Source organism: Desulfatiferula olefinivorans (assembly GCF_054657895.1).
The window spans coordinates 1-115,091 of sequence record NZ_BAAHXV010000003.1; the positions used below are offsets into that span (position 1 = coordinate 1).

Annotated in this window: 100 protein-coding genes and 2 riboswitches (1 of these 102 running past the window's edge); of the genes, 68 read left to right on the forward strand and 32 right to left on the reverse strand. The window is 57.5% G+C overall.

Features of this window, described 5'->3' with window-relative positions:
- The first annotated feature begins 193 nt into the window (after positions 1-193).
- The 3 genes from ACYQ11_RS03175 to lexA all read left to right on the forward strand — a co-directional run bounded on the left by ACYQ11_RS03175 (position 194) and on the right by lexA (position 2,820).
- The gene (locus ACYQ11_RS03175) at positions 194-373 is read left to right on the forward strand and encodes a hypothetical protein (RefSeq protein WP_459922292.1); all 180 of its coding nucleotides are present in this window, start codon (positions 194-196) and stop codon (positions 371-373) included.
- A gap of 803 nt (positions 374-1,176) precedes the next feature.
- Positions 1,177-2,142, forward strand: coding sequence for an integron integrase (locus ACYQ11_RS03180; protein ID WP_459922293.1), 966 nt, complete (start codon positions 1,177-1,179; stop codon positions 2,140-2,142).
- Between the two features lie 36 nt (positions 2,143-2,178).
- Positions 2,179-2,820, forward strand: a complete 642-nt coding sequence (gene lexA, locus ACYQ11_RS03185) for a transcriptional repressor LexA (RefSeq protein WP_459922294.1) — start codon at positions 2,179-2,181, stop codon at positions 2,818-2,820.
- Positions 2,821-3,335: 515 nt separating this feature from the next.
- Here the strand turns inward: lexA and hflX are convergent.
- Positions 3,336-4,709, reverse strand: a complete 1,374-nt coding sequence (gene hflX, locus ACYQ11_RS03190) for a GTPase HflX (protein ID WP_459922295.1) — start codon at positions 4,707-4,709, stop codon at positions 3,336-3,338.
- 461 nt (positions 4,710-5,170) lie between these two features.
- Positions 5,171-5,378, forward strand: a riboswitch (cobalamin riboswitch).
- A gap of 66 nt (positions 5,379-5,444) precedes the next feature.
- Positions 5,445-5,641, forward strand: a riboswitch (cobalamin riboswitch).
- 139 nt (positions 5,642-5,780) lie between these two features.
- Between hflX and ACYQ11_RS03195 the strand changes: the two genes are divergently transcribed.
- The 8 genes from ACYQ11_RS03195 to ACYQ11_RS03230 all read left to right on the forward strand — a co-directional run bounded on the left by ACYQ11_RS03195 (position 5,781) and on the right by ACYQ11_RS03230 (position 12,885).
- Entirely contained in the window at positions 5,781-6,041 is a 261-nt protein-coding gene (locus tag ACYQ11_RS03195) for a hypothetical protein (protein WP_459922296.1), read from the forward strand.
- 62 nt (positions 6,042-6,103) lie between these two features.
- A complete protein-coding gene (locus ACYQ11_RS03200; protein WP_459922297.1) occupies positions 6,104-7,483 on the forward strand; it encodes a cobyrinic acid a,c-diamide synthase CobB in 1,380 nt (459 codons plus the stop codon).
- Positions 7,480-7,995 carry a cob(I)yrinic acid a,c-diamide adenosyltransferase gene (locus tag ACYQ11_RS03205; RefSeq protein ID WP_459922298.1) on the forward strand — a complete coding sequence of 172 codons (516 nt, stop codon included), beginning with the start codon at positions 7,480-7,482 and terminating at the stop codon, positions 7,993-7,995. Before ACYQ11_RS03200 ends, ACYQ11_RS03205 begins: the two co-directional genes overlap by 4 nt.
- A 4-nt stretch (positions 7,996-7,999) precedes the next feature.
- Positions 8,000-9,499: a cobyric acid synthase gene (locus tag ACYQ11_RS03210; RefSeq protein ID WP_459922299.1), complete on the forward strand. Its 1,500-nt coding sequence runs from the start codon at positions 8,000-8,002 to the stop codon at positions 9,497-9,499.
- Positions 9,496-10,029, forward strand: a complete 534-nt coding sequence (gene cobU / locus ACYQ11_RS03215; protein ID WP_459922300.1) for a bifunctional adenosylcobinamide kinase/adenosylcobinamide-phosphate guanylyltransferase — start codon at positions 9,496-9,498, stop codon at positions 10,027-10,029. The genes ACYQ11_RS03210 and cobU overlap by 4 nt, the downstream gene beginning before the upstream one ends.
- Positions 10,026-10,760 (forward strand): adenosylcobinamide-GDP ribazoletransferase, encoded by a 735-nt coding sequence (gene cobS, locus ACYQ11_RS03220; protein WP_459922301.1) that lies wholly within the window; start codon positions 10,026-10,028, stop codon positions 10,758-10,760. Before cobU ends, cobS begins: the two co-directional genes overlap by 4 nt.
- Positions 10,761-10,782: 22 nt before the next feature.
- A complete protein-coding gene (locus tag ACYQ11_RS03225; RefSeq protein ID WP_459922302.1) occupies positions 10,783-11,745 on the forward strand; it encodes a tRNA dihydrouridine synthase in 963 nt (320 codons plus the stop codon).
- Between the two features lie 15 nt (positions 11,746-11,760).
- On the forward strand, positions 11,761-12,885 hold the full coding sequence (locus ACYQ11_RS03230; protein WP_459922303.1) for a lytic transglycosylase domain-containing protein: 1,125 nt from the start codon (positions 11,761-11,763) through the stop codon (positions 12,883-12,885).
- A gap of 142 nt (positions 12,886-13,027) precedes the next feature.
- Here ACYQ11_RS03230 and ACYQ11_RS03235 read toward each other — a convergent pair whose 3' ends face one another.
- The 4 genes from ACYQ11_RS03235 to ACYQ11_RS03250 all read right to left on the reverse strand — a co-directional run bounded on the left by ACYQ11_RS03235 (position 13,028) and on the right by ACYQ11_RS03250 (position 17,346).
- On the reverse strand, positions 13,028-14,122 hold the full coding sequence (locus tag ACYQ11_RS03235; RefSeq protein ID WP_459922304.1) for a hybrid sensor histidine kinase/response regulator: 1,095 nt from the start codon (positions 14,120-14,122) through the stop codon (positions 13,028-13,030).
- Between the two features lie 245 nt (positions 14,123-14,367).
- Positions 14,368-15,447 carry a CapA family protein gene (locus ACYQ11_RS03240; protein WP_459922305.1) on the reverse strand — a complete coding sequence of 360 codons (1,080 nt, stop codon included), beginning with the start codon at positions 15,445-15,447 and terminating at the stop codon, positions 14,368-14,370.
- Positions 15,448-15,531: 84 nt separating this feature from the next.
- Positions 15,532-16,188: a TetR/AcrR family transcriptional regulator gene (locus ACYQ11_RS03245; RefSeq protein WP_459922306.1), complete on the reverse strand. Its 657-nt coding sequence runs from the start codon at positions 16,186-16,188 to the stop codon at positions 15,532-15,534.
- Between the two features lie 429 nt (positions 16,189-16,617).
- Positions 16,618-17,346, reverse strand: coding sequence for a TetR/AcrR family transcriptional regulator (locus tag ACYQ11_RS03250; protein WP_459922307.1), 729 nt, complete (start codon positions 17,344-17,346; stop codon positions 16,618-16,620).
- Positions 17,347-17,856: 510 nt separating this feature from the next.
- Between ACYQ11_RS03250 and ACYQ11_RS03255 the strand changes: the two genes are divergently transcribed.
- The 21 genes from ACYQ11_RS03255 to ACYQ11_RS03355 all read left to right on the forward strand — a co-directional run bounded on the left by ACYQ11_RS03255 (position 17,857) and on the right by ACYQ11_RS03355 (position 39,726).
- Positions 17,857-18,831 carry an AAA family ATPase gene (locus ACYQ11_RS03255; protein ID WP_459922308.1) on the forward strand — a complete coding sequence of 325 codons (975 nt, stop codon included), beginning with the start codon at positions 17,857-17,859 and terminating at the stop codon, positions 18,829-18,831.
- Positions 18,832-18,892: 61 nt separating this feature from the next.
- Positions 18,893-19,774 (forward strand): DUF58 domain-containing protein, encoded by an 882-nt coding sequence (locus tag ACYQ11_RS03260; RefSeq protein ID WP_459922309.1) that lies wholly within the window; start codon positions 18,893-18,895, stop codon positions 19,772-19,774.
- A complete protein-coding gene (locus ACYQ11_RS03265; RefSeq protein ID WP_459922310.1) occupies positions 19,771-20,442 on the forward strand; it encodes a hypothetical protein in 672 nt (223 codons plus the stop codon). The genes ACYQ11_RS03260 and ACYQ11_RS03265 overlap by 4 nt, the downstream gene beginning before the upstream one ends.
- An 8-nt stretch (positions 20,443-20,450) precedes the next feature.
- Positions 20,451-21,449, forward strand: a complete 999-nt coding sequence (locus ACYQ11_RS03270; protein WP_459922311.1) for a VWA domain-containing protein — start codon at positions 20,451-20,453, stop codon at positions 21,447-21,449.
- On the forward strand, positions 21,446-22,459 hold the full coding sequence (locus ACYQ11_RS03275) for a VWA domain-containing protein (protein ID WP_459922312.1): 1,014 nt from the start codon (positions 21,446-21,448) through the stop codon (positions 22,457-22,459). The genes ACYQ11_RS03270 and ACYQ11_RS03275 overlap by 4 nt, the downstream gene beginning before the upstream one ends.
- Positions 22,456-23,304, forward strand: coding sequence for a tetratricopeptide repeat protein (locus ACYQ11_RS03280; RefSeq protein WP_459922313.1), 849 nt, complete (start codon positions 22,456-22,458; stop codon positions 23,302-23,304). The genes ACYQ11_RS03275 and ACYQ11_RS03280 overlap by 4 nt, the downstream gene beginning before the upstream one ends.
- Before the next feature lie 2 nt (positions 23,305-23,306).
- On the forward strand, positions 23,307-25,064 hold the full coding sequence (locus ACYQ11_RS03285; RefSeq protein ID WP_459922314.1) for a BatD family protein: 1,758 nt from the start codon (positions 23,307-23,309) through the stop codon (positions 25,062-25,064).
- A gap of 26 nt (positions 25,065-25,090) precedes the next feature.
- Positions 25,091-25,822 carry a tetratricopeptide repeat protein gene (locus ACYQ11_RS03290; protein WP_459922315.1) on the forward strand — a complete coding sequence of 244 codons (732 nt, stop codon included), beginning with the start codon at positions 25,091-25,093 and terminating at the stop codon, positions 25,820-25,822.
- 333 nt (positions 25,823-26,155) lie between these two features.
- Entirely contained in the window at positions 26,156-27,784 is a 1,629-nt protein-coding gene (locus ACYQ11_RS03295) for an AAA family ATPase (RefSeq protein ID WP_459922316.1), read from the forward strand.
- Between the two features lie 101 nt (positions 27,785-27,885).
- Positions 27,886-29,592: a PilN domain-containing protein gene (locus ACYQ11_RS03300; RefSeq protein WP_459922317.1), complete on the forward strand. Its 1,707-nt coding sequence runs from the start codon at positions 27,886-27,888 to the stop codon at positions 29,590-29,592.
- A complete protein-coding gene (locus ACYQ11_RS03305) occupies positions 29,589-30,143 on the forward strand; it encodes a hypothetical protein (RefSeq protein WP_459922318.1) in 555 nt (184 codons plus the stop codon). The genes ACYQ11_RS03300 and ACYQ11_RS03305 overlap by 4 nt, the downstream gene beginning before the upstream one ends.
- Positions 30,140-30,592, forward strand: a complete 453-nt coding sequence (locus ACYQ11_RS03310; protein WP_459922319.1) for a type II secretion system protein N — start codon at positions 30,140-30,142, stop codon at positions 30,590-30,592. The genes ACYQ11_RS03305 and ACYQ11_RS03310 overlap by 4 nt, the downstream gene beginning before the upstream one ends.
- Positions 30,593-32,071, forward strand: a complete 1,479-nt coding sequence (locus ACYQ11_RS03315; RefSeq protein WP_459922320.1) for a secretin N-terminal domain-containing protein — start codon at positions 30,593-30,595, stop codon at positions 32,069-32,071.
- The gene (locus tag ACYQ11_RS03320; protein ID WP_459922321.1) at positions 32,068-33,756 is read left to right on the forward strand and encodes a GspE/PulE family protein; all 1,689 of its coding nucleotides are present in this window, start codon (positions 32,068-32,070) and stop codon (positions 33,754-33,756) included. Before ACYQ11_RS03315 ends, ACYQ11_RS03320 begins: the two co-directional genes overlap by 4 nt.
- A 172-nt stretch (positions 33,757-33,928) precedes the next feature.
- Positions 33,929-35,143 (forward strand): type II secretion system F family protein, encoded by a 1,215-nt coding sequence (locus tag ACYQ11_RS03325; RefSeq protein WP_459922322.1) that lies wholly within the window; start codon positions 33,929-33,931, stop codon positions 35,141-35,143.
- Positions 35,144-35,207: 64 nt separating this feature from the next.
- The gene (locus ACYQ11_RS03330; protein WP_459922323.1) at positions 35,208-35,597 is read left to right on the forward strand and encodes a prepilin-type N-terminal cleavage/methylation domain-containing protein; all 390 of its coding nucleotides are present in this window, start codon (positions 35,208-35,210) and stop codon (positions 35,595-35,597) included.
- Positions 35,598-35,628: 31 nt separating this feature from the next.
- Positions 35,629-36,036, forward strand: coding sequence for a type II secretion system protein (locus ACYQ11_RS03335; RefSeq protein WP_459922324.1), 408 nt, complete (start codon positions 35,629-35,631; stop codon positions 36,034-36,036).
- Complete coding sequence (locus ACYQ11_RS03340; RefSeq protein WP_459922325.1) at positions 36,026-36,436, forward strand: GspH/FimT family pseudopilin; 411 nt, start codon at positions 36,026-36,028, stop codon at positions 36,434-36,436. The genes ACYQ11_RS03335 and ACYQ11_RS03340 overlap by 11 nt, the downstream gene beginning before the upstream one ends.
- A complete protein-coding gene (locus ACYQ11_RS03345; RefSeq protein WP_459922326.1) occupies positions 36,433-36,852 on the forward strand; it encodes a type IV pilus modification PilV family protein in 420 nt (139 codons plus the stop codon). The genes ACYQ11_RS03340 and ACYQ11_RS03345 overlap by 4 nt, the downstream gene beginning before the upstream one ends.
- 26 nt (positions 36,853-36,878) lie before the next feature.
- Positions 36,879-37,466, forward strand: a complete 588-nt coding sequence (locus ACYQ11_RS03350) for a prepilin-type N-terminal cleavage/methylation domain-containing protein (protein ID WP_459922327.1) — start codon at positions 36,879-36,881, stop codon at positions 37,464-37,466.
- A gap of 10 nt (positions 37,467-37,476) precedes the next feature.
- The gene (locus tag ACYQ11_RS03355; RefSeq protein ID WP_459922328.1) at positions 37,477-39,726 is read left to right on the forward strand and encodes a LamG domain-containing protein; all 2,250 of its coding nucleotides are present in this window, start codon (positions 37,477-37,479) and stop codon (positions 39,724-39,726) included.
- Between the two features lie 125 nt (positions 39,727-39,851).
- Here ACYQ11_RS03355 and ACYQ11_RS03360 read toward each other — a convergent pair whose 3' ends face one another.
- Positions 39,852-41,225, reverse strand: a complete 1,374-nt coding sequence (locus ACYQ11_RS03360) for a PFL family protein (protein WP_459922329.1) — start codon at positions 41,223-41,225, stop codon at positions 39,852-39,854.
- 11 nt (positions 41,226-41,236) lie between these two features.
- A complete protein-coding gene (locus ACYQ11_RS03365; protein ID WP_459922330.1) occupies positions 41,237-41,791 on the reverse strand; it encodes a glycine cleavage system transcriptional repressor in 555 nt (184 codons plus the stop codon).
- Positions 41,792-41,907: 116 nt separating this feature from the next.
- Here ACYQ11_RS03365 and ACYQ11_RS03370 point away from each other — a divergent pair, with 116 nt between their 5' ends.
- Both ACYQ11_RS03370 and ACYQ11_RS03375 read left to right on the forward strand, forming a co-directional pair.
- Positions 41,908-43,209, forward strand: coding sequence for a CBS domain-containing protein (locus tag ACYQ11_RS03370; RefSeq protein WP_459922331.1), 1,302 nt, complete (start codon positions 41,908-41,910; stop codon positions 43,207-43,209).
- A gap of 167 nt (positions 43,210-43,376) precedes the next feature.
- Entirely contained in the window at positions 43,377-45,233 is a 1,857-nt protein-coding gene (locus ACYQ11_RS03375) for a hypothetical protein (RefSeq protein WP_459922332.1), read from the forward strand.
- 13 nt (positions 45,234-45,246) lie between these two features.
- On the opposite strand, the gene ACYQ11_RS03380 is transcribed toward ACYQ11_RS03375, so the two are convergent.
- Positions 45,247-45,477 (reverse strand): hypothetical protein, encoded by a 231-nt coding sequence (locus ACYQ11_RS03380; RefSeq protein WP_459922333.1) that lies wholly within the window; start codon positions 45,475-45,477, stop codon positions 45,247-45,249.
- 207 nt (positions 45,478-45,684) lie between these two features.
- Between ACYQ11_RS03380 and ACYQ11_RS03385 the strand changes: the two genes are divergently transcribed.
- The 6 genes from ACYQ11_RS03385 to ACYQ11_RS03410 all read left to right on the forward strand — a co-directional run bounded on the left by ACYQ11_RS03385 (position 45,685) and on the right by ACYQ11_RS03410 (position 51,600).
- Positions 45,685-46,587 (forward strand): lysophospholipid acyltransferase family protein, encoded by a 903-nt coding sequence (locus ACYQ11_RS03385; protein WP_459922334.1) that lies wholly within the window; start codon positions 45,685-45,687, stop codon positions 46,585-46,587.
- 394 nt (positions 46,588-46,981) lie between these two features.
- Complete coding sequence (locus ACYQ11_RS03390; RefSeq protein ID WP_459922335.1) at positions 46,982-48,448, forward strand: hypothetical protein; 1,467 nt, start codon at positions 46,982-46,984, stop codon at positions 48,446-48,448.
- Positions 48,448-49,140, forward strand: a complete 693-nt coding sequence (locus tag ACYQ11_RS03395) for an LPP20 family lipoprotein (protein ID WP_459922336.1) — start codon at positions 48,448-48,450, stop codon at positions 49,138-49,140. The genes ACYQ11_RS03390 and ACYQ11_RS03395 overlap by 1 nt, the downstream gene beginning before the upstream one ends.
- A gap of 105 nt (positions 49,141-49,245) precedes the next feature.
- A complete protein-coding gene (locus ACYQ11_RS03400; RefSeq protein WP_459922337.1) occupies positions 49,246-49,641 on the forward strand; it encodes a hypothetical protein in 396 nt (131 codons plus the stop codon).
- Positions 49,638-50,873, forward strand: coding sequence for a transglycosylase SLT domain-containing protein (locus ACYQ11_RS03405; protein ID WP_459922338.1), 1,236 nt, complete (start codon positions 49,638-49,640; stop codon positions 50,871-50,873). The genes ACYQ11_RS03400 and ACYQ11_RS03405 overlap by 4 nt, the downstream gene beginning before the upstream one ends.
- Before the next feature lie 88 nt (positions 50,874-50,961).
- Positions 50,962-51,600, forward strand: coding sequence for a CsgG/HfaB family protein (locus ACYQ11_RS03410; protein ID WP_459922339.1), 639 nt, complete (start codon positions 50,962-50,964; stop codon positions 51,598-51,600).
- A 262-nt stretch (positions 51,601-51,862) separates the two neighbouring features.
- Here the strand turns inward: ACYQ11_RS03410 and ACYQ11_RS03415 are convergent, their stop codons facing one another.
- The 5 genes from ACYQ11_RS03415 to ACYQ11_RS03435 form a co-directional block, all read right to left on the reverse strand.
- The gene (locus tag ACYQ11_RS03415; RefSeq protein ID WP_459922340.1) at positions 51,863-53,005 is read right to left on the reverse strand and encodes a hypothetical protein; all 1,143 of its coding nucleotides are present in this window, start codon (positions 53,003-53,005) and stop codon (positions 51,863-51,865) included.
- Between the two features lie 123 nt (positions 53,006-53,128).
- Positions 53,129-54,433: a COG3014 family protein gene (locus tag ACYQ11_RS03420; RefSeq protein ID WP_459922341.1), complete on the reverse strand. Its 1,305-nt coding sequence runs from the start codon at positions 54,431-54,433 to the stop codon at positions 53,129-53,131.
- Between the two features lie 89 nt (positions 54,434-54,522).
- Entirely contained in the window at positions 54,523-55,128 is a 606-nt protein-coding gene (locus ACYQ11_RS03425) for a penicillin-binding protein activator LpoB (RefSeq protein ID WP_459922342.1), read from the reverse strand.
- Between the two features lie 351 nt (positions 55,129-55,479).
- Complete coding sequence (locus ACYQ11_RS03430) at positions 55,480-55,806, reverse strand: PilZ domain-containing protein (protein WP_459922343.1); 327 nt, start codon at positions 55,804-55,806, stop codon at positions 55,480-55,482.
- Positions 55,807-56,311: 505 nt separating this feature from the next.
- Complete coding sequence (locus ACYQ11_RS03435; RefSeq protein ID WP_459922344.1) at positions 56,312-56,680, reverse strand: hypothetical protein; 369 nt, start codon at positions 56,678-56,680, stop codon at positions 56,312-56,314.
- 852 nt (positions 56,681-57,532) lie between these two features.
- On the opposite strand from ACYQ11_RS03435, the gene ACYQ11_RS03440 reads away from it, so the two are divergent.
- From ACYQ11_RS03440 to ACYQ11_RS03470, 7 genes are all read left to right on the forward strand, one after another.
- On the forward strand, positions 57,533-57,982 hold the full coding sequence (locus ACYQ11_RS03440) for a cytochrome c3 family protein (RefSeq protein WP_459922345.1): 450 nt from the start codon (positions 57,533-57,535) through the stop codon (positions 57,980-57,982).
- Positions 57,983-57,996: 14 nt separating this feature from the next.
- Positions 57,997-58,668 carry a methylenetetrahydrofolate reductase C-terminal domain-containing protein gene (locus ACYQ11_RS03445; RefSeq protein ID WP_459922346.1) on the forward strand — a complete coding sequence of 224 codons (672 nt, stop codon included), beginning with the start codon at positions 57,997-57,999 and terminating at the stop codon, positions 58,666-58,668.
- Between the two features lie 84 nt (positions 58,669-58,752).
- A complete protein-coding gene (locus ACYQ11_RS03450; protein WP_459922347.1) occupies positions 58,753-59,445 on the forward strand; it encodes a hypothetical protein in 693 nt (230 codons plus the stop codon).
- Between the two features lie 43 nt (positions 59,446-59,488).
- A complete protein-coding gene (locus ACYQ11_RS03455) occupies positions 59,489-59,872 on the forward strand; it encodes a 4Fe-4S dicluster domain-containing protein (RefSeq protein ID WP_459922348.1) in 384 nt (127 codons plus the stop codon).
- Between the two features lie 92 nt (positions 59,873-59,964).
- Positions 59,965-60,891 (forward strand): methylenetetrahydrofolate reductase, encoded by a 927-nt coding sequence (locus ACYQ11_RS03460; protein WP_459922349.1) that lies wholly within the window; start codon positions 59,965-59,967, stop codon positions 60,889-60,891.
- A gap of 293 nt (positions 60,892-61,184) precedes the next feature.
- Positions 61,185-62,651 carry a two-component system sensor histidine kinase NtrB gene (locus ACYQ11_RS03465; RefSeq protein ID WP_459922350.1) on the forward strand — a complete coding sequence of 489 codons (1,467 nt, stop codon included), beginning with the start codon at positions 61,185-61,187 and terminating at the stop codon, positions 62,649-62,651.
- Between the two features lie 4 nt (positions 62,652-62,655).
- Positions 62,656-64,149 (forward strand): ATP-binding response regulator, encoded by a 1,494-nt coding sequence (locus tag ACYQ11_RS03470; RefSeq protein WP_459922351.1) that lies wholly within the window; start codon positions 62,656-62,658, stop codon positions 64,147-64,149.
- Here ACYQ11_RS03470 and ACYQ11_RS03475 read toward each other — a convergent pair whose 3' ends face one another.
- A complete protein-coding gene (locus tag ACYQ11_RS03475) occupies positions 64,150-64,878 on the reverse strand; it encodes a BON domain-containing protein (protein WP_459922352.1) in 729 nt (242 codons plus the stop codon). It abuts the gene before it with no gap.
- Positions 64,879-65,157: 279 nt separating this feature from the next.
- Here ACYQ11_RS03475 and ACYQ11_RS03480 point away from each other — a divergent pair, with 279 nt between their 5' ends.
- The 4 genes from ACYQ11_RS03480 (at position 65,158) to ACYQ11_RS03495 (ending at position 78,655) form a co-directional block, all read left to right on the forward strand.
- Complete coding sequence (locus tag ACYQ11_RS03480) at positions 65,158-66,948, forward strand: protein kinase domain-containing protein (protein ID WP_459922353.1); 1,791 nt, start codon at positions 65,158-65,160, stop codon at positions 66,946-66,948.
- A gap of 92 nt (positions 66,949-67,040) precedes the next feature.
- Positions 67,041-67,469 carry a hypothetical protein gene (locus ACYQ11_RS03485; RefSeq protein WP_459922354.1) on the forward strand — a complete coding sequence of 143 codons (429 nt, stop codon included), beginning with the start codon at positions 67,041-67,043 and terminating at the stop codon, positions 67,467-67,469.
- Positions 67,470-67,516: 47 nt separating this feature from the next.
- Positions 67,517-69,097 carry a pentapeptide repeat-containing protein gene (locus tag ACYQ11_RS03490; RefSeq protein ID WP_459922355.1) on the forward strand — a complete coding sequence of 527 codons (1,581 nt, stop codon included), beginning with the start codon at positions 67,517-67,519 and terminating at the stop codon, positions 69,095-69,097.
- A 594-nt stretch (positions 69,098-69,691) separates the two neighbouring features.
- Positions 69,692-78,655: a thioester reductase domain-containing protein gene (locus tag ACYQ11_RS03495; protein WP_459922356.1), complete on the forward strand. Its 8,964-nt coding sequence runs from the start codon at positions 69,692-69,694 to the stop codon at positions 78,653-78,655.
- Positions 78,656-78,658: 3 nt separating this feature from the next.
- On the opposite strand, the gene ACYQ11_RS03500 is transcribed toward ACYQ11_RS03495, so the two are convergent.
- A complete protein-coding gene (locus ACYQ11_RS03500) occupies positions 78,659-78,925 on the reverse strand; it encodes a GIY-YIG nuclease family protein (RefSeq protein WP_459922357.1) in 267 nt (88 codons plus the stop codon).
- A 90-nt stretch (positions 78,926-79,015) separates the two neighbouring features.
- On the opposite strand from ACYQ11_RS03500, the gene ACYQ11_RS03505 reads away from it, so the two are divergent.
- The gene (locus ACYQ11_RS03505; protein WP_459922358.1) at positions 79,016-79,360 is read left to right on the forward strand and encodes a hypothetical protein; all 345 of its coding nucleotides are present in this window, start codon (positions 79,016-79,018) and stop codon (positions 79,358-79,360) included.
- Between the two features lie 30 nt (positions 79,361-79,390).
- Here ACYQ11_RS03505 and ACYQ11_RS03510 read toward each other — a convergent pair whose 3' ends face one another.
- Genes ACYQ11_RS03510 through cmoA form a run of 4 tightly spaced genes read right to left on the reverse strand, consistent with a single transcriptional unit; the run spans position 79,391 to position 81,920 of the window.
- Positions 79,391-79,657 (reverse strand): hypothetical protein, encoded by a 267-nt coding sequence (locus tag ACYQ11_RS03510; protein WP_459922359.1) that lies wholly within the window; start codon positions 79,655-79,657, stop codon positions 79,391-79,393.
- Between the two features lie 8 nt (positions 79,658-79,665).
- A complete protein-coding gene (locus tag ACYQ11_RS03515; protein WP_459922360.1) occupies positions 79,666-80,190 on the reverse strand; it encodes a hypothetical protein in 525 nt (174 codons plus the stop codon).
- 26 nt (positions 80,191-80,216) lie between these two features.
- Complete coding sequence (gene cmoB / locus ACYQ11_RS03520; protein WP_459922361.1) at positions 80,217-81,188, reverse strand: tRNA 5-methoxyuridine(34)/uridine 5-oxyacetic acid(34) synthase CmoB; 972 nt, start codon at positions 81,186-81,188, stop codon at positions 80,217-80,219.
- 6 nt (positions 81,189-81,194) lie between these two features.
- Complete coding sequence (gene cmoA, locus ACYQ11_RS03525; protein WP_459922362.1) at positions 81,195-81,920, reverse strand: carboxy-S-adenosyl-L-methionine synthase CmoA; 726 nt, start codon at positions 81,918-81,920, stop codon at positions 81,195-81,197.
- Positions 81,921-82,078: 158 nt separating this feature from the next.
- Between cmoA and ACYQ11_RS03530 the strand changes: the two genes are divergently transcribed.
- Together ACYQ11_RS03530 and ACYQ11_RS03535 are read left to right on the forward strand one after the other, a co-directional pair.
- Complete coding sequence (locus ACYQ11_RS03530; protein WP_459922363.1) at positions 82,079-82,549, forward strand: hotdog fold thioesterase; 471 nt, start codon at positions 82,079-82,081, stop codon at positions 82,547-82,549.
- Complete coding sequence (locus ACYQ11_RS03535) at positions 82,522-82,803, forward strand: acylphosphatase (RefSeq protein WP_459922364.1); 282 nt, start codon at positions 82,522-82,524, stop codon at positions 82,801-82,803. The genes ACYQ11_RS03530 and ACYQ11_RS03535 overlap by 28 nt, the downstream gene beginning before the upstream one ends.
- A gap of 105 nt (positions 82,804-82,908) precedes the next feature.
- Here the strand turns inward: ACYQ11_RS03535 and ACYQ11_RS03540 are convergent, their stop codons facing one another.
- On the reverse strand, positions 82,909-83,352 hold the full coding sequence (locus tag ACYQ11_RS03540) for an Hsp20/alpha crystallin family protein (protein ID WP_459922365.1): 444 nt from the start codon (positions 83,350-83,352) through the stop codon (positions 82,909-82,911).
- A gap of 166 nt (positions 83,353-83,518) precedes the next feature.
- On the opposite strand from ACYQ11_RS03540, the gene ACYQ11_RS03545 reads away from it, so the two are divergent.
- Positions 83,519-84,112 carry a hypothetical protein gene (locus ACYQ11_RS03545; protein WP_459922366.1) on the forward strand — a complete coding sequence of 198 codons (594 nt, stop codon included), beginning with the start codon at positions 83,519-83,521 and terminating at the stop codon, positions 84,110-84,112.
- Between the two features lie 69 nt (positions 84,113-84,181).
- Here the strand turns inward: ACYQ11_RS03545 and ACYQ11_RS03550 are convergent, their stop codons facing one another.
- Both ACYQ11_RS03550 and ACYQ11_RS03555 read right to left on the reverse strand, forming a co-directional pair.
- Complete coding sequence (locus ACYQ11_RS03550) at positions 84,182-84,769, reverse strand: sigma-54-dependent transcriptional regulator (protein WP_459922367.1); 588 nt, start codon at positions 84,767-84,769, stop codon at positions 84,182-84,184.
- A gap of 16 nt (positions 84,770-84,785) precedes the next feature.
- The gene (locus ACYQ11_RS03555; RefSeq protein ID WP_459922368.1) at positions 84,786-86,789 is read right to left on the reverse strand and encodes a sensor histidine kinase; all 2,004 of its coding nucleotides are present in this window, start codon (positions 86,787-86,789) and stop codon (positions 84,786-84,788) included.
- Positions 86,790-87,050: 261 nt separating this feature from the next.
- Between ACYQ11_RS03555 and ACYQ11_RS03560 the strand changes: the two genes are divergently transcribed.
- Positions 87,051-87,233, forward strand: coding sequence for a hypothetical protein (locus ACYQ11_RS03560; protein WP_459922369.1), 183 nt, complete (start codon positions 87,051-87,053; stop codon positions 87,231-87,233).
- 27 nt (positions 87,234-87,260) lie between these two features.
- Here ACYQ11_RS03560 and ACYQ11_RS03565 read toward each other — a convergent pair whose 3' ends face one another.
- A complete protein-coding gene (locus tag ACYQ11_RS03565; protein WP_459922370.1) occupies positions 87,261-88,589 on the reverse strand; it encodes a PhoH family protein in 1,329 nt (442 codons plus the stop codon).
- 239 nt (positions 88,590-88,828) lie between these two features.
- Here ACYQ11_RS03565 and ACYQ11_RS03570 point away from each other — a divergent pair, with 239 nt between their 5' ends.
- Both ACYQ11_RS03570 and ACYQ11_RS03575 read left to right on the forward strand, forming a co-directional pair.
- Positions 88,829-89,038, forward strand: a complete 210-nt coding sequence (locus ACYQ11_RS03570; RefSeq protein WP_459922371.1) for an FmdB family zinc ribbon protein — start codon at positions 88,829-88,831, stop codon at positions 89,036-89,038.
- A gap of 203 nt (positions 89,039-89,241) precedes the next feature.
- Entirely contained in the window at positions 89,242-89,661 is a 420-nt protein-coding gene (locus tag ACYQ11_RS03575) for a DUF2062 domain-containing protein (protein WP_459922372.1), read from the forward strand.
- 12 nt (positions 89,662-89,673) lie between these two features.
- On the opposite strand, the gene ACYQ11_RS03580 is transcribed toward ACYQ11_RS03575, so the two are convergent.
- The 6 genes from ACYQ11_RS03580 to ACYQ11_RS03605 all read right to left on the reverse strand — a co-directional run bounded on the left by ACYQ11_RS03580 (position 89,674) and on the right by ACYQ11_RS03605 (position 100,740).
- Positions 89,674-92,124 (reverse strand): glycosyltransferase, encoded by a 2,451-nt coding sequence (locus tag ACYQ11_RS03580; RefSeq protein WP_459922373.1) that lies wholly within the window; start codon positions 92,122-92,124, stop codon positions 89,674-89,676.
- A gap of 248 nt (positions 92,125-92,372) precedes the next feature.
- A complete protein-coding gene (locus tag ACYQ11_RS03585; RefSeq protein WP_459922374.1) occupies positions 92,373-94,430 on the reverse strand; it encodes a methyl-accepting chemotaxis protein in 2,058 nt (685 codons plus the stop codon).
- A 217-nt stretch (positions 94,431-94,647) separates the two neighbouring features.
- Positions 94,648-95,943, reverse strand: a complete 1,296-nt coding sequence (locus ACYQ11_RS03590) for a radical SAM protein (protein ID WP_459922375.1) — start codon at positions 95,941-95,943, stop codon at positions 94,648-94,650.
- A 16-nt stretch (positions 95,944-95,959) separates the two neighbouring features.
- Positions 95,960-97,015 carry a prolipoprotein diacylglyceryl transferase gene (locus ACYQ11_RS03595; protein WP_459922376.1) on the reverse strand — a complete coding sequence of 352 codons (1,056 nt, stop codon included), beginning with the start codon at positions 97,013-97,015 and terminating at the stop codon, positions 95,960-95,962.
- Positions 97,016-97,231: 216 nt separating this feature from the next.
- Positions 97,232-98,248 (reverse strand): phosphatidylserine decarboxylase, encoded by a 1,017-nt coding sequence (locus tag ACYQ11_RS03600; RefSeq protein WP_459922377.1) that lies wholly within the window; start codon positions 98,246-98,248, stop codon positions 97,232-97,234.
- A complete protein-coding gene (locus ACYQ11_RS03605) occupies positions 98,245-100,740 on the reverse strand; it encodes a hypothetical protein (protein WP_459922378.1) in 2,496 nt (831 codons plus the stop codon). The genes ACYQ11_RS03600 and ACYQ11_RS03605 overlap by 4 nt, the downstream gene beginning before the upstream one ends.
- Positions 100,741-100,994: 254 nt before the next feature.
- Between ACYQ11_RS03605 and ACYQ11_RS03610 the strand changes: the two genes are divergently transcribed.
- The 10 genes from ACYQ11_RS03610 to ACYQ11_RS03655 all read left to right on the forward strand — a co-directional run bounded on the left by ACYQ11_RS03610 (position 100,995) and on the right by ACYQ11_RS03655 (position 112,809).
- On the forward strand, positions 100,995-101,636 hold the full coding sequence (locus ACYQ11_RS03610; RefSeq protein WP_459922379.1) for a 5-oxoprolinase subunit B family protein: 642 nt from the start codon (positions 100,995-100,997) through the stop codon (positions 101,634-101,636).
- The gene (locus ACYQ11_RS03615; RefSeq protein WP_459922380.1) at positions 101,633-102,382 is read left to right on the forward strand and encodes a LamB/YcsF family protein; all 750 of its coding nucleotides are present in this window, start codon (positions 101,633-101,635) and stop codon (positions 102,380-102,382) included. The genes ACYQ11_RS03610 and ACYQ11_RS03615 overlap by 4 nt, the downstream gene beginning before the upstream one ends.
- The gene (locus ACYQ11_RS03620; protein ID WP_459922381.1) at positions 102,360-103,232 is read left to right on the forward strand and encodes a 5-oxoprolinase subunit C family protein; all 873 of its coding nucleotides are present in this window, start codon (positions 102,360-102,362) and stop codon (positions 103,230-103,232) included. Before ACYQ11_RS03615 ends, ACYQ11_RS03620 begins: the two co-directional genes overlap by 23 nt.
- Positions 103,233-103,431: 199 nt before the next feature.
- Positions 103,432-104,598: an alanine racemase gene (alr, locus tag ACYQ11_RS03625; RefSeq protein WP_459922382.1), complete on the forward strand. Its 1,167-nt coding sequence runs from the start codon at positions 103,432-103,434 to the stop codon at positions 104,596-104,598.
- 246 nt (positions 104,599-104,844) lie between these two features.
- Complete coding sequence (locus ACYQ11_RS03630; RefSeq protein ID WP_459922383.1) at positions 104,845-106,488, forward strand: glutamate synthase-related protein; 1,644 nt, start codon at positions 104,845-104,847, stop codon at positions 106,486-106,488.
- Between the two features lie 95 nt (positions 106,489-106,583).
- Positions 106,584-107,468 carry a DMT family transporter gene (locus ACYQ11_RS03635; RefSeq protein ID WP_459922384.1) on the forward strand — a complete coding sequence of 295 codons (885 nt, stop codon included), beginning with the start codon at positions 106,584-106,586 and terminating at the stop codon, positions 107,466-107,468.
- 87 nt (positions 107,469-107,555) lie between these two features.
- Positions 107,556-109,805 (forward strand): esterase-like activity of phytase family protein, encoded by a 2,250-nt coding sequence (locus tag ACYQ11_RS03640; protein WP_459922385.1) that lies wholly within the window; start codon positions 107,556-107,558, stop codon positions 109,803-109,805.
- A 330-nt stretch (positions 109,806-110,135) separates the two neighbouring features.
- Complete coding sequence (locus ACYQ11_RS03645; RefSeq protein ID WP_459922386.1) at positions 110,136-110,585, forward strand: hypothetical protein; 450 nt, start codon at positions 110,136-110,138, stop codon at positions 110,583-110,585.
- A 49-nt stretch (positions 110,586-110,634) separates the two neighbouring features.
- On the forward strand, positions 110,635-111,744 hold the full coding sequence (locus ACYQ11_RS03650) for a type IV pilus twitching motility protein PilT (RefSeq protein ID WP_459922387.1): 1,110 nt from the start codon (positions 110,635-110,637) through the stop codon (positions 111,742-111,744).
- Between the two features lie 15 nt (positions 111,745-111,759).
- On the forward strand, positions 111,760-112,809 hold the full coding sequence (locus ACYQ11_RS03655; RefSeq protein WP_459922388.1) for a type IV pilus twitching motility protein PilT: 1,050 nt from the start codon (positions 111,760-111,762) through the stop codon (positions 112,807-112,809).
- Positions 112,810-112,815: 6 nt separating this feature from the next.
- Here ACYQ11_RS03655 and ACYQ11_RS03660 read toward each other — a convergent pair whose 3' ends face one another.
- From ACYQ11_RS03660 to ACYQ11_RS03670, 3 genes are all read right to left on the reverse strand, one after another.
- Entirely contained in the window at positions 112,816-113,343 is a 528-nt protein-coding gene (locus ACYQ11_RS03660; RefSeq protein WP_459922389.1) for a YfcE family phosphodiesterase, read from the reverse strand.
- A 2-nt stretch (positions 113,344-113,345) separates the two neighbouring features.
- A complete protein-coding gene (locus tag ACYQ11_RS03665) occupies positions 113,346-114,392 on the reverse strand; it encodes a sensor domain-containing diguanylate cyclase (protein ID WP_459922390.1) in 1,047 nt (348 codons plus the stop codon).
- A gap of 89 nt (positions 114,393-114,481) precedes the next feature.
- Positions 114,482-115,091: the 3' portion of a 16S rRNA (uracil(1498)-N(3))-methyltransferase gene (locus ACYQ11_RS03670; RefSeq protein ID WP_459922391.1), read on the reverse strand. It continues 104 nt past the right edge of the window; the window shows 610 of its 714 coding nt (coding positions 105-714); its start codon lies beyond the right edge, outside the window — the gene reads right to left on this strand; its stop codon occupies positions 114,482-114,484.

A 115,091-nucleotide genomic window follows, 5' to 3' on the forward strand; every position in this document is an offset into this window, starting at 1 on the left:
GTGTGGAACAGGACGTGATGAACCCAATGCCGGAGAACGTGGGAACAATATGCCAGGTGTGACAAAGAACAACCAGAACCAAACGCTGATCAAAGCCGTGAAAGCCTTCTAACGAGCGGGCCGCCCTGAGAACGAGGGAGACGGAAACCGCCACAAGGGTTGAGCAGATGGGCCACCCTGAACGAGACAGCGGTTGAATTTGAAAAGTCGTTCAACAGGAGAAAGCCCAAACTCCGATTTCTTTACAACATTTGTTTTTGAAAGAGCAAATCAATTTTCTACTTTTTCTCCAGGCGTTCGTCCGACTGCCAACGTGTGCTTCACCGGCCGGGCGGCGAATCGAGACGCTGTGCCGATGGGCGAAAAAGGTTGAAAAACTAAAGACTTCCAAAAGGGACAAGCTGTAGCCCGGTCCGGTGGAAGCAATTGTTGGCAGATTGATTCACGGTGGCGAATGGGTGGGGAACAAGACGTGATGAACCCAATGCCGGGGAACGTGGAAACAATATGCCAGGTGTGACAAAGAACAACCAGAACCAAACGCTGATCAAAGCCGTGAAAGCCTTCGAAAAAGCGGGCCGCCCTGAGAACGAAGGCGCCGGAAACCGCCGCAAGGGTTGAGCGGATGGGCCACCCTGAACGAGACGGCGGTTGAATTTGAAAAGTCGTTCAACAGGAGAAAGCCTTAACTCCGATTTCTTTACAACATTTCTTTTTGAAAGAGCAAATCAATATTTTACTTTTTACCCAGGCGTTCATCCGACTGCCAACAAGTTATTAGAAAGACGTAACGCTTTATAAAACGGGAACAAATTTTACCCGTCATACCATCGTGTGATTGTTTTGTAAACAGGTAACACGTTGGCTTTATGAATTAATTTGTTCGGCCCGCCTGTGTGTCGTCATGCTTGATTTGTTCATATGGGATTCGGGCAATCGAAGCCAAACGTCTTTATAAACATGGTCATGTTATAAAGGCGTTTGGCTTTATAACGCCGGAATCCGAGTTTATAGAGGGGCTCTATAACCTGGACTTTCATCTGTGAGGGTACTTTTTTGGGTTGCATGATCCATTTTTGTTTTGTATATATAATGTAAACATTTTGTTCATTATATATTTTGGTCGGGAGCTCACCCATTTACACCATCACGGCGGCATGCGAACGGAGAGATCATATGCTTCAAAAGCCCAGACTGCTCGATCAGGTCAGACAGAAAATCCGTCTTCTTCACTATTCCATTCGCACGGAAACCGCTTATGTGGACTGGATCAAACGGTTTATCCTGTTTCACGACAAGCGGCATCCCAAGGATATGGGTAAAAAGGAAATCGAAGCCTTTCTGAATCATCTGGCTGTTGATCGAAAGGTGGCGGCCTCGACTCAGAACCAGGCGTTTTGTGCCCTTTTGTTCCTTTATCAGAAGGTGCTGGAGCTTGATGCGTTCGAGCAGATTGACGCCATGAGGGCCAAACGGCCCACCCGACTGCCGACGGTGCTTACCCATGACGAGGCGATGACGCTGATTGACGCAATCACGGGAGTATACAAGATCATCGTCAAGCTGATCTACGGCTCCGGCCTCCGGGGAATCGAATGTCTCCGTCTCCGGGTCAAGGACATCGATTTTTCCCGCCACCAGATCCTTGTCCGTGACGGAAAGGGACAGAAGGACCGTGTAACCATGCTTCCCGAAGGCCTCGCCTCCGACCTTTCGACCCATCTTACCTACGTTCAGTGCCTTCATCAGAACGATTTGAGAATTGGATTGGGATCGGTCTATCTTCCATTCGCCCTTGATGAAAAATATCCGAACGCGGCGACATCATGGAACTGGCAATACGTGTTTCCTTCGGACAGCGTGTCGGCGGATCCCCGCTCGGGCGTCACGCGCCGCCACCATATCCACCTGACGTCGGTTAACAAAGCCATTCGCAAAGCCGCTAAACTGACCCATGTGATCAAACCGATCAGCACCCATGTGTTCAGGCACAGTTTCGCCACCCAGCTCCTTGAAAGCGGCTATGACATCCGGACCATTCAGGAACTGCTTGGGCACAAGGATGTTTCGACCACCATGATCTACACCCACGTGCTCAATCGGGGCGGTATGGCTGTTCGGAGCCCTCTGGACAGAACTTAGCATATTAACGTCAATTAACACCACGAGACCTGATTGATGACAGACGGTATTGACCTTACCCCAAAACAGGCCGAACTCCTGGCCTATCTCAACGAGCAGTATCGGGTCCATGGCCGGACGCCCACCCTACGCGACGCGGCCCTTGCCAACGGGGTCACCCATGCGGCCATTGCCCAGATGCTCAAGGCCCTTGAAAAAAAAGGATACATCCGGAGGGATGGGAAATACAGCCGGGTCATTCGGCTGAATCCTGTTGAAAATTTTTATGAATTATCCGAATCACTCAAACGTATCCCCATCGTGGGAACGATCGCCGCCGGACTGCCCCTTTATGCCCAGCAGGTCTGGGACGGATCACTTATGGTGGATGGAACTGTTTTCAAAGGTGAGCATCTTTTTGGTTTAAGGATTCTGGGAGACTCGATGAAGAACGCAGGAATCCTCGACGGAGACACCGTGATCTGTGAACCCCGCCAGTTTGCAGGCAACGGGGAAATCGTGGCGGCGCTGATCAACCATGAAGAAGCAACGGTCAAGCGGTTTTACCTGAGAAAAAGCCACATCGAACTTCAACCGGACAATCCGGATTTCAAACCGGTGCGGTACGGATTCGAGGAGGTTCTCATTCAGGGCAAGGTGATCGGCCTTATTCGGGGGCCGGGATCGTTCGGGGCCTGAGAGGTTCCGATGGGGCCATGCGATTGGTTTGCGTTGTCATTATCAGCCCACGGGCTTTGCCCGGCAACCCTTTCTCTTTTTTTTCCAAAGGAGACGCACGCCGTGCGTCTCTACAATGTCACACACGGCCCGTATGGGCATCCGGTTTTCTTTTTTCTCCGTGCTCTCCGTGTCTCCGTGGTGAATTCTTTGGTCGTTGGTGTCGAGTAATTTGGTAGGGTCCTGAATTTTATAAGGATGATGGTCTGATTGGTGGGCGAAGCCCACCCTACGACAGGCGGTCGCATGGGCGGGAGGTGATGATTGCGGGGGCATGGGACGTGATTGTCATTTTTTCGGGCTTTGCCTGGCCACCTATCCCCATTTCCCTTTTCTGCCTTTGTGTCTCCGTGAGAAAACCAAAAAAAATCCGTTTGTCTAACGTTTCAAACGTTTGCCCCCGGAGGGCCGCCAGAGGCATTTGGGCGATCGCGGATCGCCCCTACAGTGCCCTCCGTGTCTCTGTGGTGAACCCTTTATCCCTGACCCCCCATCATGGTCTCCAGCCAGGTCAGGGTTTCGGGGAAGGTTTTGAGGGTTATTTTTGTGCCGGTTTCGTCGTAGGTTTCAGACAGGATGGCGGCTTTGGATCGCAGTTGGCCGAGGAGCCGACCTTTGGCGTAGGGGATGGTCAGGGTGGTTTCGATCATGCCGGTTTCGAAGAACTCAAGAATCACGGTGCGCAAGCGGGCGACGTCCTCGTCGTTGTGGGCGGAGATCAAGATCGCCTCGGGGAATTCGTTGTGAAGCTCGTCCAGTTGGGCGGGGGTGAGTTTGTCGATTTTGTTGAGGACCAGGCGGCGGGGGATTTCTTCTCCGCCGATTTCCCTGATGACCGATTGGGTGACGGCCAGTTGGGAGCGAAAGGCCGGGTCCGAGGCATCGACGGTAAACAGAAGCAGGGAGGCGGCCAGGGCTTCATCGAGGGTGGACTGGAACGAGGCCACCAGATCGTGGGGCAGTTTTTTGATAAAGCCCACCGTATCCGAGACGAGGACCGGCGGGAAGCTTTCGGGCTGCATGACCTTCACGCGGGTATCGAGGGTGGCGAACAGCTTGTCCTGCACCAGGACATCGCTGCCGGTGAGCTTGCGCATGAGTGACGATTTTCCCGCATTGGTATAACCGACCAGTGCCACCTGGAAATTTTCTTTCCGTCGGCTGCGACGTCGGTTCTGTTCCTCGTGGATCTCCACCAGGCGGGCTTTCAGCTCGGCGATACGATCCCTGATCCGTCGTTTGTCGAGCTCATGGGACGTCTCTCCGGCACCTTTGGCACCAAGACCGCCGCCCTGCCGGTCGCCGCCGATGCGGGACGCCCGTATTCTCGGCGCCAGATAGGTCAGCTTGGCGATCTCCACCTGGATGAGGGCCTCGCGGCTTTTCGCATGACGGCTGAATATTTCGAGGATCACACCCGTGCGGTCCAGCACTTCGACACCGGTGGCCTGCTCCAGGTTCTGAAGCTGCTTGGTGGAGATTTCACCATCATAGATGACGCAGGCGGCTTTCGTTTCCGGGGCATCGTCCGGGCTGCCCTCATCGCTGTCAAGGTATTCGTCACGGCAGGCATCCTCGTCGTCGTCATCGTCCGATTTCCGGCCGAATCCTTCGACCACGCCCGTGCCGCCGGTATAGCGGGCCAGTTCCTTCAGTTTTCCCGCACCCAGCAGGGCGGCTTTGTCGGGTTTGGGGCGGCGCTGGGTCAGCGTGGCGATGACGTCGAGACCCATGGTTTGCGAAAGACGCCGGAGTTCGAGGAGGGAGGCCTCGTTTTCCTCATCGCTGACGTCCGGGGTTTGAACGGAAAAAAGCACCGCCGTTTTCTTTACAAGTGCGTGATCGATCATGGTTTGGTTTGAAACCTCGGCTTAATTTAAATTGTTGTTTTTATAACGCCATATTCATTTATCCTGTTTGGCGGAAGAAAGCAACAGGACAAAACCGAACGGGCAAGGCAATCGCAGATATGTTTTTCAAAACACATGGGCTTCATTTTGCGGGACGGATTGATGCCGTTCACGTTTACGGTCACGAGCACGAGCACGTTCACGATGGAGGCGGCAAGACGTGACAAACCATTTTTCCTTCGCGCTCTTCGTGTCCTTCAGGGAGCGCAGCGACCGGGTGGTTTAAGTGTTTGACCACGAAGCTCACGAAGGGCACGAAGGAAAAGAGCCGGGGCTCTTTTCTGGCATGTCATGGTGCACGGCGTCAGGCTGTGTCACACCACGCGTAGGCCCAGGCATGGCTCCGCGTTCATGGCGGAATAATCCTTGACTTTTTTCTGTCCGAAACACTATCCTTCGGTTAATTTTTCACATGTTCAGGTGCTTGCCGTCACGTGCCGTCAAGCCGAAAGGGAACCCCGTGAGAGTCGGGGACGGGCCCGCCGCTGTGATCCTGCCTTTTAACTAAGGAACCTTGTCCGCAACCTCTGCCACTGACCGATGATCAGGTCGGGAAGGCCGCCGGCAAGGAGGGAAAGTCAGAAGACCTGCCTGGACATTCGGCCGTCTCCTCGAGGACCATGGGGGCGGCGTCGGGTTTTGGGATTGAATACGGAAATCCCGCAACGGCCTGCGTCGTTGCGGGATTTTTTTGGTTTTGTGATGGGGGAAGGGAATCCCGTGAAAATCGGGAACGGTCCCGCCGCTGTGATCCCCGCCCGTTTGAAAACGGGAGCTGTTCAGACCTTGCGCGTCACTGTTTCGGGCACGGAATGGGAAGGCCGTCTGAATGGCGGGAGAGTCAGAATACCTGCCCCATCATGTGGCCCTTTTGCTTCGCGGATGAACGGAGCGTCCGGGCCGGACAATGGTGAAAAAGGGTCAAGTAAGCTGGGTGCAGCCCTTTTGTTCTTAACAGAGCAGGGGGCGTCACGGCATGCCTCCTGCGTATCGGATCAAAGGAGGCGTTTTATGAAAACCGGTGTGATTATTTACATGGCAGGGGACGAACCCCAGGGGTTTTGTCCGGAATCGAAACCCGTTCCTTTACATCTGGACGTCAAGGCCGACAAGGTGGCCTGGATTTCGAAGACCCGGGGGTATCATGACGTGTACGATGCGGACTTTGCCCTGAGCGCCCGGGGGATGCAGCGGATCATCTGCGTGATGGGCCGGTTTACCGAAACCGGAGAGGTGGCCCTGACCGGGCGGTCCCTGCGTCTGCGGGGATGATGTGGTTTTCGCCCCCTTCAGCGTTGAAGGGGGCGATTTATTGCGAAAGGCATTTGTTTGATATGGCGCGGGGACTGATTATCGCCGGAACCCACAGCGGTTGCGGAAAAACATCGGTGAGCCTGGGGCTGATGGCCCTTTTCAGGCGGCGGGGGCTTCGTGTGGCTCCGTTCAAGGTGGGGCCGGATTACATCGATCCGGGGCATCATCGGCGGGCGGCGGGACGGGTCAGCCGCAACCTGGACGGCTGGATGCTGTCCCGGGACTATAACAAAGCCCTGTTCGAACGGGTGTCATCGGATGCGGATATTGCCGTGGTCGAAGGGGTCATGGGGCTGTATGACGGGTTTGACGGCAGGACCGAGGCCGGTTCCACGGCACAGATGGCCAAGTGGCTGGGCCTGCCGGTGGTGCTGGTGGTGGACGCCCGCAGCATGGCCCGGAGCGGGGCCGCCCTGGTCAAGGGGTTCGAGGGCTTCGATCCGGATCTTCGGTTTGCCGGGGTGGTCTTCAACCGGGTGGGCAGCCCCGCCCATCTGACCATGCTGACCGAGGCCCTTGACGGCCATGTGGCCATGCCCTGTCTGGGCGGCATTGACCGGAATCAGGCCGTTGTCATGCCTGAGCGGCATCTGGGGCTGGTGACCGATGAGGAACAGGGCCTTTCCGATGGGCACCTGTCGGTCCTGGCGGACATGGTCGAGGCGGGCCTTGCCGTGGATGATCTGCTACACTCCCTCAACGAGATTCCGGCCTCTTTGAAAGGCCCGGCCCTTTCCGGGGCGAAGGCCGAGGTCCGCATCGGCGTGGCCCGGGACCGGGCCTTCTGCTTCTATTATCCGGACAACCTTGAGCTGCTCGAGGAAAAGGGAGCCGAACTGGTGTTTTTTTCCCCCCTTTCAGATACCCGTCTGCCGGAGAATCTGGACGGGTTGTATTTCGGCGGCGGATACCCCGAGCTGTTTGCAAAAACCCTTTCGGCCAATCACGATCTGCGGAGGGCGGTCCGGACGGCAAGCACGGCGGGTATGCCCATTTATGGCGAATGCGGCGGGTTTATGTACCTGTGCCGCGAGATTCGGGATTTTGATGGGAACGCCCACCCCATGACCGGCTGCTTTCCCTTTTCCGCCGTGATGCTTGAAAAACTCCGCTCACTGGGGTACAGGGAGGTGACGCTGACGGAGAAGACAGTGATCGGCCCGCCGGGTCAGGTGATCCGGGGGCATGAATTTCATTATTCGCATGTGGACACCGGAAAGGCCCCAGAGACGGTGTATCAGGTCTCGTCCCGAAGGGGCGGTCAAGGGGTCCGGGAAGGCTACAGGACCGGGCGAACCCTGGGAAGCTATGTCCATCTTCATTGGGGTAGCAGGCCGGACGCGGCCGCTCATTTTGTTTCGGCCTGTCGGGAATACCGGCGGGAAAGGATGCCGTCATGAAAGGTTATGTTCAGATCTATACGGGAAACGGCAAGGGCAAGACCACGGCCTGTCTGGGTCTGACCCTGCGTGCCGTTGGGGCGGGACTTACGGTGTTTATCCTCCAGTTCCTTAAAAAAGGGGACTACAGCGAAATCAAGGCCCTGTCTCTGTTCCCGGATCTGGTTACGGTGGAGCAGTACGGCCTGGGCCGGTTCGTCAAAGGCAGCCCCTCCGATGACGACAAGGCCGCCGGGAAACAGGGGCTGGCTCGGGCATGTGAGATTATGACGGCGGGAAACGTCGACATTCTGATTCTCGAAGAGGCCTGTGTGGCTGTGGCCTGCGGCCTGTTCTCGGAATCGGACCTGCTTGGGCTGATCGATTTGAAACCCGATCCCATGGAGCTGGTCATCACCGGTCGCGGCGCGGGGCAGGCCCTGATCGATAGGGCCGATCTGGTGACGGAAATGAAAGAGATCAAACACTATTACCAAAACGGGGTTGCCGCACGGGTGGGAATCGAAAAATAGCGTGATGAAACAGACAAAAAAACAGGCGGCCTGCGTGGCCGTGTTCGGGACGGGGTCGGATGTGGGCAAGAGTATCGTGGCCACGGCCCTGTGCCGGTATTTCCGGGAGCGGGGTCTTCGGGTCGCGCCGTTCAAGGCCCAGAACATGTCCAACAACTCCGGGGTGACCCCTGAGGGGCTGGAGATGGGACGGGCCCAGATCGTCCAGGCCGAGGCGGCGGGGGCGGCGCCCCGGGTGGACATGAACCCCGTTTTGCTCAAACCCACCAGTGAGGTGGGCTCACAGGTGGTGGTGCTGGGGAAGGTTTCCGGAAACAGCACGGCTGCGGCCTACCACGCGAAAAAAGACGTCCTGTTTGAAACGGCGCTGGCGGCTTTGTCCCGCCTGAGGGCCGAGCATGACGTGGTGGTGATCGAAGGGGCCGGGTCCTGCGCCGAAGTGAATCTTATGGCAGGCGACATCGTGAACTTCAACATTGCCCGGGCCGCCGACGCGCCGGTGATTCTGGTGGCCGACATCCACCGGGGCGGGGTCTTTGCCCAGATCGTCGGCACCCTTTATTGTCTGCCCTACGAGGATCAGGAACGGGTGAAGGGGTTTGTGATCAACCGCTTTCGGGGAGATATCGATCTGTTCAGGGACGGGACGGCCTGGATCGAGAATGCCACGGGCAAACCGGTGTTCGGGGTGCTGCCCTGGGTCGAGAATCTGGGCATCGAGGCCGAAGATTCGGTGGTCATCGAAAAGGGAGCTGCGCCTCTAAGTCCCGCACCGGGAGGGCCCGGCATCGCCGTGATCCGTCTGCCCCATATCTCCAATTTCACCGATTTCGACCCCTTGACCGCCCTTAAGGGTCTTTCGCTTTCCTTTGTCCATGATCCGGCGGATCTGTCAGGGTTTGCCGGGGTGGTGCTGCCCGGTTCCAAGAATACGCGTCACGATCTGGCCTGGCTGAACGATTCGGGCTGGGCCGGTCGCATAAGGGACTATGCTGACCGGGGCGGGGCGGTTCTGGGTATCTGCGGGGGGTATCAGATGCTGGGCGAGGGACTTGACGATCCTGCGGGGCATGAAGGCCCGCCGGGCAGGATTCGGGGCCTTGGCCTTCTGCCGGTCAGCACCACGATGATGGCCGAGAAAACCACCACCTTGAGCCGGTTCACCTGGGACGGGTGCGAGGGACTGGGCTATGAGATTCATATGGGAAAGACCGTGCGCCATGGCGGACGCCCGTTGTTTTCCGTGGTGGAACGCAACGGGGCACCCTGCGCCGATGAAGACGGCTGCGTGTCTGGTGGGGGGAACGTGATGGGAACCTACATGCACGGCCTGTTCGACCGGGCCGGTATCACACGCAGGATGCTGGCGGCCATGGGTCTTTCCGGCATCGACGTGCCTGATGTCTGCGGACTTCCGGCCAGGGAACGGGCCTACACCGCCCTTTTGGAGCATGTGGTCCGCCATGTGGATGTGGACGCGATTTTCAAGGAAACGTTTTTATGATGCATGATAAGCACACCCTGATCGTGGGGGGATGCAAAAGCGGTAAAAGCAGGTACGCCCAGAGGCTGTGTGAACGCCTTTCGCCGGAGCGGCTTTATGTGGCCACCTGCGTGCCCCTGGATGAGGAAATGAACGAGCGGGTCCGAAAGCACCGGGCCGACCGGGATCACACCTGGCAAACGGTGGAAGAGCCCCTTGATCTTTCCCCGATCATCCGGAATCCGGACGGCGGGGTGGTGCTGGTCGACTGCCTGACCCTCTGGCTGACCAATATGCTGATGAAGGACATGGCCGATGCGGAGATCGACCGGCGGATCGCCGACCTGATCGACGCCTTGTCCGCCGCGCCCTCACCGGTTGTTCTGGTGGCCAACGAGGTGGGCATGGGCATCGTGCCCGACAACGCTCTGGCCCGGCGGTTCCGGGATCTGGCCGGAATCGTCAACCAGCGGGTGGCAGGGGCACTGGGCCGGGTGGTCCTGACCGTGGCCGGGATTCCCATGGCCGTCAAGGGAGAGGTTCTGTTATGAACGGATTCTTTTCGGCCCTGCAATTCATCACCATCCTGCCCGGTCCAAAAAATCGTCCCTATGACGCCCTGGGCATGATTCCCTGTTTTCCGCTGGTGGGACTTCTGATCGGCGGACTGCTTGCGGTCTTTGACCGGGTCGCCCTGATGGTCTGGCCCGGTCATATCGTGGCGGTGCTTGATGTGGTCTTTCTGGCGGTCATTACAGGCGCCTTTCATCTGGACGGTCTGGCCGATACGGCCGACGGCCTGTTCAGCCACCGGTCCAAAGAGCGGATGCTTGAGATCATGAAGGACAGCCGGGTGGGCGTGATGGGCCTGGTCGCTCTTTTTTGCGCCCTGGCCATGAAATGGGCCGGTCTGTCCGGCCTTCCCGACGCGGGCCTGCAGAGAACATTGATGCTTGTGACGGTGCCCGCCCTGGCCCGGTCGGCGATGATCTTCGGTATCCGGTGTCTCGATTACGGGCGGGCTGAGGGGACGGGCAAGGCCCATTTCGCGGAAAAACTCCCCGCCTCGGCCTTCCGGTGGACGCTGATTCCTCTTGGCCTCTGCTTTCTTCTCGGTGGTCGCGGCATTTTGTTGATGGCGGCGCTTGCCCTTTTGGTGGGTGCGCTTCTTGCTTTTTACCGGAAGGTTCTGGGCTGCGTGACCGGCGATATGCTCGGGGCCATGACGGAAGTGTCGGAAGCGGTGCTTTTTTTGGTACTGGCCATGGGGGCGGGGTGTTGAAGAAGCCGTCAAAGGTGTTTTCATGATTCTCTATCTCGCCCCGCTCCAGGGGCTCACCGACCGGATTTTCCGGAATACGTACACACGGTTCTTTCCGGGTTTTGACCTGGCCATGGCCCCGTTTATTTCGGCCCTTCAGGAAGGACGGTGCAAGAAAAAGGAAATACGGGACGTTTTGCCTGAACTGAACGGCCCGCTGCCGGTCATTCCCCAGATCATGGGCAACGACCCGGCGGATTTCGCCGTGGTGGCCAATCAGCTTCACGAGCTGGGATACAAAACCGTCAATTGGAACCTGGGGTGCCCCTACAAGATGGTAGCCAAAAAACGCAAAGGCTCCGGGCTCTTGTGCTTCCCCGATCAGATCGATGCCTTTCTGGACACCGTCTTCCCGCTGATGAAAACCGGCCTCAGTATCAAGATGCGGCTGGGCCGTCATGAGGCCTCTGAGATTCATGCCCTGATGCCGATCCTGAACCGCTATCCCATCGATGAAATCATTCTGCATCCCCGGACCGGGATCCAGATGTACGAGGGCGAGGCGGACCTGGACCGGTTTGCGGAGGCCTGTGACCTGTCCGGTCACACCATGGTCTACAACGGCGATATCCGCTGCCGTGACGATTTCGAGCTTCGGGAACGGCGTTTTCCCTGGATCGACCGGTGGATGATCGGACGGGGTGTGCTTAGCGATCCCTTTTTGCCCATGACAATCAAAGGGGAGTGTGATACGGTTCCCGACAAAATCAACGTCATCAAGGCGTTCCACGACGATTATTTTCAGGAGCGGCTGGACAGTCTGTCCGGGCCTGCCCATGTCATGGACCGGATCAAAGGGTTCTGGTCCTATCTTGCCCCCTCCATCGAGGGGGGGACGGGTTTTTTCAAGATCATCAAAAAGATCGGCTGCCCCGATCATTATCGTTCCCAGGTCGAGGCGTTTTTTGATGCAGGCCCCCGCTGGCTCGGCCCTCCTGATCTCTGAGAGGAGGTTCCACCCATGATTGCCCGTATTCCGGATGGCGTCCTTCCGGCTCTGGCCCTGTTTTTTGTTGTTTTCAATGTTTCCTGCCATTCCCCCTGTGACACCGGCTCGGAGGTCCGGCATGTGCGTACGGGACTTCCCTACGTGACGGAGTACGACATTCCTGATGCCATGCGCCTGTGCGGCGAAAAAATCGATCTGACCGATCCCCTGAACCGGGAGATGTTCGATCGGGAATTCACCATCGCCGTCTGGGATATCCCCCAGGTGTTCATGTGGCTGAAACGGGCCTCACGGTTTTTTCCATTGTTCGAAGACCGCCTGGCCGAGGCGGGGCTGCCCGATGACCTGAAATATTTGGCCGTGGCCGAGAGCGCCCTTCATACTCACATCAAATCCAAGGCCGGCGCCCTGGGCATCTGGCAGCTGATGGAGGACACGGCCCGGCGATACGGCCTGACGGTCAATCAGACCATGATGGACGAGCGGCTCTGTTTTGACAGGTCCACCGATGCGGCCCTGGTCTATCTGGGCGACCTCCATCGGACCTTCGGCACCTGGATGCTGGCCATGGCCGCCTACAACTGCGGGGAGAACGCCCTGAACAAGGCCCTGAAAACCCAGACGGGCACCGATTATTTCAGCCTGGATCTGCCCATGGAAACGGAGCGGTACGTGTTCCGCATCGCCTCCATCAAGCTGATCATGGAACACCCCGAACGGTACGGCTTCCGCATCGACGAAAAACGGGTGTACGCGCCCTATGAGTTCAAAACCCTCGATGTGACGGTCGAAGACCGGTTTTACATCGCCGATCTGGCCGAACTGTCGGGCATCTGTTACAAAGAGTTCATGGAACTCAACCCCAAGATTTTAAGCCCGCTGCTTCCCATGGGCGCCTATCGTCTTCATGTTCCGGAAAAGATGGTTGTTCCCTTTGAAAAGGCCATGGAAAAGCTCAAGGACCCCGCCTACCGGGAAAAACACCGCTACGACAGCCGGTATTATGTGGTCCAGCCGGGCGATGTGCTGTCGTCCATTGCCTGGGAGACGGGGGTGACGGTTCAGACCCTGAAAAAACTCAACGGGATCAGGGGGTCGGTGATTTATCCGGGGCAGAAGCTTCTGATCAGGAAATGACGGCTTCGAAAAACGCCCGATCTCTGCGTTACGCGTCATCCCTCGTCACTGCGGCGTACCTTGAGTACGCCTCATTCCTCGGTCTTCGCAAGCCTTGATCTCGAACGTTTTTCGAAGCCGTCCAATATTGAACGGGTGTCGGTCAGGGGGTTTTGAACCACAGGGTGATGGTGGTGCCGTGGTCATTCGGGTAAACGGCTTCGTCCTTGGACGACACCTCGATGCGGGCGCCGTATTCGTCCATAAATTTTTTGACCAGGGGCATGCCGAATCCGGTTCCGATTTCGCTCAGGGTGCCGAACCGGGTGGACCTTCGGTCGATGTCGAAAATTTTGTCCATCAGGGCGTCGGGGATGCCGATGCCCTGGTCGGTGATCCGGATGACGGCGGTATCGCCCTCGGTCCGACCGGAGAGGCGGATCACGGCGTCGGGGTAGGAAAACTTGATGGCGTTGGTCAACAGGTTGTTGAGCACGGAATTGACCAGGGACGTGCGCTCCGCCATCACCATGATCCGGTTGTCGAGGTGGGTTTCAACGGCGATTTTTTTTTCGTTCAGCTTGAAATAGAGGGTTTCGAGGGAGTCCGCCACGGCATCGTTGAAATCTACCGGTTTGATCTCGAAGATCCGGCGTTGTTCGGCCACGCCCCGCAGTTCGCGGACCAGGCCGATGATCTCGAACTGCTTACGCAGGTAAGACAGGATCAGTTCGCGGTTCTGGCTCAGGTAATCGGGATCGTATTCGGCGATTTCAAAGCTGGACATGACCGCCCCCAGGGGGTTTGACAGGTCGTGGCAGAGAATCTGGACCATTTCGTTCAACTCGTTTTTCTGTTGAATCACCTTGTCCTGGCTGAATTTCAGTTTCAGGTGGATTTCGACCCGTGCCAGAAGCTCGTTGGCGCTGAAGGGTTTGGTGATGTAATCCACGGCGCCGAGTTCAAACCCCTTCATGATATCGTCGATGTGGCTCTTGGCGGTCAGGAACACGATGGGAATATCCCGGGTGGCCGGGCTGTCCTTCAGATGACGGCAGACTTCAAAACCGTCCATGCCCGGCATCATGATATCCAGAATGATCAGATCGGGCAGGGTGAGGTTGACGGATTCGAGGGCTTCCATGCCGGTCTTGGCGATCCGGAGACGGTAGCCTCGAAGGGAAAGAATCGCCTTGACCAGCTGGACGTTATTCGGATTGTCATCGACAATGAGAAGCGTGGGCACCCTGGTTGTCATGTCTGTGTCGGTTTGAAGGTTCAATCTCGTCTCTGACCGGTAAGGGGTTGACGTCGCCGGGAACCATCGTCGTATGATAAACAAACAGTCAATCGGCCTTTTTTGAAGCCGCCGAAGGTTTGCCTTGATGAAGCACGGAGTCTGTTGCCTGGAACGATTTTGATGAAATTATCATATGTTCGGAAAGACGGCAAGCCCCGATTGAGTCTGGGGGCTTTTTGACGGTCGTGTCCCATTCGGCCGGATCAGGGCAGGGTAGTGATTTCACCGGTTTCACGGATCGAAAGACCGGTTTCGGGGAAGTCTGCGGAGGTCAGCTCGATCAGCTCGAAAAGGGCCCGGGCCTCGGGGTCCACGGTGGGCCCCCGGGTATAGTGCAGCGCGATGGAATGCACCCGGCCTTCGAGAAAGCGGCCGTCGGCGGAAAGGGTCAGTGCCAGAAGGGGAGCCACGCCGTTGGACCCGCTTAGGTTGAACCGCCCGTAGGTGCAGAAATTGCCGAGGCTGTATGCGATGAACCGGTCCTTGTAGCGTTCGACGGCCCGGGTCACATGGGGGCCGTGGCCGAGAACAAGGTCGGCGCCCGCATCGATCATGCGGTGGGCGAAGGCATAAACATTGCCTCGGTTTTCTCCGTAAAACATCTCGTCTTCCCGGGTCACATGACGGTTGTCGGCCCCTTCGGCGCCTCCGTGAAACGAGACGATCACCAGATCGCAGACGGCATCGAGCCGGCGAATCAGGTCGGCGGCGGCGTCCGTGTCGCGCAGGTCCGGTGTCCCCACATTGGGGGCGAAGGCGGCAAAACCGATGTCAAGGCCCTTGACCGTAAACAGGCAGTACGGCCGGGAGTCGATGCCGGCAAAACGGATGCCGGCGTTTTTCAGCAGACGGAAGGTGCTGTCCCGGCCGGGAAGACCGAAGTCGCCGATGTGATTGTTGGCGATGCTCAAAAGGGTGAAACCGGCTTCGGTCAGATGATTGATGTAACGGGCGGGCATGCGGAACGCATAGCAGGTTTTGGGATCCTTGCAGGCCTTGATGCAGACGCCGCCGTCGATCAGGGCGCCTTCCAGGTTTCCGAAGGTGATGTCTCCCGAGGTCAGGATGTGTCGGACCCCCTCAAACAGGTAGCGGCCGTCGTCGGGCGGCAGATACTCGTCGGTGGGATAATCGGTTCCCATCATGATGTCCCCGGCGGCGACGACCGTCAGCGTCGGCCGGACCGTCTCCGCATCCGCCCGGGCATGGGCGCGGGGCAACGCGATCATGATGGTCATCACGAGGCAAAGCCGGGTGATGATGTGAAGCCTGAACACGTGCATCGGATCGTTCCTGGGTGGTCAGCCCGTTCGGGCCGGGTTGGTGTGGGTGATGACGATGTTCAAGGATACATAATACCGTCCCGGTTAACAAGGTGATTTTTTATTTTCCCTGAACGGTTCACCGGCGACGGCCTCCATGCCCCGGGGGTGGTTCAGGGTTTCGTGAAAGGCCCGGGCGGTGATCCGGACAATGTCGTAGAGGACCTCTTTCGGCGGGGCCGAATGTCCCGGGTAATGGTTTCTGAACGTGATCACGTTGCCGAACAATGCGGTGAAAAAAGCCCTTGAATAGTGCTCCTGACCGGTTCCGGGGACGGTTGTGGCCAGAGCTTCGTCGAGCATACCGAGAAACACCTCCCTGATTTCGGTGAATTTTTCCAGAGACTCTGAATTTTTTTCCCCCTTGAGCATGAAGTGGCTCATCATCAGAAAAATGTCGTCGTTTTCGATGAGGAAATCCACAATGTCGATGGAGATCGCCTCAAGGGTCCGGCCGTCCTGCCAGAGCCGTTCTCTGACACCCTCGAGTTCGTTTCTGAGAATGCCGATGAACAGGTCGTCCTGGCTGGGAAAATACTGATACAGCGACGCGACGGATATTCCGGCTTCACTGGAGATATCACGCATGCCGATGCTGTGGAAGGACTCTCTTTTGTAAAGGGCCTTTGCCGCATCGAGAATCAGCCGGCGACGGACTTCCCGCTCCCCTTCCTTGAGTTGTTTGAGTATGGATTTGGACATGATGGTTCGAATGCTCCTTCTGTCGTTGCGTCACAGCCTCGGACCGGCAATATGAAACTGTGTTCCGCCTCGTTAGTTTAACGAGTGTAAAAAGTATTACGCTTCCGATCCGGTTTTGTCAACATGAGATTAAAACCGGATTTTTTGTATATTGTCGACAATATTTGTCCCTGTCAAGATTATTTCCGGGGCAGGGGGGAATAGGGATGATCACGTCAGGGCCTCGAAAAAAAATGCCCCGAAAGACGTCGGGATGAACGCGCAAAAAGCCGTCAACGATGATGTGAAGCAAGGGCTGCATGATGGGATAAATAATTTTTTCCAAGACCCTTCTTATGTCAAAACGGCCGCCGTGCCGGAGACGTGACGGCAGCAGATGGATCATAAGCGCGTCAGGACGTCGGTTCCCATGCCGATGAAAAGCAAAGCTCAACAACCCGGCAGTGCCCGTTTCACAGGCATCTGCCCTGTTGAACATGGTACGGAAGATGGGTGGGGCGTGACGTTGCAACGCGGGATCGGTTGATGATCGCCGTTTTCCCGTGACTGGTTCAGGGCTTCCTGAAAGGCCCTTGCGGTGATCCGGACGATGTCGTAAAGCGAATTTTTTTGTGGAACGGCATGTCCGTCGTAATGATTTCTGAAGGTGATCACATTGCCGAAGAGGGCGGTAAAAAAAGCCCGTGAATACAAGTCATGGCTGATGCCCTGGACGGAATTGGCCAGAGCGGCATTGAGCATGTCGAGAAAGATTTCCCGGATACGGTTGAATTTTTCAAGAGCGTCAGACTGCGTATCGTCCTTGACCATAAAATGGCCCAGCATCAGGAAAATGTCGTCGTTGTCGATCAGGAAATCCACGATTTTGATCGAGATGTCTTCAAGGGAGTTGTTGTCCTTCCAGAGCTGTGACCGGATGGCGTCCAACTCTGATTTGAGAAGGCTGATAAACAGATCGTCCCGGCTTGGAAAATACTGGTAAAGCGATGCCACCGAGATACCGGCTTTGTTTGAAATGTCCCGCATTCCGATACTGTGGTAGGCTCCATGTTTGTAGAGCGATCTTGCCGCATCGATGATCAGTTTGCGTCGGACCTCACGTTCATTTTCCTTGAGTTGTCTGAGAATGGATTTGCCCATGGTTAGCGATGACTCCATGTTTTTTACCGCGTATCTTCTGTCTTTGCTGTCTGGTTGACCAGCCTGTGCAAGCGACTCGGTTATACGGCTGTTAAAATTAAACGATTCTTATCTTTTATACTGAGACAGGGTTGCTGTCAACCCTTAGGATGTTACGGATCGCGATACCGAATGCGCCTCGCCTCGGCCTTGCAGTTGCCGTGCCTGTGGAATGATTCAACCGTTTTTTAAGCCGATGGGGCTCTGAACACAATGAAGTGACGGACCGCGTATGGTTTCGGCCCATGAAAAAATATGGAATATACGGGCAAATCATGCCGGGGGGACGCTCATTTCATGACGGTACGGATTCGCATGAAAAAAATACATCCCAAGGCAGACATGCGTTTGGCCTGAATCAAATTCGGACGGCTATTGACATCCCGGCATGGGTTGATTAATTTTCTTTTCATTTGAACGTCCATTCAACACCCGAGTCCGGGTTGTATCCCGTTCACGCACACACAGCAAACGAGAGGGCCATACGTCATGGAGGAATTGAAACGTCGGGTTGAGGAAAAACATCTTCTGGTCACCAGCATCCGAAACGAGGTGGGCAGGGTTCTGGTCGGGCAGAGGGACCTGGTCGACGGCCTGTTGATGGGTCTGTTCACCCGGGGCCATATCCTGATCGAAGGGGTCCCAGGGCTTGCCAAAACCAGCGCCGTCAAAGCCCTGGCCCAAACCATCGACGCGGATTTCAAACGGATCCAGTTCACGCCGGACCTTTTGCCCGCCGACCTGATCGGCACCGAGGTGTACCGGCCGAAAACCGGGGACTTCGTGATGAAGAAAGGCCCGGTTTTCCACAACATCATCCTGGCCGACGAGATCAACCGGGCTCCGTCCAAGGTGCAGTCCGCCCTGCTCGAAGCCATGCAGGAAGGGCAGGTGACCATCGGCGACAGCACCTTTGTGTTGCCCGACCCCTTTCTGGTCCTGGCCACCCAGAACCCCATCGAACAGGAAGGCACCTATCCGCTGCCCGAGGCTCAGGTGGACCGTTTCATGCTCAAGCTCAACGTGGGATACCCGGACAAGGCCGAGGAAAAGGAGATCCTCAAGCGGGTGGGCTTCGAAGAGAAAATCGAGGTGAAACCCCTGATCCGGCCTGCGGATCTTGCGGAAATCGAAAATCTGATCCGGGCCGTCTATGTGGACGACAAACTCAAGGACTACATGGTGGATCTGGTGTTCGCCACCCGGTATCCGTCCGACTACGGCATCGATATCGCCCAGTACATCCAGTTCGGCGGCTCACCCCGGGCCACGATTTTCCTGAGTCTGGCCTCCCGGGTCCGGGCCTTTTTGAACGGACGCGCCTACGTGACGCCCCAGGATATCAAGACCGTGGCCCCCGACGTGCTCCGTCATCGCATTATCCTGACCTACGAGGCCGAAGCCGAAGACATCACCACCGACCAGATCATCGCCCGGATTTTCGAATCGGTCGAAGTCCCCTGACGTGAACCGGGGTCCGGGGTGCATCGCCGGGTCCCCATCGGTAACAAAGCGGTGTACGACCATGCTTTCACCTGAGATTATCGCGAAAATCAAGAAAATGCACATAAAGAGCCGTCGTCAGGTCGATACGATGATGGCCGGGCAGTACAAGTCCGTATTTCGCGGCACCGGCATGGAATTCGAGGAAGTCCGGGAATACACGCCGGGGGACGAAGTCAAGAACATCGACTGGAAGGTGTCGGCCCGGATGGGTCGGCCTTACGTCAAGCTGTTCAAGGAGGAGCGCGAGGTCGTCGTCATGCTGCTGGTGGATATGAGCGCGTCGGGTAAATTCGGCACCGCCGGTCGGACAAAGCGGGAAACCGCCGCCGAGCTCGCGGCCATTCTGGCCTTCAACGCCATCCGCAACAACGACAAGGTGGGGGTGATCCTGTTTACGGACCGGGTGGAGAAATACATCCCCCCGAAAAAGGGAGCGGCCCATATCTGGCGGGTGATCAGGGAAATCTATACCTTCAGTCCCGAGCATGCCGGGACGGACATCGAGGGGGCCGTTCGGTTCCTCGGACAGGTCAGCCGCAAGAAAACCGTGTCCTTTCTGATTTCCGATTTTCTCGATCGGGGGTATGTGAAAAAAATGAACGTCGCATCCAAACGCCACGAGCTGATCGCCGTGCTTCTTTCGGATGCCCGTGACGCTGAACTGCCCCGGAAGGGACTGGTGACGGTGCGGGACTTCGAAACCGGCCGCCGGATGTACCTCGACGCCGCAGATCGTCGGACCCGTGAGCAGTTCCGTCTGCGCAAGGAAAAAGAGTACGCCGAAACCCTCGAATCCCTCAAAAAGATCGGGGTCGACTGCATCGAGCTGGACAGCCGGGCCGAGTCGGCCGATGTGCTGATCCGTTATTTCAGGTATCGGGAAAGGCAGGCCCGGTCATGAGAGCGTCGATCCTCCTGGTGCTGTTTCTGCTCTTTATGCATGCCGGTCTCCATGCGTCGGAACCGGCTCCGGCGGCCACCGCGTCGCCTTCACCCGGCGTCTCCGCTTCCGGGCCCGATGCCCCCGGCCCTGAGGCCATGACCGATATTTTGGACATCAAGCCCCCGGAAGACCTCGGCTTCAACCGCATGCCCCTGGTCATCGCCCTTGGGATTGTCGGTCTCTTTCTGATCCTGGCGCTTTTGTTTTGGCTGATCGACCGGTATCTCAAAAACCGCAGGAAAAAAGAGGCGGCCGGCGAGGCCCCGGCTCCTCCGGACGTCCTGGCCCTTTCCCTTTTGGATGCGCTGGAAAAAGACGGCCTTGACGATGCCCGGGAATGTTACTTCCGCCTGACGGCCATCGTGAAAACCTATCTGGACGGACGTTTCGGTATCGATGCGCCGGAAATGACCAGCGAAGAGCTGTTGCCCCAACTGGGCCTTCTGCCCGTTGACCGGGAACTCTCCACTGGGCTGAGGGAGCTGATCCGGCGCAGTGAGCCGGTAAAATTCGCCGGTTTGGTTGAAGGCACCGAGGCCCTGCAGGCGGATGTGTCGCTGGTTCGCCGTTTCGTTCAACAAACCCCTCCGACCGATCATGACATGGATCAGCCGGATAACGGATAAGGGCCGCCATGTTTCGATTCGCTTCACCTCTTTTTTTTGTTCTTCTGCTTCTGATTCCGGGCCTTGTCCTGATCCGGAGACGGTGGGACGGTCGGCCCGGGCTGAATCTGTCAGGCCTGGGCGCCCTGGCCGGTATGCCGCCGTCCGTTGTCGTGGTCACCCGGCATCTGGTTCCGGCTTTGAAATATCTGGCCCTTGTCCTGATGATCGCGGCCCTGGCCCGGCCCCAGTGGGGCACCCGGCACAGCAGCGTGATGACCGAAGGGGTCAACCTGATTCTTGCCATGGACCTGTCCGGGTCCATGGCCGCCCTGGATTTCAAGAAGGACGGCAGGCTGATCGACCGTCTGGAGGCGGTCAAGGGGGTGGTCCGGGAGTTTATTTCAAAGCGGCAGGGCGACCGCATCGGTCTGGTGGTGTTCGGCACCTACGCCTTCACCCAGTTGCCCCTGACCCGGGATTACGACACCATTTCCTTCGTGCTTGACAGGCTGACCATCGGCTCGGCCGGGGAAAGCACGGCCATCGGTGACGCCGTCGGGATTTCCCTCAAGCGCCTCGAAGATATTCCCAGCACGTCCAACGTGATTATCCTTCTGACCGACGGGGAGAGCAACGCCGGGGAGCTGAGTCCGGACATCGCCGCCGCCGTCGCCGCGGAAAAGAAGGTGAAGATTTACACCATCGGCGTGGGGACCCGGGGCAAGGCGCCGTTCAAGGTCCGTGATCCGATTTTCGGCGAGCGTCTGGTGTATCAGAGGGTGTCCATGGACGAGGCCGCCCTGAGGCGCATCGCCGATGCCACGGGCGGGCAGTATTTCCGGGCCGAGGATATGGAGGGCCTCGGTGAGATTTACGCCACCATCGACCGGCTGGAAAAAACCCGGGTGGAGGTCAACGACTATACCGAATACCGGGAATACTACCTTCATCTGCTGCTGCCGTCCCTTGTGCTTCTCTTGTCGGCGCTGGTTCTTGAAAACACCCGATACCTGAGGATTCCATGACCTTTGCACACCTTCATATGCTGACCCTTCTGTGGCTCCTGCCCCTTGCCCTGGCCGTCAACGCCTGGGGTTTCAGGAGCAGGCGGAAGATCCTCGGCGCATTCTGTCGGCCCGGTGATCTCGCCTCTTTGTGCCCGGCCGTGTCCGCGGGAAGGCGGCGGCTCAAGCAGGGATTGTTTCTGGCCGCTCTCCTGTTTCTGATCCTGGCCCTTTCCGGTCCCCAGTACGGGTTCAACTGGCAGGAGGTCGAACGCAAGGGCGTCGACCTGTTCGTGGCTATTGACTGTTCGAAAAGCATGCTGGCCGAAGACATCAAGCCCAACCGTCTGGAACGGGCCAAACGGGAGATCTTCGACCTTCTGTCCATGCTCGAGGGCGACCGGGTGGGGCTGGTGGCCTTTGCCGGCACGGCCTTTGTCCAGTGCCCCCTGACCCTGGATTATCAGGCCTTCGACCTGTTCATGAAGGAGCTGGGGCCCGATGACCTGCCCCTGGGAGGCACCGACATCGCCCAGGCCATCGAAACGGCCCTTTCCGGGTTTTCCGAAACCGACAACACGGAAAAAGCTCTGATTCTGATCACCGACGGGGAAAGTACCGGTGACGATCCGCGCACGGCGGCGAAAAAGGCCCGGGACAAAGGGATCAAAATTTTCTGTATCGGGGTGGGCGGCGAGGACGGCATTCCGGTGCCCGACACCGACGGCGGGTTCAAGAAAGACGCCCGGGGGAAGATTGTTCTGACCCGCATCGATGAAACCACCCTCCGGGATATCGCGGAACTGACCGGCGGGGCCTCGGTAAGGTCCGTGGCCGGGGACATGGACCTCGACATCATCTACACCCGGCACATCCGGGGCACCATGGAACAGAAGACACTGAAAAGCGGAAAGAGGAAGGTGATGGAAGAACGCTACGCCTGGTTCCTGCTGCCCGCCGTGGTCTGTCTGATGCTGTCTTTGGGGATTTCGCCCGCCATTTTCCCGGCAAAGGAGAAGATGCCCTCATGAAGCACGGTCTGAACATGTTTGTCGGAGTGTTTGTTTTTCTGATTCTTGCGGCCCCGGCCGGGGCCGAAAGTCTGTATTCCGCCGGGAAAAAAGGGCGTGAGGCCTATGACGCGGGCGACTACGAGACGGCCCTGGATTATTACATCAAGGCCCAGCTCGAGGCCCCGGACAAGCCCGAGGTGTTTTACAACCTGGGAAACGCCCAGTACAAAACCGGGGATTTCGACGGTGCGGTCGACCAGTATAAAAAAGCCCTGGAAACGACGGACCCACGCTTGAAAGAGCGGACCCATTACAACCTGGGCAACGCCTATTTCCGCAAGAACGATCTCGAAAAGGCCGTGGGCGAATACGAAAAGGCCCTGGCGATTGATCCGGATGACGGGGATGCCCGTAAAAATCTGGATTTTGCCAAAAAGGTTCTGGAAGAACAAAAAAAACAGGAACAGGACGATTCGAACCGGACGGATGGGGATCCCAATGATCGGCAGAATCAGGATGACCGGAACACGGGTGATCAGAAAAACACGTCGGATGGGAGCGAATCAGAATCGGAACCGCCCGGCGGCGCCGGCGATCAGGATCAGCCTGACGCGGGCGATGACACCCCGGAGGCCAAGGACAACGGGGACGGGGATGACCGTGAAAGGACAGGTGCCGATGACCCGTCTGCATCGCCCCCCGGCGAGGCTCCCGGGCCCGATCAGGCCGGCCGGGCAGGCGAAGACCGCCCCGATGACCAGGCCGTGAAACAGGCCGAAGCGATGCTCAACCGGCTGAAGGACAATCCGGGAAAGGCCCTGATGCCTTCCTACGAACCCCGACGGGTGGACAAGGACTGGTAACCATGCTCAGAACAATGATGCTCATCATACTGTCAAGCCTGCTGATTCCGGCCCTGGCCGCCGCGGCGTCCGTCACGGCGACGGTGGACAAGACGCGGATGACCGACGAGGATATCCTGACCCTTAAGGTGTCCGTGGCCGACGCGGACGGCGAGGTGGACACCTCGCCGATCACGGATTTCAGGATTCTGGCCCACAGCTCCGGATCGAGCTTTCAGTGGATCAACGGTAAGAGCTCCCGGGAGATCATTCACTCCTACACCCTGTCGCCGCTCCGGAAGGGGCGGCTCACCATTCCCGCCCTGACCCTGTCCCACAAGGGCCGGACCTTGAAGACCGATCCCATCGTGATTCTGGTCGAGGACCCGGCGGCGGACGGGGCGGACAGCCGGGATATTTTCGTCAAGGCCCATGTGAACGACGGCCTGCCCTACGTGGGTCAGCAGATCATCTATGTGTTCACCCTGTACTATGGGGTCAAGATCACCAATCCGTCCCTTTCGATTCCCGATTTTACGGACTTCATGGTCAAGGAAACGGACAAGGACAGCCAGTCCACGGCCCTGATCAACGGCAGGGAATACAACACGATCGAGCGACGGATCGTGCTGATTCCCCTGAAACCCGGCACCTTCGAGATCCCTCCCTCGGTGCTCACCTGTGATCAGGTGGTCAAAAGTGCCCCCCGCAGTCGGGATCCCTTCGATTCGTTTTTCAGTGATCCGTTTTTCGGGCGATCGACCCTCAGCCGTAAGGTGCTCCGAACCGATCCGTTGACCGTTTCGGTGACGCCTTTGCCGCCCAATCCCCATGATATACCCTTTTCCGGACTGGTGGGCCGGATGACGCTGGCCGCCGGCATAGACAATTCCTCTCTCCAGGTGGGCGATTCGGCGACCCTTTCCCTGACCGTCTCGGGCACCGGCAACCTGATGGACGCCGAGGCCCCGAAGGTTGTGCCCCCTCCCGGATTCAAGATCTATGAAGACACGCCCGAGGAAGACATCCGTCTGGGTCCCCAGGGATACTCGGGCCGGAAAATCTTCAAACTGGCCCTGGTGGCGCTGGAACCCGGGGCCGTGACACTGCCCGCGATTCGTCTCAACGTGTTCGATGTGGAAAAAGGCGCCTACGAAATTCTGTCTGCAACGCCCCTTACCCTTACCGTCGCTCCGGCTGCGGGCGGCGGTGAATCCGTCGGCGCGGGGGCGGCGGCGTTGGAACAACAGGCGGAGGAGGACCGCCCCCTCCGAATCAGGAAAAAGGTCGAGTACACGGGCCGGGATATCCTGCCGATCAAGGAATCCATCGACGGAGCCCGGCACCGACCCGGTCTGTCCGCACAGCTGTTTGCCCTGCTTCTTGTCCTTCCGGTTGCCTTTGCCCTGCTGGTCAGGCTCGGGCTGCTCTATTCCGGACGGGGGAAAAGCCGTGAGGCACGGATGATCGCCCGGGCCGATTCGGCCGTCAAGAGCGCCTGCAGGAACGATCTTTCCGACGAGGCGTTTCTGGCCGCCCTGTACCGGGCCCTGGTCAGCACGGTGTTTTCACGGACGGAAACGGGCGGGGAGTCCCTGGCCGCGGGGGAAATCAGACGGATTCTTTCCGCAGCCGGTGTGGCAGACCCGCTGATCGACGAGGCCGAGGCCCTGCTCGGCCGTCTGGAATCGCTTCGCTACGGGGGCGAGGCCGTCCGGCCCGATCTCCGGCGTGAACTTCTTGACAAAACCCGTGAAACCCTTCGGAGGATCAGACGATGAGGTGTTTGTACCGGTGGAGGACATGTGTGCTGGCCGTTGTGCTGATGTCGGCCCTGTGCGGCCCCGTCGCCGCCGCTGAACCGGCGGCGGATTTTCTGGACGGGGTCAAGCGTTACAACGAGGGTCGGTTTGAGGACGCCGCCCGTCTTTTCGAATCCGTGGCCGATAAGGGCGTGGTCAACGGGGCGCTTTACTACAATGCGGGCAATGCCTGGTTCAAGGCCGGGGATATCGGCCGGGCCATGCTCTGGTACGAACGGGCCCTCGTCCGGATGCCCCATGACCCGGATCTGATCTACAACCATGCCTATGTATCCGGCCTGCTCCGGGACAAAATCGACGACCGGCCGTCGCCCATCGTCACGGTTCTGTTTTTCTGGAAGGACCTGCTGGGCGCCCGAATCATCCGGATCCTTGCCCTTGTTTTGTTCGCCGCCTTCTGGGTGCTGCGGGTGGTCGACATGCTGAGGTCGGGCCGCAGCGTGAGGGGCGTTCAATGGGTCGTGCTGGGATTGGCCCTGGTCTTTATCCTGACCGCGTCCGCCGATTACTACCGGGCACGGTTCCACCCCCGGGGCACGGTGCTGGCCGATACCGTGTCCGTCAGGTCCGGGCTCAGTGACGATTCAACCGAACTGTTCGTCCTTCATTCGGGAACCCGTGTGGAGGTGGATGATGAGCGCAGAGGATACGTGAAAATACGATTTTCTGCCGATAAAATCGGTTGGGTGAAAAAAGAATTCATTGAAATTATTTAATATATTGATATTTCTTCTGTTTTTTGATGCTGCCCGCCCATGGGGGTCTTCGGGATCTGACCATCTGTAAATACCCGTATCAATTATTGTTTTTTTGATAATCCCCGGGTTTGCCGATTGACACGCTTTTTCCGAGTGTGTATGATGAGGTCATTGTTTGTTTTGATATTCGGGGGATTTATATACGGCGGCAGATCCTGTCGCTTCTTACCTTGGCACATTGTTCTGATCTGATGATCCGTTGAAACCGGCCTGATGCCCTTTGTGTGACCGTTTGTTGCAGGGCTCTCGGTCTTCGGCGGATTATCGCAGGTATCGGATAAAAAACCGCCCATGTCTATGGAAGTCGACTATTTCAGGATGTACAATCTGTCGCGGGAACCTTTCTCCAGCGCACCTGACCCGGATTTTTTCTATCAGTCACGCCAGCATTTCGGCACCCTTCAGCAGCTTGAAAATTCCATTCGGAGCCTTGCGGGCATCCATCTGATCACCGGGGCGCCCGGAACGGGCAAAACCACGCTCCTGCGCCATCTGTACAGGAAAATCATCCAGGAAAAAAACATGGATGCCCATCTGCTCAGCGCCAGGCCCTGTGAGCAATCCAAGGAGTTCGAGCAGCAGATTCTGGAGGTGTTCGGGCGTTTCGATACCGACCCTTTTGTACGAACCCTCCATCCGGACATGCGTTTTGACCGCCTGATCGAAACCATCGAAAAGCAGGACAAAAAGGTGGTGATCCTTATTGACGACGGCCACCTGATCAGCGCCGAGGGCCTTCATGTGCTGAACCGTCTGGCCGATCTCGAGCGAAACGGAGAAAAGCGTGTTCAGATCGTGATTTTCGCCAACCGCAGCCTGATGGACACCATCGGCCGGTATCCGGACTTCCAGGCGAAAATCAGTCAGTACAACGTCCTCGGCCCCTTAAGCTTTGCCGATACACGCCACATGATCAGCCATCGGCTCAAGATAGCCGGCAACACCATCCGGCAGTTCCACCTGTTCACCTATCCGGCGCTGGTGGCGATTTATCTGGCCACCGGGGGCTACCCGAAGAAAATCGTCAAACTCTGTCATCGGCTGGTGCTGTCGATGAGCCTGCGGAAATCCATGAAGGCCGGGTGGTTTCATGTTCGGTTCTGCGCCCGTCGGGTGTTGTCCAAAGGCAGCATGTTTCCGGACCTGATCGTGACGCTGTCGGTGTTTGCCGCGGTGATCTTTGTCGTGTTCATCATCCTGAATTCCTTTGGGGAGATGTCCGTTACCCGGGTTGCGCGGGATGCGGGCCCCACCGCTGCGGCCGTGGAGACGCCGGTTCCGGTTGCGCCCCCGATACCCATCGAAACGGAGCCCCAGGCCGCCGCCGATGCGGGGTTGCCCGAACCGGAACCCGTGGTTGCTTCGCCGGTCACCACGGCCCCGTCGCCCGCTTTGGAACCGGTGGTTGATACGGCACCGCCTTCGACGGTCCGCACTATGGCCGACACCCTGGGCGAGATCCGTGTCCGGCGCGGCGACACGCTGCTTGAGATGCTTGAAATCGTTTACGGCCATTCCCGGTCCTTCTACGGCGAAGCGGCGGTTTCGGCCAACGGCCATCTGCCCGATATTCACAGTCTTCGCATCGGGGATTCCATTGTTTTTCCGATCATCCCCATTCCCATCGATCCGCCGGGCCACGACTGTTTCTGGGTTCGGGTCGCCTCGTTTTCAACCCTGGCCGAGGCCTATGAGTTTGTTCGGAGCCGCCCCGACGGCGCGGCCGCCGTCAAAATGATTCCCATGTTTCGGGAGGATACGGGGTTTGAGGTCCCGGTGGTTCTCAAACGGGTTTTCACAGACCGGACCGCGGCGGAAACCGCCCGTGAGGCGCTTGCCGGCCAAGGGGGGGGGGATCCGCAGGTCATGCAGTTTTCATTGAAGGATTCGCGGTTTTTTTCCGACCCTTTTTTTCAGTGATAGGATTTTATGGTGGACGTTGTGCTTGATTTACCGGTATACGTGTCCTGTTTCAGAATGACAATACGCGCCGCAGGACGGAAACTGCCCGAAAAGGTGATATGAAAAAACCGCTGTTCCCCCATGTCGGCAAATCCCTTTCCCGATCCGGCGGCGTCAATGCCGGCCTGGTGATCGGGTATACCGGTCTTACTCTGGTGGTGGCCCGCGCCGTTCCGGGCGGCCGGCATCAGATTCTCGCCTGGGCCAGGGAAACCTACGGTTCGGAGATCACCCGCAGCAGTCCGGGGTTTCCGGCGGTTCTCAAGGCCGTTCTCGATCGTCATCTGGCCCCTTATCCGTCGGCGCACATCTGGTGCATGATCCAGTCCAAAGGCGTGGAAACACGGTTTCTGGTGCTGCCGGACGTGCCGCCCCGCCATCTTCCGGCGGCCGCGTTCTGGACCTTCAAAAAAGAGGTAACCCTCAACGGGGAGGACATCGTTTTTGACTTCGACGTGACCGGCGCCCGGGAGACCCAGGGGAAAAAAGAACTGGAGATCATGGCCTGTTCGGCCCCGGTCAAGGACCTTCAGGAACTGAAGGCCCTGTTCAAAACCGTCGGCTACCCGCTCCGGGGCATCACCGTCACCTCGTTTGCCTTCCAGAATCTTTTCCGCACGGGCTTCGCGGGGCGGGGCAGCGATGTCATCGGCACCCTGTTCATCGGCACCGACTGGTCCCGCATCGATATTTTCGACCGGGGCAACCTGGTTCTTTCCCGGGACATCAAAACCGGAACCCGAAGCATGACCGAGGTCATCGACGAACAAAACCTTAGTGCCCGGAGAGCCGACATTTCCATCGACGCCTATCTGACGGCCGAGGAGGATCAGAACGTCGGCGCGGTCGAGCCGCCTCCGGACCTGCCGGTTCATGCCACGGATTTTTTCGGCCTGATCCAGGACGGGGATCAGGACCGTCTCGATCAGGCCTTTGATCTGGTCCGGCCGGTGGTGGATCGTCTGATCCGCCAGATTGAACGGACCTTCGAGCATTTTTCCATGACCGCCTCGGGCAAACGGGTCGAGCGGCTTTATTTCACCGGTCCCCTGTGCGCCTTTGGTCCGCTTCTGGCCTATACGCAAAAACAGCTGAACATTCCCGTCTCCACCATCAGTCCCTTCAGGCCGGAAGACGAACAAAAACCGCGGGATAACGCACGGATTATCGATGACGATGAATTCGTTCCGGCCACCGGGCTGGCCCTGTCGGGTACGGACCATACGCTGAATTTTAATTTCACGTACACCGATAAGGTCAAACGCAGGCAAAACCGGCGTCTTTCCCGGGGCCTGGGACTGGCCCTGGCCCTGGCGGCGGCGGGCGGGCTCATTCTTCATTGGGGGATGAGCACCCGGCTTTCGGCCATGAAGAATGAAACCGAGTCCCTGTCCCGACAGGCGGCAACCCGATCGGCCTTGTACGGCAAACCCCGGATCATGGACTTGTCCGGGCATATCGACACCCTCAAATCCCGCATGGGAAAGCAGGCCGAAGCGCATCGTGCCCCGGCGATTCTGGCCGAACTCACCCGGCTTCTGAGCGGTGATATCCGGCTGACCGCAGTGGAATTCCGTGACGGGGGTCCGGCTGCGCTTTCGGTCAAGGGCCTTGCCCCGGGTGGGGACAGGACGTCCCTGGACCGTCTGGTCGAACGGCTCGAAAACTCCCCCCTGATCCACAGCGTCGTCCTGGCTCATGTCAAGGCCCAGGCGGTCGACGATCAACCGGTTCACTATTTTGAAATGACACTGGAGCTGAAATGACGGACCTGTCCCCCCGCACGATTCTGACCGGACTGACGCCCCTCAACCGGGCGCTGTTGGTCATTCTGGTGGTTCTGGTCGGGCTTTGCGTGCTCGACGTCCTTTCCGTCCGGCGGGCCATGGGACGGGAGGAGCTCACCCGGCGTGACCTCCTGGCCGACATCGATCAGACCCGTGTGCTGGAAACCTTTTACGCCGGCCTCCGTCAAAAAGAGGCCGATCTTGAACGCGTTCTGGGGCCTGTCGCTCCGGCTCCGGATCAACGGGAACAGATGCTGTCCCGGCCGGACCGCGTCCGGGCCCTTTCGGAGAATCACGGGCTTTCCTGTTCCTGGGTAAGGCCCATCGACGACGACGGGGCATCCATCGCCGCGGCACTTCGCGGCAGGTATGAGGGGCTTTGCGCCTTTCTTCCGGCGCTGGCGGCCCGGCCCGATCTCGGCCGCCTGACCCGTCTCCAGGTTCTGGCCGGGAGGGGCGGCCTCGATATCATGCTCAACCTGACACAGGCGGGCAGCGCCCGTCGGGGCGACGGGGAGGCGCTGCCGTGAGCAAACGGGAGAAAATACTGGTGGCCGCCAGCGTGCTGGCCCTGATCGTCGGCCTGGTCCTTCTGATGGAACCGTCGACGAAAGACGATGCCGACGCCTCTCCGAAAGAGGATGTCACGGCCCTTATCGCCACCCTGGGGGCCGCCGCCGACAAGGACCCCTCCCAGGGCCTCGATGCCGCCGTCATGGCCCGGGTCAGGCCGCCCTGGGGGCCGGACCCCTTTTACAGGGGAGCCCCGGTGATGTTTGATCCCTCGGAGGACCTGCGCTACCAGGGCTATGTCCGGTCGGGCTCACGCATCGTGGCGTTGATCAACAATCGGGAATACCGTCCGGGCGACACGGTGGAAGGACAAAACCTCACCGTTGAAACCATCGCCCCGGACCGGGTGATTCTTTTGGAACAGGGCCGCCGCATCCGCCTGCTTGCCCGTGAAGGAGATTTGTAAATGAAGACCGTCATCCGGGGATTTTTACTGATCATGGTGCTTGTGCCCCTGCTGTCCTGTGCCTCGCTGCCGGAAAAAAAGACGCCTGCCGCAGAGGGTGAATCATGGAAGGACAAGGCCGAGAGGTCCGAAGGGTTTTCGCCGTCGTCACGGAAGGACGCCTACCGCTTCACGCGGGATCCCGAACGGTATGCGGTCGACCAAAGCGCTCGGCTTCCCGTTCGTCCGGTGTCCCTGACCATGGCTGCCGCCGATGTGGGGTCGGTGCTGCGGGCCCTGGCCCGGTTGGCCGATGTGAATATCCTGATCAGCGAAAAGGCCGCCGGCACCGTCAATGTGTCGGTGGACATGGTGCCCTGGAGTGAGGTGTTCACCAACATCCTCAAGACCCAGGGATTGTCCTATGTCAGCGAGAAAAATCTCATCCGGGTCATGACCGATGAGGATCTGGTGGCCGAACTCAACCGGCAGAAGCTCCGGCAGGCCCTTGAAAACCTGGAACCCCTGGAAACCCGTATCGTTTCGGTGGACTTTGCCGATGCCAAGGATCTGAGAGAGAGCCTTCTGGTTCTGCTTGACCAGACCATGCCCGAAGGCGCGGGTGAGGGGGGGCAGGCCCTTTCCCTGGAAACAGGCAGCATCACCGTGGACCCGCACACCAACGCCCTGGTGATCCGGGCCACGAAAACCCAGATGGCCCAGATCCTGCCGGTCATTGAACAGCTGGATCGTCCCACCCGGCAGATTTTGATCCAGGCCAACATCATTGAGACCAACCAGTCCACGGCCCGGGAACTGGGCGCCCAGTGGGACGGCGCTCGGGGCGATTTCACGGCGGGTATGGGCCTGCCCGTCACCGGCGGCGGGTTTCTCGGATACGCCGACACCCACGGCAAGTTCACCCTGTCTGTCCAGCTGTCGGCCCTTCAGACCGAAGGCCGCCTGAAAATTCTGTCCAGTCCCTCGATCACCACCATCGACAACAAAAAAGCCATGATCGAAAGCGGCAAGGAGATCCCCTACCAGACCGTCGAGGACGGGGAGACCAGCGTGGAGTACAAGAAAGCCGTGATTCTTCTGGAAGTCACGCCCCACGTGATCGATGAAAACATGGTCAAGCTGGAGATCTCGACCAGCAAGGACGAGATCGACAACAGCGTGGTGGTCAACGGCAACCCGGCCATCATCACCAAGAAGGCCAAGACCGAGGTGGTCCTGTTCGACGGAACCACCACGGTCATCGGCGGGCTCAACAAGGACAAGACCGAAAACAACAAAAAAGGCATCCCCTGGTTGATGGACCTGCCCCTTGTCGGCCATCTGTTCAAATGGATCAGCGACGATCAGGAGCTGGAGGAACTGTTGATTTTCATCACCCCGAAAATTCTCAAGGAACGTCCCATCGACCGGCTGGTCGACGAGTTTGACCGGGGGGCCGAAACGCCGGAAAGCGAAACGTCAAAGGATGGGGAATCGTGAAAAAGAAGCTCGGCGAAATGCTGATCGACGAAGGGTACATCACCCCGGAAGCCCTGGAAGCCGCCTTCCCCCTTCAGCGTAAAAGCGGACTCAAACTGGGGCAGTACCTCGTGCGCCAGGGGCTGGTCACCGAACGCCAGATAGTGGAGCTGGTGTCGACCCAGTTGAAGATCAGGGCCTACGATCCCGCAAGCTTTCCCCTGGACGTGTCCCTCAATGCGGTGATTCCTCAGGATCTGGCCCGCAAATACCGGGCCGTACCCATCCGGAAAAAGGGCAACCTGTTGACCCTGGCCATGGACGACCCCATGGATATTTCGGCCATCGACGCCATCGAGATCCATGCCAACCTGGAAGCGGAGGCGGTGATCTGCACCGAAAAGGAACTGGATCACCTGATCGCCATTTTGTACAGCGAGCATTCGGACATCGACGAGGTCATGGACCAGATGGGCATCGAGATCGGCGCCCGGGACGACAACCTGCCCGATGCCACGGAATTTCAGATCAGTTCCCTCAAGGACATGGCCGAAGAAGTGCCGGTGATCCGTCTGGTCAACTCCATTCTGGCCCAGGCGGTTCAGGACCGGGCCAGCGATATCCATCTGAGTCCGGAAAAAAATCATGTGCAGGTGAGGTTCCGTGTGGACGGCAGGCTCCAGGAGGTGCCGTCGCCGCCGAAAAACATGTTTCTGTCCATGGTCTCACGGCTCAAGATCCAGGCGGGGCTCGATATCTCCGTTTCCCGGATTCCCCAGGACGGACGGTTCACCATAAGGGCCCAGAACCGGGAGATCAACGTCCGCGTATCGACCATGCCCACCATCTACGGCGAGAACATGGTGCTGCGTCTTCTCGATACCAGCGCCGAGGTGTTCAGCCTGGACCAGCTCGGCATGAGCGGGACGGATCAGAACAAAATCAAAGAGGCCCTCGCCAAGCCCTACGGCATGATTCTAAGCTCCGGGCCCACGGGCAGCGGCAAGAGCACCACCTTGTATTCCCTTCTGAAGATGATGAACCGGCCCGACGTGAACATCATCACCGTGGAGGACCCGGTCGAATTCCGCATGGGCGGCGTCCGCCAGGTCCAGCTGAACCGGCGGGCGGGCATGACCTTTGCCACGGGGCTTCGGGCCATTCTGCGCCAGGACCCCGACACCATCATGGTGGGGGAGATAAGGGATTCGGAAACGGCGAAAATCGCCGTTCAGGCCGCCATGACCGGCCACCGTGTGCTGTCCACCGTCCACACCAACGATGCGGCCGGGGCCGTGACCCGGTTCATCGACATGGACATCGAGCCCTTTCTGGTCAGTTCGGTGATGCTGGTGTCCATCGGCCAGCGCCTGATCCGAAAGGTCTGCCCCCAGTGCTGTGAACCGTACACCCCGTCTGATGCCGTGCTCCGGCACTGGGGCATCGAGGGCCCGGGGCGTTTTGTCCAGGCCCGGGGCTGTTTCAGCTGTCGGCAGACCGGTTATTCGGGGCGGGTGGGGCTCTATGAGGTGCTGGTGATCGACGAGTCTCTTCAGGATATGATTCTGGCCCGGAAAACGGCCCAGGACATCGGCCGGGCCGCCGCCGCCACGGGAAATTTCTTAACGCTCAAGCAGGCGGCGGCCGATAAGATCAAACAGGGACTCACGACCTTTGACGAAGCGGCTTCGGCCGTCATGGTCTGACGGCTTCGTAAAACGTCCGATATCTGCGTTACGCGTCATCCCTTGTCACTGCGGCGTACCCTAAGTATGCCTCATTCCTCGGGATTCGCAAGCCTTGATCTCGAACATTTTACGAAGCCGTCCAAAAACATACTTTTTACGAGATCATCATGGTCTGATACGGAAGCATTCGATGGATTTTCAGTATACCGCCATAGGCCCCCTGGGCCGGGAAATCAAGGGACGGATCAGCGCCCGGTCCCGGGAGGAGGCCGAAGAAGAAGTCGGCCGAAAGGGTGAAATTCCCCTGTCCATCCGGGAAGTCTCCGCGTCCGGCGACGGTGTGTTCAGCGGGCTGGCCGATGCCCTGACCCCGGTGTCCGCCGACGAGCTGGTGCTGTTCACCAAGCAGTTTCGCACCCTGATCCGGGCCGGGGTCAACATCATCCAGATTCTGGATATTCTGGAAGAGCAGACCGCAAACGCCCGTCTGAAGAAAACCGTCGCCGCCCTTCGCAAAGACCTGAACGCGGGGGCGGGGATCAGCGAAGCCTTCGCCCGTCACCCCGGCGTGTTTTCCCCCCTTTACTGCAGCATGATCGAGGCCGGGGAGGTCAGCGGATCCCTGCCGGATATCCTTGACCGGCTGATCTACATCATCGCCCATGAGCACAAGATCAAATCGGATATCAAGTCGGCTTTGCGCTACCCGACCATCGTGGTGGTGACCCTGGTGGCGGCCTTTTTCATCCTGCTGACCTTCGTGATTCCCAAATTCGTCGGCATCTTCGCCAAGGCCGGCATCGATCTCCCGCTGCCCACGGTTATCTGCCTGAACCTGTACCACCTGATCGACCGTTTCGGGTTTCTGCTGGCCGCTCTCGCCGCCTGTCTGGTCGTCGCCTTCGTTTTTTCCATGAAAACCGAACAGGGCCGTTTTGTCAGGGACTCGGTGATTCTGGCCGTTCCCATCATCGGCCCCCTGTTCGTCAAGTCGGTGATGTCCCGCTTCGCCAGCGTGTTCTCCATCCTGCTGACCAGCGGGGTGACGATCCTGAATTCCATGGACGTGCTGTCCAAAACCATCGGCAACGCGGCCATCACCCGGCAGTTCAGGGCCATTTCCTCACGGCTCGAGGAAGGGCAGGGCATGGCCCGGCCCCTGCGTTCGGCCCGTTATTTTCCGCCCATGGTGGTCAACATGGTGGCCATCGGCGAGGAATCGGGCAGCCTGGACGAGATGCTCAAAGAGGTGGCGGCCCATTACGACGACGAGGTGGAATACGCGGTCAAGGGCCTGTCCGAGGCCATCGGACCGATTCTCACCGTGGGCCTGGCCGCCGTGGTCGGCTTCTTCGCCCTGGCCATTTTCCTGCCCATGTGGGACCTGACCAAGATGGTGAAATGATGAGCAACACAGTGATTTTTATATACCAACGCAACACCAACACACATCAAACAGGAGGAAGAACATGAGAAAACGTATGACCTATCAGGAAGGTTTCACCCTTGTGGAAATCATCGCCGTACTGATTCTGCTGGGGATTCTTGCGGCCGTGGCCGTGCCCAAGTATTTTGACCTGACCACTGAAGCCGAAAATAAAGCTTTGGATGCCGCAGTTTCCGAATTGAACGCACGGGAGAACATGGCGTGGGGAAAAATCAAACTGTCTGCCGCCGGCTGGGCTGACGATGCGGGCGTTATTACAGAAGTTGATGCCGCAACCGGGTTGGGCGACGGCTATTCATGGGCCGCAGGCGACCCCGATGCAGCAGGTGGCGATCTGACTTTCGGCGGAGTCACGAGAACCTTGACTCGATCCGTTTCAACGGCCCAAACACCGGCATTGTGGGAAGATTGATCGGAACTGTGCAAGAGGGAACGGTGGGCCTATGAACCGGTGTCGATACGATCGGCTGGTTGGGCCCCAGGGGTTTACCCTTCTTGAAGTCCTTTTCGTTCTGGTCATCGTGGCGTTTTTGACCGTGATTACCTTGGAACGGTGGGATGAACTCGTTGAAGAGCATCGCATAAGGGCCGTATCGGCCTGTGTCGCCGAGCTCAATGCCCGTGAAACCATGGTGTGGGCTCAGACCCTGGTTTCCACAGGGCATTGGCCGGGCGATGAATTTCTTTTTTCAAAACTTGATAATGACCTTGGGCGTGATTTTCATTGGGCGAAATCAGGGCCATTGATTCAGGGTGGACGTATCGTTTTCCAGGGCCACATCGCCGTGGCTCTGGAACGCCTTCCGTCCACGGCCCAGACGCCCGGGAGGTGGAGGGTCCATGAACCGTGACGGCGGGTTTACCCTGGTCGAAATCATCGCGGTCCTTTTGCTGATGGGCATCGTGGCCGCCCTGGTGGTGGCCGGGGGCCTGGGGCTCGGGGACACCGATGAGGGGGCCGCCGCCGATGTGCTGAAAACCCATCTGCGTTATGCCCAGAGCCGGGCCATGAACGGGGATCGGGCCTTCGGCATTGTGTTTTCCGGCGGCGGGTACAGCCTGGTCCGTGATCCGGCCGGAACGGCCGTGCCGGTGCGTCTGCCCGGCGAAAGCGCCCTGACGGTCCCTCTTCCCGCAGCGGTTTCGGGCAGCGTGACCTTCGACACCTGGGGACGGCCCTCGGGGATGACGAGCATAAGTCTCGGCGGCCGGATTGTCACCATCACGCCGGATACGGGGTTTGTGCCGTGAGATACGTGACGAACAGGCGGGGCATGACCCTGGTGGAAATTCTTGCGGGGCTGATCATTTTGTCGATTCTGGCCCTGGTGGTGCTCCGGTATCTGGGCGTGAGCGTCACGGCCGGGGCCGGGGCGGTATCCCAGGTCCGTGATGCCGAAGCCGTGGTTTCCGTCATGGAACGCATCACCGTCGATTACCGGCGGCGTCTCGATGCGGGCGGCAGCACCCTTTCGGATCTTCGAAACGCCGTGGGCCCCGAAGGCAGCAGTCAGACCAACGCCTATGGAACCTACGAGGTTCTGGACAACGCGTACATCGCCTTCGATGCCGTAGGGAACGAGATCCCGGACACCACCCTGCAAAACACCCTGAAAATCAGGATCCAGGTGGGTGACCGGCGTCTTGTGGCGCTGTTTGCCGATTGACACAAACGGGGTTGACACAGACGGCCATGAAGAAAAAAAATCATCAGACGGTTGCCGGCTTCACCCTGGTGGAGATCATCGTTGTCCTGGTGCTGGTCAGCATTCTGGCGGCCGCGACGGGACTTTTGCTGACCACCTCGATCCGCAGTTATACCCTGGTCCGGCAGAGTGCGGACATCAGCCAGAAGGCTCAGCTGGCTCTTTCCCGCCTGCGTCTCGAACTGTCCAACATCAGCGATGTCCACAGCGCGGGGCCTTTGTCCCTGTATTACCGGATCAAACCCGAGGGGGAGGCTGAAACGACACGGGTTCTGGGGCGTGACGGAGATCGGGTGACGCTGGGCACGGCCCTTCCGGCGTCGTCGGGAAACACCCTGATCGATCAGACGGCATCCTTTGACCTGGCCTTTTTCGATGAAACCGGCGATCTGTCCGGCCCGTCCAACTGGTCCGCCCCCGGTGCCTGGAACAGCGGGGATGTCACCCGTTTGTATGCCGTTCGCATTACGTTGACAGTGTCGTCCGATTCAGGCCCCCTTTCGTTTACAAGCATCGTCTACCCCGATGTCCGGTCTAAAAAAAATGCCGGTGCGTCCGGCTGGAATCGCCAATAGGATAACGACGATGACCCGTATCCCTCATAGCGACATCCCCCAACAGGCTTCGGAGAAGGGAAGCATTCTCCTTCACCTGGTGGTTCTTCTTGTGGCGGCGGGCATCATCGGCACGGCCATGGTGGCCTTCATGTCCACCTCGGTCAACCAGCAGGTTTTCACGAACACCGCCGTCCAGGCCGATCTTCTGGCCGAGTCGGGCTTTCGCCGGGTGAGCGCCGTGTACAAGGCGGCGCCCACGGAAATCGACAAAAACACGGTCCTGAAAACCCTGCACGGCAGGACCTTTGTCCTGAACGGCGGCGAGGAACGGTTCAGTCTGGACATCCGGCCGTATTTCTACACGGCCCGAAGCGCTCATGCCGCCGGAGCCGTCCGCATCCGGGCCGAATACCCTGGCGCCCGGCCGTCGGGAGTCAATCCGCCCGCATCGGGAACGCTGGGCATCCTGTCCGGCTCGCGCTTTACCCTTTACACCTACGTCTCCCTGAGCGGCGATGCAGCGGCCTTTGCTTTTGAAGGGATCGCAAAGGTGGCCGACGGGAGTCCGGGGCTGGCCTCACCCCTGGATGCCGGGGCCACGGTTCAGGCCGTGTTGACCTGTACCCCGACGGTGCTGACAGGCGGAATCGGCAACAGCCTGACCGTGATGGACGCAAACCGCCTGATGCCCGACGAGGACGGGGTCTTTTCCATTATCACCCGCAGCGGCGAGTTTCGGGATGCGGCCGGAACCCGGACAGGCATCTATACGTATCAAACCCGGACGGGAACCACGCTGTCCGATATAAGGGTGTTCAACGATCCCGACGAGGCCTTTTCCCTGACGCTGGACGCCGACAGCCGGATCGTTGTCCACCGATCGGCCCGTTTTGCGTCCACGGGCACGGTTCATGCCGGAAGCGAGCTTGAGGCCAACCGGGTTTTTTCCGTCATGGCCGGACTGGGGGACACCCTTTTCACCGTCTCGGCCACGGATCTGATTTACGATCACCCCGACAACGTGCTCACGGGTCTCATCGACGGGGCCCAGGTTCTAGGCGATGCGGATATGGTATCCCCCGGCAAGGTCGGCGATGCCATGGCCTTTGACGGGGACATGGACTATGTGCGTCTGTCTGATGATCCTGCCCTGGATCTGAGCGGCGAAGGCAGCATCGGGGCCTGGGTCAAGGCCACGGCCTTCACCAACCGTTCGGCCGGGATCATCCGGAAGGGTGGATTACGGGGCGACTCGGATCTGGCTTACGTCCTGCAGTTTCGGCCTCCGGACCGCATTCGGTTCGAAATTCACGCCAGTGAAACCACGTCGTTGAGTTTGGAGTCCACCTCCCGTCTCACCGAAGGCCTCTGGTACCACGTGGCTGCCACTTGGGGACCTGCGGGGATGTTTATCTACATCGACGGCATCGAGGATGTGTCCCGGCCCGAGACCCTGACGGTGCGAAACACCGAGGGAACCGTCCAGATCGGCGCCCAGTTGGACGAGCTGTTCAATTCGGCCCAGAAAAATTTCGGGTTCCACGGCCTCATCGACGAGGTGTTCATCTACAACACCCAGGAAGATCTCTGCGGCATTCGGGAGATTTTCGCAAACGCCTGCAACGTCGGCTGCGACGCCGTGGCGTTTTATCCGTTTGCCGGAAACTACCGGGACGGGGCCGGTGAGGACAAGGAGGGCGACCGGGCCAATGATGCGTCGGGGTCCGGCCCGGGTCTGACGGCGGATCACCACGGCTGTTCAAACCGTGCCGTTTATTTCCGCTACAATGATTATCTGAATATCGGAGCGGAAGCGCCCTTTGATTTCACCGGCCCCTTCACCGTTTCAGCCTGGGTAAGGGTAGACAGCTGGTCCTGGATCATGGGCAATGACTCGTTTGTGGCCAAGGGGTCGGATTCATTCCGGTTGAGGCGTTACGGCACCTCAAACAACGCCACCTTTGGCACGACGGGTCTCAATCCCGTGGATACGGCGGGCAACGATCCGATCCGTGACGGCAGCTGGCACCATCTGGTGGGGGTGTACACCGGCAGTCGGAAAATTTTGTATGTGGATGGAGCCGTGGATGCGGCGAGGAATGTTTCCGGAACCCTTCGTTTGAACAACGATCAGGTCCGACTTGGCCCCACCGCCTTCTTCTTTTTAAGCTTTTTCGAGGTCGCCATGGACGACGTCGGCTTCTGGGACCGGGCCCTTTCAGAGGACGAGGTCGATCATATCTATCGCGGCCTTCGGACGGACCGGTCGCTGCCCTGACAGACTTCTTGGGGACGCCCTGTGAGAATTCCGATGGGCACGCTGCGCTTTGCCCATCCTACGTAAAAACCGCTGCAATGAATGGCGTTGTAGGATGGGCAAAGGCAAAGCTGTGCCCATCAGAGTCAATTTTTCAAACTGTGAATCGGCGCAGGAATACGCCCCCCGCGGCGGATAAAGGGGTTGAGCCCGCCGGCGTTTTTCACGTCGATGATGGTGGCGTGGCCCAGAAGCCCTCCGAAAAAGGCCTTGTCACCGGCCTTTTTCCCGGGAACGGGAATGATGCGGGTGGCGGTGGTCTTGGAATTGATCATGCCGATGGCCATTTCGTCGGCGATGATACCGGCCAGGGTGTCCTCGGTGGTGTCGCCGGGGATGGCCACCATATCAAGACCCACCGAGCAGACGCTGGTCATGGCTTCGAGTTTTTCAATGTTCAGATGGCCCAGTCGGGCCGCTTCCTCGATGTTCAGATCCTCACTGACCGGAATGAAGGCTCCGGACAATCCGCCCACATAGGAGCTGGCAAAGGCGCCGCCTTTCTTGACGGCGTCGTTGAGCATGGCCAGGGCCGCCGTGCTGCCGGGAACCCCGATACTTAAAAGCCCGAGGCTCTGGAAGATTTCCCCCACACTGTCGCCCACCGTGGGCGTCGGGGCCAGAGACAGGTCTACCACACCGAAGGGCAGGCCCAGGTTCTGGGCAACCTCCCGGCCGATCAGCTCGCCGACCCGGGTCACCTTGCAGGCCGTCCGTTTGATGGTTTCGGCAACCAGGCCCAGATCGGCTTTTCCATCCGCCTCAACCAGGCGGTCGATGGCCTTTTTGACCACGCCGGGCCCGCTGACGCCCACGTTGATCACGGCGTCGGGCTCACCGATGCCCAGATAGGCTCCGGCCATGAAGGGCACGTCTTCGGGAATGTTGCAGAACACGCAGAGCTTGGCGCAGGCCAGGCCGTCCTTGTCCCGGGTCAGTTCGGCGGCTTTCTTGATGGCCTGGGCCATCATCAGAACCGCGTCCATGTTGATGCCGGCCCGGGTGGTGCCCACATTGACCGACGAACAGATGCGGCCGGTTTGGGCCAGGGCTTCGGGAATCGCTTCGATCAGGGCACGGTCTCCGTGGGAAAACCCCTTTTCGACCAGGGCGGAAAACCCGCCGATGAAATCCACGTTGACCTCGGCGGCGATCTCGTCCAGGGTCCGGGCGATACCGACCATCCGGTCGGCGGAAAAGGGCGCCGCCACCACGGAAATCGGGCTGATGGAAATGCGTTTGTTGACTACGTTGATGCCGTATTTTTCGCCGACCTGGTTGCAGACCGCAACGAGATTCCCGGCGAGCGATGTGATTTTCTTTCGGATATTTGCCGTGAACACCCCGATGTCGTGACTGGCGCAATCGGTGAGGTTGATGCCCAGGGTCACGGCCCGGACGTCTAAGTGTTCGTATTTCAGCATTTCAAGGGTGGTGATGAATTCACTGTCGTTAAACATGACATGGTTCCTTATATACGGTTGACGGCGTCAAAGATGTTTTTGTGCTGGATGGTAAGATCCAGGTTTAGTTCGGCGGCAAGGTGTTTGAGTTTGTCGGACAGGGCCGAAAGATCGGTCTGGGCGGGTACGTCCACTTCGAAAAACATGATGTTTCGATCCGGATTGATGCCTCCTTCAAACACCGCCTTGAGATTGGCGATGTTGACCCCGGCGTCGGCGATCAGCCGGGACACCCGGGCCACCAGGCCCTTGCGGTCCGGGCCGCAGGAACTGATGATAAAGGGCTCGGTGGTTTCGGGCAGAGGGACCGAACCGCCGTCGTCAAGGGACGTGATGTGGATCTGGAGCCCCTTCCCCTTAAGGTCGTCATTGAGGGCCTGCTCAAGGGCGCCAAGGCCAAGGGTCTCGGGCTGGGATACGACACAGATGCCTGCAAACTGGGACTGAAGGGTGGTCTGGCTGATGTTTTCGATGTTGCAGCCCTGCCGGAACAGGGTCTCGGATACGGATGCGATGATACCCGGCTTGTCCGGGCCGATCACGGTGATTATGGTTTTTTTCATCAAAGACCTCAAAAACGTTTGATATTTGGAAAAAATTAAGTTTAACATGTAGCACAACTTACAATGATTGCCTACATGATCTTTTGGCGTCGTTGTTTTTGCAGGAGTCTGGTTTGATGAAGATGATCACCACCCACAAAGGCGCGGATTTCGATGCCCTGGCCTCGGTCATTGCCGCGACTTTGATTTATCCCGATGCCGTTCCCGTTCTGCCCAAGGCGATGAATCCCAATGTGAAAGCCTTTCTTTCCATTCATAAGGATCTGTTTCCGTACAAGCACCCCGACGAGATCGATCCGGATGCCGCCACCACTCTGATTGTGGTCGATGCCTGCAACTGGGATCGCCTGGAGGGAATGAAAGCCCTAAAGAACAACGCGGATCTTGAGATTCTGATCTGGGATCATCACCGACAGGGAGACATGAACCCGGCCTGGCTCTGTCAGGAATCGAAGGGGGCCACGGTCACGCTTTTGATTCGTGAGATCAAGGCGCGGCGGATCCTGCTGACGCCGATGATCGCCACCCTTTTGCTGATGGGCATTTACGAGGACACCGGGAATCTGACCTTTTCATCGACCACAGCCGAGGACGCCGCCGCCTGCGCCTATCTGCTCGAACGGCAGGCCGACCTGACCGTGTTGAATTCTTTTTTGCGTCCGGCCTACGGTGAAAGACAGAAGAACATTCTCTTCAACATGATGAACACCACACAGCGCCGCAAGATCAGGGGTTATAAAATCGCGTTCTGCCATGTGCCCTTAGACGGCCATGTGGGCAATCTGTCCGTGGTGGTGAGCATGTACCGGGATCTTGAAAACGTCGACGCGGCTTTTGGGCTGTTTCAGGACGAGGGCAAGAACAAATGCATCGTAATCGGCCGAAGCTCCGCGGAGGGTCTGGACCTGGGCAGGATTTTGCGGAATCTGGGCGGAGGAGGGCATCCCGGAGCCGGTTCGGCCCTGATCAAGTCCGAATACCTGAACGTGGACACGGTCATCGAGATGATCTGCGAACTGATTGACGGCAACCAGCGCTCGTCGGTGCAGCTGAGCGACCTGATGTCCTACCCGGTGCACACGGTCAGTGCGGATACGTCCATGGAAGACGTGGCGCAGCTCCTTCGGGATAAAGGGTTTACCGGCCTGCCCGTGGTTGAGGGAGATCGGATGGTCGGGGTGATCTCCCGTCGGGATTTCAAGAAAATGCGAAAAAAAGATCACATGAAATCCCCGGTCAAGGCCTACATGAGCAAGGACATCCTGTGGGTGGATTCGAAGAAAAGCCCGCTCGAGGCGGTCCGGATGATGATCAAGCACGATATCGGACGGGTGCCTGTGATGGAAAACGGTGAAATCATCGGCATTCTCACCCGGACGGATGCCATGCGTTACTATTACAATCTGCTGCCGGACTGACCGGCCCGGGCGGGGGACTCAGGCTCCATCCGGGGTTCGTGCCCATTTTCTTTGACTTTTCAAGGGTTGTATACTAATTTTTGTTCACTGAATCACATCACTGACGCTGTCGGATCAATGAATATACCAATGTTTCGAGCCCTTAGCCCAAAGGAGAGGAAATACAGATGAAGTGCCCTGAATGCGGCTTTGAATGCCTCCCGGATGATGTGGAATGCCTTGCATGCGGGACTCATATTGCTGCCGCAATTGAGAATAAGGAAAAAGAACGCATCAGGAGTATTGAGGCCGCCCAGCGAAAAGCCCAGTATGATCTTGAATTTAAGAAAGAACTGGGCCTGATTCCCGACGATGAAAAAAAGAAGACCTCCAAAACGGAGGTGCCGAGCCTTGAAGAGACATTCAAGCAGGCGCCCCTTTGCCCGAAATGCGGTCATCCCAGGCATGAAAACGTCGGTGAGTGTTTGCGTTGCGGGGTGATTTTCGACAAGATCGGCGGTACGTCAAACGGGAGCCGGATTGTCTCCGAACCGCCTGCTTCACCGCCGCAGCCCGCCTCTCCGCCGTCATCCTCCCAGCCGACCGTGGTTGGACATGAAGACAAAACCGCTGAAATCGATCTGTCCCAGTTGAAGCCCCTGACACCCGAGGCGCCGCAGGACGAAGCCGTCCGGTCGATGCCGGAGGAAGGGGATGATGGCGCGGGCGACGACGCCATGCATTCGACGGAAAGTGCGGCGGTGGATATCCGGCAGGCCGTGACCGGTATCGACGACGCTAACGATGAGGAGGATGAGGATCTGTCGAATCTGTCCCTGGTGCGTGAGCCGGATTCCGCCGAGCCGGTTTCTGCCGTACCTCCGACACCGGAACCGGCCGCAGCTTCGGTCGTACAACCCCTCGAGCCGGCATACGCCGATGAAAAAACCGAAATCATTCAGGTCAGCCAAATCAGTCCTTCAAAACGGGCACCGGTGAAACCCTCGTCCGGAACTGCCGGGCTGGGAGATTCCGTCAGGAAGACCCTGGGGAAAATCCGGATTCTGGCCGCCACGGCCGTAACAGCCGGTCGGGATCAGGTTTTTCGGTTGACGGCCGACAAAAAGAAAACCGCAAAGGTCCTGATCGCTCTTTCGGTGATTGTGGTTCTGGCCGTGGCGACGCCCATGGGGCTGTCCTTTTACAAAACCATGAAAATCGAACGACTGAAACGGGAACACATCCGGAAGCTCGAAATCATCCGGGACGACTTTTTCAGCCGCCGGGACGACATTTCAAGACAGATCACCCTGATGATCGACAACAAACGGTTTGACAGCGCAGAAAAGGAAATCGCCCTGTACGACATTCCGCTGCTTCAAAACGAGTTGGAACCGCTCAAAAAGCATCTGACGGAAATGCGTTTGTTCGAGAAGGCCCGGATGATTCCGGCGGTTGAATTTGAAAAAAATTACCTGGCGTTCGCCGAGCTGCTGGAGATCAATCCGTCGAGCACCCTTTATAAAACCAAGAAAGAGTTTTACAAGCAGAAACTGGCCGGAAGTGAGTTCAGCCTCGCCGAAGCTTACGCCAAGGGGAAAAACAAGAACCTGACGGATCTGACCAAGGCCCTCGAGGCCATCGATCGGGCACGTTCCCTTTATCCGGAGTCAAAGACTTACGCCTTGATGAAGCGGAAGCTTCTGACGGAAAAACTACTGTACTACGAAGGAAACGACAAACTGGTGATGGCGGTTCAGGATGACGGAATGGGCAGAAAGTTGTACTCGGGACAGCGCAAGCTGACCGTCCGTCTGAAAAATATCAGCCAGGAAACGGTGTACATCCGGGATGATTTTTTCATTATGATCGGAACGGACAGAAACCGGTATGTGAGAAACGATACCGGTCGGTCATTCAAGACCAAGCTTCTTCCCGGTGAGGAAACCCGGGGTGAACTTTACTTCCGGACGAAGGCCCGTCCGGCCGAGATCATTTTCGATCACAAGGTTGTCGGGGCTATCTCACGGGTGTTTCCGGACTGATTGAAAGACGGGTTCAGACCGGTTTCGAGGACAGAAGATCCAGGGCCCGGTCGTATTCATTGGGATAGAGACGGGGAGGGGTGGCCGCTTCTCCGAGGGCAGAGCGGACCATGTAGACGGCGCAGGCTTCCTTGCAGGAAAGACAATACCGCTGCCTGAAACGGACGGCGATGGATTCGATGGTCATTTCATCGATGAAAAAACGGCATGTTTCCATAAACTCACAGGGACGAGGTTCATTCATGAGGCGGATCCTGAGATAATCGGGTTGTCGTCGCCAACGATTCGGGGCGTTCTCGCCGCCTAATCGTGAGATCGGTACATTGTGTTACAATCGTTTTTTTGAACATTTTAATATGTTTTGGGCAATAATAGCAAACGTTTTTGCACCCTGGCGCGTCCCGTTTTCGGGGACGGGCCCGACACCGTGGAGCGGCATGTGAAACCGGCAATGAAAAAAATCAAAAATACCCTGATCTATCTGGCCATCGTTGCCGTCATTCGTCTGCTCCGGTCCATGGACCGCATGACCGCCATCGGGCTGATGAGACATGTGGGACGGCTCGCGTTTCTGTTTGCGGTCCGTGAACGGAACAACGCAATCTCCCATCTGACCCTGGCCTTCGGCAGAGAAAAACACAGCGATGAGATCCGTCGTCTGGCCAAAAAAGTCTTTCTGACCCTATCCGCCTGTGCGGCGGATGCCGTGCGGCTTCCCCTCATGGTCAAGGACGGAAGCATTGACCGGCTGGTCACTCTCGAGAATTTTCATTATTTCAAAGACGCGGTCAACCAGGGACGGGGGGTCATCATCATGACCGGTCATTACGGGAACTGGGAACTGATGGGAACCTGGGTGGTTCGCCATGGCTATCCGATCAAGGTCGTGGCTAAAAAATCCTACGATCCCCGACTGGACAAGCTGATTGTCGGCTACAGAAACGAGGCCGGCTATGCGAATACGGCCCGGGGCAACGCCGCCACGTCGGTGGTCGAGGGCCTGATGAACGGGGAAACCTATGGCCTGCTGTTCGATCTGGACACCAAAGTCAAGGGCGTTTTCGTGGATTTTTTCGGAAGGCCCGCCCATACGGCGACGGTTCCGGCCCTTTTGTCCATGAAGCTCAAGGTGCCCATCGTTCCTATGTTTATCCGGCTGACGGAGGATTACCGGTATGTGATCACCTGTCTTGAACCTCCGGTGTTTGCAGATACCGGGGATGAGGAAAAGGATGTCCGTCACAACACCCTGATCTGCTCGAAAATATATGAACAGGTGATCCGCGCCCATCCCGAACAATGGATCTGGATGCACAGGCGCTGGAAAAAACAGCCGAAAACGGATCAGGAATGAAAAAGAAGTCATCTGTGACATGTTTCACATACATCCCGGCGGTTTCGGGCTATGGTTGGATCACACGTGAGAGACGGCGGCTCCGGATGACGGTGACTAGTTCGCAGTTCGGGCTTTTAAGTAAATCGCCGATCTTTGGTGTTGGATTCGGGCGTTTAATGTGGTAAATTGATGAAACCATTTTACCTGGGCATCATCAACCGGTTCATGCCCCAGGGGTTGCGCGCCGCGGGTTAAGGAAAACCGGAATCGACCCGACGTCCACGGCTGGACGGTTTTGCAAACGAACAATGCTTAACATTCTGTGATCAGATTTATTTTGGACGTGGATTCGACCTTCCTCGGAGTGCGGCGTTTCTCAGACGCTCCGTTCGGGGTCGATCAGGAGGGAACAATGAGACGGACGGTGTTGTCAACGGCTTTTTTCGCGGTGCTATTTTCGCTTCAGCCCATGAACGGCGTGGTCGCCGCAGATGAGTATGCGGATTTTCTCAAATCCCAGAAGGAATCCTTTCAGATGTATAAGGACTCCCGGGATGCCGAATTTATAGGCTTCTTGAAAGAACAATGGAAAGAATTCAACATCCACAAAGGCCTGGTTCGGGACGATAAGCCCAAACCCCCTGCGCCGCCCGTGGCGGAACCCCTTCCGGTCGAACCGCCTCTCCCTGAAAAGATCAAGGTGGTCGCGCCCATTACCGTCCCTGTATACAAACCGGTGGAAAAGGTGCCGGTGCCCGTGATTGAAAAACCTTCCAAACCCCTGGCCGTGAAAATCGATTTTTTCCTGACGCCCGTTTCGATCTACGGCTCCTTTGATTTCCCCGGGGAAATATCCGGCCGTGTGGACAAGGATGCCGTTACCTCGTTCTGGGACAAGATGAGCCAGGTCGATTACGACGCCTTCATCAGCCAGGTCAATGAGGCCCGGAAGGCGTTGATGATGAACGACTGGGGCTATCACTACCTCCTGTATCGCCTGGGCATGGAACAGTACCGCGGAAACCGGAACATGGCCAATCTGTTTGTCTGGTATATGTCGGCGAAATCGGGTTTCGAGTCGCGTATCGGCTACAACGACAGTCAGGTGTTCTTGCTGATGCCCTCGCGGAATCGTCTGTACGGGGTACCTTTCCTGACCCTGGACGGCACCAAGTACTATTCGCTTTTCTTCGACGGACAGCCTGAAAAGTTCAAGTCGCTTTATACCTACAAAGGCAGCTACCCCAAGGCCGATAAACTGATGGATTACCGGATTCTCGAATCGCCGGCTCTGCCCCGGGTTCTCCGTGAGAAACAGCTTTCGTTCGATTACGCCGGGAAAACCATGAGCGTGAAAACCCATTACAACAAGAATCTGGTGGATTTTTTCAAATACTATCCCCAGACCAATATCAAGGTGTACTTTGACGCCTATGTCTCGCCGGAACTGGAATACACGCTGGTCAAATCATTGAAACCCTTTGTCGAAGGCAAAACCGAGGCAGAGGCCGTCAACATTCTCCTCGGCATGGTTCAGAAATCTTTTCCCTACAAAACCGACGACGGCCAGTTCGGCCATGAAAAGTACATGCTTCCCGAAGAAACGGTTTTTTATCCCTATTCTGATTGCGAGGACCGTTCGTTTCTTTTCGCTTATCTGGTCAATAAACTGTTGGGGCTCGATGTGGTGGGTCTTGATTACCCGGGGCATATTTCAACGGCGGTCAAATTCACGGACAATTATTCCGGTGATTACGTGGTTCGGAACAATACCAAGTACATGGTTTGCGATCCGACCTATGTGAATGCGCGTCTGGGCATGGCCATGCCCCAGTTCAAAAACGTCAAGCCTGACATTATCAAGATAGACAGTCTTTGATGACGTGGGATGATCATACTGCAGAAGCCGATCACGACAAGGTAGAGGTTCTGGAGTTGGTTTATGCAAAGCGACCTTTGCAGATTATTAATCAAAACATAAAGGAGAAATTGGGTATGAAAAAAATGATGGTGATGCTTACGGTTATGGCGATGGCTTGTGTCATGGTAGTTGGCTGTAAATCCGCTGAGAAACAGGCGTCCAACCTTCCCGCCTGGGTTCTGATGCCCCCGGAAGGCGGGATCAGCGGTGTGGGCTCTGCCAAAATCGGTGCCGCCGGGATGCAGACCGCCCGGATCGAAGCCTCCGCCAATGCACGCGATGAAATCGCCCGGACCCTGAACGTCCGCGTCAAAAACATGATCAAGAACTTTACCGAAACCACCGGTATCGGTGATGATCAGACCGTCGACAAGGTGTTCACCAATGTGTCCAAACAGGTTGCCAAGGTCGATCTGACCGGTTCCCAGGTCAAGAAAGTTCATTTGGACCAGGAAAACAACGAACTGTATGTTCTTGTGGCCCTGAATCCCGAAGCGGTTGCCCAGGCTTCCGAAGCCATGAAACAGGCTGCCGTGACGAGCTTTAAAAATGACCAGGCCCTGTGGCAGAAATTCCAGGCTAAAAAAGGTCATGAAGAACTTGAAAAAGAAATCGAAAAAGAATTCGGCGGCGGAATGGGCGACGAATAAGAACGACGCGCCCGTCTTTTTTTGATTCGTTTTTCAGGCTGAAACAGGTCAGGGTGGTGATATCGCCGCCCTGACTGTTTTGTTGTTTTCAAGGGGGAGGTACGCGTGAGAAGCATATCAATCGTGGTTGTTCTGGTCCTGGGCCTGGGTCTGGCCGCCTGTGTGACCGGTCAAAAAAGCAGTACGCCGAATTGGGTCTACAATTCAGCGGTCGAAGGGAAGGTGACCGGCATCGGTGTGTGCGGCGAACATGTCAACGGGGTCAATGCCCAAAGGTCCCTGGCCATCAAACGGGCCATCGATGAAATGGCGCTTCAGATGGGTGTGAAAGTCAGCAACGTGGCCCTTATCGGGACCAAGGCCGGTGCGGCCGGATCAAGCTCCTCCGTTGAGAGCTACAGTTTCCAGACGGTGGACGGCAATGTGGTCAAGGCCGTGATCCGTGAAACCTGGAAAAATCCTAAAACCAACGAAATTTACATATGGATGGTGACGGAATGAAGCAAAACACCCTTTTTCGATCAATCTGCCTGGTCTTCCCGGCCCTTGCGGTGATGGGGCTGACGGCTGCGGCGGGTTTTTCCGATGAATTTGAAGACATGAAGGCGGACATGTCATCGGAAATGGAAGGTTATCAGGATGAGGTCAGTGATTTTGAGGCATACCGGGATCAGATCAACAGTGAATTTGAAGAATACAAGAAGATCGTGGATCAGGAGTTCAAGAAATACCGGGCGGAGATCCTGAAATATTGGGACAAACCGGAGATGACCGACAAAAAGAAGTTTGTCGAATACTCACCGGATATGAAATCGAAAAAGGTGGTCGATTTTGAAAAGGGTGAGGTCAAGATCAGCGTGATCACCCCGGTGGGAACACCCGCTGCGGACATCCAGAAAGACATCACCAAAAAACTGGAAGACCTGGTGGCCGAGGACAGCGCCAAGGCCTTTGATCGCGATACCTTTGCCAAGAACGTCGAAGATCGTATCGTCAAGGCCTCCAAAAATGTGAAAACAGCCGTGGTGAAAAAAGTACCGGTCATTGCCGATGTCGTCACCGGAACGGCTGTGCCGACGGTGAAACAGGTGGAGGCGGCCGTCAAGGATCTCAAGAAAAAAGCCGATATCAGCACCCAGCCTTCGGACAAGGTCAAGGACAGCAACGTGGTGACGGTGACGATCAAGCTGCCCTCCGATGCCGTCAGTAAAAAGGCCAAGTCTTACGTTGAACCGGTCAAGGAACAGGCTTCGAAACGCAATGTGGATCCGGCTCTGATTTTTGCGGTGATGCAGACGGAAAGCGCTTTCAATCCCATGGCGCGATCCTATGTTCCGGCCTATGGTCTGATGCAGATCGTTCCCAAAAGCGCCGGGCTCGATGCCTCCAAGCTGGTGTACGGCGAACAGAAGCTTTTGTCCCCGTCCTATCTGTACGACGGCGAAAAAAACATCGTCATGGGCACGGCCTATCTGTATATCCTCAATGACCGGTACCTCAAGGCCATCAAAAACGATCGCAGCCGTCTCTACTGCGTGATCGCCGCCTACAACACGGGAGCCGGGAATGTGGCCCGGGCCTTTACGGGGAAAACCAATATCTCCAAGGCCGCCGACATCATCAATCGCATGCCCCCCGAAAAGGTCTATGATACCCTGCTGGCGAAGCTGCCCCATGATGAGACAAAAAATTATGTCAGAAACGTAACGGAACGCATGAAACTTTACAGATGATCCGTGACGGGGCGATCATCTCTAACGGGCCTGTTACAAGCCTTTTTGGATGTTTCCGGCCTGTGTGACCGTGAGGAAAAGGGAGTCAATGAAAAAGTTTATCTTACTGGTTGTTGTATCGTTGTGTCTGTCGGGCTGTATTTTTCTGGGTCGAACCAACAAGGTGACCATCGGCAAGAATTATATGGAACTGAGTTGCGGAAGCTTTGCCATTCTTCCTTTCATCGACAACCGGAATACGCCCAATACGAAGAATTTGGGATACAGTGCGGTCGACGCCATGACCGACGCCTTCGAAACAGAGTTCATCGGTGCGGGGTTCAAGGTGGTGGATCGCCGGAACATTCAGAGCGCTCTGGATGAGTTGAAGTTTTCCTACCAGGGTGATGTGGACCCCGAACAGCGGAAGCAGATCGGAAAACTGACGAACTCGGACGTGATGGTCATCGGAAAACTCAGGGCCTTTCATAACGCGCTTTATGAGAACAAGGCCAAGCCCGAAAAACCCTCCAAATGCACGACCATCAGTTTTTATGTGAAGGCGGTTCATATCGAGACCGGGGAGATACTCTGGACCGGTTCACTGACCCAGTCGACGGGCCTCAAGGAAGATTTCCTCTACGGCTGTGACTGTGACGTCCTCAAATACGCCAACAAGGTATCCTCGGATGTCGTGGCAAAGATCGTCAAGCAGATCAAAAAGATGGAAAAAAAGAAGAAAGGATGAGTGCGTTGATATAGCGCCAATCGCCCTCAAACGCCCTTGTAAACAACACGAGCCGCACGGAAACATCCGTGCGGCTCGTGTTGTTTGACGGTGTAAGGAATGACGGCTTCGTAAAAAGTCCGATTTCTGCGCTTTCGCTTCATCCCTCGTCACTGCGGCGTACCCTAAGTACGCCTCATTCCTCGGGATTCGCGGCGCCTTGAACTCGAACTTTTTTCTTTGCCGTCATGTGATGACTTTTTACGAGTTCATCAAGGAAAAATCAGTTGAAGTACTGTACCAGCTTCTCAGACACTTTTTCCGAGACTTTCTTCACGGCCTGATGGGCGGCTTCGGTATCGTTCAGCCCTGCGCCGCGCTGGTCTTCCGCAACCTGACCCACCTGGCTGTTCGCTCCGGTTTCGATGATGTTCAGCGATACGGTGGCCCGTGAAAACTTGAACCGGGGATTGTTGTTACGGACCGGGTCGATCTTGACCGACCCCGTGACCAGAACATCGGCCCTGGATTCGAAATCGCCGACCTTGAAGCCGTTGTCCGTGAGAATTTCAGCCACGGTATCCCTGACGGCACGGCCATGGGAGCCTGACACATCGATATCGATGATCATGGCGGATTTGATGTCCGATATTTTCATCAGGATGTCTTTCAAATCCCTATGCTGGACATCCGACGCGAAGCCGATGACCCGCAGGCGGCTCAGGGTCACTTCCCGCTTGACCCAGAGTTCAAGGACTTTTTTGAGGGGCAGAAGTTTGAGGATCTGGCTGGAGGCTTTCCGTGATTTGGCCAGTTGAACGTCAATTTCCGTGTCCACCTTTTCGATATCCCGGGTCCATTTGTCCCTGGCGTTGTATTTGTCAAGGGCCGCCACGGTGACGTATTCACCGGATTCCCGCTTCGATTCCCCCACAAGAACGCCTTCGAGCTGAATGTCCGAAACCACGCGGATGTGTGACTGGATGGATTTGTTGAACGAGCTGCCCCGAACCGAATCGGTGACCTGCTGGACCCGTGAGCTTACATCACTTGAAATACGGGCTTCGAAAATGTTGGACAGCTCTGCCTTGGCGTGGCGGATGGATTCGGGCTTGGATTGGCCGTATCCCTGGGCCGTCAGATAGCGGGACGAGGAAAAATCCGGGGCCGCTTCCTGGATGACCGGTTCAGGCTGGGCCTTTGGGGGTGGTGAGTAAGTGTCCACCACGGGCTTCGTCGCGGATGGGCGCACGTCCGGAGCAGGCGCGCTCGATGTGACGGGACGGTCTTCAAGCTCGTCGAACGCCGCTCGGGCGCGATCATGCTGGCTTTGAACACTGCGTGTATTTTTCTTTGCCGGTGGTGCGCTGACACAGGCCGCGATAAAGACGGTCAACACAGAGAGAATGATCAAACGGGTTTTCATGGTTCACTCCACTTTGGTTCTTTGAATCAATGCCGTGGTCATGGGTTTGGATGTCTATCGCCGACTGATCCCGGCTCGCTGAATGGCCGACCGGGATCAGGGTTTCAGATTCGGGCCTCCATGTCAATACACGGTATCATGAAATACAAACTTGCAGTCGCCCGGAGTCACCGTCAGTGAATCCAGGGTGGTCTGTTTGCCGTAACAGTCTTCGACCACCACCTGATAATTCCCAGCCGGAACAATGGCCCGGGCCAGATAGATTTCGCCGGGAAGGGTTCGCCAGCCCCGTGTATCGGCTTTTTCAAGGGCACTGGCGGCAATGTTGCCTGCAATTTTTGCGGCAAGGCCCGCCATGGCCCCGTATTGTTTTTCAACTTCCTTGGAACTTGCATGAACGATGGCCTGTTTGGCAACGGCGCGGGCGATGGCCTTGGCTGTGATGCGGACCTTTCGGTCGGCAAGATCCTTAACGGCAATTCCGTTGATATCTTCGAACAAAACAGCGTCCTGGACAATGGTTCCGGCATCGGATTTCAAGATCAGCCGGCTTTGACGGCAGGAGGGCGGCGACGTGATGTAATTGGGAAACGCAATGCTGATGGGGCCGCTGGGGGTATTTACGGTAAATTTGTTTTCTATTTTCACCGGTCCCTTGCCGTTCATGTGCAGAAAAACCACCCGGCCCATTTTTCTGGCCGCCTGGTGATTGATGTAGCGCACCCCCCGGGCGTTGGGGACGATGGACAGGGCCTCGCTTTTCCGGTCGGCCGGAGTCGCCACCCGCAGCAGATCCTCGTACAGGCATTGCGGGGTGACCGTTCCGTAATTGGTCGCGTAACTCTGAAAGGCCTTGTGGGCCTCGTAATAGTAAATGAACGCCTCACTGTATTCTTTGTCCATTTCACTGAGCACGCCGCTGATGTAACGCCCCAGCGCGTCTTCCTTGTACACGTTTTTCGTATCGTACTTGCTGTTGTATTCGGAAAGCAGGGTGTCCAGGCGACGACAGTCGGCCATGGCCTCTTCGTATTCGCCGAGTTTGATGTAACTGAAGGCGGAAAACAGGCTGATCATGGCCCGCTCGAAATCCTCACCATTGTATGGAATGACCAGATCGTTGGTTACGTATGAGGCCGCCTCTTTGGAAAGGCTTTTTGTCCAGAGGTTCTGGGCCAGTTCATCGGCTTCAAGGAAAAAACGGCTGGCCGTTTTGGGGTCGTCGCACTGGAAGTGGATCATGCCCGAGTCCAGCAGATGGAGCAGTTTGGCCTTTTTGCCGTAAGCCGCTTCGGAATTCTTCAGAAGATCCAGAGAGCCGGGGCAGTTGCCCGACGTCATGGCGGTTTGAAGGGCCATGTAATTGAATTTCGGAGCACAGCTGCACAGAAGCAGGGCGCAGAACACGGCAACAATAATTTTTTTCATGGGTTCCCCCCCGGGGTTGAAAAAAGATTCGTGATCGGACCGGGGGGGGATCGACCCACTGACCCCGGTCCAGGTTGGCGGATGACGGATCAGAGCCCGAAGCGGCTCTGTTTGAGAAGTTTTTTGATCTGTTTTTCACCGATCCAGACCTTCTTGTTCTTTTCCAGGTCGATCAGTGTCAGGTTCACCTGATAGAATTTGACGGATTTCCCACCGTCCTTGTTGACGATGCTGTTCAGCTCACCCTGAAGCATGAAATCGGCGCCGATTTCCTCGCCGTCAAATTTTGCGGTGTCTTCGGAGGCATTGGAGGCCTGGTCGTAACGTTCTTCCCGGATCTCTTCACGTTCGGTCTTGTCGGCGACGAACTCGACTTCGCCGGAATTCAGGAGAGCCCGCTCAAGGTTGCGGACAAAGGTTTTGACGTTGATGTGCTCGTGGCTCTTGTTTCTGACCCGACCGATGATGACGGTGGGGTTTTTGTCGTTATGTTTGCGGCGATACTGGGCGAGCCAGGGCCGTTCAAGGACGTCCTGAATCATTTCATCCGCAACAAGCCGCGAATCCGTATCATTCCATTTGTCACCCACGTCCGTAACGGAATCGGTTGCGACCCGCTGGGTGGACATGGTCTGGCAGCCGGCCACGATCAGGGCAAGAAACAGGGTGGTCAGGATGATGCTTTTTTTACTCATGATAAAACCTTCTCCTTTATTGTTTAGATGGTTGACGCGGATATTCAACGCAACGGCTCATTTTCCGCAGACCAATCCGGGGACCTGACCGGGCACCTGCTGATCAGGTCCGAACCAATCGTGTGTGTTTCGATGAACTGCGAATGGATGTCGCGATGATTCTTTCCCCCGTACATGGCGTGGATTATAGGGAATGACTCATTTGATTGTCAATAAAAAAGTATCAGGCTTATTATGAAAAAAAACATCTTAACTAATTGTAAATATGAATATAAATTATGTTAAAAACAGTCCATGGCTTCAGGGCAAAAAACAGGTGTTGAATGAAAAACGATAAATATCTTCCGATCATCAGGCAAGAAAACCCTCGATAAAGGAATTCAGGACGGTTTTCTGGACCTCATTGTCGGGTCTGAATCTGACGCCGATGCCTTTGGGGAGGCTGCGAACCACATTCCCGTTGATTTTGATCGGTCCTTTCTTGTGAAAGGACAGAAAGCTCATGCTGATCTCACTGCCGGCCCGGATCGGGGCATTGGAATTGATGAACATTCCGTTTTCGCTGATATCGTAGATGTAATCCGAATAAAAATGGCTGTCATCGGAGAAAAGAACCATGACGCCCGGGCAGGGTTTCCTCGGAAACTCTCTCTGGTCTTTGGGTGTGTTTTCTGACATGGTTTCATCCTTTCGTTAGTTCATGTGATCGGTTGGTGTGCGTCATTTCTTTAATACATTTTTTAACGAATGCACGGCGCCGGGGTGATCGAGCCCCTGTGCCGCTCAGGGACAAGCCGGACTGCAGGGACACGGCAGCGAGGAACTGAAATGGAACAAAGGACGTCAGATGGAGCGCCGGGTATCAGGGTGCGAGAGGACCGTTCGCGCGATATTCGTTCGAAGCGTCGTTCGGATGGCGAATGCGTAACGTTTTTGCCATATTATAAAACGATTCGAGCCTGAACACAATATGCATGTTTGATGCATCGGGGCATACTCATGTCGGTTTTCTTTTTATCGCTATCGGTATCGATAACCAAGCCGTTCGATATCCGGACAATGCCGTCACTTTTTTATGAGGTGTGCCTGGGCGGGCATGTGGATGAGGGAGGGCGGGCGTGTGTTTCAGCCTTCGTTTGAAACAGGCTGAAACACACGGCGGAGGCGTTTAACACATGCCGGCCTAGTTTGCGCCGTCGAGGATGCGTTCCGCCTCTTCGAGCGTATAGACCGGATGGGTGGTGTAGCCCAGGCCGGTGCTGGATTCTTCCATTCGGTGATGATGATGGTCGTTGTTCTTATCCACGATTCGGACCACCTTGCCCATGCCCGTATCGGCCAGGGCGCCCTGGACGATTTCGATGTATTCTTCCCCTTTGGTACCGGGATTCAGACTCATTTTACGGATATCGACCAGGCAGGAAAAACCCTGTTTGAGTTCGGACGTGTGATGGGTCAGATCCGCCAGAATGGGTTTGATATCATCGGGACTGAGATCTTCGAGGGTGATGAAAAGCCTGTTTTTCAGGGCATCCGATTCGACCTTGAACATAAATTCTCCTTACGTGAAATAGTGAAAGCACCTATATCGAAAACATACTGTGATTACGGGATCTTTAAAATCAAACTGTCAGGCGCGTATTATAGAAGAGGGTTCTCGGCGTGTCAATGGAAAGAAGGCGGGGGGGCAGGGCAATCGCATGTCCTGTTCGTTCATGTGCAGGTTCACGTTCATGAGCACGAGCAGGGCAGGCATAGACCGGCTCGACCGTCTCATCCCGCCGGTTGAACCGTCCGACGGTTGGGTTCACGTGTTGCCTTTCGGCATCGTGAACGTAACCGTGAACGGCATGATCCGTCCCGCGGGAAGAGGCCCATGCGTTTTAAAGATCATACATGCGATGGCCCCGGGCGGGGGTGGGCAGGGTTTCGAAGGCGGAGTCGAATAACCCGGGAGTCGATAAAAAGAAATGAGACATGCGTTCGCCCGGGAAGGTGCAAGGGATCGCCCCGGGGTGTCCGGGTTCTTTTTTTGAAAAATGTTTCGGCCTTTTTTATATCCCTGCTTGACATCCACGAACTAATAAAATAAAAACTTTCTCATTAATAATCCTGTCGTGAGGAGTAGGATTGTTAAGACGCGAAACAGTGGTCCCATCCCTGAAATATGTTTGTTGCAATACGTTATCGATAACGTTTCCGCCATATTGAATTATGATGAACTCGTAAAAAGTCATCAAATGACGGCAAAGAAAAACGTTCGAGCTTACGGCGTCGCGAATCCCGAGGAATGAGGCGTACTAAGGGTACGCCGCAGTGACGAGGGATGACGCGCAACGCTTAAAATCGAACGTTTTACGAAGCCGTCAATTATCACATTACTGTTGGTAAGGAGTGAACCCTGATGAGTTCAAGAAACAAAGCCTTATTGTTATCCGGTATGTTTTCTCTTTTTGCTGTTCTTTCACTGACCGCCGTCACGGCCGAGACCGGCACGAAGGCGCCTGCAGGCAAACAGCGGCCGCCGGTTTCGTTTACCCACGAAACCCATATGGGCGACTTTGCCTGTCTGGATTGCCATCACCGTTACGAAAACGGGGAGAATGTCCTCGATGAGGGCGATCTGATGGATGTCGAACCGGATGAAATCATCATGCTCAACATGCCTTCCTCTGAGGAGCCGAGAGATAATCAGTGTGCGTCCTGCCATAACGGCGATAAGAAAATTACAAAACTTTCAAGCCGTGACGCGCTCCATCGTCAATGTATCGGCTGCCACGAGGAGATGGCCCAGGGGCCCGTGCTCTGTGGTGAATGTCATGTCCGCTCGAAACAGGTATCTGCTGAAGAATAATACAGGAGGACAACGTGGTAAAAGCAAAGAGAAAACCCATTGAGGAAATCAAGCAGTCCATCGCCGATTACGATAAGGTTCTCACAGTCGGTTGCGGGGGATGTGTGTCGGTCTGTCTCGCAGGCGGCCAGCGTGAGGTGAACGCCCTGAATGCCGAATTGAAGCTTAAGTGTAAGAATGACGCCAGGCCCAAAACGTTCGGAAGCTATACGGTGGAACGCCAGTGCAACAACCAGTTCCTTGCCGAGCTTGACGACAAAATCAAGGATTACGGGTGCATTCTGTCCATGGCCTGCGGGGCGGGGGTCCAGCTTCTGGCCGAGAGGTTCCCGGCCGTTCCCGTGATGCCCGCGGTGAATACCATCGCCATCGGCGTCGATCGCGAAATCGGCATGTACGAAGAAAAGTGCCGGGCCTGCGGCGAATGCGTTCTGGCCTATACCGGCGGCATCTGTCCGGTGACCCGGTGCGCCAAAGGGCTGTTCAACGGTCCCTGCGGCGGGACCAATCGCGGGAAATGCGAAATCAGCCAGGACATTCCCTGTGCCTGGCTGGATATCTTCGAGCGCCTGAAGGCCCAGAACAGGCTCGATGACATCATGAAAATCCAGCCTCCCATGCAGTGGCAGAATCAGGTTCAGCGGACCATCGTCCAGCAACCTTACGAAAGGCGGTATTACAAATAAACGACTTTCGTTTCGCTCAGGCATTCTCAGGCATTGAAGGCTCGATAACAAAAAATAAGATAAACGCATAGAAAGAAGACATATATGGAACTCTCAACGCTCTTTTCCGGACCCGGACTGTATGATTTCATTCGCGGTCCTTTGGTCTGGATTTCATTTATCGTATTTTTTCTGGGATTGATCTATCAGGTGTTCAGCCTGGTCTCCATGACCGAAAAGAAAGATCATGCCGTATACAACCCCAGGCCGAGAAAGAAGATAGCCCCCTTTTCCACGGCTGAATTTCTGATGAAGGTCAAGCTGTCGATTGCCGGTGTCAATCCGGTGATGCTGATCGTCACCACCGTGTTTCACATCTGTCTGATCACGGCGCCTCTTTTCCTCCTGGCGCACAACCTTCTCTTGAAAGACGCCATCGGCGTGAGCCTGTTTTCGTTTTCGGAATCCTTTACCGATGTTCTGACCATCATTCTGATGGCCTGCGGTCTTTTTTTTCTTTATCGCCGATTGTTTGTCGCCCGGGTCCGGGCCATCACCACCTTCTATGACTATGTGATCCTGTTTCTGGCCGTCGCTCCGTTTGTGACGGGATACCTTGCCTATCATCAGGTGTTTCCGGATCACTATCGGCTGGTGGTCGCCCTTCATATTCTGTCCGGTGAGTTGATGCTGATGGCCGTTCCTTTTACAAAATTCATCCATATGGTTTTCTTTTTCGTCTTTCGCTTCACCGTTGAAAGCGAATACTGTCTGGGGAAAGGGAACCGGACCTGGTAAGGGGTCGGCAGGCACGATTTTTTCAATCATACGGGAGACTCTCATGTTTAAGAAAAATACGGCGGGTGTGGATACGGCACGTGTCAGGGAAAGACTGGAAAAGCACAGGAAAAAAATGAAACTGTCCCTGAAGGCCTGTGCCCATTGTACCTTGTGCGCGGAAAGCTGCTTTTTGTATATGGCCCGGGACAAAGACCCCAAATACACACCTTCATACAAATTTATCAATTCCATCGGTATCTTGTATAAAACCAACGGGAATGTGGATAAGGTCACCCTGGGCGAAATAAGGGACAATGTCTGGGAACGATGTGCCCTGTGCACACGCTGCTACTGCCCCCTGGGCATCGATATCCCTGAAATGATCGCCCTGGCGCGCAGCATTTGCCGGGAGCAGGGCGTTTATCCCCAGTACGATCGGGAATAATGGCTGTTGAATGGTTCGTTCCGGCGAGCTCATTTGAACGTTGATCCGTTTTAATAGATACTCACATTATTCAAACGAAGGAAAGTATCGATATGAAAGCTGGAAGCAATCTTGAAAAAATCTTGACGGCGGGACATTTTGCATTCACCGGAGAACTTGGGCCACCCCGTGGCACCAGCGTGGAACATGTCAAGGAAAAGGCTCAGCATCTGATCGGAAATGTGGACATGGTCAATATTACCGACAACCAGACCGCCATGGTCCGCATGTCCAGCTGGGCGGCCTCCCTTCTGGTCAAGCAGCTCGGCCTTGAGCCCAACTATCAGATGGTCTGCCGGGACCGGAACCGTCTGGCCATGCAGGCGGATATCCTCGGTGCTTACGCCCACGGCTTGCGGAACATGCTGTGCCTGACCGGCGATCATCAGCAGTTCGGTGACCATCCCAACGCGAAAGGGGTTTTTGATATTGATTCCATCCAGTTGATTTCGATGGTTAAACAGATGCGTGACGAAGGGAAGTTTCTCAGCGGTGAAGAGATTCAGGAACCGCCCAAATTTTTTATCGGCGCCGCCGCAAACCCCTTTGCCGATCCCTTTGAATGGCGGATTCATCGTCTGGCCAAAAAGGTCGAGGCCGGCTGCGACTTCATCCAGACCCAGTGCGTCTACAACATGAAGAAAATGCGGGAATGGATCAAGATGGCCAACGATATGGGCCTGACCGAGAAGACGTATATCCTGGCCGGCATCACCCCCATGAAGAGCATCGGTATGGCCAAGTACATGAAAAGCAAGGTGCCCGGTATCGAGGTCCCCGATGAAATCATCAAGCGTCTTGAAGGGGTCGATAAAAAGAAAGTCGCCGATGAGGGCATTGCCATCGCCTGTGAACAGATTGAGGAATTCAAGGAGATGAAGGGCGTTGCCGGTATTCATCTGATGGCCATCGAATGGGAACACAAGGTGCCCGAGATCGCCGAACGCGCCAAAATGCTGCCCCGCCCTGTTGTCGATTGAAGGCCGTTGCCGGTCTGAAACCGTCAACGATGTCGTCGTGACGTCGAATGCAATCGGGAACATGAGAAAAGCCGCCGATCATGATCGTCATGATCGGCGGCTTTTTTTGACGGCTTCGAAAAACGTCCGATATCTGCGTTACGCGTCATCCTTCGTCACTGCGGCGTACCCTAAGTACGCCTCATTCCTTACGGATTCGCAAGCCTTGATCTCGAACGTTTTACGAAGCCGTCTGAACGCGTCTTTTTATGAGACCGTCTTTTTTGGGTCTGACACCTTTTGGAGATCGTGCCATGCGTTCGGAAAAAGAAAAGGATCTGCTGCTCAAGGCCGTGGACGGCTATAAGCGACGGTTGATTATCGTGTCGGACAGTTACAGGATTTTAGCTTCCAACTACGACGCGGAAACCGACTGTGAAAACAGTGTGGTCGGCCGTTTCTGCTACGAGTTTATCTACAACTGTCCGGAGCCCTGTTCCAACTGCATCGCCCTGAAAACCATCCGGTCCAATGCGCCGATGTTCCGGACGGATTACTCGGGCTTCCCCGCCGGGAAAAAGGAACGCTGCCGGTTTTCCTATCCCGTGATGGACGGCGACATCGTGACCTCCGCCGTGGTCATGGATTATGAAGAGCCGGGTATCCGTGAGATGGAGGATCAGCTCAAACGGTCCAACGCCTTTTTGCATAATCTGATCAACAGCGCCGTCGACGGTGTTATCGCCGCGGACATGAACGGAAAAATCATCATTTTCAACGAGGCGGCGGCGGAAATCACCGGGCACAGCGTGGATGAGGCCATCGCGAACCTTCATATCCGCAATACCTATCCGCCGGGGGTGGCCGAAGAGGTCATGGGGCATCTTCGAAGCGACGAATTCGGGGGACGGGGAAAGCTCAAAGGGTTCCGGGCCGACGGCATGACCAAAGACGGGCAGGTGATTCCCATCAGTCTGAATGCCGCCATCGTGTACGAGGGGGAGAGGGAGGTGGCCACCATCGGGTTTTTCCATGACCTGAGGGAGTATCTGGACATGCAGGCCAAGCTGAAGAAAACCCAGATCCAGCTGCTTCAGGCGGAGAAGATGTCGTCTTTGGGCAAATTGGCCGCCGGTGTGGCCCACCAGTTGAACAATCCCCTGGGGGGCATTATTCTTTTCGCCAAACTGATTCTTGAGGAGTACGATCTCAACGAGGCGGTCCGGGACGATGTGAACCGCATTCTTAGGGACGCCCAGCGCTGCAGCGACACGGTCAAGGAGCTTCTCGAATTTGCCCGCCAGACCCGGCGGGAGCTTGCCCCCCTGGATGTCAATAAATCCATTTCAAGGACCCTGTTTCTGCTTGAAAGCCAGACCTTGTTTCACAACATCGTCATCGAGTGCCGATATGACGCGAGTCTTCCCCTGGTGCCTGCCGACGGCCAGCAGCTGAACCATGTGTTCATGAATCTGATATTAAACGCCGCCGATGCCATGGACGGAACGGGGCGACTGATCGTCACCACGGGTCGGGTGCCCGGTGAGGACAAGGTGTTTATTGAAATTCAGGATACGGGCTGCGGCATTCCCGAGCATATCCTGCCCCATATTTTCGAGCCGTTTTTCACCACCAAGGAGGAAGGCCGGGGCACCGGGCTGGGGCTCTCCATGGTATACGGGATTATCGAGAGCCATGGGGGGCGCATTGCTGCTGAAAGTACACCGGGCCAAGGCACCCGGTTCCGTATCGAATTACCCTGCCAGGCAAACGGAGGTTGACGCTGTGCTGACTCATCATGAACAGACCGTCATTCTGGTGATCGATGACGAAAAGGATCTGAGGGACGGATGTGAGAGAATTATCCGGCGGATGAACTGCAAGGTGCTGACGGCGGCCACGGGGGAAGAGGGGCTGAACCTGTACCGTGAACACCGTCCGTCCATCGTCCTGACGGATCTGAAGATGCCGGGGATTGACGGCATGGAGGTGCTCAGGCTTCTTCAGGACATGGATGAGGACTGTCTGGTGATCGTCATCACCGGTTTTGCCACCATCGATACCGCCATCGAATCCATGAAGCAGGGGGCCTACGATTTTATCGCCAAGCCCTTCGAACCGGATCAGCTGCGCATCGTGGTGGGCCGGGCCATGGAAAAGCTCAGGCTCCGGCGGCAGGCACGGATCCTCGAACTCGAACGCCTGAAAAACCTGGCTGACCTTGAGACTGAAAAGAGCCGGACTCACGCCATTATCGAGTCTCTGCCCAACGGCATCGTGGTGACCAGCGCCCTGGGAAATGTGGTGCTGATGAACCCGGATTTTCGCAGGCATTTCAATATCGCCCCGGACCGCAAGGTCGGTGATCCGGTGGACGATTACATCGATGATCCGGGCCTGTGCGCCCTGATTCATGAAATATCACGGGGAAAGCATGTGGGCGCAGAACGGGTGCCGACCTATGAACTGACCCTGCCCAGCGAGGTGTATCTGCTGGCCCGGGGGCAGTCCGTTCTGGCCGAGGATCAGGAATGCATCGGAGCGGTGATGATTTTTACCAACATCACCGATCTCAAGAATTTCGACCAGCTGAAATCGGAGTTTGTGGCCAAGGTGTCCCATGAGCTCCGGTCGCCCCTCACCACCATTCATGAGCAACTGGCCGCGGTCATCGGCGACATGCCCGGACCGGATGACGACGAGAACAAATCCCTCCTGATCCGTGCCAGGGAAAAGACCCGGGGTCTGATTTCCTTTATCGGAAATCTTCTGGACCTGGCCCGCATCGAGGCGGGGAACGATTACAACAATCCCAAAGAGGTCCAGGTGACCGACGTCCTGGACGCCGTGGCGGATTTTTTGAAAAGCCGGGCCGAGAGCAAACAGCAGTGCCTGACCCTTGTCCATGAAACGCCGGATCTGCCCCGGGTGGTGGCCGATCCTCTGGCCCTTGAGAGTATTTTCGGAAATCTGATCACCAACGCCATTAAATACACCCAGAAGGAGGGAACGATCGAGATCCGTTCCGGCCTTTCGGGGGACGGCATCCGGGTGACCGTGACAGACAACGGGTTCGGTATGGACGAACATCAGCAGAAAATGATTTTCGAGAAGTTCTACCGGGTTAAAAACGAAAAAACCCGTCACATCGTGGGGACGGGCCTCGGGCTGTCCATCGTCAAGGGACTGGTCGATGCGCTGAACGGAGAAATCACGGTGAAAAGCGAGCCCGACAAGGGCAGCACTTTCACGGTCCGGCTGCCCCGGATCCGGTCCTGATCAGGTTCCGGTTTCAGGGACGGGCGGCGGCGGATCGGCCACAGCCGGGGCAGGGGGGGTGTTGCCTTCTTTTAGCGGCGCATTCTCCGATTCCTTGACCATTTCGCCGATGGATTCAAGCACCGCTTCCCAGGATCGCCCCGTATCGGTAGACACCAGGAAGGACTGGACTTTCTGGACTCCGGTGACTTTTTTGGCGTGCTCGACGGCGGCCAGGATCGCTTCCTTCGACCCCAGGACGCCCAGCAGCACGACCTGACATTGCACGGTTTTCACCGTGACGTTGGTGGCGAAGATTTTTTTGTCCGCCGCAAGACGGGCGGTGGTTTCATAGGCCATCTCGAGGTTGAGGGCCGGGTTGCAGTCTTCCCCCTCGCCTTTTTTCAGAAGGTAGGGAACCGCCGGCTTGCCGGTGACCTCCCAGGCGATATCCATGATCCGCTGGGCTTCATCCAGCGTCTCGCACTGACCCACCACAAAGGGATAGCCGAAATAGCACACGGCGGTCACATCCAGAATCCGCGTCACATCATCCTCGACCAGCCGGGCCGTCAAGAGGGTGGTGAGCTTCTTGTCGTTCAAGATATGCCGCAGGGGCCGTTCGTCGACACTGGTCTTGTAGATGGTTTTTACGGTGTTCTTGATTGCCGACTTCACGGTGCATCCCGCAGTCGGCAGGGACAAAAGAACCAGAAGGACCCATACGGTGGAAAATCGCCATGATTTCATTGTTCGTTCCCGGAATACAGTGTCTGTTTCGGTTTGACCATGAATGTCGACACTATACACCGATCACAACGAAAAGACAATCCGATATCCCGATGAAAGAAGCCAATGGATGGTTGAGACGGATCGGGCATTGTGCTATAACCGTTTTGCCTTGCGGGAAGGGGAAACACCGAGTGATGGTTGACGGCCTGAGCCCGCCGTGCGCCGGGCGGGTGTGTTTCGGCAGCATCGGAGCAGCATCCCGCGTTTGACTAATGCCACAGCCGACAGAATCGTGCCATGACCCCTTTCACCCCTGTGAAATTCGGGAAGTACCTGCTGCTGGACAAAATCGCCACCGGCGGGATGGCTGAACTGTTTCTCGCCAAGCAGACCGGGGCCGAAGGGTTCGAGAAATTCATCGCCATCAAGAAAATTCTGCATCATCTGAACACCGAAGACAAACTGGTCGGATCATTCATCGAGGAAGCCAAACTCGCGGCCAACCTTCACCATCCGAATATCGTGCAGATTTATGATTTCGGCGCCATGAACGAGACGTATTTCATCGCCATGGAATACCTGTTCGGCAAGGATCTCCGGTTCACCCTCAAGCGGTCCCTGGAACGGGGCATGCCCATCAGTCTGGACCATGCCCTGTACATCGTCACCCAACTGCTGGCCGGTCTGGAATACGCCCACACCTTTCAAAGCTACGGCGGTGAAGTCCTGAGGCTCATCCACCGGGATATCGGCCCCCAGAACATCATCATCACCTATGACGGCCAGGTGAAAATCATCGATTTCGGAATCGCCAAGGCCGCCAATCAGGATACCAACACCCAGGTCGGCACCATCAAGGGCAAGGTGTCCTACATGTCTCCCGAACAGGCCGGCGGCGAGGTGATCGATCACCGGTCGGATATTTTTTCCGCGGGTATCGTGATGTACGAGCTGGTCACGTCCAGGAAGATGTACGAGGGGGATACCTTCCAGATCCTGGCCAAGGCCCGGGAACGGATCTTCCAGCCCGCCTCCGTCGCGGCACCCGGTCTTCCCGATGCCGTTTACCGTATTCTCGACAAGGCCCTTGAAAAGGACCCGGCATCCCGATACCAGACCGCCGAGGACATGGGCCGGGACATCGAAACCTTCATGCTCGAAAAGGCCATGCGGGTCAGCCAGAAAGATCTGTCGCAATACATGAAAACCCTGTTCCAGGGGGAGAGTGATGAAAGCGACATCCGGAAGACACTGACCGGAGAATCGGTCAAACAGGATGATGACGAGGAACGGACCCTGGTCACCCGGGAGACCGAACCCACGGTCAACGAATCGTCGAGAATCAACCGGCCGGTTCCGAAGCTCCGGCTGTTTTGGTTTGTCACGGCCTTTGCCGCCGTGCTCACCTTTTACGTCTTTTCCCGGACGGACCGGGGCAGGCTCTGGATCGACCGGGTCATGGAGCCGGTGATCGCTGCCGGCATCGTTCCCGACATCCGCCGGGACCACGAGCGCATCGCGGCCGGTCGAACCGCCGTTGACGAAGGCCGGTATGCCGAGGCCATCCGTCTGTTCGAAGACATTCTTGCGGCGGATGCGGGGGCGTTGAATCTGGTGGCCGAGGCCTATTCCCGTGCCCTGACCGCCCAGGGGGAAGCCTTCTTTGACACCGACCCCCAGAAGGCCCGGGCCTACCTCGAGGTCTCCTACGGACTCAATCCGGCCAACGGCACCACCTCTTTTCTTCTGGGCAAGAGCCACACCCTGCGAAACGAAAACCGCAAGGCCCTGGAGTACTATGAAAAGGCCGCCGCCGCCGATCCTTTGAACGCGGACATCTATTTCAACATGGGGTACAACTACGCCGTCCTCGATGATTACGGCAAGGCCAAGGAGATGTACACCCGGGTGATCGACCTGGCGCCGCCCTTTGTCGATCAGGCCTATTTCAATCTGGGGCTGATCCAGGAAAAGACCGGGCGGAGAAAGGAGGCCGTGGAAAACATGAAAAAGGCCCTTTCGGTCAACCCCGGTAACCGCAATGCCGCCCGGTTTCTGGAAAATCTCAAACGTTCGCGAAATAATTGACTTGAATCTCGGCTCTTCTGGTGTATATTCTTACCACATTCGGCGACGCCTGCCGGCATGGTATGTTCACACGGACCCCGGATTACTGGATCATGAAAAAAGCTGGACTGCTGCAATTGATCATCGTCGTGTTCTGTTCCCTCGTCCTTGGCTCCTGTCTGTTTTCAGGAGGGGAAAAACGATGGAAACCGGTCAAGCCGGCCCGCCAGGCCTTTGTCCATCAGGTGACCTGGTCCGATGAAACCATGCCCGTCATCGCACGCTGGTATACGGGAAAATCCGAAAATGACGCCTTGCTGATCAAGGCCAACCCCACGGTCAACCCGGACCGTCTGGTTCCGGGCACACGGGTGTTTATCCCAAAGGAACTGCTGAAAACACGCAAGGCCTTGCCCAGGACGGCCGTGGCGGAGTTTATGAAAAAACCCGTTTTGAAAAAGAAACCCGCGCCTTCGAAACCGGCCCCCGTGGAACCCGCCCCCGCCCCCGTCGATGAGTTCGAATTGTTCGGACCGCGTTGAGCACCTTCGGGTCAAAGCGGGCAGACAATCTGAAGACAGGACCGCCCATGACGCCCCAAAAAACATACCTTGTTCCGTTGCTGTGTCTGATCGCATGCCTTGCCGCCGCGCCCGCAGCCCGAGCCGTTCGGGGCCCGCGTACCCCCATGAGCCAGGACCGGGTCAATGCCGCTCTTTCTCCCGGGCGGGTGATCGAACATGCCCATCTCAAGGGACTGACCCTCAGTGACCGGGTCGTCGCCCGCATGAGCCTGAACAATACGACCCTTGACAAGGTCAGCCTTGACCGAACCCACTTGCAGGACCTGATGGTCATCGATTCCGATCTGGTCGGCTGCGCCATGCGACGCATGAACCTCAACGGCGCCAAATGTTTCGACACCCGTTTCGAAAAAACCGATCTATCGCGATCCACCCTGAATTACGCGGTTTTCAGCGGCGGGGAACTGACGGTGTGCGATCTGTCGGGCGGGGTGCTCAAGGGGGTCCTGATCAAAGGCACGCGGCTCAGGGGCGTCAACCTTTCCGGAGCGGATCTGAGCTGTTCGGTGATCTATTCCGACTTCGATCAGGTGTCGTTCAACCATGCCGATCTCCACGGCGCGCACATCTACAACACCTCTGTTTTGTCGTCGGATTTTTCAAGGGCCAATCTCAGCGGGGCCAAGCTGGAGAAAGTGTCGGTGGTCTACCGGAAGGATATGACCTCACGGTTCAAGGATGTCAACCTGAGCTACGCCTACCTCAAGCAGGTGGAGATGACGGCGGCGGACCTGACCGGCGGTTTTTTGCGGGGCATGACGGCGGATAATTGCGATTTTTCATTTTCCATCATGAACAACGCCCGCATGAACGATATGGTTTTTCTGAAAAGTTCCCTGAAAGAGACCGATCTCAGGTACGCCGAAATCACTCATGCCTATCTGCGGGACACGACGATCAGCGGGGCCAATCTTGCCGGGGCGGACCTTGGGTTTTCAGATCTTACAGCCGCCGTTCTCGATCAGGCCATTCTCACGGAAACGGTGTTCGACCAGGCCGTGCTGGCCCGATCCTCCATGGAAAAGGTCGACGCCGTGGGCGCTTCGTTCCGTCAGGCCGACCTGACCGGATGCAATCTCAGCGGGGCTGTGCTCGACCGCACCAATCTGGAACAGGCACGGGTTTCGGGCATCATCCTCAATGATGCCACCCTCACGCGGCTTTCGCTCAAAGAAGCGGCTCTTTCCGGTGTTCAGATGAAAAATGCCGTGCTCACCCGGGTTCAGCTGTCCGGGGCCGACCTGTCCGGAGCCAATCTCGCGGGCTGTCGGATCACCGCGTCGGATCTTAAACAGACCTCCCTGTCGGCCGTCAATGCGAAAGGCGCAATCATCGAGGGCGTCGACCTGACGGGCGCCAACCTTCAGACGGCGGACCTGAAAGGCGTCTCGTTTGTCCGGGTCGATCTGACCGACGCGAATTTCAGGGGCGCCACACTCAAGGGCGCGGTTTTCAAAAAATGCACCATGACCCGGGCCGATTTCACCGGCGCCGATGTGAAAGGTGCGGACCTGACAGGCGCGAATATCGACAGCGTCCGGGGTCTGGACCGAGCGGTGAATGTGGGTAAGGCCCGCGGGCTCTGATACGGTCGGATCGCAGCTGATCGTCTTCCCCGTGAAATCGAATACCGGCTTCCAATCCGCCGTGTGGATACCCTGCCGTTTTCCGTGTCTGATGCCGCGATCGTCAATCTGTCGGCCGTTATATCAATTTTTCATTGCATGATCATCGTCTTTCTGGTTTAATAGCGCTCATATTCGATCGCTTGCAAAACCCTTGCAGCTACCTTGCGTCCTTGAGTGACGCCACATCATGACCTTATTCATATCATCCGGCCGGATCAGCACATCACGGCCGCTATGACGGCGAAACGACGTATCTTCGTCCTTTTTCAACGGTCGCATTGGATCGTCGTGCGGCATCCGTAAGACGTCCCGGCATCCCATCTTATGAACTCCGACGACCCGGACCCGGTCTCTCCATGGTGGTGCCCCCCTGACATGAACATGATCCCGGCCGGCGGTCGTCATCCATACCCTCTGGCCCATGGGTCGCTGTTCGCCGTGAGTCGGCGTTATCCGATGACCAGGTGATTCGCCTCTATTGTTCCCTTTGTTCGTACAAGCGTGAAAACGCAATTATATCAATTAATTAAAAATCAAACAAAGGGGGCTTTCATGCAGCAGAAACAACCGAGTACCTTGGTGGACCTTCTCGTATCCCGATCACAGACCCACAGGGACACCCTGATTTACACGTTTTTATCGCCGAATTGCGAAACGGACATGAGCTACGGCCGGCTGCACGATGCGGCGCGGCGCGTTGCCGGTTATCTCGCGGAACGGTATCGCTGCGGGGATCGCGTGATCCTGGCCCTTGCGCCGGGAAAGGATTTTGTCGTCTGTTTTTTCGGATGTCTGTATGCGGGGCTGGTTCCCGTGCCGCTGTATCCTCCGGTTTCCCCGGCCCACATCGATAAAATCGCCCATGTCATGAACGATGCCGCGCCGTCGGCCATGATCAGTTCAAAGGACCTGACGGATATCGGTCGTTCCCTGGGCTGGGACGGAGGCGGCCTGACCGTTCATACCGTCGAATTGTTTGATGACGTCTGCCCGGACGACTGGACGTCTCCGTTGCGACGTGCGGATGACATCGCCTTTCTTCAGTATACCTCGGGTTCCACCCATCATCCCAAGGGCGTCATGGTCACCCACGGCAGCATCATGGCCAACGAACAGCTGATCCGAACCGGGTTTTCCCAGACCCCGGATACGGTGGGTGTGGGCTGGCTGCCCCTGTACCACGACATGGGACTGATCGGCAACGTGCTCCAGCCCTGTTTCACGGGTTATCGCATGGTCCTGATGTCGCCGCTGGACTTTATGGCCGATCCCCTGATCTGGCTTGAAACCGTTTCACGGTTCCGGGCCGGCATCAGCGGCGGCCCCAATTTCGCCTTCGATCTGTGTGTGCGACGATATGACGAAAATCGCTGCCGGTCTCTGGATCTATCGTCCTGGGACCTGGCGTTTACCGGGGCCGAACCGGTCCGGGCCGATACCATCGACCGGTTTACGGCCCTCTATGGGCGCCACGGTTTTTCGTCCCGGGCCTTTACCCCCTGCTACGGACTGGCCGAGAACACGCTGATGGCCGTCTGTGTGTCCAAACACGATCTGCCGAAACGGATTCACGTTGATTCGGCGGCCTATCAGGAAGGCCGCATCGAACCTGCAACCGCCCCATCGGAGGGGGTTTTGACCCTCATCGGCAACGGTGCCTGTCCCCCGGGTCAGGAGCTTCGTATTGTGGAGCCTGAAACCCGTATCGTTCTTCCCGAGGGCCGGGTCGGCGAAATCTGGCTGCGGGGGCCCAGCGCCGCCTGTGGGTACTGGAACCGGGAGGGCCTGAGCCGCGAAACCTTTGAGGCCCAAACCGCATCGGGGGAGGGCCCCTTTCTGCGGACCGGGGATCTTGGCTTTGTCCATGACGGGGAAATGTTCATCGCCGGACGCATCAAGGACCTGATCATCATCAGAGGGAAAAACCATTATCCCCAGGATATCGAGCTTTCGGTGGAAAACGCCGACCCGGGCATCCGGCCCGGCCGGACGACGGCCTTTACGATCGATGAGGCGCTTTGCATTCTGGCCGAATTCACCGGGACGAACGACGATGCCCCCACTGTGATTCGCCGCGTCGTCCGCGCGGTTAAAAAAGACCATGAGCTTTCGGTGTCCCGGGTGCTTCTGGTCGCGCCCCGGAGTCTTCCGGTGACCACCAGCGGCAAGATCCGCCGCCGTGAGGCTCGGAAACGGTTCGAAAACGGCGAGCTTCCGGTCATTGACTCCTTCACGGCCCCGGTCCGTCCGAAGGCGGGTGGCCGGGCGATGGGGAAAAGCCTGCGTCCGGGGATCGAAACCCTCCGGTCGATGATCGCCCGTGTGGCGGGCCTTGAGCCCCGGGACATCGACCCCGATCTTCCTTTCGGGCACTTCGGCCTGAGTTCATCCGAGGCCGTGGCCCTGTCCGCAGAGCTCGAAGACCTGTTCGCCGTTTCCTGTCCGCCCACGGTGTTTTACGATTATCCCACCGTTCGTCGGCTGGCCGACTATCTGACCGGCGGCGGTGAGATGCCGGCGGTCCCAAGCGGCCGCGCGGAACCTTCCGGGGATATCGCCGTTGTGGGCATGGCCTGCCGTTTCCCCGGAGCGGCTGATCCCTCCTCCTTCTGGGACAACCTCGCCGACGGCCGGGAACATCTCAGTGATTTCCCGGAAGATGTCCGGGCCGGGCTCCTTTCCCGCAGCCGGGGCGGGTTTGCCCGGCGGGGAGGGTTTCTCGCCGGCATCGACGCCTTTGACGCGGGGTTTTTCCATATCCCGCCCAGGGAGGCCATGATGATGGATCCCCAGCAGCGTCTGTTTGTCGAAACCGTCTGGCATTGCCTGGAACATGGGGGCTACGCGCCCGGCAGCCTGAGCGGGCGATCCGTGGGGATTTTCGTCGGGGCCTCGTCCTTCGATTACGGCTATGTGCTCGGCGAGGCGGGCATCCTCCCCGAGGCCTACACCGCCACCGGCCTGGCCCACAGCATGATCGCCAACCGGGTATCCTTTCTTCTCGATGTCCACGGCCCCAGTGAAACCGTGGACACCGCCTGCTCCAGTTCGCTGGTGGCCGTTCACCGGGCCGTATCCGCCCTGTCCCGGGGCGAATGCGAGACGGCTGTGGCCGGCGGGGTCAATGTGCTGATGTCTCCGGACGGGTTCACGGCCCTGGGCCGGTCGGGTTTTTTGAGCCGCCGGGGCCGTTGCCGGGCCTTTGACAGCGGCGCCGACGGCTATGTGCGCGGCGAGGGCTGCGGCGCGGTGCTGCTCAAGCCCCTTGAGCGGGCACTGGCCGACGGGGATTACATTCACGCGGTGATCCGGGGGTCGGCCGTCAGTCACGGCGGCCGCAGTGAATCGCTGACCGCACCCCAGGCGGCGTCCCAGGCCCGTCTGATCGCATCGGCCCTTGAAAACGCGGGAATCGGGTTTGACACCCTGGGCTATGTGGAGACCCACGGTACCGGTACGGTGCTGGGTGATCCCATTGAAATCAACGGCTTGTTGACGGCAAACCGGATGATGGGGCAGACAAAAGAGGCGGGGACCTGCGTCCTGGGATCGGTGAAAAGCAACATCGGCCATTTGGAGGCGGCGGCGGGAATCGCGGGTCTGATCAAAACGGTGGAGGCCGTCAGACGCGGGGTGATTCCGGCCTCCCTTCATATCGAAACCGTCAACCCCCTGATCGATCTTTCCGGGAGCCCCTTCGACCTGGCCCGCGAGACGAGGCCCTGGCCCGAGATCACGGATGAAAACGGCCGGCCCTGTCCCCGTCGCGCCGGGATCAGCTCCTTCGGATTCGGGGGGACCTATGCCCACCTGGTCGTCGAATCGTATGATCAAACGGTTCCGGACGACCCGGGGGGAGACGCCCTGTTCGTGTTTTCCTCCCGGAGCAGGGAGGGGCTGAGCGCCCTGGTCGATCGGTATCTTGACTTCCTGTCCCGATCCGATGTGCGGCAGGAATATGAAGGCCGCCTGGCCGACATGGCCTTTACCCTGGCCCGGGGACGGGATCACCACAAGGTCCGTCTGGCCCTGACGGCAGGCGACATGGACACGTTGATCCGAAAGCTGTCGTCCTACCTGAGATCGGGGGATGCCTCTGCCGACGTGTATGTCGGTGTCTGTGACGCCTCTGATACGGAGACGCCCGAACCGTCATCGGACCTGAACCGACTGGCGGCCCGGTGGGTCTGCGGCGCTGAGCCGGACTGGGACCGCATGTTCGGAGACCGGCCCGGACACAGATGCCCGCTTCCTGGGTATGTGTTCGAAAAAACGTCGTTTTTTGCGTGGTCTCCGCCCGAGGCGTTATCGGAAGGAGGCGCGGTTTCGACTTTTTTGTCTGCCCCGACGGTTTCATTGTCCATCGAGGCCATCGAGCTTTTTCTGACGGAGGAAGCGGCAGCGCTGACAGGCGGACCCATCGACAGTCAGACTCTGTTCAGTGATGCCGGCCTTGATTCCATGGCGCTGATCAGCCTTCTTGGCCGTCTTGAAACCCTGACCGGCCGGGACATCCCCTCGTCGGCGATCCAGTCGTGCAGCACCATCAAAGCCTTGGCCCGGTTCGTGGTCGAAGGCGGGGAGGGGGAGCCGGAGCCTGCCGCGGACCTGATCGCCGACACCGAACTCGACGATTTTCTGTTCGACCGGAATACGCCTCCGGCGGCCCGTCGCAATGCCCATATCCTGCTGACGGGGGCCACGGGGTATCTGGGCGCCCATCTCCTTACCGAACTGCTGGACAGGACAACGGCCGTCATCTGGTGTCTGGTCCGTGCCGAATCCGATGCAAAGGGATGGGACCGGATTCAGGAGGCCGCCCGTCGATTTGGAATCGACAGGGATCTTCCGTCGGACCGGGTTCGCGCCGTGCCGGGGGACCTTGGGGACTGGCTTCTGGGCCTGGATCGCAAGACCTTCGATGATCTGGGAGAAAAAATCGACACCATCTGGCACTGCGGGGCCACGGTGGACTGGATGAAATCCTATGACGCCCTGCGCCGGATCAACGTGGAAGGCACGCGGACCATCATTCACCTGGCCGCTCACAAAACCGTCAAGCATCTCCATTTCATCTCCTCTCTGGCCGTTCTGCCCCTGGTCCCCGGGCAGACACACTGGGACGAGCGTCCGGTCAGCGATCCTGCGGGGATTCTCACCGGTTACGGTCAGAGCAAATGGGTGGCCGAACAACTGTGCCTCAAGGCCGGAGACTGGGGCATTCCCGTGTCGGTGTACCGGTTCGATTACGTGGCCGGGAAGCCCGGATCGGGGGTGATGAAGGACAGCGATTTCATCGCCCGCCTGATCACGGGCTGCATCCGGATGGGATCCATGCCCCTTGAGGAAACCAACTTCGATATCATTGCCGTGGATTATCTGTGTACCATGATGGCGGCCATCGCCGGTCTCGACAGGGAACCCGGAGGCGTCATTTATCACCTGCTCAACCGGAAACCCTTTTCCACCTCGGATTTCGCCGCCCTGATCCGGAAAAGGGGGTACCGGCTTGAGCGTCTGCCCTTTGAGCACTGGAAAAAGCTGACCCGGAAAAATCCGGAAAACGAGCTGTATCCGCTGTTCCCGTTTATCGATCGTTTCGACCGGGATTCCTTTGAGGCCTATGCCGCGTGGACCGTGGACAACACACGGACCATGACCGCTCTTTTGAAGGCCGATCCCCTTCTGATCGAACGCATCCCCTCAGCCGGTGAGGTTCTGGAATCGGTGATGGACTTTTTGATCGACAGCGGTCGCCTTCGCCGGGGGGTTCACGGTCCCATGGCCGATATTCACCGGGCCTACTGGGAACGTCACTTGGCCGATGTTCCGGTTCATATCGCCCTGCCCGCCCGGCCTGCCCACCGGCGACGGGCAGGCGTCAATCCGGCCTTCTGTTCCCTTCCACTCGACGATCAAAGCCGGACGATCCCGGATGACGCGGCCCGCGCCCAGGGACTTGACCCGGTGATCCCGGTACTGGCCCAGGTGTGTGTGCTGCTGTCCCGCTACGGTGGTCAGGACGATCTTTTGGTGGCCGTATGGCAGGACGGGGACGGTCCCTTTTTCGTCCGAAGTCGATGCACGTCGACAATCCCGGCGGGTGCCCTGGCCGTGGATCTGGCGTATCGGCTCGATCAGGCGAGGGTTCACCGGGATATGGGCCGGGATCGTGTGGAGGCCCTGCTGGGCATCGGAGCAGGCGAGCCGTATCCCGTCCAGGTGGCCTTTAACGCCGCGGATCTCACGGTGACGGATCCGGACAGGCTGAGTCTCTGCTTCGACTTCAGGCGGGAGCCGTCGGGTCTTTCCGGTCGTATCGTCTACAACGAGGGCCTGTTTGATTCCGAGACCGTCGGCCGGATGGCGGGTCACCTGAACCGCCTGGTCCAGAGTCTGGCAGACGGCTGGGATTGCCCCCTGTCACGGCTTCCCATGCTCGCTGAGGAGGAGGTGAGATACCTGACCCGCGGTGTCAACCAAACCGCCATGACCTATCCGGCAGACCGCTGCGTGCACCAGCTGTTCCGGGCCGCGGCCCGGCGCTCACCGGATGCAACGGCCCTGATCTGCGACCATCGGACCATGAGCTATGCCCAGCTGGACCGTCGGTCCGATGAACTGTCGGTCTACCTTCACGACCGGGGCCTGGGAGCGGGCCATGTGGTGGGTCTGTGTGTGGAGCGAACCGAAGACATGATGACGGCCGTGCTGGGGGTCCTGAAAGCCGGAGCGGCCTATCTGCCTCTGGATCCCGAGTATCCCGCCGATCGTCTGGCTCATATGGTCGAGGATTCAGGCGCCCGGTGGATCATCGCAAGTCGTTCGCATGCGGCTTTTCTGCCGGACAACGGGGGGAGGCGCATCGTGATCGAGGACGAGGCTGCGGCCATCGGCGCCGTCGGCGTCCGGCCGGATTTCAGGCAGGCCGTGGATGCCCTGGACCGTTTGTCCGATCCTGACGCGGCGGCCTACATCATCTACACCTCGGGAAGTACCGGTACACCCAAAGGGGTCCGGGCCCTGAACCGGGGTCTGACCCACCTGGTGTTTGCCATGAACGTCCACCTGGGCCTGACGGAAGAGGACACCATGCTCGGGTTGACGCGCCTGAGTTTCGATATGGTCAAGCCCGAGCTTTTCCTGCCCCTTTCAACGGGAGGAACGCTTCATCTGGTCGACCGGGACCTGGCCCGGGACGGGTTCAGGCTCCGGGAATGCCTGGAGCGTCACCCCATTACCCTGATGCAGGCCACACCGTCATCCTGGCGCATGCTGATCTATGCGGGATGGCAGGGTTCTCCCGACCTGACCGTGATCACCGGCGGGGAGGCTCTGTCCGAGGATCTGGCCGACATGCTCATCCCCCGATGCCGGCGACTTTTGAATTTCTACGGTCCCACCGAAACCACGGTCTGGTCCACCGTGGCCCGCATCGACGACGGATCGGATGTTCATATCGGCCGTCCCCTGGGCAATACCCGGATCTACGTGCTCGACCGGGACATGAATCCCGTGCCTGAGGGGGTTGAAGGCGAACTGTTCATCGGCGGCGACGGTGTCGCCGGAGGCTACCACAACCGGCCGGAGCTGACCCTGCAACGGTTCCTGCCTGATCCCTTTTCCACCGAAACGGGCAGGATGTACCGCACCGGTGATCGGGTTCGGCTCCGACCGGACGGCAATCTGGAGTATCTGGGGCGCATCGATCATCAGGTAAAGATCCGGGGGTATCGCATCGAACTCGGCGAAATCGAGCAGGCTATAAGGGATCAGGCCTCGGTCGCCCAGGCTCTGGTCCAGGCGCGCGTCGACGGATCGGGGGATAAAACCCTGGTGGCCTATCTGGTCGCAGAGGCCGGGCAAACGCCTCCGGACAAAGCGGCGATTCAGGAATCTCTGGGACGGCGACTGCCGCCCTGGATGGTGCCGTCCCATATGGTTTTTCTCGAAACCTTTCCCGTGAACGCCAACGGAAAGATCGATACGTCCCGTCTGCCGGACGTTACGGTCCCCGTGACCGGCGGGGAACGGACACGGCCGGAAGGACCCATTGAAACCCGTCTTCTGGCTTTGTGGCGGCAGGTGCTGAATGTTCCGGAGCTTGGCGTGACCGACGACTTCTCGGACTCCGGGGGGGATTCCCTCAAGGCCGTGCGTCTTCTGGTGTCGGTCAACGAGGCCTTCGGCATCGCTCTGACGGTGCGGGAACTTTTCGAGAATCTGACGGTGCGCGCCCTGGCTCTCACCGTGAGCCGGCTGCTCCGGGGCGACACGGCGAACGACGATGACACCGCCCGCACGATGCGGGAGGATGCGTCCTTGAACACCGTCTTCGTTGACGGCAGCCTGGTGCGCATCGATCCGGAAAGCCCCTTTAAAAATGTCCTGCTGACCGGAGCCACCGGTTTTCTGGGGGCGTATATTCTGAGGGATTTGCTGGAAAAGACCGATGCCCTGGTGTTCTGTCTGGTCCGTTCCCCCAACGGAGTCGACGCCTTTGACCGGCTCCGTTCCAACCTCCGTCGTTTCGGAATCTGGAAAGAGGCCTACACCCCGCGCATCATGCCCCTGTGCGGTGATCTGGCCGAGCCCTTGATGGGGCTCGACCCGGAAACCTACAACGACCTGGCCTGTCTGATCGACCGGGTCGTTCACAACGGTGCCATGGTCAACTTTTCGTATTCCTATGACCTCCTCAAACGGGCCAACGTGACCGGAACCCGCCATGTGCTGGAGTTTACGGCATGCAGGCAGCTCAAGTTCCTGTACTACGTGGCGACCATCGGTGTGTTCGAAACCCTTACGCCCCTGTCCCCGGAAGCGGTGGATGACGATCACCCCCTTCCGGAACCGGAACGGCTGTATTACGGGTATGCCCGGAGCAAGTGGGTGGCGGAAAAACTCGTCACAGCCTGTCGGGACCAGGGCCTGTCCGTGACGATTTTCAGGCCCGGGCCGATCTACGGAAGCAGCGATGGCGGATCGCTGAACACCGACGATTTTTTCTGCCGGATGATAAGGGCCTGCGTAAGCCTGGGCGCGGTCCCCGAACTCGATGTCCGTCTGGACGGCATCCCCGTGGATCAGGTGAGCCGAGCCCTGGTGTCGCTGTCCCTTGATTCGTCGATGTCGGGCCGGACGATCAATCTGGTTCATCCCCGGCCCGTGCCTGCGGGCGAACTGACGGATTACCTGCGATCCTACGGATACGACGTCAGGGTTCTGCCCGTCCCGGCCTGGCTCGACATGATCCGTCAAGCCGTCGAAGACGACGGAAATCTGTTGCCCTTCCTGCCTCTGGTGTCGGATATCGTCCCCGGAACAGGCGGGCGGACTTTTTTCGAAATGCAGACCGCACAAAGGCAGGTCTACGGCTGCCGGACGCTTCTCGCCGATCTGCCGCCGTCGCTTATCGGGGCCCGGGCGCTGACCCGGGAACTTTTCCATGATTGCCTGGATTACCTGAACGCGGTGGGATTCCTGGAGGCTGTTCCCGCCGGTGAAGAAAGGTGAGGCTCAGTCCTCAAGCGGTAAGCGGCCCCGGATCAGCTCGAGTTTGCGGCTCCGGGGCCATTTTTTGATCCGGTATTCGGCCCGTGACGCCGAGGCCCGGTCCGGAAAGGGATGGGAAAACAAAAGGATTACGGGCCTGCGGCTACGGGTGTATCGGGAGGCCCGACCTTCGTTGTGCTCGCCGATGCGACGGTTAAGATCGACGGTGATGCCCGTGTACAGGCTCCGGTCGGAACACTCAATGATATAGAGATACCAGCTTGGATTCATGCTCACGGTTTATAGCAGATTGATTTTTTCTTTTCAAAAGGCTATTGAAAGGCAGCGTATTCCCCACAATGACCGGAAAAGGAGATCTTTATGAATACCGCCGCCGTTATCCCGTTTGTCTGGCCGGAACTCAACACCACCGTTTCCGTGGTGGCCCTGGTTCTGGTCCTTGTGATTATCGCCTTCAGCGCCTTCAGCGGAGCCCGGGCCAACATCCTGAGAATCGCCTTTTCCGTGCTTTTGTCCTCCGCCATCGGCTGGTGCGCCATGCCCCTTCTTGTCGCGGGCGCATCGGCCGTGCATCTCCTGGACACCCGCCTCGGGCCGATGATCACGGTGTCGGTCATGATGCTCCTGGTCGCCCTGACCGCGGTCTGCATCTATGAAATCATCACCGTCACTTTCTCCGACGTGGGCCGCGCCTCCCGGGAATAACGGTCGCGATGACCGAGGCCCTTTACGATTTCACCTCCGCTCTTTCTCCTGCATCAGGGTTGCGGCTTTTGCGATGTAGGCCATTTCGATGTTTTCCTTCCATTCGACCCGGGTGATGTCCCAGGCCTCGCATTCGTCGGGGTCGGCGTCGCGGTGAAAGGCGGATTTGAGCGTGCGCAGGCTGTGTCGGTCGAAGCAGTGGGCGGCGAAGGAACTGTCCCGGAGGAAACTCGAGGGCAGGGCGTCGGGCTGGCTGTGGATCAGCTCTTTGAGTTCGTTGGCGTTTCGGGCGTACATGGGGCTCCTTACGAGGTGCTCAGGCCTTGAGACCCGAGGTAGTCTTTGACGGCGGCGCTGGTGTAGGTGAACACCCGGGCTCCGGTGATGGTGACGAAGGGGTCGTCGGCCTTGCATGCGGCGGCGAAGGCCGGGCCGATGGCCGAGGCCGGGTCGTCGGATTTCACGGCCCGGTCCAGCGAGGCCACGTAATGGTCCAGGCGCTGCCGGAGCAGCTGGAAGTAGTCGATGCTCTGTCCGATCATCAGGCCCGTGACGTTTGAGATGTCCTTGGAGAAATCCCGGATCAGGCCCCAGAAGGTTTCGGCGGCGACGGTCTTGTCCGGGTGGTCGGTCATGAAGGCCGACAGGCTCCAGCCCACCGAGACGATCTTGAGCAGCTGCAGCTCGTAGTCCACCGTGACCGTGTTGATCTCCCGGTCCCGGGGCAGGGCGGCCACCAGGGCGTTGATATCCTCCCGGTCCACGGCGTATTCGGCCAGATTGCGGCAGACGGCGGAAAGGCCGCTTTCCCCACCGGTTTCAGATTCCATGATCGTGTCCTCCTTTTGTTTTTCCATCACAGGGCCCGGGCCGTGATCACGGCGCGAACCGGAGCCGGGTAGCCCTCCACGGTTTTTTTGGGGTCATCGGGGTCGAGAAAGTCCTCCAGGGATTCGGTCTTGATCCATGGCGTTTTCCGCTGTTCGACGGACGTGGTTTTCGAGACGTCCACCACACGGATATCCCCGAAGCGCGCACGTTTCAGCCAGGATTCGAGACAGCTGACCGAGGGAATGAAAAACACGTTGCGCATCTTGGCATACCGGTCCTCGGGGAACAGGGCCACGGGAGCCCCGGTTTCGATGATCAGGGTTTCAAGAACCAGTTGTCCGCCGGACCTCATGTTGCCGTGGATATCAAGCAGGCTGTCCACGGGGGATTTCCGATGGTAGATGATGCCCATGAAGAACACGGTGTCGAAACAGGCGTCGAAGGCCGGAAGGTCTTCGAGACCGGCGGGCAGGTAGTACAAACGATCCGACCGGACGTATTTCTGAAGGGCCTTGAACTGATAGTAAAAAAGGATCTGGGGATCGATGCCCAGAATCATCTCGGGCGCCTGGTCCAGCATACGGAACATGTAATAGCCCGAACTGCAGCCGATATCCAGAACACGGCGCCCCGAAAGGGGCTCCAGGGCGTCTTTGAGCCGGTTCCACTTGATGTAGGAGGCCCATTCGCTGTCCACCCGGATGCCGAACAGATCAAAGGGGCCCTTGCGCCAGGGGCTCATGGCCATCAGGATGTCGGCCATCCGGCTTCGTATTGCCGCATCGGCGTCTTCCGGCCTGCCGATGCGGACCCAGTCATCGGAAAGACGGCACATGGAAGGATGAATGTCCGGAAGGGATTCGTAGAGGCCCCGCCATTTTTTTTCGTTGCCGTAATCAAGGGACAGCCGGGCGCCAAGACGGCCGACGAGCGATTCAAGGGCGGGTCGGCAGTGGTTGAGTTTCAGTCGGTCAAGATGGTCGAGCAGGTGTTCCATGGGCCTCTATTTGATACAGATGAACGAGGTGAAGTTGAACCATTTCTGCCAGATGTCCATGCGGCTGAAACCGGCGCTTGAAAAACGCGTCAGGTGGGCGCCGACCGTTTCTGGAATCAGGACGTTTTCCAGGGCGTCGCGTTTCTGACTGATTTCCAGGTTGGAATAGCCGTTTTCCTTTTTGAACCGCCAGTAGTAATCCTGGAACAGGTTGGTCAGCGTCTCGTCGTCGTGGACGGTTTTTTCCGTGACCAGAAGAAGGCCCGAAGGGATGAGGGCCCGATACACCGATTGGATCAGACCGTCCCGCTGATCCATGGGCAGGAACTGGAGGGTCAGGTTGATGACCACCACCGAGGCGTTGTCAAGGCGGATGTCCGTGATGTCCGCAAGGGTCAGGTGAATGCAGTCGCCCATGGGGCGGTTGGCAAGCCGCGTCGCGTAGGTGTCCAGCATGGGCTTCGAGTTGTCCACGGCCACCATGTGAAAGGGCTTTTTCCCCATGATGTCGAGAAACCTCAGGCCGAAATTCCCGTTGGAGCAGCCCAGGTCGTAGACCGTGGTGCCGGGCCGGTAGAACTGTTCGGCAAGCTGGGCCTTCCGGATCAGGGCCTCGTGATACAGGGGCACGGACCGGTGAATCATGTCGTCGAACACCCCCACCACGTTTTCGTTGAATTCAAAGGGCGGGACCCGGTCGTGCTTGCGGGAATAAATGGTGTCTTTGCTCATAAAACCATGGCCTCGTGTCTGCGTTCAATCTTTCGGAAATTGCCGTATCTGTTTTGTACGGGACATCCAAAACAGGTATTGATTTGAGGCAAGATATGTCTTAAAACTCAGTTTCATGTCAAGCATAAAGGTTTCAGAACAAACAGATAAGAGGGATTATGGGCAGAATCTGGTTTCCGTTTTATGACACGGTGAGCTTCGAGGACATCAAAAGCTTTATTGAAGTCAATATGCTGAAACATCTGGATATCCGCATTGCGGCCATGGAGGATGACGCCTTTGTCGCCACCATGCCGGTGGACCACAGGACCCGGCAGCCCCTGGGGCTTCTCCACGGCGGGGCCTCCTGCGTGCTCGCCGAATCGCTGGGCAGTATCGCGTCGTATCTGTGCATCGATCCGGACCGTTACGATGTGGTGGGGCTGGAGATCAACGCCAACCATATCCGCAGCGTCCGGACGGGGCGGGTCACGGGCACCTGCACTCCCGTTCACATCGGACGGTCCAGCCATATCTGGGATATCCGTATCCGGGATGAAGAAAACCGGCTGGTCTGTGTCAGCCGGATGACCAATGCAATCCTTGACAAGGAGAAAGGATCATGTCCGACAATGTCAGAGCCCGAGTGATCATCAAGGGGTGGGTCCAGGGCGTGGCTTTCAGGTACAACACCAAAGCGGCGGCCTGTGAACGCCAGGTCACAGGCTGGGTGAGGAACAAGGCGGACGGCAGTGTGGAAGCCGTGTTCGAGGGCGGCAGGGAGCAGGTGGAAGCCATTGTCGCCTGGTGCAAAAAAGGGCCGAGAATGGCGGTGGTCAAAGACGTCGAGGTCTCCTGGGAGCCCTTTGCCGGGGACTTGAAGGAGTTTGACATTCGATTCTGAGACAAAGGCTGAGATTATTCTCAAACGCCGGCGGCCGACCCTGTTTCGGGGTCGGCCGCCGTTGTTTCAGAAGGAGGGAATCGTCATTCGCTCAGGAAAAACCGATCAGTGAACCGCGATGCTCTTGGGTTTCTTTTCCTCGGGTTTGGGAATTTCGACCTTCAGCACGCCGTCCTTGAACTCGGCCTTGATCTTGTCGGTTTCGATCGTGGAGGGCAGGGTGAATTCCCTCCGGAACATGCCGTAAGACCGTTCACGGCGATAGTAGTTCTCCTTTTTGACCTCGTCGTCGGTTTTCCTCTCGCCTGCAATGGACAGGATGTTGCCTTCGACGTTGATGGAGATGTCCTCCTTTTTCAGGCCCGGAAGATCGGCTTTGATCACGGTGGCGTTGTCGGTGTCGAAGATATCGACCACCGGGTTCCATGCGCCGCCGAAGCCCTTGAATTCATCCAGGGCGGTTTCAGGGAAAAAATCTTCGAACAGACGGTTGATCCTGTTCTGAAGTACCGGCATTTCACGTAAGGGGTTCCATCGTACAAGTGACATAACCTTATCCTCCTGTGCTTGGGTTATCGTTATGATTGAATTCTTTCTTGTTTGACAATAAATTAGTCACTATATTAATGGTGTCAAATAAAAAATATGATTTTTTTATATCATTACTAAATAATGCAAGTTCCTATAAAGTAATGATGCAGGGAGGGTGAAGCCGATGAACGATCACGATTATTCCGAAGAAGAGAATATTGCTATTCCCGAGGCGTCTTTTGCGGATCTTCTGGGCAAGCAGTCGGTCCGGGCCACGTTTCGCCTGTCCGAGCGGGCCATCGAGGCCATCAGCCTGGTGGCCGGGCATCTGGGCATCAAGAAAAAGAGTCTGTTCGATCATCTGATCGAGGATTCCAAAGCGCTTCACACCATTGCGCGCACCCTGTCCTCCGGCAAGCGCCAAGAGTTCCCTCGGATCCAGAAAACCTTCGTTCTCAGCCGGAGAACCCTGACGGCCCTCGAACAGATATCGAGAACCTTCGACACGCCCCGGGATGCCCTGGTTGAATATTCGATCCAGCGCCTGGACGCCGTCATCCGGATCGAGCGCGAGAAGCATGAACAGCGCAAACATCTGGTCGGTGAGCTGGAGCAGCACCTGGCCCTGTCTCAATCCCTTCTGGACAGAGCCAGGGAACGGCTGGGCGACGACGATGCGGTCTGCCTGATTCTTGAAAAACATCTGGCCGCAGGGATGCAGGCCCACCGGGATATGGAAACCCTGCTCGAAAAAGGCAGGATGCTTGAAGACTTCTGAGGCCGCAGGAAGGGTGATTGTGTTTCGATGGTCTGGTAAAACGCAGATATCGGGCGTTTCAGGACGTCGTCATTTGGCCTTGTCCATGGCCTTGATCTCCTCCATGGCTTTTTTGGCGCATTCGGGGCAATAGCTCGATGAGATGCCGAGTTTGGTGTTTTTCCACAGGTACTGTTCGATGGTCAGCCACTCTCCGGTGCCCGGCTCCTTGCCGGTGTCGTCCTGGAACTTCCGGCAGACACAGCAGGTGGTCAGAATCCCCTCGTAGGCCTTGATCTTCCGTTTCATTTCGAATTTTTCAAGACATCGCTCGATGCGGAAAAACAGTTCATCGGGATCGCAGGGTTTGAGCAGGTAATCGTCGGCATCCAGGCGCAGGGCGTCCACGGCCGAGGAGAGGTTGCCGTATCCGGTGAGGATGATAGCCACGCATTCGGGATACAGGGATTTGCACTGTTTGAGAACCTGAATGCCGTTCATGTCCGGCATGTTCAGGTCTGTAATGATCAGGTGGAAGGCTTCCCGGGCCAGGATGTCAAAGGCGTCGCGCCCTCCCGCGGCACAGGAGACCGTGTAGCCGACGGCTTCCAGGGCCTTGGCGAACACGGTGAGAATCGTTTTGTCGTCATCCACCAGCAGGATGCGGTATTTATCCATAAACGCTCCGGTCCTTTCAGGCTGCGGGGACGGGCAGGGTGATGATGATCTCGGCACCGCCGTCGACCAGGTTGGTCGCCCGGATGTCACCGTTGTATTCCTTGACCAGTCCTTTGCAGATTGCCAGTCCGATGCCCATACCCTTGTCCTTGCGCTGGGTGACGAACAGGTCGAAGATGCTTGTCAGATTGTCTTCGCTGATCCCCGGGCCGGTATCGGAAATGGCGATGGTGATGATCCCCTTGTCATAGCGTGTCCGGATGTTGATCGTTCCGGCCACGGGCATCCGCTGGTCCATGTCGATGTCGTTGATATCGATGTCGGCATGTTCCGAAACGGCGTCGATGGAATTGTTGATCAGGTTGAGAAAGATCTGGGAGAAATGCTGGAACGCCACGTGGATGACAGGCAGGCCGGGATCGAAGTCCAGATTGACCCTGATCAGGTTTTTGGACAGATTGACCCGCAGGAGGTTGACCGTGGTTTCGATGATGTCGTTCATGTTGCAGGGCATCTTCACGGCCAGGGACGGCCGGTTGAGGTCCTGGAAAGAGTTGATGCGGTTCCGGACCGTGGCGAACACCTCCTTCATCATCTTCAGGTCGTCGAGCAGGTTAAGGTCGTGGCTGTACTTGGATTCCATGGTCTGGAGCAGCATGATCATCGATTGAAGAGGCGAATTGATTTCATGGGCGATGGAGGCGGCAAGCTGGCCGGTGGCCGCCAGTCGTTCCGATCGGATCAGCTGGTTTTCCAGGCGTGACTTTTCGTATTCGTGTTTGTTCAGACTGTTTTTCATCCGATTGAAGGCGTCGGCGGTCACCTGGATTTCCGTGTAGACCGACTGGGTGTTGTAGTGGGTCAGCATATCGAATTTTTCCACGGCCCGGGCTTCTTTTTCCAGGTTTCCGATGGGCCGGATAATGGTCCGGGAGAGCAGCAGGGCCAGGATGGTGGCCAGGATGGAGATGCCCACGGTGATCAGGATGTTGAGCCGCCGGTTTTCCTTGATGGCGCCCAGATAGTCGTCCTCGGGGATGAACACGCCGATGATCCAGGGCCACTGGTCGTCGGTGAAGGGGCTGAACATGGCGTGGTAGGCGGCTCCCTGGTACGTGAATTTGACGAACTGGGGCCCTTCGGCTTTGAGACGTTTGTCGTCGGCATAGGACCAGTTTGCGGCCAGGAAGGCTTTCTGGGTGCGTTCGTCGCTGATCTGGTCGATTTTGACTAGGCTGGTGTCGTCCTTGACGATTTTTTCAAGATCGGGGAAGGCCACCACATCGCCGTTGTTGTTGAACATAAAGGCCATGCCGTGTTTGCCGATCTTCAGTTTGCCGATGAAGATCGACAGCTGGTCGATGTCGATGTCCACGCCCACGATGCCCTTGAGCACGCCCTCCGGCGTTTTGGCCGGTCCGGCGATGGTGATGCCGGGTTTTCGGGAGGTGAAGAAGATATAGGGATCGGTCCAGACGATGCCGTCTTCGCGGGATGCTTTTTTGTACCAGGGGCGGGTGCGGGGATCATAGGTGTCCGCAGGGTCGATTTCGCGTCCGATTTCCTTGAGGTTCCGGTCGCGCCAGATCAGTTCGACCCGGCGGCCTTCCGCACCGTTCAGGATGATTTTGGTCCGAAATCCGTCGGGGCTCTTGATGTTGGACCGGTTGACATAGAAAAAGTCGCCGTTGGGGGTGCCGTAGTAGATACCGGCAAAGTGGGGATACAGCGCCAGCTGGTCGAAAAAATAACGTTCCAGGTGATCGAGGGAAGCCAGGTCGCTGCGGACCACGTTGTTGGATATCAGCCGCTTGGTCAGGTGGGTGGCGCCCTGGGCCAGGGCCAGGTGGTTGTGGGACTGTTCCATGGTCAGGTCGGTGATGTTGGCCATGATGCTCTTAGCGTGGTTCAGGAGAACTTTTTCGGACGACAGATAGGATGAGCTTGTGATAATCAGTTGGGTTCCCCAGATCAGGCTTAGAAAACCCGCGATAAGCGCCCAGCGTATGGATAATTTCATGTGTGTCTGTTTCCCTGAGAGGTCCGCCCCGGCCCCTGTTATTGGTCATGCCCGCGTTGTGCGGTACGGTTTGAAGCCAACTTGTACAAAGTATGATGCGGTTTGTCAAGAATCTTAAGGTCTTATAACAAGCTGAATCTTTTCTCTGTACACGGGAGCGGAATTTTAGTAGATTGCCCGATTCAAAAATATGAAAGGGTAGACCAAAGGATGTTAAAGGGAAATACGAAAATCTGCTCGAGATGTGGAGAGGAAAAGCCCGTGACGGATTTTTACAGCCAGAAGGGCGGACGATCCGGCTTGAGGGCCGCGTGCAAGTCATGTTTCATCAAAGCCAATTCCGAATACCGGTCCAAACGGAAAAGCGGCGTCCGGCTCGGGTCCAAGGATTACTTCCTGGAATTGAAACGGCGCAAGGAAGCGGCGGCGGAGAAAAACGCCTGACCGCCCCCTTTCGCTTTTTATCATGAATTAAAGCAGTTCCACGCCGATCTTGGCCAGTTCGGAGCGGACCGAGGTCTTGAATTTGATCGACGCCACAATCTCCTGGCCCTGAAGCCTGCCTGAGGCATAGGCCAGCCCGCTCGAGATTTTGTCGAGCCGTCGCCTCCGGTCGATCTGGTCCAGGTCCCCGGTAAAAATGATTTTTGATCCTTCACCCGCCCGGGTGATGATGGTTTTGATCTGGTGGGGTGTCAGGTTTTGCGCCTCATCGATGATCAGCAGGCATTTCCAGAAGGTCGTGCCGCGGATGTAGTCCAGGGGCTCGATTTCAATTTTCTTTTCGGCGATCATTTTTTCGATCAGTTCCTTGTTTTTCGGATCGATTTCCTTCAATACCGACAGATTCTGCCAGATGGGCCGCAGCCACGGCCCCATTTTTTCCCGGATATCCCCGGGCAGAAATCCCATGTTGTCCATGTCCTCCAGGTGAACCATGGGCCGGCTGACCAGAATCTGCCGGTACCGGCTGCGAACGGCCATGGCCGCCGCAAGGGCAAGGAGGGTCTTGCCCGTTCCGGCGCCCCCTTCGAGAAAGATCAGGCTGATGGCCGGATTGGTCAGCAGGTACAAGGCGATGTGCTGGGGCCAGTTGACGACGGGGGAGTTGACCTCCGGGCCGGAATAGGGCCGGATGCCGAAGGCCTGTATGTTTTTGTTCACGATCTGGAAATACCCGTTGTGGCGCACCGCCACGAAATGCTCACCTTCGCTGTCTCGCTCGTCAGGGCGCTTCATGTCCCCGGTCCATGTGCTGACGCAGACTACGCCGCTGTTCAGCGGAATATCGCCGTGGGCTTTCTCGTCATAGGCAAAGGTGAAATTCTGGGTGTTGATGATGTCGGGAGGAACCACGATGCGGGGCAGAACCTCCTCATTGTTACGCTCGGCCTGGTTCCGGTAATAATCTTCCGCCTCGACGTTCAGCTCCCGGGCCTTGATACGCATCATGCTGTCTTTGGACACGATGGCGACTTTTTTGAATTTTTCCTTGAGGGCCACGGCGGTGGAAAGAATATGGTGATCGTTGGTTTTTGGATCGAGAAACGGCGATTCGTCCCATGTGATACGCTGGGCGATCATCAGGTTCGGATGATGGCCCTGCCGGAGTTCCTCGATGTTCCGGATGGCTTCCCGCGCGTCGAATCCGATGTCCGGACGCCCTTTCAGGCCGTCGAGTTCCTCCAGGACCTTCCAGGGAATGCAGGCCGTGACGCCTTTCTGCATCAGATAATTCAGGCAGGAGGGATCATGAACAAGGGTGCTGGTGTCAACCACTTTGATGCTGGTATTTTTCATAAGACTCCTTGGTTCGGGTTGAAGGCATGAAAACCGCTGGTCAGCGCTGATCGAGATGATTCCATAATATATGAAAACCGGGGGAATAGAAAGCGCTAAGAACTGCGAAAAACCGCTTTGACGGCTATTTTTTCGGATCTTGACGGGAATGCGGCCGGGACTTATTGTCAGACCATGACACTGGTACCCGCCGGAAAAACCCTTTCCGGCCCGATGCATCCATGGAAAAGGAGATCGTCATGCCCATTTATGAATATCAATGTGAGGCCTGCGGCCATACCTTCGACGCCCTGATCCTTTCGTCCCGCGATCCTGAGCCGACCTGCCCGCGCTGCAACCACGCCGGGGTCAAAAAGCTGATGTCGGCGGGCAACATCCTTGGCAAACGCCCGTCGTCCGGAGCATCGCCCGGCCTGACGACCGGCGGGTGCGCCCCGTCGGGAGGCTGAGGGATTTGACCCGAATCCCTGGACGGGATTCATCCCCTGCCGTCCCGGTTTCGGCCGCGTCGGTCTAACGTGCGTTTAACCGTTTGCTCATCATTGCGTCACACAGATCACGGCATAGTCCCTGAAGCTATGACTCGGGGCGTGCCGACACAAAAAAAAGGTGTGCGTGCCCCGGTTTCGTTGTCTGAAAAAACCGGTGGGCCATGGTACATCGTCTGAAAGGGATGCTGTGTGAGATCACGGGTGACGCCCGGGGCGTCGCCCGCGGAATCGCCGTGGGTGTTTTTGTGGGACTCACCCCTTTTTTCGGTCTTCATGTGCTGATGTCTCTGGCCCTGGTCCGTCTGATCCGGGGCCGTTTCACGGCGGCCCTCATCGGCATCCAGATCACCAACGTGTTCACCGCCCCCTTTGTCTATGCCCTGACCTTCAAAGTTGGTTCGCTGTTTTATGGAAAAGGCATCCGCTTTGACGTTTCCCATATGTTTTCCATGGACACCGTGCGGGATGTGACCGTCATTTTGTCGATCGGAGGACTGGTGATCGGCCTTCCGACGGCCCTGATCGTTTATCGATGCGTCATGATGATGTTTCGGTCGGCACAGGGCCATGTGGGCGGCTGACGAAACGGCGGGTCATCCCGCCTGGGCGATGGGAGCCTGGGTCTCGGGGGGCCGGGCGTAGAGGGACCAGGTTTTAAGGAAGGCTTCCTCGAAGGATCGGCTTTCCATGTATTCCCGGGCGGCACGGCCCATGGCGCGGACGCTCTCCGGATCACGGGCGAGACGCTCCATGGCCCGGCACAGATTCCGGCTGTCTCCGGCCCGGACGATCAACCCGGTTCTCCCGTCCACCATGTTTTCCATGGGGCCGCCCTCGTCGGTGACGATGACGGGCAGGCCCGAAGCCTGGGCTTCGAGCACCACGTTGCCGAAGGTGTCGGTGGCGCTGGGAAACACGAAGATGTCGCAGGAGGCGTACATCCGCTTGAGGGCCTCACCCGAAAGGGCGCCGGTGAATCGTACGGGAAGCCCTTCCATGTTGGTTTTCATCTCGGACAGGTAGGGGCCGTCTCCGACGACGACCAGCGACAGGCCCTTTTGTGACCTGCAAAGGCGGGCGAAGGCCTCTTCGAGTACAGGCAGGTTCTTTTCACGGGAGACCCGGCCCACATAGAGGAACCGCAAGGGCGATTCGCCGTGACGGCCCCCCTCGTCCATGGGCTCGCGCTTGCCCGGGTGGAACCCCGTGATGTCGATGCCCCGGGGATAGATGCGGATTTTGTCGGGGGAAAGGCCCCTTACGGTCAATTCGTCTTTGGTGCTTTTCGAGGGCACGTAGATCAGGTCGAGCTGGTCGTAATACCAGAGGATGTATTTCCAGGCCATGCCCTCGATCATGCTGTCGCCGGTCAGGATGTGTGCGAACTGGGGAATCTGGGTGTGATAGGTCCCGGACACGGGAATGTTGAGGATCTTGCCGATGGCAAGGGCCGCAAGACCCATGGGGCCCGGCGTTGAGCTGTGGATCTGGGTGAATCCCTTGTCGTAACAGTGATGCAGCATATCGAGAAAGGGCGGGAAATAAAGGGTCTGAAGCGGATATTCCGGCAGGGCGTAGGCCCCGATGGGTGCAACGTTCCGGACATGATCGCAGGACGAATCACCGCCGGGTCCGCAGGTGAAAAGCGTGAGCTTCTTGTTGTTCTTGCGTGCCATGTCAACATGCTGACGCAGGGTGATGGCCACGCCGTTGACATCGCTGTAGGTGTCGGTGAAATGGGCCAGGTTCAGGACGGATTCGTCCTGATCGAGGGTTTCGGGGGCAAAGGCCCCAAGGACCTCGCGGCTGAACGAGCGGTCCCGGGTGAACTGGGAATAGGCCACGAAGTAGGGCGCCAGAAGGCTGTAAAAGCCTCCGGCCGAGCCGATGGTGTGGAAGAGGCTGAACAGGTTGGCGCCGGACAGGGAATCGAGAAGGTGGTTGCCCATATGCAGCATCACCCGATTTGAAATGCGATCGACAAAGTCGAACCATTTTTTCTCCCGAAGGGCTTCGGTTCCCGGTGCCCCGCCTTTGCTGTCTGCGGCCAGAAATTCCGGCGTGTCATTGAACAGGGCCAGGGTCTCACGACGGAGCAGCTCGGTCAGGGATTCGGAGACCGGATTGGTCACGCCGGTTTTTTTACGGGCTTTCCACAGGCGGGAGATTTTTCCGAGAAGAAGGGAGTCTTCTTCGCTTTCCATGCGCAGCGAATGGTCGAGAAAGCGAAGAAGAACATCCTTACCGTCATAACGGGTCAGGCCCGCCTTGTTCAGGTAGAACTGGTAGGCGATGCCGTACAGATTATGGGCCATGGTAAGGGGGGTGGCTTCCTGGGAGATGACGGTGACCGTGCTTGAGGCGGCCGTTTCAAACGCGGTCTTGCGATTGTCCGAGGCGGAGAAGATCGTGTGGGTCCGGGCGATGTTGAGGGAACTGTGATCGTCGGACCCGCCGAACAGCACCCGCTCGGACGTAATGGGGCAGGGCGGGGTGATGCGGTGTTTTTCGGCAAGCGAGGCGAGTCGTGAAGGGGTGAGACGCCCTATCACCTGCCGAAGAACCAGGTTTTCCCGCTGATTCCGGGAACCGTTGATTTCAAAAAAACGAAACAGAACCAGCAGCTTTTCCACGTGGTCGAGGGTCAGCCGGTCATTGACGGCGTAAAGGGGGTGGGCCAGGATGTGGAAAATGTTCTGCCCGTTCAGATAACGGGTCAGGTCGAAGATATTTTGCCGGGCCTTTCCGATGTCCTCGTGCTGGGCCTCGGTGATGTCAAGGGCAAGGACATGGACCTTGCAGGGATCGTCGGGGAAATAGGTGGTCACTTCCTCACTGACAAAGGCGTTTGGAAGATGGGCGATGGAAAGGGCTCCGTCGATGCAGTTGTGGTCGGTGATGGTGAAATGGGTCATCCCCTTTTTCCGGGCGATGCGGTACATCGCCGACGGTTCGGTGAAGCTTTCCGGACATCCGATTTTCTTCAGAATCCACTGGGACGGTCTCATGGAAAACTTGGAATGAACGTGCAGGTCGATTTTCATGGCGTCTCCTTGTGATGGTTGCCGTATATATCGAAATCAATCTAACCGTTTTTTGTTTGGGGAGGGTGTGATTTGGGATAGAAAATCGTGAGAATGAAGGCGGTCCGACCATAGCGACCGTCACAGCCCAATATAAATTATATGATTGAATTTATATTGAAATAATTAAATTTTGCAATAAATCTGTTTGCCACGCGTCCTTTCGGGTATGCGGCCACCCGATGCCTGCGGAGTCTTTTACGACGCCATCATAATTTGAACTGGGACAGCTGGTCGTTGAGATCGTCTGAAATGGCCAGAAGATCCCGTGCACCTGTTTCGATCTGGGAACTGCTGCCAGCCATGTCGTCCATCTGGGCCATCATCCGAGCCATCTGGTCGGAGATGCCCTCGGACGTATCGGAACTCTTTCCGACCCGTGTATTGACATCGGAGACACTTCCCGACGCCTGGCTGATGTTTTTTGCGATTTCCCGGGTGGTCAGGGACTGCTCTTCAACCGCTTCTGCAATGGCGGTGACAATCTCGTTGACCGAATGGACAACGGTGGAGATCGCTTCCATATCGTGGATGGTTTCATCGGTGGCGGATTGAATGCCCTCGACCCTCATTTTGATCTCACGGGTCGCCTCCGATGTCTGCCGGGCAAGCTCCTTGATTTCATTGGCCACGACGGAAAAGCCTTTTCCCGCCTCACCGGCTCGTGCGGCCTCAATGGTCGCGTTCAGGGCAAGGAGGTTGGTCTGGTCGGAAATGTCGGTGATCACTTCGGTTACCTTATCGATATCCCTGGCCGACGAGCCGAGCCTGGAAAGCCTTGCCGAAGCGTCCACCGTGGTTTTGACGGCATGATCGACCATGTTCCGGGCATCCATGGATTTCTGGGCCACCTCGTTAACCGTCAAGGCCATCTCATCGGCGGCCGTCGCCATATGGTTGACCGATTCTGCAGCTTCTTCACATCCCGCCGAAACCGTTTTCAACTCGACATTCATGGCGGACGCCTGGCTGGTGGCATGCTGGCTGGCCTGTCGAAGATCTATGATACCGGCGTTCAGGCTTTTGGAAAGGCCTGAAAAATGGTCGGAGGCATGTTTGACAGCCACCGCTTTTTCCACGCTTTTCCGGACGATGGAATGAAGTTTGTCGGCGAACAGGTTAAACCCTCTGGAAAGCTCACCCACCTCGTCGTGGCTGGTAATGGCCAGCCTGGTTTTCAGGTCGCCTTCCCCCTCGGAGAGGGAATCGAGCGCGCGTTTGGCCCGACCGATGGACTTGGAGGTGGCAAGGACATTGGTGATTCCCAGGATAAGGCCCACGGAGAATCCGACGCCAATGAAAAAGCCGCTCCAGAGGTAGAATTCTGTGTAGCGGGACAGGCGGTCGGACATCAGGGACACAAGGCCCACGGCGCGGGTGTCGTCAAGGGGCATCCAGCTGATGACCCTGTTGTTCACGTTGTCGTACAATGAGCCCATGTGACCCGATGAAAAGCCTTGGACCATCGTGTGGTGGAGGCCTGTCCATCGTTTGAAATCAAGGGTCAGTCCCTTGGGGTTGGCAATCATCCGACCGGTTTTGTCCGCGATGAAAAAAAGACCGTCCCCGAAGAAGGGGCTGAGTTCCTTTTCAAGCCGGGGATCGTCAGGCCTGATATCCAGACGCGTGATGTGCTGCCGAAGTCCGGTAAGAAGGCGTTCATTTCCGGACGTCATTTCAAGGAGGGTCTGGTTGATTCCGGTATAATATGCGGAAAAGCCGAGCCAGACGGCAAGGCCCACGGAAAGGGAGATAAAGCAGGCCACCAGTTTGGGAAAAATCCGGATGCGGAAGCCCCCATCCGTGAGGCCCCGTTTTCCGAGCTCTCCTGCGATCAGTTCCGTGTTTTCCCCTGTGATGAGGCTGACGGCTCCCAGGACCATGAAGGGGCAGGCGATGGCTCCGGCAATGGTGGCGCCCCAGATTGAAACGGCATGGAGCAGCGAGATGTCTGAGCTCAGGTAAAGAAAAAAATTGAGAATCGACGCCATCAGGATGATGGACAAATAAAAGACGGTCGCCTGTATGGGAAGCCGGCTGTTTCTCCGGGCAAGATCGAGCATCGTTTCATCCGGACAGGGTTTGCCCTGTTCGAGCAGGGATAGACCTTCTCCGATGGGTTTATAACGGAAAAGGATGAAAATCATCTGAAACACGAGAAAAGCAATCCAGATCAGAACCGCCCGGACAAGGAAGTGACTTTTCTGTTCCGGGGTGGTGGACATGCAGTAAAAGATCGATACAATCGGACCGGCCGGCTGTACCATCCAGAGCGCACTCACGCAAACCAATAAACGAGAAAGGATTCGGTTCATTTTATCCATCCTTATCTGTTGTGCAACGGATTCGGGGAAAGCGATATGATTGTGTGACGAATTTTTTCAAAGGGAACGAAAAGTTACATGAATAATCGCCCGGATCGGAGGTAAAAGCAAGGGAAAAATCTTTAAAATCAGGGGAATCGCTTTTCCCAGTCATGCATTCTCAGGCTCGCGAAAACCGCGACATCCTTTTCATGTCAGGGGCTTCCCGGCCGTCGAAAAAGTCGCAGGCCCGGTAATAAAGGAGGTCGCTGAACCAGACGGGGAAGAACCCCGGGTCTTTGCGGAGAGGGTTCAACAGGTCGATGGGCCGGGCCAGATCGGTGAGGGGGCCGAATAAATTGGACGGATCACGGAAACATTCCCAGTCACACTCAAGGCACCAGGCCCTGTTTCCGGTTTTTTCCCGGTGACGGTTAAGATTGAACCGCACAAACCGCCCCAGGTTTTCCTCACCCCGGAAGCCGCAGGGAAAGGTCATGGCGTCTTCGGATCTCACGTAGAAAAAATCCAGGCCGCCCCGGCAGCGGTAGGGCAGATGGGCGTTTGTGTCCGGGTTGTCGTCGTATTGCCTGACCAGGGCGCGAAGGGATGACAGGGGTGAGAAGATCCGGATGCGTCTGCGATGGTTCGGGATTACCTGACCCAGGGCCGTGAACAGAAGATGTTTTTCGTCCCGGGCAAAGCGGACGATGTGTTCGTCCGCACTGGCCGAATAGACCGGGGTCAGACCGTCCGGGGTGCGTTCTTCCGGGATGCTCATCGGATAACAGGCGTTGACCATGGTGAATCCAAGGTCTGTGACGAAACGAAAAAACCGGTCAAAGGCATTGGTGTAGGTTATGTGAAAGACGGAAAGGTAAGCGGTCCGGTTCGGGAAGAGGTCCGCATTCAGTCCATGGGTCGACACACCGCCCACATTCCGGTTGATGCCCAGATTGGCCGATGGGAAAAGGCCCCGTTCATGGAAAATCGGCAGCGCTTTTTCAATGCCTCGGATCACCCCGCTGAGGCCGCGCATACTCTCATGGATTCTTGGATCATGGGAATCGATGCTGATCCAGAAATTTCTGAGGCCGCTTCCGGCCAGATCGTCGGCAAGGGCCTTGATGCTGTCGGAAAAATCCGGCCGTTCATGGTTCCGGAACAAAAAGCCGTTGGTGCCGGTCCGGATGTAGGGGATGCCCGCGTCCCGCGCCCTTCGGATCATGGTCAGAAGGTTTTGCGTGTTCAAAAAGGGTTCTCCGCCGGTAAAGGAAATGGCCTGGAACCCCTGGGCGGCGGCATGGTCGATCAGCGATTCCATGTCATGGGGGGCGATGGCGCTTCGTTTGACATCGGCCTGGACCCGCATGCCGCACTGAGGGCAGGTGGCGTTACAGCGGTTGGTGGTCTGGACCACGAGCTGGGCCGGAACATGGCCGCGCAAAAGGGTGCTGAGTGTGGATAGCCGGGTCATTTAGGTCCTTATGATATCAGATGTGATCGGTGACCACGCGGAAATGGAGGGTGGCATCGGTGACCGTGCTACGTCCCATGTAGGCAAAGACCATGAGCCAGAGGCCCTGGACCGTCAGGATCACGAAGGGATCCCAGAGCGTGGACATCCCCTGGATCAGGTTTGGCATCACGGTGCCTTCGGGCCGGAAGATCAGGGCTGTCAGGGCGGCGTAAGCTGCGGCGGTAAGGCCCATGATCTGGTAGGCGCTCATGCGTCCCCCCCCCCGGTAATCGGCCCGGAACACTTCGGAGGCCGTTCGCCAGGTCTGGGTGATCGAAAGGGTCAGGAAAAGGGCCCATGAAACATGGCCCATGAGAAAGAGGATCAGTCCCAAAAGGGCCGATACGGCGTAAATCACGGCGGTCACCGCCTGGATGGGCAGAACCGGCACGCCGTCAAGGCCCGAGGCGTAACAGGCTTTGCGCGTGGCGCCCCGGAAAATGAAATGGCGCCGGGCGAACAGGCGGCGAAGGACGGGGGAACAGTCGGAAAGAGGTTTGCCGTAGCAGCAGCCGAAGCTGATGCAGGCCAGGCGTCCCAGGGATTCCCCCAGGCTGTAAGCGATGGCCATGGCGGCCAGGGTTCCGGTCAGGGGGAAACGAAACCCCAGAAGCGGCCCCGTGACCAGGTTGGCCCCGCCGATCACCCAGGGCGTGATGATGATACCCGCAAACACGCTGCCGCCGATGGTGAAGGTGTGCTGTTTCTTTTCCACGATCCGGGCGATCCACCTGGCCGAGGGCAGAAGCACGCACAGCAGAAGGGTGACAAGGAGAAGCCCGGCCAGGGCCGGTGTGCCCAACGATCCGCTGAGCACAAGAAAAATGACGGCCCCGACGGCCAGCGCGTTGGCCGTGAGAAGGCCGTACCAGGTGATATTGACGCCCGCAAACACGCTGTCGTTCATGCGCATTCGGGGAACCGCCGCCAGCACCTGGCGTTTTTCCTCGGTGAGCCGGGTGAATCCCCAGTAAAGATAAAGGCCCGTGAAAAGGGCCAGGCCGATGATAAACAAAACGGAATAAAACATAAATCTTCCTTGATCAACTATGGTGGTTTATGCCTCCGGCGGCCCTGCCGGGGGCCAAACGTTTGTGACGTTTGACAAACGGGTTTGGGAAAGGCCGTATCGTTCTCACATTTGAAACCCATTTGTCCGGATTTTTAAAATCCGGTCCCCCGGAAGGGCCGCCGGAGGCAGGGATACATAGATAGGCAACGCGCAGCGTGCCTATCGTTTGCCGTTTCAGTCTGTCTCCATGGCCCGGCCGATGTCGGCGCGCACGCACAGGTCGGTTTCGACCAGGGGGCGTCCAAACCCTTTTGTGAACCGGCTTTGGACATCCTTTCGCCCCACGTTTTCCATCAGGTCCTCGCTGAAGCGGAAGCGGTCTTTCTGGAACAGAAGGACCACGGTGGAACTGCCCGGACGGAACAGGCTCTTGGGTTGCCCCTTGAGCAGGGTGTCGCCGGGCCGGATGTCCCGGGGATAGTCATAGGCAAAGTCGCTGTACACCTGGGCGATATCGCCGATCATCAGGGCCACGATTTCCACCATGGCCACCAGCCCTGCGCCGGTGCCCCCCGGCACATCGGTATCGATGACGGTCACCACCCGGCGGTTTTTGGAATAGGGCGTGACCAGTTCGATGACGGCCGAGGGGTTGCAGGAGTGATAGGCTCCCCGGACCTCGTAAACGTCCATCACCCGTCCTGTGACCGGCATATGGTTGTAATGGTACTTGTCCGGTGTCAGACGGAACACCGCGTAGGTCCCGTGCTCGAAGGCCCTGCGCCAGGTGTCTTTATCCCGGCCCAGAAGCTCTTCCATGTCGAAAAACTTTTCCTTGATGAACACGGTGTCTGTTTCGTCGAATGATCCGGGAATCACCCGGGCGTCGCAGGGGGACACCACGCTCCGTGGGGCATGGGCCATGGGACGGGTTTTCCAGTAGGCGATTTTCCGCTCGAACAGGTCACGCACCGTCCGGATGGATTCGGGTTCCAGCACCTCGTCCATGTCGATCCCGAGATCCCGGATCATGGCCCGGATTTTTTTATCGTGCCGGTAAAGAGGCAGGTCGTAATGAAAGCAGGCCAGAAGATCCGTGGTCAGAGAACCGGTGAGCAGGCGGAACAAAAGGGAGGCGTTTTCACGGACACGGGAATAGAGAAGGGCGATGGTTTTGTCCGCCAAAAGCTTCTCCGTGCGGATCATCCCGTCTGACCGGTCGATGTATTGATGGGGAAAACAGGGGTTCATGGTTGTGACGTCCTTTTTTCGAGGGTGGTGAATCGATTTTGATTTTTCCGTCGTTCACCCGGTTGCTGTGATGAGCCCGTGGTGATGAAGGCCTGTTTTTTTCTGTCCACATGGATTTGGAGAATCAACAGGCGGGCAAAGGCCAGAAGATCTTTTTCGCCGAGGGTTTCGTCAAGGAGTCCGGCGTGGATCCGGTCAAGGAAGGCCGAGGGACTTTCCGCGCCAAGGACCGATTCCACCACATTAAGGTAGGACGGCTCCCGGTACATGATCCAGAGATCCAACGATTCGAAGGACTGTTTCACATGGGCGAGGGCCTCTTTCGTGTGGATGGCCCGCAGTTCGTCCCGGTAATACGCCTCGGCGGCGGCGTTGAATTCGTCTGCCGGAACGTCCCGGGGCGAGCTGACGGTTTTGTTTTTGATCCGGGTGAGGCGCCGGGTAATGCCTTCGTTGAGCTTGGCGGACACCGACAGTCGTTTGGGATGCTTCAGGCGGTTTTCAAGATCGTTCAATGTGGCGTCAAGGCCCAGCTCCCGGATAAGGCCGCTGCCGTCCTCACGGATCAGGGAGAGGAGGGCCAGGCGGAAGTCCTGATTGCCGATACGGAGATAGTCCGGATACCGCCGGCTTTTCCGGGTCTTTGTCGTGTGTTCGAGCACCCGGGTGAGGAAGCGGTTTTTGCCGTCTTTTTTCACGTAGAAGGTCGGTATGCCGATGGCCGTTCCGAAAAACACCTGGCGGCGTTCGCTTTCGGTGAAGGGATCGTCGGGAATGTCGTCATGGCCCACCTCACCGCTCAGGATATACTGGTAGCAAAGGGCCGTGATCAGCATCTGGAGGTTGACCGCGTGGGCCAGGTCCAGGCCGAAGCTGTGAAACAGGCTGTAGTAGCGGCCTTCGAAGCCGGAAAATTTCATGTCTTTGAATTTCCGAAGCCGGTACAGCAGATAAAGGGGCATGCGCGTATCGAAGATGCCCATGTCGGCCAGATCCTTTTTGAGCCGGATCTCGTTATCCATTTTTCCGTCAAGGGCCGGGCTTTCATCGGAGCTCATCAGGCAGGCGAAATAATCGATCAGCCGAAAATCCGGGACCGCATCTCCCTTGAGCCGGAACAGGCGGCTCACCAGGCGATCCAGCCATTCGGGGCCGAAGGGGGTCACGGTTTTGCCCATGATCCTTAAGGATGCTTTCTTTTTCCAGCGTCGCCAGATCATGCGAAGGTGAGTGAAATCCAGTTCGTGGGGAAGGAAGGCGAGAATCTTTTCCGGATGGAAGTCATTGAACGAAAGCCGGTAGGGCGCCGCACTGTAGGTGTCCACAAACAGCGGCAGAAAATGCTCGGTGATTTTGATGACAAGATCCCCCAGATATTTTTCCTGATCCGCCGTCATCTGCGACCGGGCCAAAAGGTCCGAAAGTTTTTTGCTGCCCAGGCTCACGTGGGTGCCGTTGTTGGCCAGGCTGATGTTGGACATGTTGGGCAGCACCACCAGGTTTCGGGTGATGATGCCCGCCTCCTTCAGCTTGGCCACGGCGTTCAGCCGGCTCCGGGACAACACCCGGTGGCAGAGGCCCATGTATTCTTTCTTGTCTTCCCCCCGGTCCCATCCGGACAGGCAGGGGTTCATGAACAGTTCCCGGTAGAAGGAGTCGGGCACCAGGTCGTTCAGCCGTTTCTGGCGCACCGGCGGTGTGGCGGAGAAGTAGGTCAGGACACTCTGGCCGCTCTCGGTGAGGCCGAATCGAAGGTTGGCGTAGCGGGTCAGCACCTGGGTGAACAGATAGCGCTGCATGGCTTCGGCGGCCGTGGCATCTCCAATACCGGCGTACCGGTTGTGCCCCACCGTGTAGAATGAAAAGAGTTCGGGCGAGGTGTTGTCGCTCAGGAAATGATGCATCAGGCTTTCGCCGGTGACCTTGATCACGCCGTGGGCATCCGGATCGGTGCCGATGATGTCGGCCAGAGACAGCTTGAGCAGATAACTGACGGGAATTCTGAGCTGTGTCTCACCGCCTTCCTCGATGAAGAAGGAATCCCGGTCCGACCGCTGGGGGGAATCGGAGCGGGATTTGTCCGACATCAGATCCCGGTTGAGTACAAGGTCGGCATAGGGGCTGAGGGCGGAGAGCCTGAACCGGACCCAGCTGTTCTCCCAGATGTTGCCGCTGTTATTTTCAAGGTAATGTTTCAGCCGTTCCGGCAGTCGCCGTTCATTGTCGCCGGACACGGACCGTTTGAGGATATTCTTGAAATAATTGGATGCCCGGATGGTCCGGGGCAGATCCACCTGGTCCGCCGGCCCTCTGACGACGGTCTGGAGCTCGTTTTCGATGCCCGCCGTGGTGTCCTGGGCGGAAAACGGCAGAGATTTTACAAACTGTTCCGTGGAACAAAAGTCGATGGAAAGAAGCTCGCAGAAGGATGAAACGGAATCGTCGGAACGGGAATGGGGACGGTTTGATTTCAAAGAGGTTTGATGTACCACAGGGCTCCTTATTCGATAAGGTGAATGCCGCGTTTCCTGATCAAAGCGCCGGAAACGGTCACACTATGCTCCGAAACTGTTTGAATCATATGAGAAATGGGCTAATGTTTTGTTAAAAAAGATGATTCCAAGGCGACCTGGAAAAATAATGGATTGTAATTCCACCGCGCCGATGCCATATTTTATGGAATTGTTTTGAACCCTATGACCGATAGATGGGCCTTTGGCTTCATCTGAAAACAGAGGATAATGATATGGCCCGTCTGCCCGTCAGACGCTACGACATCGGCGATTCCTGTGTGTGCTGGTCCCTGGGGACGGGAATCGACGTTGAGGTGTCCGGGCGGGTGCTTCGGGCTTACCGGGCGGCGCGGGATCGTCTCTCGGGTGTGCCGGGTATCCGGGATCTGGTGCCGTCCTACCATGCCCTGGCCGTCCATATCGATCCCATGGTGGCGGACTTGGATGGGTTGAACGACATCATCGAATCCCTTCTGGCCGAGGAGCCGCCGGAAACGGCCATGGATCAGGCGGCGGAACCCCGGATCTTTTCCGTGGTTTACCGGGGACCGGACCTCCATCGGGTGGCCGCGTCCTCGAAGCTGACGGTCAGGCAGGTGATCGACCGGCATACCGCGCCGGTCTATACCGTGGCCATGATCGGCTTTCTGCCCCATTTTCCGTACCTGATCGGACTGGATCCGGTTCTTGAAACTCCCCGGCTGGACTCGCCCCGGAAGTCGGTCCCGGCCGGGTCCGTGGCCATCGGCGGAGCCCAGACCGGGGTGTATCCGTCGCCGTCGCCGGGGGGGTGGAACCTCATCGGGTGCACGGACCCGTCCGGTTTGATTCATCTTATGCCCGGAGACCGGGTGATCTTCAAGGAGGCGCGGTGATCCGAATCAACTGCGACATCGGAGAACGGGGGACGGATCATCCCGTGGACCGTTCACTGATCGATCATATCCATATTGCCAACATCGCCTGCGGGGGCCATGCGGGTGACCCGGACTCCGCGTCCGCCTTTTCCGCGCTGGCCCGCAGCCGGGGGGTTGACGTTGCGGCTCACCTGTCCTATCCGGACCGGGCCAACTTCGGACGGGTCAGCATGAATCTTGCCCCGGCGGCGCTGATCTCCGCCCTCGACGAGCAGCGGGCCCTTCTGCCCGAGGCGGACCTCGTGAAATTCCATGGCGGCCTGTACAACGACAGTTGTGTGCACAAGGACCTGGCCGACCGTCTGGGCCACTGGCTGGCCGAAAACGGCATTCGCCGTGTGCTGGCTCCGGCCCGCTCCGCCATGGCCCGGGCCGCCCTTGACCGGGGCATCGGGGTCCTGGCCGAAGCCTTTGCCGAAAGGCGTTACCGGCTGTGTCCCGTGTCCCGTCAACTGACCCTGCTCGATCGGACCCACGGCAAGGCCTTAATCGACGACTGCGACGAGGCGGTGGCCCAGGCCCTTGCCATGATCCGGGAAGGCCGGGTCCGTGCCCTGATCGATGACTCGGACGGGGACGAACGATGGGCCTCGGTCGCCATACGGTGCGAAACCCTTTGCGTTCACTCCGATTCGTCCATTGCCCTTACCCTGGCCCGCCGTCTGGCCGAACTGGATGTCGATGGCTTCCATGTCCATGCTTGAGGTGATCGGCCCCGGCCTATTCTGTGAAACCGGTCCGCCGGTTTACGGACATCAGGACCGGGGGGTCTCGCCCGGGGGACCCATGGATCTCTTTTCCTTTGAAACGGGGCGACGCCTTCTGGGCGGGGGACCGTCGATCCGGGCCCTTGAAATGATCCTGCCGCCGCGTCTGCGATTTGGCGGGGAGGCCTTTTTCGTGCTGACCGGCGCGGCCTTTACCGGCGTTCGGCTGTGCGGCGCGTCGATCCGTCAGGTGGACCACGGTCGTGTGCATCGGGCCCTTCCGGGCGATATCCTGGAATTCGGTGAAAAACGCTACGGCTTCCGCACCTGCCTGTGCTATGAACCGGTTTCGGAGCACAGGGGCCGGGACTGTGAGGGCAGGGTGCGGGGAGCTTTCGCCGATATGGCTTCCTGGCCCGATCCACAAGGCCGCATCCGGGTGATGGCGGGGCCGGAATACGGCCGTTTGAACGATCCGGATGATTTTTTCCGGCGCAGGTTCACGGTCAGCCCTGATTCCAACGCCATGGGCCTTCGGCTCATTCCGCCCGGCCCACCGCCGGGGCTTGAGGGCGGATTTTCCATGGTGAGCGACGCGGTTGCCGACGGCACCGTCCAACTGACCCCCGCAGGCCCTGTCATTCTGATGCGCCGTCGCCAGACCCTCGGTGGATACCCCAGAATCTTCAACGTGATCACAGCGGATCTGGATACCCTGGCCCAGATCGCCCCCGGTGAGGGCATCCGGTTCAGGCGTGTCGACCGCACCGATGCCCTTTCCGCCCTGGCCCGCCGGCACAGGGATCTGGAGGCGATCGAAGATAGATACGACCATGATGAAGCATGATGGAATATCCATGGACGACGGCCGAAAAATTTAATAAGGATGAGGGCCGGATCGGTGGGCGAGAGCCCACCCTGGGTTTGCGCATGGAAGGGGGGAGTTGCGGTCACCATAACGGTTTCCGCACGAGCGACCGCCTGTCGCAGGGTGGGCTGCGCCCGCCACATGCCCTTATCATTAAATGTATTGAGACGTAAAAATCATGACAGCTCCCCTGATATGGGCCGAGGTGGACCTGGATGCCATCGGCCACAACACCCGCGAGTTCAGACGGATCGTGGGGCCTGAGGTTGGGATTATGCCGGCGGTCAAGGCCGACGGGTACGGCCACGGGGCCGTTAAGGCGGCAGAGGTCGCCCTGTTAAACGGGGCATCGGCCCTGGGTGTGGCCCGGCTCGAAGAGGGGATCAGCCTCAGGAAAGCCGGTATCGCTGCCCCTGTTCTGGTATTCAGCTACGCGGGCCCCGATGCGGTAAGGGACCTGATCGACTATGACCTGACCGCCACCGTCAGCCGGTCCGACGTGGCCGAGGCCCTGTCGGACCGGGCCCGGGCTCTGGGCAAAACCCTTGCTGTCCATGTGAAAATCGATTCGGGCATGGGGCGGATCGGCATGCTGACCGCCCTGGGTCATCCCGGAAGTCCCGTGCCGGACAGCAGGGCTGTCGCCGACACCCTTGCCATGGCGCGCCTTTCCGGGATAGCACTTGAGGGAATCTACACCCATCTGGCCGCCTCGGACAGCTGGGACAAAACCGACGCTCACAATCAACTGACCATTTTTGCGGGCTTTGTATCGGATCTCGAAAGGAAGGGGCTTTCTTTTCCCTTGCGCCACGCGGCCAACAGTGCGGCGGCCATCGGCATGCCCGAATCCCGTCTCGACATGATCCGGCCGGGGATTTCCTTTTACGGCCTGCCCCCGTCTCCGGAAACCGACGTGTCGGGCATCGATCTTCGCCCGGCCATGCAGCTCAAGGGGAAGATCGTCAGTCTTAAACACGTCCGCCGGGGTTTCCGGGTCAGTTACGGCAGCACCCATGTGGTGGACCGCGACACGGTGATCGCCGTGGTGCCCGTGGGTTATGCCGACGGGTTCAGCCGTCGTTTCAGCAACAACGGGTGCATGCTGGTCAGGGGTGTCAGAGCCCCCATCCTGGGCCGGGTCTGCATGGACCTGACCATGATCGACGTGGGGCATATCCCGGACCTTGATCTGGAAGAGGAGGTGGTGATTTTCGGACGACAGAACGGATCGGCCCTCACCGTGGACGAGCTGGCCGAACGCCTGGGCACCATCAACTACGAAATCGTCGCAAACCTGAATGCCCGCGTCAAGCGGGTGTATCAGGGTGAGGGGTTTTATTAGCCTCACTGAAATTAACAAAAAATATTAATTCCATATTGACAAGCGTCATTATTATCACTTATAAAAGTGGACTATACAAAAGCGTATGGTTCATACAACGGCGTATGTAAACCGCTTGAAACTGACAAAGGCGTCTGTTTTCTTTGAAGATTTATTGACAAAGAGACCGGTGCCTTTTTTTTATGCCCAGGGCATCCGGTCTCACGACGAGCTTAATTTACGAGCGTTTTATTAAGGAGAGACCAAATGGACATGAGATTTGCAAAAAACAACGATGCCTTGGGAACGGTTAACCGCGGAAATCCCGCAGAATCAAGTCTTTGCACCCTTTGTCGCGCCGATTGCCAGGGAAAATGTGAAACCTGGCTGTCCAGCCTGGTGGGCCGTAAACTGCTCTATCCCCGGGACTTCGGCCAGATCACGGCCGGCGCCAACAACACCACCCATGTGGGCGTGTCCTACAATTCCCTGCGTATCCAGGGCTATGCCTACGGCGCCCACGGACTGGCATCCGGCCTTTCCAACGATCCCGACGACTGTATCTTCCCCAACGTCAGCCTGGAAACCGAATTCGGCGCTGAAATGAAGACCAAGATCAAGATGCCCCTGATGACCGGTGCCCTGGGATCGACCTTCATCGCCGCCAAATACTGGGATTCCTTCGCCATCGGCGGATCGCTGGTGGGTATCCCCGTGGTTATCGGTGAAAACGTGGTCGGCGTGGACCGCGAGTCCGAAATCAACAACGGCAGAATCACCAAAGCCCCTGAACTGGAACGCCGCATCGACACCTACCTGCGCTACAACGACGGCTTTGGTGCCATCATCGTTCAGCTGAACGTGGAAGACACCCGAAACGGCGTGGCCGAATACGTGGCTGAAAAATACGGCAACAAATGCATCATCGAGTTGAAATGGGGCCAGGGCGCCAAAGACATCGGCGGTGAAATCCAGGTGAGCAGCCTCGACTATGCCCTGTTCCTCAAGAAACGCGGCTACGTGGTCGATCCCAATCCCGAACTGCCCGAAGTCCAGGAAGCCTTCAAGTGCGGCGCCATCAAGTCCTTCGCCCGTCACAGCCGTCTGGGCGGCACCAACATCAAGAATGTGGATCTGGTCCGTGAAGATTTCATGAAGAGCGTGGACTACCTCCGAAGCCTGGGCTTCAAACGCATCTCCCTGAAAACCGGTTCCTACGGCATGGAAGAGCTGGCCATGGCCATCAAGTTCTCCACCGACGCCAAACTGGATCTTCTGACCATCGACGGTTCCGGCGGCGGCACCGGCATGAGCCCCTGGAACATGATGCAGAGCTGGGGCGTTCCCTCGATCAACCTCCACGCCAAGGCCCATGAATACGCAAGCATTCTCGCCGCCAAAGGCCAGAGGGTGGTGGATATGTCTTTCGCCGGCGGTTTCGCTCTGGAAGACAGCATTTTCAAAGCCCTGGCCCTGGGTGCTCCCTACACCAAACTGGTCTGCATGGGCCGCGCCATCATGATCCCGGGTTACCTGGGCGCCAACATCGAAGGCGTGCTCCATCCCGAACGCCGTGAAAAACTCAACGGCAACTGGGACAGCCTGCCCAAGACCGTCACCGCCGTGGGTGAAACCGCCGATCAGATCTTCGCCTCCTACTTCGACGTTCAGAAGAAGGTGGGTAAAGACGAAATGAAGAACATCCCCTACGGCGCCATTGCCTTCTGGACCATGGCCGACAAACTGGCCTGCGGTCTCCAGCAGCTGATGGCCGGGGCCCGGAAGTTCTCTCTCGACCAGATCAGCCGTAACGACATCTTCTCCGGCAACCGGGAAACCGAGCGGGAAACCGGTATTCCTCATGTGGCCAGTGCCAATGACGAAACCGCCAGGAAGATCCTCAACGCATAATCCTGTGTCATGAACAAGCACGCCCCCGCCTTCGGGCGGGGGCGCGTTTATGTTTGCTCTGGACGAAACACCCGGAACAGGGTATTGGTCCGTCCATGAATCCCTATCTTGCCATCGTGACGGCGGCGGTGATCTTCGGATCGTCGGGCGTCTTTATCAAAACCCTGGCCCTGCCGGTGTCGACCCTGACTTTTTTCCGCATGGCCGTGCCGTTTACCGCCGTGACCGTGTTTTTCGCCCTTCGCAAAAAACCCTTTCCATCCCTTAAGGACCCCACCATGCTGCTGGCGTCCCTGCTCAACGCCGCCCGTCTGTTTTTTTATTTCGCGGGTTACGCCTACGGCACCATCAGCACCACGGTGATCCTTCTGTTCACCTGGCCGGTGTTCGCCGCCTTCTTCAGCCGGCTGTTTCTGGGTGAACGGTTGACCCTGCGGCGTCTGGTTCTTTTCGGTACCACCGTTGCCGGTGTGGTGCTGATCACGGTAAACCAGATCCTGAACCTACCCGGCCGACGTTTTGCCGGTTCGGTGTTCATTCTCGCCTCGGCCCTGATCTATTCCCTGACCATTGTGATGTTCAAGAAACGGTCCACGGTCTACGATCCCCTTGAAACCCTCTGGTTCCAGAACGGATTCGGAACCTTTGCCTTTCTTCCCTTTCTGTTTTTCAACCGGCCGGTCCCCCTGCCGTGGCAGGTGGGTATGGCCTCGATCTATGCGGCTCTGATCGGTGTTCTGGGCTTCGGTCTTTTTTTCTTCGGACTCCGCAGGATCGAGGCGTCGAGCGCCTCGTTTCTCACCTACATCGAACTGGTCAGCGGCGTTGCCTTCGGGGTGATCCTTTTCCACGAGGAGCTGTCCTTTGCTGTTTTGGCAGGCGGCAGTCTTATCCTTGGCTCGGCCCTTGCCCTGACCCGCTGTGCGCGGGACAGACACATTACCTCACAGATCTCCCATAAAACCATCATCAAACCCTAACATCACTTGGGTTTAAAGGGTGTCTCAGGACGTTTTTTTACCTTTGAACCACACCCTGTCCGATCACATGATGAAGGAGAATGCGCCATGATCCGAACCAAAACCAGCGGTAAGGCCCTCGCCGCCTGTCTGGCCGCGGGGATGTCCCTGTTTCTTTCCGCCTGCGATGAATCGTTTCTTTTTTTCAGCCGAACGGCCACCCTGCCGGTGTACGAGAGTTTGCCCCAGGGGGTGGATCCGGGCACCGAAACCGTGGCGGAAATCATCGCCGCCACCTCCGATGGGATGTGTCTCATCCACACGGACAGCCCAGGCAAGGCATTGGTGCTCATTGATAACACCGATCCGGAAAACCCCAGACCCGCGGGACGCGTTCTGCTGGGCGGTGAACCCACCTCGGTGGCGGTGTCCGGCCGGTTCGCCCTTGCCGCCGTCAACACAAGTGAATCCTTTGCCGAACCCGGCGGCCATCTGGCGGTGGTAGACCTGAAAGACCCGCAGGTCATCGCCACCGTTGACGTGGGCGGACAGCCCGATTCCCTGGCCGTGAGCCCGGACGGGCGCTATCTGGCCGTGGTGGTTGAAAACGAACGGGACGAGGACTTGAACGACGGGCTTCTGCCCCAGGAACCGGCGGGTTTTCTGGGGGTCTTCGCCCTCGGCCGGGATGGAAAACCCAGCGGGAACATGCACAGGGTGGACCTGACCGGGCTGGCTGATGTGGCTCCCGAAGACCCCGAACCCGAATATGTGGCCATCAACGATCACAACACGGCAGTTGTCACGCTCCAGGAAAACAATCATATTGTGCTGGTGAATCTTCATAAAAAAACGATCGTCCATCATTTCAGCGCCGGTTCGGTCACCCTGAAACACATTCCCACCACCAAAGACTCCGTGGACGGCACCGGGAGCATCGAGTCGGTCAAGCGCGAGCCGGACGCCGTGGCCTGGGTCGACAACAACCGTTTCGTGACGGCCAATGAGGGTGATTACGAAGGCGGCTCACGGGGATTCACGATCTGGCGGGCCGACGGCTCTGTGCAGTACGACAGCGGTCCCGCCCTGGAACACCTGGCCATGTCCATCGGTCATTATCCGGCGTCCCGCGCGGGCAAAAAAGGGACGGAGCCCGAAGGGATCGCCGTGGCCCGATACGGCGGTCGCACCCTGATCTTTGTGGGCAGCGAGCGCGGTAATTTTGTGGCGGTTTACGAGGACAGGGGGCCCGATGCCCGGCCGGACTATCGTCAGGCTCTGCCCACGAATGCCGGACCCGAGGGACTGCTGACCCTTCCCGGCCGAAATCTGTTCATTACCGCATCGGAGGAGGACAGTGCCGAAGACGGTTTTCGCTCAGCCGTTCAGATCTTCTCCCTCGATGCCCTGTCCCCAGGGTACCCCGCCATCGAATCGGATCAGGATCCGGCCACATCGGCCCCCATCGGCTGGGGCGCTCTCTCGGGTCTTGCGGCGGACCTTGAAGACTGCTGGAGGATGTATGCCGTCAGCGACGGATTTTATCCTGAACCCCGGATTTTCACTCTGGACGTCTCCACCTGCCCGGTCCGCATCGAATCCTATGTGGCGGTGACCGGGGGAACGGCCGGAGCTTACGATCTCGAAGGCCTCAGCGTGTCTGCCCAAGGCGGTTTCTGGGCCGTCAGTGAGGGCAATCCGGCCAAGGGGCTGGTCAACCGGCTGATCCGTATCAGCGAAGAGGGGCGGGTGACCGCTGAACATGTTCTGCCCGAGGCCCTGGAATCCCAGGCCGTGAAATTCGGATTTGAAGGTGTGGCCGAAGTGGTCGTTAAGGGAAAACGACAGGTAATCGTTGCCGTCCAGCGTGAATGGAAGGATGATGATGACGGCCTGGTCAAGCTGGCCCTGTTTGATCCCGACCATGAAACCTGGAGCTTCGTCCATTATCCTCTGGCTCCTCCTTCGGCGGCCGGAAGCTGGGTGGGTCTTTCCGAGATTGTCGCGGTCGGCGGGTCCGACTGCCTCGTTATCGAACGGGACAATGTCGGAGGACCGGATGCGGCCATCAAGGCCGTCACGCGGATTCATCTGGACGGTATCGTGCCCGTGGCCTACGGTGAAAGGGATCTGCCCATCGTCAGCAAAGAGATCGTGACCGACCTTCTGCCTAAGCTCAGGGAAACCCGGGGATGGACACCGGACAAGGTCGAGGGCCTGGCCCTGTCCGCCGACGGTCGCCTGTATGCCGTGACCGATAATGACGGCGTCAAGGATGCGACTGGAGAAACCCTGTTTCTGGATCTGGGGATGCTGCTTGACCTGAAATCGGACATGGCCCTGAGCCTGTTCTTCTGATTGAGGCCCGCCTCAGGTGTTTCATACCGATCCGGCGTTTCAGCCCACAGGGGATTTTTCCCCTGCGGGCTTTTTGTTTGGTTCTGGAGTCGGACCGATGCGCCGGATTCAACGGATGGCGCGGCGGTGGGGGGCAGGGCTTTGGTCCAAGTCCCTCAGCGGTTAGGGTCAACGGGAGTTCTTTGTTTGACAGCATTGGGCGCCTTCTGTATAATTGCGGCTATATTTTTTGCGCATCACCTATCTTCATTGAAGCACGTCCCATTCATCTGACATCGTTCAAACGATGTGACAACTTGCGTTTGCAAAACGTATTTCGAGGTGGCGGAGATGACGGACTATCCGAAACAGGACCATGAAATTGAACTGATGACCTTGGATAATGCCCGGATCACGGGATGTGTCAATGTTCTCGGTCGAAGCATCGCGACCTATCTCCAGGGATCGGAACCGGATATCGTCATGTACCGGTGCCGGATCGAGGGCATTGGTTCAGCCGAGACGATGATGGTCGCGAAAAGCGCCGTCATCTGGGTCCATACCGGCGAAAAAGCAGAATCGCCGCGGATAGGAAGCTGGAAACGCGTGGCCTTTCATATGGTCAACAAAACCACCGTCACCGGCGAGGTGGATATGACCGGGTACGACCGTGTGTCCGATTATTTCCAGAATGCCGACGACCGGTTTTACGAAGTGGTCGGGGCGCGTTCCGATGACGGCGATCATGATCGGCTCTATCTGTCCCGTGTGGCCACCATCTGGAAAGAGCCGGTTTCCTGATCGTCTGTCCGTTTCCCAATGATTATCACTGTGCGTGAGGATTCAAACCATGGCTGATCTGGACAAGGTGTTCAAGATGGGCGTCAGTCTCAAGGCGTCCGATGTGCATGTGGTGCCGGGAGAACCGTTCATCATGAGGCGATTCGGCAAGCTTATCAAATCCAAGAGTCCCCCCCTGTCCAACAGTTTGTGTAAAAAACTGGTGTATGAGTTGCTCGATGACGAACAGTGTCGACGCCTGACCGAGGACCTTCAACTTGATTTTTCCTATGAAATCGAGGGGCTGGGGCGTTTTCGGGGCAGTGCCATGATGCATCAGAACGGCATGAGCGCCATTTTTCGCATTATTCCACCGACGATTCCATCGATGGGCGATTTGGGGCTGCCGCCGTCGGTCACCAAGGTTCTGGACAACCACCAGGGCCTGATTCTTGTCACCGGTGCCACCGGTCAGGGGAAGACCACGACCCTTGCCGCCATGGTTGATCACATCAACGGCACCCGGGCCCATCATGTGCTGACCATCGAGGATCCGGTGGAGTTTATCCATCCCCTGAAGAAAGGGGTTGTCAACCAGCGTCAGCTTCACTATGACACGCGCTCCTACAAAAATTCCCTGAAGGCCGCGCTGCGTGAAGATCCGGACGTGATTATGGTCGGCGAACTGCGCGATCTTGAAACCATTTCCCTTGCGATTTCCGCCGCCGAAACCGGTCACCTTGTCCTTGGAACCCTGTCGACGACCAACGCACCCAAGACGGTCGACCGGATCATCGATTCCTTTCCGCCGGGCGAACAGGGCCAGATCCGGGCCACCCTGAGCGAAACCCTGAAAGCCGTCATCACCCAGCGCCTGATCCCGGGCATCAGCAACGACAGGATGGTTCTGGCGGTGGAGATGCTGATCGGAACCCTGCCGGTGGCCAGCATGATCCGGGACGGCAAGGTCTTCCAGATTCCGAACCTCATGCAGACCGGCAAGAACGTGGGGATGCGGATCATGGATGAATCGGTGCTTGAACTGCTCAAGGACGGCCGGATCAGCGAGGAGGTTGCACTGGCCAATGTGGAAAACGAGGCCCTGGTCAAGGCGTTTCTCAGCCGAAAGCCTTCGGCTGAACCGGCATCTCAGCCCGAGAGAAAGCCCGCTGGGCGTTAAAGGAGGCATGCATCCATGTCCCGTGTGATCGATACGTATTTTCGCGAAATGAAAGAGAAGGGCGCCAGTGACCTGCACATGGTGGTGGGATTTCCTCCTCTGCTGAGGCTGGGCGGGCAACTGGTCCGGACGGAGCATCCCGTGTTGACCGCCGACTCCAACCGGGACATCCTCTACGAGATGCTTGACGATGAAAAACGGTCCCATCTGGAAGAGAACCTGGACCTCGACATGGCTTACCAGCTTGACGGCGTGGCCCGGTTTCGCTGCAATTTTCTGTTTCAGCGCCGCGGCATCGGGGCCGTGTTCCGGATCATTCCCAGCGAGATTCTCACCCTCGAACAACTGGGGCTTCCGGAAACCCTGAAAAAAATCGCCAATTTCAAAAAAGGCCTGGTGCTGGTCACCGGACCCACGGGCAGCGGCAAGTCCACCACCCTGGCCGCCATGATCGACTACATCAATTCCACCCGGGAAGCCCATATCATTACCATCGAAGACCCCCTGGAATTCGTTCATGCCAACCGGACCTGTCTGTTTTCACAGCGCGAGATCGGCGCCCATGCCCGGAGTTTCGGTGACGCCCTGCGCGTGGCCAGCCGGGAGGATCCGGATATCATCCTGGTCGGCGAAATGCGGGATCTGGAAACCATCGCCCTGGCCCTGACCTGCTCGGAGTTGGGTATTCTGGTGTTCGGGACCCTGCATACCAATTCGGCAAGTAAAACCATCGACCGGATCATTAATGCCTTTCCCGTTGATCAGCAGGAACAGACCCGGACCATGCTGTCCGAATCCCTGCGGGCCGTCATCGCCCAGCAGCTGCTTCGAACGGTTTCCGGCGGGCGCTGCGCGGCCAATGAAATCCTTCTGGGCTCACCGGCCCTGGCCAGTTTGATCCGCAGCGGAAAGATCGCCCAGATCAACTCCCTGATCCAGACCGGGACCAGCCAGGGCATGCAGACCATGGATCAGCATCTGATGGAGCTGGTGTCGAAAAAGGTGATCAGCAAGGAATCGGCCTATGAAAAGGCCATGGATAAATCGCTGTTTTCAAAAAATTAGAACGGGTCAGCGGAGGATGTCGGAAAGAACCAGCAGGCTCAGGGTCCGCCGGCGTGAAAAGTCCTTGATCATGATCCGGCCGTTTTCGATGAGGGCGTAGGTGCCCTGGGATGATCGGGGATGGGTCGGTGATCCCGGATTTAAGAAAATCTTCCCCATGAGGCTGTCCAGTCGGGGCACATGGCTGTGTCCCTCGATGATCACGTGGAAATCGGTCAGGTCCGGAAGGGGCCGGTGGCCGTGGCTGAGCAGAATGGAGAGCCCCTCGAACATGAAGCCGCTCTGATACCCGTAACCGGGGAGGTCCTCTTCCCGATCACAGTTCCCGTAAACATAATGGGCCCGTGGCCCCAGTGCCGTGAAATCCTTTCGGATGCGCTGGGGATGATAATCGTCCGAGCCCGGATTTCCGTAGACCGTATCCAAAAGATCTCCGGCCACGGCGAGATGATCCGAAGGCCCCACCATCTGAACGATGCCGTTCCATGCGCGCAGGCTTCCGTGGATATCTGCCGTGATCACCAGCCGTGCCATGGTCAGGCCATGCCGATGCTGTTTTTTTGAGTGTTTTTCGCTTTGAACAGGGCATTGTCGGCGGCAATCAGCAGGTGCTTCTTGTCCGATGCGTGTTCCGGGCAGGAGGCCACACCGAAACTGGCCGTCACACCGATCCGGTCCCGTTCGCTGATCGGATAGGTCGTGTTTCGAAAGGCTTCCGAAATCTTTTGTGACAAAAGATAGGCGTCCTTGCTGTTTCGTCCCGGCATCAGAATCACGTATTCGTCTCCACCGTACTTGATCAGGACATCCCTGTCGGAAAGGCAATCGTGGATGGTGACGCCGATGCGCCTGAGCAGGTCGGAACCTTCCAGGTGGCCGTGGGTGTCGACGATGGTCTTGAAATTGTCCATGTCCATGAAAACCGCCGCGATGGCCGGGATTTCAGGCTGGGCGGTTTTAAAGAAATCATCCAGAAAATCATGCATGAACCGGGCGTTGTTGAGCCCGGTGTATTCATCGGTGATGCTGAGTTTCCTGATTTTGGCCACGTACCGAGAGTTGTCGATGGCAATGGCCGCATAATCCGCAAGAATCGAGAGAATGGGAAAATCCTTGGCACTGAAGAAATCCATGTTTTCGATATTGACGATTTCAATGACGCCCATCACCTTGCCCCGGATCGACAGGGGGATGCAGACGATGGACCGGGTGACGAACCCGGTTTTGAGATCGACTTTCCGATTGAACAGGGACTCTTTAGCGACATCGGGCACGAACATGGGCTTCCCGGTCTGGGCCACGTGGGGGGCAATGCCTTCGTCGGGCCCGAGGATGATCGGCGCGAACAGGGTTTTGTCGGCCCCCACCACGATTTCGAAATTCAGATTTCCCGTTTCTTCATCCTTGATCAGAAGGGACCAGTGCTCGGCTTTGATGATTTTGCTGCCGCAGCGCATGATATGTTCAAATATTTTTTTGTGATTCCGGGTGGCGGTCAGGAGTTTGCCGATTTCAAGGCAGGCCATCAGTTCGCCGGTCATTTCATGTGAGCCGACCTTGGCCGGACTGTCAGGGATGTTCATGGTCGTTTCCGTTTGTGTCGGTCGTCATAAAAAATAACCCGTATCATATACGGATTTGGCCGCTGATGCCAAGATTTTTTCTAAGGCCCTTAACCGAAGAGACGACCCAGGAGGTAGGGGATCACCGTTTCAACCCTCAGAATCCGATGGCCCAGCTGCACGGGTTTCACCCCGCAGGCTTCGAGCTTTTCGATTTCATAGGGGATGAACCCCCCCTCGGGACCGATGATCAGGGAAAATGATCCCTCGACGGCTCGGGGGCAGGGCAGGGACGCGTAAGGATGGGCCACGCAGGCCTGTGTCCCCTCTATGATTCCGGGCAGCTCGTCTTCCACAAAGGGTTTGAATCCCTTTCGGATGACAACCTCCGGCATGTGGGTATCCCGGGCCTGTTCCAGGCCGAGAAGGCACTGAAGGCGAATGTTTTCAGGCGTCAGTCGGGGACTTTTCCAGTAGCTTTTTTCCACCCGGAGGGCCTGGATCAGCCAGAGCCGCTTGACCCCGAGGGATGCCGCCGAGACCAGGGTCCGGTTGAGCACCTTGGGGCGGGGCAGAGCCACAATCAGGTTGAGATCCAGGCCGGGAGGGGGCGGGGTGTCCAACGTGACGTCCATGGTTAGGCTGGTGCGATCGATGGCGGCAATCGTCCCCCGGCCCATGAGCCCGTTTTCGAGTCCCACGGCCAGGCTGTCGCCCGGA

What these genes read in the sequence shown, in the direction of transcription:
- ACYQ11_RS03180 (WP_459922293.1), top strand. Translation starts at nt 1,177, where the DNA reads ATGCTTCAAAAGCCCAGACTGCTCGATCAGGTCAGACAGAAAATCCGT.
- lexA (WP_459922294.1), top strand. Translation starts at nt 2,179, where the DNA reads ATGACAGACGGTATTGACCTTACCCCAAAACAGGCCGAACTCCTGGCC.
- hflX (WP_459922295.1), bottom strand. Translation starts at nt 4,709, where the DNA reads ATGATCGATCACGCACTTGTAAAGAAAACGGCGGTGCTTTTTTCCGTT.
- ACYQ11_RS03195 (WP_459922296.1), top strand. Translation starts at nt 5,781, where the DNA reads ATGAAAACCGGTGTGATTATTTACATGGCAGGGGACGAACCCCAGGGG.
- ACYQ11_RS03200 (WP_459922297.1), top strand. Translation starts at nt 6,104, where the DNA reads ATGGCGCGGGGACTGATTATCGCCGGAACCCACAGCGGTTGCGGAAAA.
- ACYQ11_RS03205 (WP_459922298.1), top strand. Translation starts at nt 7,480, where the DNA reads ATGAAAGGTTATGTTCAGATCTATACGGGAAACGGCAAGGGCAAGACC.
- ACYQ11_RS03210 (WP_459922299.1), top strand. Translation starts at nt 8,000, where the DNA reads ATGAAACAGACAAAAAAACAGGCGGCCTGCGTGGCCGTGTTCGGGACG.
- cobU (WP_459922300.1), top strand. Translation starts at nt 9,496, where the DNA reads ATGATGCATGATAAGCACACCCTGATCGTGGGGGGATGCAAAAGCGGT.
- cobS (WP_459922301.1), top strand. Translation starts at nt 10,026, where the DNA reads ATGAACGGATTCTTTTCGGCCCTGCAATTCATCACCATCCTGCCCGGT.
- ACYQ11_RS03225 (WP_459922302.1), top strand. Translation starts at nt 10,783, where the DNA reads ATGATTCTCTATCTCGCCCCGCTCCAGGGGCTCACCGACCGGATTTTC.
- ACYQ11_RS03230 (WP_459922303.1), top strand. Translation starts at nt 11,761, where the DNA reads ATGATTGCCCGTATTCCGGATGGCGTCCTTCCGGCTCTGGCCCTGTTT.
- ACYQ11_RS03235 (WP_459922304.1), bottom strand. Translation starts at nt 14,122, where the DNA reads ATGACAACCAGGGTGCCCACGCTTCTCATTGTCGATGACAATCCGAAT.
- ACYQ11_RS03240 (WP_459922305.1), bottom strand. Translation starts at nt 15,447, where the DNA reads ATGCACGTGTTCAGGCTTCACATCATCACCCGGCTTTGCCTCGTGATG.
- ACYQ11_RS03245 (WP_459922306.1), bottom strand. Translation starts at nt 16,188, where the DNA reads ATGTCCAAATCCATACTCAAACAACTCAAGGAAGGGGAGCGGGAAGTC.
- ACYQ11_RS03250 (WP_459922307.1), bottom strand. Translation starts at nt 17,346, where the DNA reads ATGGAGTCATCGCTAACCATGGGCAAATCCATTCTCAGACAACTCAAG.
- ACYQ11_RS03255 (WP_459922308.1), top strand. Translation starts at nt 17,857, where the DNA reads ATGGAGGAATTGAAACGTCGGGTTGAGGAAAAACATCTTCTGGTCACC.
- ACYQ11_RS03260 (WP_459922309.1), top strand. Translation starts at nt 18,893, where the DNA reads ATGCTTTCACCTGAGATTATCGCGAAAATCAAGAAAATGCACATAAAG.
- ACYQ11_RS03265 (WP_459922310.1), top strand. Translation starts at nt 19,771, where the DNA reads ATGAGAGCGTCGATCCTCCTGGTGCTGTTTCTGCTCTTTATGCATGCC.
- ACYQ11_RS03270 (WP_459922311.1), top strand. Translation starts at nt 20,451, where the DNA reads ATGTTTCGATTCGCTTCACCTCTTTTTTTTGTTCTTCTGCTTCTGATT.
- ACYQ11_RS03275 (WP_459922312.1), top strand. Translation starts at nt 21,446, where the DNA reads ATGACCTTTGCACACCTTCATATGCTGACCCTTCTGTGGCTCCTGCCC.
- ACYQ11_RS03280 (WP_459922313.1), top strand. Translation starts at nt 22,456, where the DNA reads ATGAAGCACGGTCTGAACATGTTTGTCGGAGTGTTTGTTTTTCTGATT.
- ACYQ11_RS03285 (WP_459922314.1), top strand. Translation starts at nt 23,307, where the DNA reads ATGCTCAGAACAATGATGCTCATCATACTGTCAAGCCTGCTGATTCCG.
- ACYQ11_RS03295 (WP_459922316.1), top strand. Translation starts at nt 26,156, where the DNA reads ATGTCTATGGAAGTCGACTATTTCAGGATGTACAATCTGTCGCGGGAA.
- ACYQ11_RS03300 (WP_459922317.1), top strand. Translation starts at nt 27,886, where the DNA reads ATGAAAAAACCGCTGTTCCCCCATGTCGGCAAATCCCTTTCCCGATCC.
- ACYQ11_RS03305 (WP_459922318.1), top strand. Translation starts at nt 29,589, where the DNA reads ATGACGGACCTGTCCCCCCGCACGATTCTGACCGGACTGACGCCCCTC.
- ACYQ11_RS03315 (WP_459922320.1), top strand. Translation starts at nt 30,593, where the DNA reads ATGAAGACCGTCATCCGGGGATTTTTACTGATCATGGTGCTTGTGCCC.
- ACYQ11_RS03325 (WP_459922322.1), top strand. Translation starts at nt 33,929, where the DNA reads ATGGATTTTCAGTATACCGCCATAGGCCCCCTGGGCCGGGAAATCAAG.
- ACYQ11_RS03330 (WP_459922323.1), top strand. Translation starts at nt 35,208, where the DNA reads ATGAGAAAACGTATGACCTATCAGGAAGGTTTCACCCTTGTGGAAATC.
- ACYQ11_RS03335 (WP_459922324.1), top strand. Translation starts at nt 35,629, where the DNA reads ATGAACCGGTGTCGATACGATCGGCTGGTTGGGCCCCAGGGGTTTACC.
- ACYQ11_RS03340 (WP_459922325.1), top strand. Translation starts at nt 36,026, where the DNA reads ATGAACCGTGACGGCGGGTTTACCCTGGTCGAAATCATCGCGGTCCTT.
- ACYQ11_RS03350 (WP_459922327.1), top strand. Translation starts at nt 36,879, where the DNA reads ATGAAGAAAAAAAATCATCAGACGGTTGCCGGCTTCACCCTGGTGGAG.
- ACYQ11_RS03355 (WP_459922328.1), top strand. Translation starts at nt 37,477, where the DNA reads ATGACCCGTATCCCTCATAGCGACATCCCCCAACAGGCTTCGGAGAAG.
- ACYQ11_RS03360 (WP_459922329.1), bottom strand. Translation starts at nt 41,225, where the DNA reads ATGTTTAACGACAGTGAATTCATCACCACCCTTGAAATGCTGAAATAC.
- ACYQ11_RS03365 (WP_459922330.1), bottom strand. Translation starts at nt 41,791, where the DNA reads ATGAAAAAAACCATAATCACCGTGATCGGCCCGGACAAGCCGGGTATC.
- ACYQ11_RS03370 (WP_459922331.1), top strand. Translation starts at nt 41,908, where the DNA reads ATGAAGATGATCACCACCCACAAAGGCGCGGATTTCGATGCCCTGGCC.
- ACYQ11_RS03375 (WP_459922332.1), top strand. Translation starts at nt 43,377, where the DNA reads ATGAAGTGCCCTGAATGCGGCTTTGAATGCCTCCCGGATGATGTGGAA.
- ACYQ11_RS03380 (WP_459922333.1), bottom strand. Translation starts at nt 45,477, where the DNA reads ATGAATGAACCTCGTCCCTGTGAGTTTATGGAAACATGCCGTTTTTTC.
- ACYQ11_RS03385 (WP_459922334.1), top strand. Translation starts at nt 45,685, where the DNA reads ATGAAAAAAATCAAAAATACCCTGATCTATCTGGCCATCGTTGCCGTC.
- ACYQ11_RS03390 (WP_459922335.1), top strand. Translation starts at nt 46,982, where the DNA reads ATGAGACGGACGGTGTTGTCAACGGCTTTTTTCGCGGTGCTATTTTCG.
- ACYQ11_RS03395 (WP_459922336.1), top strand. Translation starts at nt 48,448, where the DNA reads ATGACGTGGGATGATCATACTGCAGAAGCCGATCACGACAAGGTAGAG.
- ACYQ11_RS03405 (WP_459922338.1), top strand. Translation starts at nt 49,638, where the DNA reads ATGAAGCAAAACACCCTTTTTCGATCAATCTGCCTGGTCTTCCCGGCC.
- ACYQ11_RS03410 (WP_459922339.1), top strand. Translation starts at nt 50,962, where the DNA reads ATGAAAAAGTTTATCTTACTGGTTGTTGTATCGTTGTGTCTGTCGGGC.
- ACYQ11_RS03415 (WP_459922340.1), bottom strand. Translation starts at nt 53,005, where the DNA reads ATGAAAACCCGTTTGATCATTCTCTCTGTGTTGACCGTCTTTATCGCG.
- ACYQ11_RS03420 (WP_459922341.1), bottom strand. Translation starts at nt 54,433, where the DNA reads ATGAAAAAAATTATTGTTGCCGTGTTCTGCGCCCTGCTTCTGTGCAGC.
- ACYQ11_RS03425 (WP_459922342.1), bottom strand. Translation starts at nt 55,128, where the DNA reads ATGAGTAAAAAAAGCATCATCCTGACCACCCTGTTTCTTGCCCTGATC.
- ACYQ11_RS03430 (WP_459922343.1), bottom strand. Translation starts at nt 55,806, where the DNA reads ATGTCAGAAAACACACCCAAAGACCAGAGAGAGTTTCCGAGGAAACCC.
- ACYQ11_RS03435 (WP_459922344.1), bottom strand. Translation starts at nt 56,680, where the DNA reads ATGTTCAAGGTCGAATCGGATGCCCTGAAAAACAGGCTTTTCATCACC.
- ACYQ11_RS03440 (WP_459922345.1), top strand. Translation starts at nt 57,533, where the DNA reads ATGAGTTCAAGAAACAAAGCCTTATTGTTATCCGGTATGTTTTCTCTT.
- ACYQ11_RS03450 (WP_459922347.1), top strand. Translation starts at nt 58,753, where the DNA reads ATGGAACTCTCAACGCTCTTTTCCGGACCCGGACTGTATGATTTCATT.
- ACYQ11_RS03455 (WP_459922348.1), top strand. Translation starts at nt 59,489, where the DNA reads ATGTTTAAGAAAAATACGGCGGGTGTGGATACGGCACGTGTCAGGGAA.
- ACYQ11_RS03460 (WP_459922349.1), top strand. Translation starts at nt 59,965, where the DNA reads ATGAAAGCTGGAAGCAATCTTGAAAAAATCTTGACGGCGGGACATTTT.
- ACYQ11_RS03465 (WP_459922350.1), top strand. Translation starts at nt 61,185, where the DNA reads ATGCGTTCGGAAAAAGAAAAGGATCTGCTGCTCAAGGCCGTGGACGGC.
- ACYQ11_RS03475 (WP_459922352.1), bottom strand. Translation starts at nt 64,878, where the DNA reads ATGAAATCATGGCGATTTTCCACCGTATGGGTCCTTCTGGTTCTTTTG.
- ACYQ11_RS03480 (WP_459922353.1), top strand. Translation starts at nt 65,158, where the DNA reads ATGACCCCTTTCACCCCTGTGAAATTCGGGAAGTACCTGCTGCTGGAC.
- ACYQ11_RS03485 (WP_459922354.1), top strand. Translation starts at nt 67,041, where the DNA reads ATGAAAAAAGCTGGACTGCTGCAATTGATCATCGTCGTGTTCTGTTCC.
- ACYQ11_RS03490 (WP_459922355.1), top strand. Translation starts at nt 67,517, where the DNA reads ATGACGCCCCAAAAAACATACCTTGTTCCGTTGCTGTGTCTGATCGCA.
- ACYQ11_RS03495 (WP_459922356.1), top strand. Translation starts at nt 69,692, where the DNA reads ATGCAGCAGAAACAACCGAGTACCTTGGTGGACCTTCTCGTATCCCGA.
- ACYQ11_RS03500 (WP_459922357.1), bottom strand. Translation starts at nt 78,925, where the DNA reads ATGAATCCAAGCTGGTATCTCTATATCATTGAGTGTTCCGACCGGAGC.
- ACYQ11_RS03505 (WP_459922358.1), top strand. Translation starts at nt 79,016, where the DNA reads ATGAATACCGCCGCCGTTATCCCGTTTGTCTGGCCGGAACTCAACACC.
- ACYQ11_RS03510 (WP_459922359.1), bottom strand. Translation starts at nt 79,657, where the DNA reads ATGTACGCCCGAAACGCCAACGAACTCAAAGAGCTGATCCACAGCCAG.
- ACYQ11_RS03515 (WP_459922360.1), bottom strand. Translation starts at nt 80,190, where the DNA reads ATGGAATCTGAAACCGGTGGGGAAAGCGGCCTTTCCGCCGTCTGCCGC.
- cmoB (WP_459922361.1), bottom strand. Translation starts at nt 81,188, where the DNA reads ATGGAACACCTGCTCGACCATCTTGACCGACTGAAACTCAACCACTGC.
- cmoA (WP_459922362.1), bottom strand. Translation starts at nt 81,920, where the DNA reads ATGAGCAAAGACACCATTTATTCCCGCAAGCACGACCGGGTCCCGCCC.
- ACYQ11_RS03530 (WP_459922363.1), top strand. Translation starts at nt 82,079, where the DNA reads ATGGGCAGAATCTGGTTTCCGTTTTATGACACGGTGAGCTTCGAGGAC.
- ACYQ11_RS03535 (WP_459922364.1), top strand. Translation starts at nt 82,522, where the DNA reads ATGTCCGACAATGTCAGAGCCCGAGTGATCATCAAGGGGTGGGTCCAG.
- ACYQ11_RS03540 (WP_459922365.1), bottom strand. Translation starts at nt 83,352, where the DNA reads ATGTCACTTGTACGATGGAACCCCTTACGTGAAATGCCGGTACTTCAG.
- ACYQ11_RS03545 (WP_459922366.1), top strand. Translation starts at nt 83,519, where the DNA reads ATGAACGATCACGATTATTCCGAAGAAGAGAATATTGCTATTCCCGAG.
- ACYQ11_RS03550 (WP_459922367.1), bottom strand. Translation starts at nt 84,769, where the DNA reads ATGGATAAATACCGCATCCTGCTGGTGGATGACGACAAAACGATTCTC.
- ACYQ11_RS03555 (WP_459922368.1), bottom strand. Translation starts at nt 86,789, where the DNA reads ATGAAATTATCCATACGCTGGGCGCTTATCGCGGGTTTTCTAAGCCTG.
- ACYQ11_RS03565 (WP_459922370.1), bottom strand. Translation starts at nt 88,589, where the DNA reads ATGAAAAATACCAGCATCAAAGTGGTTGACACCAGCACCCTTGTTCAT.
- ACYQ11_RS03570 (WP_459922371.1), top strand. Translation starts at nt 88,829, where the DNA reads ATGCCCATTTATGAATATCAATGTGAGGCCTGCGGCCATACCTTCGAC.
- ACYQ11_RS03575 (WP_459922372.1), top strand. Translation starts at nt 89,242, where the DNA reads ATGGTACATCGTCTGAAAGGGATGCTGTGTGAGATCACGGGTGACGCC.
- ACYQ11_RS03580 (WP_459922373.1), bottom strand. Translation starts at nt 92,124, where the DNA reads ATGAAAATCGACCTGCACGTTCATTCCAAGTTTTCCATGAGACCGTCC.
- ACYQ11_RS03585 (WP_459922374.1), bottom strand. Translation starts at nt 94,430, where the DNA reads ATGGTACAGCCGGCCGGTCCGATTGTATCGATCTTTTACTGCATGTCC.
- ACYQ11_RS03590 (WP_459922375.1), bottom strand. Translation starts at nt 95,943, where the DNA reads ATGACCCGGCTATCCACACTCAGCACCCTTTTGCGCGGCCATGTTCCG.
- ACYQ11_RS03595 (WP_459922376.1), bottom strand. Translation starts at nt 97,015, where the DNA reads ATGTTTTATTCCGTTTTGTTTATCATCGGCCTGGCCCTTTTCACGGGC.
- ACYQ11_RS03600 (WP_459922377.1), bottom strand. Translation starts at nt 98,248, where the DNA reads ATGAACCCCTGTTTTCCCCATCAATACATCGACCGGTCAGACGGGATG.
- ACYQ11_RS03610 (WP_459922379.1), top strand. Translation starts at nt 100,995, where the DNA reads ATGGCCCGTCTGCCCGTCAGACGCTACGACATCGGCGATTCCTGTGTG.
- ACYQ11_RS03620 (WP_459922381.1), top strand. Translation starts at nt 102,360, where the DNA reads ATGGCTTCCATGTCCATGCTTGAGGTGATCGGCCCCGGCCTATTCTGT.
- alr (WP_459922382.1), top strand. Translation starts at nt 103,432, where the DNA reads ATGACAGCTCCCCTGATATGGGCCGAGGTGGACCTGGATGCCATCGGC.
- ACYQ11_RS03630 (WP_459922383.1), top strand. Translation starts at nt 104,845, where the DNA reads ATGGACATGAGATTTGCAAAAAACAACGATGCCTTGGGAACGGTTAAC.
- ACYQ11_RS03635 (WP_459922384.1), top strand. Translation starts at nt 106,584, where the DNA reads ATGAATCCCTATCTTGCCATCGTGACGGCGGCGGTGATCTTCGGATCG.
- ACYQ11_RS03640 (WP_459922385.1), top strand. Translation starts at nt 107,556, where the DNA reads ATGATCCGAACCAAAACCAGCGGTAAGGCCCTCGCCGCCTGTCTGGCC.
- ACYQ11_RS03645 (WP_459922386.1), top strand. Translation starts at nt 110,136, where the DNA reads ATGACGGACTATCCGAAACAGGACCATGAAATTGAACTGATGACCTTG.
- ACYQ11_RS03650 (WP_459922387.1), top strand. Translation starts at nt 110,635, where the DNA reads ATGGCTGATCTGGACAAGGTGTTCAAGATGGGCGTCAGTCTCAAGGCG.
- ACYQ11_RS03655 (WP_459922388.1), top strand. Translation starts at nt 111,760, where the DNA reads ATGTCCCGTGTGATCGATACGTATTTTCGCGAAATGAAAGAGAAGGGC.
- ACYQ11_RS03660 (WP_459922389.1), bottom strand. Translation starts at nt 113,343, where the DNA reads ATGGCACGGCTGGTGATCACGGCAGATATCCACGGAAGCCTGCGCGCA.
- ACYQ11_RS03665 (WP_459922390.1), bottom strand. Translation starts at nt 114,392, where the DNA reads ATGAACATCCCTGACAGTCCGGCCAAGGTCGGCTCACATGAAATGACC.